Source organism: Kribbella sp. NBC_00889, from assembly GCF_045207705.1.
Classification (GTDB): Bacteria; Actinomycetota; Actinomycetes; order Propionibacteriales; family Kribbellaceae; genus Kribbella.
In genome coordinates this window covers 2,673,237-2,788,579 of the sequence record NZ_CP108783.1, presented here as the reverse complement: position 1 = coordinate 2,788,579, position 115,343 = coordinate 2,673,237, and the positions used below count along the sequence as shown (strand labels likewise).

The window sequence follows — 115,343 nt, the reverse complement described above, 5'->3', positions numbered from 1 at the left end:
GGTCCGACATCGTGGCCGGAGGGGGTGAACTCATGTCGCTGAGGCTGAGCGGTGCCAGGCGGCGGCGGGTCGCGTGGGAGGTCGTGGTCATCCTCGCCGGGATCGGCCTGTACTTCGGGGTCCGCGGGCTGATGGAGACGCGGGTCGACCTGGCGTACCGCAATGCGGAGCGAATCGTCGAGATCGAGCAGTCCGCCGGCATCTTCACCGAGCCCGGGATGCAGAACGCGGTCGCGCATCACGGCTGGCTGGTCGACGCTGTCAGCTACTTCTACATCTACGGGCACTGGCCGGTGCTCGCGGTCACGTTGCTGTGGCTGATGATCCGGCACCGTGACGAGTACTCACGATTCCGCAACGCCATGCTCATCTCCGGCGCGATCGGACTGCTCATCTTCGCGGTCTTCCCGGTCGCGCCGCCACGGTTCCTGACCGGCTACGGTTTCGTCGACACAGTCACCGAGCAGACCTCGGCCTACCGCGTGCTGCAACCGCCTGCCTTCGTCAACCAGTACGCCGCGGTGCCAAGCCTGCACTTCGGCTGGAACCTGCTGATGGGCATCGCCTGGGCGAGTTTCGGCGGCCATTGGATCGCCCGGCTCTTCGGCTGGCTGATGCCGCCGGCGATGCTCGCTTCGATCGTGCTGACCGCGAACCACTACCTCCTCGACGGCCTGATCGGCGGCGTCATCGCCCTCCTCGCCCTGCTCGCGGCCACCCGTCTCGCCCAACGGCATCGTCGTCGGCCCATGGCGCCGAGAGCAACGGTTGGGCCGGCGGTACGTCCGTCGGCCTCTGACGGAATGTCCACTACGCGTACGCCAGGATGCGGCAGCCAGGAACCGTAGCTATTGTCTGACCCGTCAGGTACTCGGCAGGCTGCATCCAACTCCTCACGCTCCGCTGTCCCGAGTGCCCGGAAGGAGCCCTCCGTGCCACTGGGACCTGGGCGCATCGCACAGCTCTGGCGGATCGCCCGCGCGATCCTCACCCACCGCGTCACTCACATCACCGCGCTGCTGGCCGCCGTCGGCCTCTCCCTGTGGAACGTCGACCGCGTCCCACAAACAGCGGTGCTGCCCGCGGTCGCGGGCCTGCTGCCCTTCGCTATCGGCAAGTACGTTCTCTGCCCACTACGGTGGCACGCGCTCTCGACCAGCGGCCGCTCGCGGCGCTGGCACCTCCGTGCCTACGCGGAGAGTGAGGTCCTCGGCCTCGTCTCCCCGTGGCACGCCGGCGCCGACGTGTGGAGAGTTCATCGGCTGGAGCGAGTCGGCGTACGGCGGACCACCGCGGTGTCTGAGGTCGCGCTGGACCGCTTCGTCGGCGCGGTAGGGCTGATCCTCGCTGTCGCGATCTGCGGCGTCGCGATGCCATTGGCCGTACTCGCCGTCGCCCTGGCCGCCGCGGCCGTCGTACTGGTGGCGGCCCTGCTCGTGAACCGCCGGCGACCGGGCTTGGCCGGACGCTGGCCGTGGCCATCACCGAAGGTCTTCGCGCTCGGGGTGCTGCTGTCCGTCGGGTATCAGACCACGATTCTCGGCCTGCTCGTCGGAGCCATCCACGCGGTCGGCGACTCGGTGTCACCCGTCCAACTCGTCGCCGTTTTCGGAGCCAGTCAACTCGCAGGCGTGCTGCCCGGAGTCCATGGAGCGAGCCCACGCGAGGGAGCCCTGGTCGCCGGCTTGGCCTCTATCGGCGTCTCGTGGACAGCCGCCTTCGGAGCCGTCGCCCTGACAGCGCTGCTCTATTGGATCCCGGCTCTCCTGGTGGGCGGGGGCTGCCTCTTCCTGCGCTGGCGCGGCTGGTTCACCGAGCCGTCGCCGGGTACCTCATGACGCATCAGTTGGTCGTTGCACACAGGGCCGGGAACGACCTGGACACGCTGCGGACCGCACTAACAGCAGGCGCAGACCTGGTCGAGGCCGATATCCATGCCTTCCGGCGGCGCCTCGAAGTACGCCATCTCAAGTCACTCGGACCGTGGTGGCTCTGGGACCAGGGCATCTTCGTCCGCCGCCGCGACACCCACATGCTCCACCTGGAGGGCCTGCTGGAGGCGGCGAACGGCGACCCTCGTCTGCTTCTGGACCTGAAAGGCGTCCACCCGAGACTCGCGAAGCGCCTGGCCGCGGCCCTCCCGGCCAGCACGGTCACCATCTGCACGCAGCACTGGTGGATGCTCAACGCCTTCCGCGACCGCCCGCACGTTCGCCTGGTGCTGTCGGCCGGCAGCCGCCGCGCCTTGCGCCGCCTGCGGAAACGGCTACGCACACGCCCTGCCTACGGCGTCTGCATCCACCGCCGACTCCTCACCCCCGACCTCGTCACCCAACTCCACCGCCACGCCGCCCTCGTCTTCACCTGGCCAGTCGACACGGACCAAGCCCTCCGCCACGCCCACCACCTCGGCGTCGACGCCGTCATCGGAAAGGACCTCTCGCTGCTCCGCCCAGACAGCGTTGGCGACTAGAAGCGTTCGGGGGACATGGTGATGGCGACGCTTGGGGCATTCGGGCGGCGCAGTGGCCGCAGCCTTTGCAGAAGTCGAGGTCGACCTCGTACTTGCCGTTGCCGAGCTTGATCACTGCGTTGTCCGGGCAGACGCCGATCAGGGCCGGCCTGGCCCCCGTTGTCGGTGATGGTGACGCTTCCGGATGCAGTTCAAAGGACCACAGGACCCGCTCGACCATCTGCCTTGCGGTATGAGGACCTCCGGCACTGTGTTGCGGCTGCCTCGCACCACAGGCTGGGTCGAGAGGGCCGCGCATCCGCGGCCTGCGGAGGTGACCAACGATGAAGCGAGTCAGTCCCCATCGACAGATCTTCCAAGCGAGCCTGGTGTTCACGACCGGATGCCTCGTGCTCGGCGTGGGGGTTGGCCTCGGCCCGCCGTACCTGGTGAAGGCGGGCTTCCATCTCATCACCATCATCGGACTCGCGATTCTGGCGGCCGGTCTGGTCCTGCTCGCTCTCGGGGGTGTGACCTTGGTGCGCGCGGCCCGGAGTTGGCGCCGCCTCCTGCTGGTTCCTGCCCTTCTGGCTGCGGTAACCATCGCGCTGCTGTCGATCGGTCCGGCGGTGGGGGCAACCAACGTACCGCCCACGACGGTCGGGTTGGCCACTCCGGCGAACCACGGCTTGGCCTTTACCGAAGTCAAGTTCAGGACCGTTGATGGGGTAGCTCTGGCCGGCTGGTACATCCCGTCCGGCAACCACGCGGCCGTGGCCTTGCTCCACGGCGCCGGCTCGACTCGCTCGGACGTCCTCGAGCACGCTGTCGCGCTGGCGCATCACGGATATGGCGTCCTGCTGTTCGACGCGCGTGGTCATGGCCGCAGCGGCGGCCGCGCCATGGACTTCGGTTGGTACGGAGACGAAGACGTCACCGCGGCCGTGTCGTTCCTTCAGACGCAACCGGACGTCGAGGACGACCTGATTGCCGCGGTCGGATTGTCGATGGGCGGTGAGGAGGCGATCGGGGCCGCGGCAGTCGACCGGAGGATCCGCGCCGTCGTCGCCGAGGGCGCCACTCATCGAGTACCAGCTGATCGTGAGTGGCTGTCCGACGAGTTCGGCTGGCGCGGCAGCCTCCAGGAGGGTCTGGACTGGCTGACCTACGGAATCGCCGACCTGTTCACCCCCGCTGATCAACCGCCGGCATTGCGCAATGCGGTGGCTGCGACTGCGCCACGGAAAGTGCTACTGATTGCCGCAAGCAACCGTGCCGACGAAGGAGACGCGGGCCACTACATCCGATCCGCGTCAGCCGGCACCGTCGAGGTATGGATCGTCCCCCACACTGGACACATCGGCGCCCTGAACACCCATCCGCGCGAGTGGGAACAGCGGGTCACCACCTTCCTCGCGTCCGCCCTCCACCTCGAAGGAAACAAGACCTCGCCATGACCACCACGAAAACCCCGGCCACGTCCCTTACTGCTTGGGCTGCTTGGCGCGGGGAATCGAGATGATCGTCCAGCCTGCGGCGAAGAGGACGACCAGGAGGACGCGGAGCCACTCCGACCATCCGCTGGTCCAGACGGCAGTGCCGAGCACCCAGGGGAAGCACAAGAACCAGACCACGAGCTCGGCGACGATCGGCAGATCCCGGATCGAGCTCGCCAGCGCGTCGAGCCGGTCGGAGCGCAGCAGAACGAAGAAGATGATCCACATCCCGACCATCCAGACGAACCACAGCTTCGAGCCCGTGGTTGCCTGACGCGGTGGGGAGGCAGCAACTGTGCCGGAAGGCTTCGGAGATTGCTCGGACATGATGACTCCTCTCTCCGTCGGCGAGTCCGCAGCTCATCGCGGGCCTGCACCATCTCGAGGGTCTGCCTCCCCGCCACGGGTGTCACGGGCCGTTCGGCCTGTTCGTCAGGGCCTTCATCGGCAATTGACTAGAGCCGTTGGCCGCGCCAGCACCGTCTTCGTCATCGCCGGATCAAGCAAGGACTCCCCGCCGTCAGCCGTCGTACGGCGCCACACCACCCGCTCGGGACTTTGGTCCCTCATCGACCCGGTCCCGCTCCTCTGACCATCGGCCCGATCGTGGCGGACCTTTGTCCCTATCGCCGCCGACGCACTCAGGTTGATCGTTGGACAGATACGCGACCCCTGAGGAGTGGACCCATGCAGCAAGTGGGCGACAAGCCGCTGAGCGACGTCGAGCTGGACGACCGGGACGCCTATTGGCGGGCGGCCAACTTCTTGTCGGTAGGCCAGATCTATCTGCTCGGGAACGCTCTGCTGCGGGAGCCGTTGCGGGCGGAGGACGTGAAGCCCCGGTTGCTCGGTCACTGGGGTACGACGCCTGGACTGAACATGCTGTACGCGCACCTCAACCGGGTGATCCGGCAGCGGGACCTGAGCATGATCGTGGTGATCCTGTGTTGCTCCAGGCGTGGAGAGAGTATTCGGTGTCAGCTCGGAGAGACTTGCGTTCGCCTTGGAGTTGCCAGCTGCTGCCAGACAGTGGAAATTGCACGAATCCTGACGCCGATGGGCTGACGACCCAGGTCGCCACTGGGCTTACGATCGGCGACTGATCCCGATCCACCGAAGGAGTCTCGCTGTAGATCGTGACACCGTCGACGTGCTCGCAGATCTGCATCACCGCGACAGGTCGCCCTGCTGCGTCGGCCGTCAGGCCCATGAATCCGTTGGCCGGAGGCTCGCAGGCGACCAGGAGGCTAGCAGCACAGAACAACAGGGCAGCCGTGAGCGCGCGCCCACCCCTCGATGCCATGTCGGCACGCTAGCGAACCCATTCAGAAGTGATCGGGGCCGTTAGGACCTTGGCGTGGGACTGTTATGCCGCCGCTACGTTCTGGCCATCTTCGGCATCGAGGTCGCCGACCTCCGGGTGAACCGTGGCGAGGTCGTCGCACAAGTCGGTGCGGACGGGTGAGTGGCAGGTCGACCTGCGGATCGCGGCCGTCAGCCACCGCGGACGTCGAACTGTACGCGCATCGTGGTCGCGACACAGCAACTGACCCGGTCGGGGTGGGTCCGGCCGGGTCAGTCTTCGTGAGCGTCAGTCGGTCTGCTCGATCGTGATCGAGCGCGCCTCCTGGGGCTTCGCCGAGATCGGCACGGTCACCTCGAGGATGCCCGCGGTGTACTTCGCCGCGACCGAGCCCTCATCGGCTCCTTCCGGCAGCATGACCCGGCGGGTCAGCGAACCGTAGTGGAACTCCGAGTGACCTCCGTCGTGCTCCTGCTGTTGACGAGTGGCCGCGATGGTCAGCATGCCGTTCGCGACCTCGACCTTGATGTCCTTCTCCGGGTCCATGCCGGGCAACTCCGCCCGTACGACGTACTTGCCTTCGTCGCTGAACGCCTCGATCCGGACACCGCGCAATGTCGCCGGCAAGGCGAACAAGTTCGGCAGGCCCTCGGCCCAGTCGAACAGATCCGCGAACTGGCGCCAGTTGTCCCGGTGCTGCAACGTCGTCATGGGATCTCCTTTCTGTCGTCCCCGTCCTCACTTCCACCACACCTCGGTGGGAAGCTCTGTCACAGGGGCCTACGGACCGCCTGAAATGGACCTTCGACCCAGTGCGAACGGTCACTTCACAGCGGGTGCTGATGGACGATCGCGACCGGGCGGTCAGCGTGCTGAAGAATCCCTCGGACCGTCGAGCCGAGCAGAGCTGCCATCACTCGACGATGGCTGCGGCCTCCGACGACCAGCAGTTGCGCCTGTGCCTCATCGGCCGCATCGATCAGCTCGGCAACCCGGTGACCTTGCCTCAGCTCGGTCTCGAACGCGATGCCGGGGAATCTCGTTCGGCACTGCTGGACAATGGTGCCCAACCGGTCGTTGTGATACTGGCGCGCGAGGTTGAGTGCTCCTGCTGTCGACGCGGGATCTCCGGTGAAGACGGTAGGGACCGCCCAGCTGTGGACCAGCCGGATGGCGGCCCCCCGTTCCGCGGCCAGGCCGGCGGCGAAGGCCACCGCCGCTTCGCATCGCTCGATCTCGTCCACGCCGACCACGATCGGCGCGGTCTGCTCGCCCGGACTCCATTTCGGCGGTACGACGACTACCGCCGTACCCGACTCGGATACCACGGCCTCTGCCGTAGAGCCGATGAGCGGCCGGCCGATGACGCCTCGGCCGTGCCGCCCGACGACGAGCATCCGATCGTCGGCGGTGCATCGTCCGAGCGTGTGTGCCGGTGGACCGGAGAGGACCACGCCCGTGTGCAGCCCGACATCATCATGGCGGTCGAGATACTCGCGGACGTCGGCCACCAGGTACTTGGCCTTCTCCACCGCTGCCCGTGTGCCAGTCCCATCCTACGAAGCCATAGCTCGGCGACACCGCAATCAACCGGAGCGCTCAACGCACCTCTTTATGCACCTCAATCAGCGCGAGAGGATGGTTGCCGATGAGAACTTACGCGCAACAAGCAGCCACGGAATCCGTTACCTGTTTGGGATTCCGAGCATCATTGAAAACGATGATCATCCTCAGCTGGAATTCAGCGGGTTCGGGGTTCGAGTCCCTGGCGGCGCACAAAAGCCCAGGTCACGCCAGTGTCCGGGCTTCGTTGTATCTGCAGCGTCCCCTTTACGTCCCTCTTTGACACTGCGGCGCCCCGGCTTGAGCACTCGCCGTCCTTCTTCGGCTCTCGATCAGGTCGCCTCTTCGGCGTTCTTCTGATCGTGACTGTGCGTCACATCACGCCGATTCGCATCGTTGCCGAAATCTCGGATTCTCCGCTCCGACCAGCGTTGAGCAGCCAACCATCGCAGGGTTGGAGGCATGACATGTCGAGGCCACCACTGCCCATTGGCACCTGGGGAAGCATCTCCACCCGCGTCGCAAAGACCGACGAAAAGGGCAAGCCCGTCAGCTACCTCTCAAAGGCCAACTTCCGCGACCACGACGGTCACGTCCGTGACGTCACCGCGTTCGGCAAAACCAAGACCGCGGCCGAGCGCGCCGTGCTCAAGAAACTCCAGGACCGCGCCAAGACCAACCAGTCCGGCGAGCTCACCGCAATGCACAAGATCAATCACCTCCTCGACCTCTGGGAGAAACGTTTCGAAGGCATGGTCGCCGACGGCACACGATCCCCGACGTCGCTCGACACCTACCGTCGCGCCCTGAAGAACCACATCCGGCCCGCCCTCGGCGAACTCCGCATCGTCGAAGCCACCACCCCACGCATAGACACCGTCCTCGCCAAAATCAAGACCACTGCGGGCGCTCCGACCGCCAAGACCTGCCGCGCCATCCTCTCCGGCGCGATGAAGCTCGCCGTCCGCTACGGCGCGATCTCCGTCAACCCCGTCTACGAAGTCGACGCCATCGAGGCCCCACCCAAGAACCCACCGCGAGCGCTCATCGGCGAAGAAGTCACCCTCCTGCGGAAGAGCCTCGCCGCGGACGAACGCGCCGTCCAAGCCGACCTCCCGGACCTGACAACGTCCGCCAACCCAGCCGCCGCGCAAGCCCTCCACCAAGCCTTCGAAGACGCCGACCTCCTCCGACCGTCGGCTCAGTGATGTAGCGAATGTCCGGATCGCGGTCGCGGAGCTGACGCCGGGGGTACCCGCGCAGCGGTCCAATCGGAGTCCGCGTCTCACGACGACTTCCTTGACAAACTAACTGAGTATGCTCATCATTGAGTGAACTCAGATTAGTTGGTCCGGGACAAGTCATCGGAACGAGGAGGGAAGTCTTCATGCGTGCGTTCGTCGTCAAGCAGTACAAGGGGCCGTTACAGCAAGCGGATGTCGCCGAGCCTGTGGTCGGAGAGCACGACGTGCTCGTACAGGTCCAGGCTGCCGGGCTCAACCTGCTCGACGAGAAGATCCGGGCGGGCGAGTTCAAGCAGGTCCTCCCGTACAGGCTGCCGCAGATCCTCGGCAACGACGTCGCCGGAACGGTGATCGGCGTCGGCGCGAAGGTGCAGGGATTCAGGCTCGGCGACCAGGTGTACGCCCGGCCCGACAAGGACCGCATCGGAACATTCGCGGAGCGCATCGCGGTCGCCGAGGCCGACCTGGCGCTCAAGCCGGCATCAATCAGCCTCGAGGAAGCGGCCTCGCTACCGCTGGTGGCCTTGACCGCGTGGCAGGCACTCGTCGAGCGGGGCAACCTGCAGCCGGGGCAACGGGTCCTCATCCACGGCGGCGCCGGCGGAGTCGGAACGATCGCGGTCCAGCTCGCCAAGCACCTCGGCGCCACGGTCGCCACCACGGTCAGCACCGGCAACGTCGACTTCGTGCGCGAGCTCGGCGCGGATCTCGTCATCGACTACCGCCGCCAGGACTTCGAACAGCTCCTCGACGGGTACGACCTGGTGCTGGACAGCCTCGGCGGGAAGAACCTCGAGAAGTCGCTGCGCGTACTGCGCCCCGGCGGCAAGGCGATCGGGATCGCCGGCCCGCCCGACCCGGCGTTCGCCCACGAGCTCGGCGCGAACCCGCTACTCCGGCTGGTGATGACCGCCCTCAGCAGCCGCATCCGCCGCCAGGCCCGGCGCCTCGGCGTGACCTACGAATTCCTCTTCATGCGCGCCAGCGGCGGCCAGCTCCGCGAGATCACTGCCCTCGTCGACAGCGGCGCGCTGCGCCCCGTCGTCGGACGGGTCTTCGACTTCGACCAGACCGCGCAGGCAGTGCAGTCACTGGAAACGGGAGGCATCCGCGGCAAAGCCGTCATCAGCAGGACCTGAACAAACCCATCTCACCACGTACGAACCAGGAAACAGGAGAACACCATGAGCACGAACAGGCACACACAGGACAACGTCATCACTCCATACAAGGACGCGCCGGCCCGCACCGTCGACGCCAGCGGCGTCACCTACGCCTACCGCGAGCTGGGGCCAAAGGGCGGCATCCCCGTCGTCTTCTTTGTCCACCTCGCCGCGACCCTGGACAACTGGGACCCCCGCATCGTCGACCCCATCGCAAAGGGCCGTCACGTCATCACGTTCGACAACCGCGGTGTGGGTGCGTCCACGGGCCAAGTTCCGGACAGTGTCGAGGCGATGGCCGACGACGCCTACACCTTCATCACGGCGCTCGGATTCGACAAGATCGACGTCTTCTCCTTCTCTCTCGGCGGTTTCGTCGCCCAGGCGCTGGTGGTGAAGCACCCCGAGCTCGTCCGCAAGCTCGTCCTCACCGGCACCGGGCCGAAGGGCGGCAAGGACATCGACAAGGTTGTCGGCACCACGTACTGGGACATGCTGCGAGCAGCCCTGACCAGGTCCGACCCCAAGGAGTTCCTGTTCTTCAACCGCAACGCCACCGGCAAGCCCGCCGCGCGCGCGTTCGTCAACCGGCTCAAGGAGCGCACCGTCGACCGCGACACACCGATCAAGGTCAAGGCGTTCCAGACCCAACTGAAGGCGATCCAGAGGTGGGGGCGCTCCGCCCCCGACGACCTGTCGACGATCACCCAACCCACCCTGATCGCCAACGGCGACAACGACCGCATGGTGCCCTCGATCCTGTCCGAGGACCTGCACCGACGGATCAAGAACAGTGAGCTGATCATCTACCCCGACTCCGGTCACGGCGGCATCTTCCAGCTCCACCAGACGTTCGCCCCCATCGCCGTCGAGTTCCTCGCCCAATGACCACCCGAACACTTCAACCGCATGAGAAGGGCAACACCATGAGCACGTCACTGTCCGCCGCGGCACTGGACGTCAAGAAGCACTTCACCTCCTCGATCCTGCTGTGGGTGCGCACCGACCAGCCCCGCCAGACTGGAATGGACCACTGGAAGGGCCCGCACTCAAAGATCATCTCCGCCACTCCGGGCTTGGAGGAGTACCGGCAGATTCACCTCGCCGAGCACAATCCGGGCCGGTGGCCGGTGACCGACGGGGTGGAGACCTCGATCCCCGCCGACCGGAAGATCGACGGCGTCGCGGAAGTCACCCTGCATTCGGCGCTCTCGCTCTCGCCCCTGCAAGGGCGCAAGCAAACGCAGCTGGCCTACCAGGACGAGATCAACGTGTTCCGCCGCACTCTGCTCTACACCGGCCCACCGAACTCGTCTCGCTGGTACGACGTCGCCGGCCCGGGAGAGACAGTCGGTGCCCGCGCCTTGATCTACCTCCGCCGCAGAGACGGGGCCGGCGCCGGTGAGTTCCGGAGGTTCATCAAGAAGCAACTCGTTCCCGCACTCGCCGGCACCACATCGCTCAGGGAACTGCGCACGCAGACGTTCCTGCCCTGGATCGAAAAGCTGTGGGACACCCCGAACGTCGCACACGACAACCCCGACGACCAGCACTTCCACGCCTCCCTCATCCTCGGGTTCACCGACACCGCATCACGCGACGCCTTCTTCACCAGCAACGCGATCGCGGAAATCTCCAACCAGCTGGCACCGCTCGCCTCCACCATCCACGCGTACGACGTCACCGCCGCCCTGACCTACGTCAAGAACGGCGCCATCCTGCCGCACTACCGGCAATAGCGGCTTGGCTCGCCCGCACGCGGCGATCCCACAACAGAAAGGACCCAACATGCCTTCCCTCAATGGAGCAGTTGTCCTGGTCACCGGGGCAAACGGCGGCATCGGAACCCACTTCGTTCACCACGCTCTCGCGCGCGGCGCGGCGAAGGTCTACGCCACGGCCCGCACTCCTCGCCCGTGGGACGACGAGCGCATCGTCCCCCTCACCCTCGACGTCACCGACGCCGCGTCCATCGCTGCGGCCGTGACCGCGGCGCCAGACGTGACGGCGCTCATCAACAACGCGGGCGCCAACCCGCCGAGCGCAAGCCTGCTCGAGGTGACCGAGTCGGACATCCGGACCAACATGGAGATCAACTTCTTCGGGCCTGTCCTCCTCGCCCGTGCGTTCGCGCCGATCCTCGCCGCCTTGCCGCAGGCCGTTCTCGTGGACGTGCACTCGGTTGCGAGCTGGTATGGGTTCGGTGGCATCTACAGCGCCGCCAAGGCCGCGCTCTGGTCGGCCACCAACTCTCTGCGGCTTGAGCTCGCGCCCCACGGCGTCCATGTGACGGGAGTGCACATGGGCTACGTCGAGACCCGCATGGCCGCACACGCCGACGGGCCCAAGCTGCAGCCCACGGAGCTCGTCACGAAGGTCTACGACGCCGTCGAGGCCGGTGAGTACGAGGTCATCGCCGATCAGCTGACCGCCCAGGTCAAGGCGGCTCTGAGCGGCCCGGTCGAGGCGCTCTATCCGGAGCTCCGCGACACGAGGGCTCCTCTTGTCGCCGTGGAAGAATGAGCGCCGGCACATTCGAGCCCCCACAACAGGAGCCCACAGCAGACAAGGACGGCAGTCATGCCACTCGACTCCCAACCAGTCGGACGGCGCGAGCGGAACAAGCAGCAGAAGCTCGACCGCATCACCGCCGCCGCCCAAGAACTCTTCGCCGAGCGCGGCGTCGACGAGGTCACCACCCAGGAGATCGCCGACAAGGCCGACATCGGTGCGGGCACCCTGTTCCTCTACGCCAAGACCAAAGGCGAACTCCTCCTGCTCGTGCAGAACTCCACCTACGCCGAAGCGCTCACACAAGGCAGGTCGGCGGCCGAAAGCATCCCCGACCGACTCGACGCGGTGATGGCAATCGTCCGCCCGGTCGTGGAATGCAACCGCAAACAGATCGACAACGGACGAACCTACCTGCGAGAGATCGTCTTCGGCGACCCCCAGGAACCCCACCACCGCGACGCCCTCGTCCTCACCGTGCAAACCGAACAGGCGATCGCCGACGTGCTGCAGCGAGACGAGCGCGTCAGCTCCGGCGACGCCGCAACGCTCGCGCACATCGTCTCCGCGATCATGTTCGTCAGCATGGCCGCGACCATCAACATCGCCAACCCCGTCGACGACATCGTGCAAGACATCAGAGACCAAGTCCGGGTCCTGCTACCGAGCTAGTGCCCGCCGCCATCACGCGACCGGGTCGCTCGCCCTTCGGGGTGGGCGACGGTGTACTCGGCCGCCAGACGTCCACGTCACCGACCTGCTGCTGGAGTTCTGGTCCGGCATCGACCTCCTCCGCACCGCCGTCCGCGAATCGTAGGGAGACACCGCAAGAAGCGGGCCGCCAAGCCCGCCAGAACCGAACTAACCCGTCAAACATCAACCGAGCACACCACGTCAACCATCACCCGAGCCTGGACACCGATCGGGTCCGACGTGAGGCGCTCCAGTACGTCGAGCGCGGCTGGCCCATCGCGCGACTCGCCACCAAGCACAGCGGATGCCGCCGTACGCCCTTCCGGCCGGATCGCGCAATGAGGTGAAGTGGGACGGCTACCTTCACCGAACTAGTCAAGCTGTCGCCTGCGTCACGGCAGACTTGACCACCGCGCTGTAGGACGTCGGATTCCGCGAGAATCAACACCGTCGGCGTTCATGCCCCGATGTCGGCGAGCCACTGTGCGACTGCCTGCACGCAGAGGACGGGGGCCTCGACTGGAAGCAGGTGGCCAACGTCGTCGATGCGTCGGGGTGTCCAGTTCGGCCGCCGGGCGTGCTGCATGAGTGACGTGGGGTCGACCAGCGGATCGTCGCTTCCCCACAGCACAAGTACGGGCACCCGCACGGAATCTAACGCCTGGTTCGTCCGCCGCTGTGTGATGAACATGGCTTCGATGGTCGACGCGAACGCCGTGGCCGTGCCTGCCAGCCGTTCCGGGTGCTCGCGGGCCGCGTCGAGGTCATCCAGCCACAGGTCGACCTGCGCGCGTGAGACACGGCCCGGGTCTCCGCCGATGAGGTTGGTGCGGCCACCGGAGATGGCGACACCATCCTTGATCGCGTTGCGCTTGGCGTCCAGCATGCGCCGGCCGGCGAAGCGCAGCATGATGCGTGTCGCGGGCGGGCCGGCTGCGACGGCGAGTCGTCCCAGCGTCTGCCACGCGAGCGCCTCGGCTGGTGATGTCAGGCGCCACGGCAGCGCCGGGGCCACCAGGACGACTCCCAAAGTCTTGTCGGGCATCATCCCTGCGGCCAGCGCCGCCACCAGTCCACCCGTCGACCAGCCGTGCACCACCACCTGGCCTTCGACGTGGAGCTGCCGGACGAAGGCCGGCACAAAGCGAGCATCGAGGTCTGCGCGCGGCCCGTGCCGATAGGGAGCACCGGTGTGGCCCGTAATCGTCCCCGGGAGGTCGACGGAAATCACCGGTCCAAGCTGTCTGAGGTGAGGAACGAGGTCGATCCACATGCTCGCGCTGCCGGTCATCGGGGGCACGAGCAGGTGAACTGGTGCGTCGGGAGCGGCAGCCGAGGCGGGCTCCGCGCGGATATAGTGCACGGGCACGCCGCACACGCTCGTCGACACGCTGCGCAATCCCGCCCACTGCTGCGCCCGGACGCCCCAGTCGTCGTAGCGCACGGAGATCCCTCCCGCCCTTCCCAGTGGTACTCGCAAGCAACATGGTATTCGCAGGCAACGCGGCGACCGTTGTTGTCTGTGGACGGGGCGACGATGGCGAACGCCGCCTTCACCGCACCTCGACGTGCACGCCGGGAAACAATCCCCCAAGCCGAACTAGTCGACCGGCCGACCAGATCGCAGGTGGCGTCTCAAGCGTCATGTCGATCGGTAGCTGACTGGTGACCGGTGGGCGGAGCGCAAGCATCGACCTATCTCTGGACGATGACCTGCACTCCGAACAGATCCAGCGGTGCATTCATGACATCGAAGTGCCGCTGGACGTCCGGATCAGCGGGGGCGCTGGCGCTGATGTTCGGCCTCGCCATGCCGTAGGTCGCCGTATTGCCACCCACGACGGCGACCAGCGCGACGGCGACCTATACCTGAAGACCTGTGACAAGCGCGCCAAGCTGCCACCCCGGCTCGCCGGCCTGGTCCTGCAGCAACTGGACCAGGCGCGCGGAACGCAGCCACAGGGTGCTGGCTGCCGACAGCCTTGGCGCCGGGCGTGCCGTCGGCGGTGTCCGGCAGGTACGAAGCCTCGGCGTACCCGTTGCTATCGTCAGCCACGCCGACCGCCCAGTGCACGTGTGACGGGCGGAGCCAGCCGCGTGTATAGCCCCTGCGTCCCTCGACAAGCCGCACTCGGGTTTCGCCGCGAGCCGATACAGCACGACCGTCTCTTCCTGGCTGGAGATGCCGCCCACATCGTTGCCCCGACCGGCGCGAAGGGCCTCAACCTCGCGATCCACGACGTACACGCGCTAGCCGAAGCGTTGGCCTCGTGGTACGTCGGCGGAAACCGGATGAGCCTCGACTCCTTCTCCGTCGACTGCCTGCGGCGGGTCTGACGCATACAACACTTCTCCTGGTGGATGACCTCGATCCTGCACCGATTCCCAGGAGACGATCCGTTCCAGCAGCAGTTGCAACACTCCAGTACGTCGTCAGCTCCCCTGCCGCCGCGACGTCCGTCGCGGAGAACTACGTCGGCCTACCGTGGACATCAGACCGGACCTGGTGCCGGTGAGACCTGGCTGCCTGCCGTGCTCGCGCTGATCATGATCGTTGCTGCCAGCAACCGTTCCATGAGTCGCCCGGTGTGAAGCTTCCTTGACGCGGCCTTTGAGACTTCTTGACATTCGGAACGGTGGCGGGCGCGGCGGTAGAACCGGCCTGCGCTGTCATCTAACGTCGTCGACAGGTCCGGCGACAGCTCGCATGGAGTTGGGCCGAGTGGATGCGGCGACGGCCGTTGAGGGGCGACCGCCGCCGGCATCCCATCACGCGCAATCGTCCCGGCGCTGGCGCACAGCACCGTCGCTCTCGGCCGGCGCCTGGTGCCGGTTCCCGCGGCCGGACTACCGGAGGCCCGCAGATATGACTTCCAGATGCCGGCTCGCACTGGTGTTGTTGCTGGCCCTCGCCGGATGCGGCGTCCCGATGCAATCGACGCCGGTCCCGATCGAGCCTGGGCGCATCCCGACCGTACTCAGCAGTCCTGACCACCCCTCGACACCCGGCACCGCAATACCGGGAAGGCCGGCAGTTCAGGTCAACTTCGTCCGCGACGACCGGCTGGTCAAGGTCCTCCGCGATGCACCGACGACTACTCTGACCGACCGGCTGAACACCGTGATCGAAGCATTGCAGACCGGACCCAGCACCGGCGAGCAAGCCAACGGCATCACCTCCGCCCTGGAGGCCGAGCTCCGACTTACTGTCGTGGAGATCCAACGAAATCGCGTCGTCGTGGAGCTGTCAGGAGACTCCGAAGGGCGCTCGGCGACCGAGAACGTCCTGGCAGTCGGACAGATCGTCTTGTCCATCACAGCCCTGCCGTCCATCGACCAGGTGAGCTTCTCCCGCGACGGCACACCGGTCGAGGCACTACAAGCGGACGGCGCTCTCACCACCGAACCGCTGACCGCGCGAGACTACGCGACACTCCGCTCAGGCTGAACACGCTGAGGAATTCTCACCGAACACAACCAGCAGAACGAAGCCGGCACCGACCTCGGCCTGATCGCGAACGGCCCGGACTCGCAGCAGGGCTCGTCTTCCGGTAAGGCCTCGTCGAGGTCACAGGCGCCGACCTGATGGACGACGGCGTATACGTCCTGGCCGATCAGAGCGCCGCCGATGGCGGGTCGAGGCCGGTCGCCTGCTGGCGTCCGGGGGTCGGGCCGGGGGGTGTCCTGGGGTTCCTGCCGGACGCGCCCACAGGTCGATGAGCGGAAGACTCCAAGCCGGGCTGCTGACGCGGCGACGAACAACGACAAGGAGAACCCCTCGCTCATGTCTCTACTGCAACCAGGCGATCGCTTTCCCGACCTGACGTTCACGGTTCCCGGCGGTGAGAAGGTCGCCGTACCCGAGGCGTTTGCCGGCCGTTTCGGCGTGATGCTGTTCTACCGCGGGTCATGGTGTCCGTACTGCAACGCGCAACTGCGGGCGTTCCAGCGTGCGAGCAGCACTCTGGAAGACATCGGGGTCGGCGTGGCGGCCCTCTCGGTCGACGACGAAGCCACCACCACCGAGCTGATCACCAAGCACAAGCTGACCTTTCCGGTGGGCTTCGGCGCCGATGCGGGCACAGTGGCCGAGCTCACCGGAGCCTTCGTGAATCCGGACCCGGTGTACCTGCAGTCCACCGGCTTCGTCCTCGATCCCGAGGGCAAGGTGGTCGTGAGCGTCTACTCCAGCGGAGCGATCGGCCGCCTCGTCCCCGAGGATGTCGTCGGCCTCGTCCGTTACCTCCGCGAGCACGCCGACGACTGACCGGCTAAGCCGCAACGGCCTGTTCAGGACACACCATCCCGAACAGGCCGTTGCGGCTTCCTAGCGCTGGATCTGCTGCACGGTGAATCCCAGCCTTCCGAGCACCTTGACTGCTCCGGCCTTGCCGCCCTCGAAATCGGCCGAGGCCAAGCGCCGACCGGTCGCGAACTCGTAGGCGGTACCAAGAACCGCCTTCGGTGGGTACGCTCGCTCCTCCCAGACCAGCTCGTACGTCGTCGTGGGGGCGAAGCCGTGCCGGGAGAAGAAGCCGTCCGGACCGAGCCGGTCGTACTCCTCGATCGCCTGCACCACTTCGTCCCGGGTCACCCGATCCCAGTCGATCGTCGGTCGACGGCCGGAGCTGTCATTCATGAAGTCATTCCTTTCCGTTGCCCCGCGCATCAAGTCAGGCGTTGAGCCGCTCCTCGGTGGAGGACGAGAAGAGGTGCAGCTTCTCCGGGTCCGGAGCCAGGGGAATCAGGCTGCCCTTCTCGGCGTTCTGCCGGGTGCTGATCCGGGCGATGATCTGCTGGTTCCCGGTGTGCTCCGCGGTACCGTACAGGAACGCGTCGGACCCGAGCTCCTCGACCACCGCGACCGTCACCGGCAGCCCCTCGTCGGCGAAGTGGAGCGCCTCCGGCCGGACGCCGATGGTCAGCGTCTTGTCGTCGCCGGCCTTGGCCAGCAGGGCGCGGTCGATCGGCACCAGGTAGTCGCCGATCAGCGCACCGCCGTCGGCGATCTTGGCCTCGATCAGGTTCATCGCCGGCGATCCCATGAAGCCGGCCACGAACTTGTTCCGCGGCTTGTCGTACAGGTTCAGCGGGGTGTCGACCTGCTGCAGTACGCCGTCCTTCAGTACGGCGACCCGGTCGCCCATGGTCATGGCCTCGACCTGGTCGTGGGTGACATACACCGTGGTGACGCCGAGGCGGTGCTGGAGCTCGGCGATCTGCGTGCGGGTCTGGACCCGGAGCTTGGCGTCGAGGTTCGACAGCGGCTCGTCCATCAGGAAGACCTGCGGGTCACGCACGATCGCGCGGCCCATCGCCACGCGCTGACGCTGACCACCGGACAGCGCCTTCGGCTTGCGGTCGAGGTACTCCTCCAGGCCGAGCAGTTTGGCCGCCTCGGCGACGCGCTTGGCCCGCTCGTCCTTGTGCAGGCCCTGCATCTTCAGGGCGAAGCCCATGTTGTCGGCGACCGACATATGGGGGTACAGCGCGTAGTTCTGGAACACCATCGCGATGTCGCGCTCTTTCGGCGGGCTGTTGGTGACGTCGCGATCGCCGATGTAGATGGATCCCTCGTTGACCTCTTCGAGCCCGGCCAGCATCCGCAGTGCGGTCGACTTCCCCGATCCGGATGGTCCGACCAGCACCATGAACTCCCCGTCCTCGATGTCGAGGTCGAGCTTGTCCACGGCAGCGATGTCGGTGCCCGGGTAGACCCGGGTGGCTCCCTTGAACGAGACAGTTGCCATATCGCGCTACCTCCACAGTCGATCGGGCGGGTTCAGCCTCGGTAGGCCTCGAGGAGTCGCAACCAGACCTCGCTGATCGTCGGGAAGGACGGCACGGCGTGCCAGAGACGATCGATCGGGACCTGACCGGCTACCGCGACGGTGGCCGAATGCAGCAGTTCGGTGACACCCGGACCGACGAACGTGACACCGAGAAGGGTCCGGGTGTCCTCGTCGACGACCATCCGGGCGCGGCCGCGGTAACCGTCGGCGTACAGCTTGGCGCCGACGACGACGTCACCGATCTCGACGTCGACCACTTGGGTACGGAATCCCTCTGTCACGGCTCGCTGAGCGGTTCGGCCGACAGCCGCTGCCTCGGGCGTGGTGAAGACGACCTGCGGTACGGCGGAGGAATCGGCGCTCGTCACATGTGATCCCCACGCGGCGGTGTCGAGGGGGCGGCCGGCGGCCTGGTCGACGATCGTCTGGCCCGCGATCCGGGCCTGGTACTTGCCCTGATGCGTCAGCAAGGCGCGATGGTTGACGTCCCCGACCGCGTACAACCAGCCGTCTTCCACGCCACGGACCCGACAGGTGTCGTCGACGTCGAGCCACGTCCCGGACGACAACCCGACCGTCTCCAGACCGATGTCGCCGGTGAGCGGGATCCGTCCGATCGCGAACAGTACCTCGTCGGATTCGACCTTCTCACCGTCGTCCAGCATGAGCGTGACCGGTCCTGCGGTGTCCGGGCGCCGTAGGGACTCCAGGATCGACGCGGTACGAACCGTGACCCCCTCGCCGGACAGGCCGTCGGCCACCAGCTCACCGACGAATGGTTCCATCTGCGTCAGCAGCCGGTGTTCGCGAGCGATCAGGGTCACTGTCGAGCCGAGCCCGTTCCATGCGGTCGCCATCTCGACGCCGACAGGTCCGCCGCCGACGATCGCCAGCCGGTTCGGGACCACGCTGCTGTCGGTCGCCCGCCGGTTCGTCCAGGGCCGCGCCTCGGTGATGCCGGCCAGGTCCGGCGCGGCAGCCAGGCTGCCGGTGCAGATGGCGACCGCTTGACGTGCGGTGAGCATCACCACGCGGTCGTCGGCGGTCGTCACGGCGACCCGACGCGGGCCGTCGAGGCGACCGTGGCCGCGGACCAGGGTGGCACCGATGCTCTCGACCCATTTCGCCTGACCGCTGTCGTCCCAGTCGGTCACGTAGCGGTCTCGTCGCCCGAACACCCCTTTGGGGTCGATCGACCCGGTGACCGCCTCCCGGGCACCGTCGACACTGCGAGTCTCCGCGATCGCGACAACCGGGCGCAGCATCGCCTTGCTCGGGATGCACGCCCAGTACGAGCACTCGCCGCCGACGAGCTCGCGCTCTACGACCGCGACGCTCAATCCGCCGGCGCGCGCCCGATCGGCAAGAGTCTGGCCGATCGGACCGGCACCGATCACGACGACGTCGAACTCTTGTGTCTGCACCTGACTACTCATGGCTGCACTCTGCGGCCCCACCGTCGGCGGCCGCGTCCGTGAGAGTCCCCGGTCTGCGACCTTGGGGAACCCCCGGGGTACGGGCGTCCCCGATCAGCCGCCGCCCGGAATCGGTAGCTGTTGACTGCGCAGCTGACGGCGCGACGTCAGCTGTAGCTTGGCGAAGACCTTGCTGAGGTGCCACTCGACCGTGCGTGGACTCAGGAACAGGCGAGCGGCGATCTCGGCGTTGGACAGTCCGTCGGCGACAAGCCTGGCGATCTGGGCTTCCTGGGCGGTCAGCACGTCCGGCGACTCCGCGCGAGCCGGCCGCACGGACTCACCCGCCGCGCGGAGTTCGGCCGCGGCGCGATCGGCGAACGCCCGCATCCCCATCTGGTCGAACAACTCGTGCGCGGTCCGCAGCTGGTCTCGTGCTTCGGTGATGCGGCTCCCCCGGCGCAACCACTCGCCGTACACCAGGTGACAGCGCGCGAGCTCGCCGCGGATGCGGGTCGTCGAGATCAGCTCGATCGCACGACGGTAGTGGATCTCGGCCTCGTCCTTCGGTGCGATCAGGGCGTGGCACCTGGACTCGACCGCGAGACCCCACGACGTACGCGTGGCCTGGGTGGTCTCGGTGAGCCGCTTGCATGCTGTCAAGGCCTCCTCGTGATGACCGAGCCGCACCGCGGCCTCCACCAACTCGGCCAGCACGGCCCAGGGCTCCACGCCCATCACCGCTGGTCGTTGCGCCGCGCCGGTTGCCGCCTTGTACGCCTCCTCGTAGCGACCGTGGCTGTTGTCCAGTACGGCTGCCGCCACGCCGGTGATGACCAGCCCGAAGCTCTCCCCACGCTGGGCCGCCTCCACCTCCGCGCGAACGATCAAGGTGCGCGCCTGCTGGTCCCTCCCCTGCCACGCGGCGAGTAGCAAGGCGCCGTACGGAGCCATCGGCAGCCCGGTCACCTCGTTGACCGCATCGAGCTCGGACAACAGGTCGGATGCCTGGTCGAGCTCGCCGCTGAGCACATGCGCTCCGATCCGGACGCTCAGCGCCAGCGGCAGCGTGGCCATCGCACCGAGGGCACGAGCTAGCTCGAGATGGCGCTGATTGTCGAGGGTCTGCTCGTTCCACAGGTTGCCGGCCGTGATGTGAGCGAGCCAGAACCAATGCAGCGAGTCGGCGGTCAGTTCGGCGTCCCGGAAGGCCGCCAGCGCCTCCGTCAACAGCGGGACCGCTGCCGTGTAGCCATCCGTGAAGCGCACCGCCAGCCCGTCGAGGAGGAGATCGGCGGGCGTTTCCGGGGCGGTCGGCCGGACTGCCGCCCGAGCCGCCTCGGCGGCATCCCGCAGACAACCGGAGGCGGCGAAGTCACCTGCGAACATCGCCGCGAGGAGCGCATCCAGGTAGGTCCCCCGCGCCCGCGGTACGTCGATCTCCTCGAGCTGCTGCGCCGCCCGCAGCAACAGCGGCGGCGCATCGCTGCCCCGGTTGACCGTGAACGCGATCTGGGCGCGCAGCAGATCGATCTGCGCTCTGCCGCCGTCGTCAAGGCGGCCCGCTTCGGCAATTGCCAGCAACCGCTGCGCGTCCTCGGCCTGTCCGGCTTGGTGATACGCCCGCGCCGCCGCGATCGCTCGCTCGGTACGACGCTGCGGGTCCGCAGTGAGCTCGACCGCGCGAGCCATGAAAGCGGCAGCGGCGGCCAGGCCGCCACGCGCCTGTGCGCGTCCCGCCGACTGTTCCAGCTCAGCCGCGACGCCTTCGTCCGGCCCGAGCACCGACTGCGCCCGATGCCAGGCCCGGCGATCCGGGTCGGTCTCCGGATCGGTCGCGGCCGCGAGCGCTCCATGTGCCTCGCGGAGCTCCTCCGGCGAGGCGGAGCCGTACACCGCCGACCGGACCAGGGGGTGCCGGAACTGGATCCGGGTGCCGAACCGGACCAGGCCGGACGCCTCGACAGGTGCCGCAGCGGGGAGGCCAAGGCCCAGGGACTCCGCCGCGCGCCAGGTCAGGACCGGGTCACCGAGAGGTTCGGCTGCCGCCACCACGAGCAGCCGGCGCGATGCGACCGGCAGCTCGTTCACCACCCGCGCATAGGTGTCTTCGACCGACGCCGGCACGACCCCGGGTCGCGGTAGGCCGAATCCACTGGCCAGCTGCGCGGGCGTCACCCCGCGGGGTACCTCGATCAGAGCCAGCGGGATGCCGCGTGCCTCGGCCACGATCCGGTCGATCACCCGGGGATCGGCCGGGCCGGACAGCACGGTCTGGAGCAGCGCGCGAGCATCCTGGTCGCCCAGGCCCCTCAAGACCAACTCCGGGATGCCCTCGAAATCGTTGGCGTCAGCTGTGTCGCGTGCCGCGAACACCACTGCGATCCGTTCGGCGACCATCCGGCGGGCGGCGAAGGTCAAGGCCTGCAAGGACGCCGTGTCGAACCACTGGGCATCGTCGATCACGCAGACGACCGGTTGCCGGGTCGCAGCCTCGGCTAGCAGACTCAAGGTCGCGAGCCCGATCAGGAATCGGTCCGGCGGTTCGCCGGAACGCAGACCGAACGCGGTGGCCAGCGCGTTGCGCTGCGGCTCGGGAAGTACGTCCAGCCGATCGAGTAGGGGCGCGCAGATCTGATGGAGGCCGGCGAAGGCCAGCTCCTTCTCGGCCTCCACCCCGGCAACCCGGGCTACCCGGCAGTCCACCGCCCGCTCGACCAGGTAGTCGAGCAGAGCGGTCTTGCCCACTCCGGCCTCGCCGCACAGAACCAGGCTGCGACTCTGACCTGCGCGAACAGCGTCGAGGAGTCCGTCCAGCTGCCGGCTCTCGTCGCGCCGATCCTGTAACACGGTCAACGCCGCCATCCGCCTAGCGTCCGGTGATCACCCTGCGCCCGGGGTTATCGGGCCACACGCGGATTCTATGTCCAGCGCTCGTCCGAGCTCCTGGCGCACCAGTCCCGGGGTCACACCCGTGCAAATCCCGGGGGTGGCCCGGGCCGTCTGGCCGCAGGTTGGATCAGTGCCCCCTGACGAACGATCATCGACAACGCAGGCTGCGTCCCGACCGACGCTGCCAGGACGGACCGACGCGGTCGCCAGGCTCGAGAACGTGATCGGCCGGGCCCGATCGGGCGTCTCCGGTGTGACGGTGGTGCGCGGCGACGCGGGTTTGGGCAAGTCCACACTCCTGGGCATCGCCGCCCGCGCAGCGCAGGACCTGATCGTCGTTCGATGCCGAGGCATCGAGTCCGAACAGTCGATGCCGTACGCCGGCCTCCATCTCCTCTGCTCCACTGTCCGCACCGACCTGACGGAGCTCAGCGGACCACAAGCCGCGGCGATGGCGAAGGCCTTCGGCCGGGCGGAGGGCGACGCCGACCCGTTCCTCGTCGGCCTCGCCACGGTGTCTGTGCTGACTGCGGCAGCCCGGCACCGGCCGGCACTCTGGTTGATCGACGATGCCCAGTGGCTCGACGACCAGAGCGCGGCCGCCCTCGCGTTCGTCCTTCGGCGTCTGGACGGGAGCCCCGTGTCCGCAGTGGTGTCGACCCGGTCCACCGGCGACGATCAGTTCGCCGAGTTCCCGGATCTTCACCTGACCGGCCTGACCGACACCGACGCCCGGTCCTTGCTGCGAACCGCGTCGTTCGGCCGGATCGACGACATCGTTCTCGAACGCATCGTCGCGGAGTCGCGCGGAAATCCGCGGACCCTGCTCCACGTCGCAGCGGAGGTCACCTCGGCCACGTTCGCGGCCGGATACGGGCTCGCACCGAACCCGATCCTCTCCCCCGAGAGGTTGCGTGCACTGACCGCACGGATGGCCGGGCTCGACCCCGACCAACGGCTCCTGCTGGTTCTGGCAGCGGCTGATTCCACTGGCGACCCGGCACTGCTGTGGCGCGCGTCCGAAATCCTCGGAATCGATCGGCGTCTCGCCTCCGCTGCGGAGAACCAGGGCCTGCTGCGGCTGGGGACGCACGTTCTGTTCCCGGAGCCGGCCGAGCGTACGGCGGTCTACCGGTCGGCGACGGCCGGGGAGCGGGCCGACGTCCACAGGGCATTGGCCGACGCGACCGGCACACCCGATCGCCGTACCTGGCACCTGGCCTGCGCGTCGGCGGAGCCGAACGACGCACTCGCGCTCGAGCTCGAACTCCAGGCGGCCGGCGTCGGGAGCCGGTTGGGCCAGGCGGGAGCCGCGGCATTCCTCGAGCGCTCGGCATTGCTGACGTCCGAGGGGCAACTCCGCGCCGAGCGCGCGCTGGCTGCCGCCGACGCACGGTTCGAGGCGGGTTCCGCGGCTGACTGCGCGCAGATGCTGATCACCGCCGCCCTGGGCCAGCTGGACGAGCCTGGCCGCGCGCACCTCGATCATCACCGCGCACGACTCGCGTTCTCCGCCCGCCGAAACGGTCCGGCAGCAGAACAACTGCTGCAGACAGCCCAGGCGCTGCATCAGCTCGACGAGCCATCGGCCGGCGAGGGATTTCTGGAAGCGCTGGTCGCCGCGACCCACGCCGGACGGCTCGGTCCGGGCGTGGACGTGGTCGCCAACAAGCTGCCCGGGGACCGAGTCGTCGACGGACTGGTAGGGCACCTGCTGGAGGGTCTGACCGCGCGTTTCGCCAGTGGCTTCAGAGACGGCTGCCGGGTGTTGACTCCCCCGCCGGTCAGCACCACCGACCCCGAGCCGGCGGACCGCCGCTGGCGTTGGCTGCGCTCCTGGATCGCGGCGGACCTCTGGGACGACGCCGGCTGGGAGCGGCTGTCCACGCAGGCGGTCGGGAGCACACGCGAGACAGGCTCGCTCATGCGTCTGCCGTACGCCCTGAGCAGCGCCTGCCTAGCGCAACTCCACCTCGGCCACTTCGAGCAGGCTCAGCAGCTGGCTGAGGAGATCGCTGCGGTAGCGACGTCGACGCACGTCCCGTCGTACCCGTCCGGGGCTCTCCTGCTGGCGGGGTGGATCGGTGACGAGCAGGCCGCCGTCGTTTTGATGGACTCGGCCCGCCGCGACGCCCGGCACCGTGGCGAGGGGGCCGTCCTGTCCACCGTCGCTCTGTCGGCCGCGGTTCTGTACAACGGCCTCGGCCGCTATGACGCCGCCTTCGATGCGGCCCGCGACGCCGCGGCCCGCGACGAACTGGTGACCTTCGGCTGGGCTCTCGTCGAACTGATCGAGGCTGCGTCGCGCACCGGGAGACCTGACCTTGCGAGCGCCGCGTTCACCGAACTGGATGAACGAACCACAATCGCCGGCTCCGACTGGGCCCTCGGTATCCAGGCGCGCTCGCGCGCGCTCGTGACCGAGGGCCCGGATGCCGAGCCGCTCTATCAGGAGGCCATCGAGCGACTGTCGCGATCGGCCGTGCGCACGCACCTCGCCCGGAGCCAGCTGGTGTACGGCGAATGGCTCCGCAGACGGGGCCGCCGCCTCGACGCCCGCGGCCAGCTACGCGCGGCGTGGGAAAGCCTGGACGCGATGGGTGCCACGGCCTTCGCCGGACGCGCACACCGTGAGCACCTCGCGACCGGGGAGAAGGTTGCGAGCCTGGTCTCCGGCCACGGCCGCCGCCCCCTGACACCCCAGGAGACCCGCATCGCAGCGCTGGCTCGCGAGGGCCTCACGAATCCCGAGATCGGCGAACGGCTCTACCTCAGTCCACGCACGGTCGAGTACCACCTCCACAAGGTCTTCGAGAAGCTCAGTATCTCCTCACGACGAGACCTGATCCACGCGATCGGACAGCCACTCGATGCCGACGGCACCGATCCCTAGACGCCGGCCGCGTCGACGCAGTACATGCCGCGGCGCTCGGTGATCACCAGCAGTGCGGTGTAGCACGCTCTGCAGCGACCGACGATGCCCGGACCCCCGACGTACACGACCAGCTCGGCGAGCGGACCGGTGCGGCCGCAGTGCACACACGCGTAGCCCGCGACTGTCATGTCGCGGCCGAACAGGTCGTGCAGGACGCCCGCGATCGCGTTCCCGTCGACAGTCTTCACGATCGCACTCCTGTCCCGCCGAAGCGTTCGGTCCTGATCCGGCCCTGGTCGTAGCCCAGGGCAACCAAGCCCCCGGCAGCCGCCTCGACGAACGCGGTCGGCCCGCAGATGTAGGTCAGCGCCCGGTCATCGGCGGGCCAGGCGACCTCGGCCAGCAAGTCGTGGTCGATCCGACGGCGATACCCGCGCCAGGTACTCGACGGTTCGCGGGTCAGGGTCACCGCAATGTCGAACTGGTCGTACGCCGCGACTTCCATCAGCTCTTCGCGATAAATCAGCAGCTCCAGCGAGCGAGCCGAGCACAGCACTCGTACGGGCACCCGGCTACCGATCGCCCGGTGGTGGCGCAGCATCGATCGCAGTGGGACCAGACCCGAGCCGCCGGCCACCAGGAACAACGGACCGCCGAGATCGTCGGCCCAGACGAAGTAGCCGCCGATCGGGCCCCGCAACTCGAGCTCGTCACCCACCCGCAACTCGTCCACCAGATACGGCGACACCTCGCCGCCGTCAAGCCGCTCCACCGTGAGCATCAGGTGATCGTCCTCCGGTCCGGACGCGATCGAATAACTCCGCTGAGCCTGATAGCCATCAGGTGCCGTCAGCCGCACGTCCACGTGCTGACCCGCGCGATGCCCTGTCCAGCCGGGCACCGCCAGCGCGATCGTCTGGGCCCGGGGCGTCTCGTGGACCGTTTCCACGACCGCGCCCGTCTGCCACGTCAGTCGCCGCTGTAGCGCTGTTCTCTCCACGGGTCTCCGTAGTTGTGATAGCCGAACATCTCCCAGAAACCGGCCTCATCGACCGAACGCAACTGCAGCCCCCGCACCCACTTCGCGCTCTTCCAGAAGTACAGGTGCGGAACCAGCAGCCTGGCCGGACCGCCGTGCTCAGGATCGAGCGGCAGGCCGTCGTACTCGTCGACCACCCAAGCCCGTCCGCCACGCAGGTCCTCGAGCGGGAGGTTCGTGGTGTAGCCGCCGTCGGCGAACGCCATGGCGTACGGCGCCTCGGTAGGCACCCCATCCAGCAGCGTGTCGAGCGAGACTCCGGACCACGTCGTACCGAGCTTCGTCCACTTCGTCACACAGTGGATGTCCACGGTGAAGGTCTCCCGTGGCAGCGAACGAAACTCCGCCCACGACCACGACACCGGCGTCTCCACCGCACCACGGATCGTGAACTGCCACGAATCCAGAGGCGTCCGCGGCGTCGGACCCGCCGACAACACCGGAAAATCGTTCGTCACATACTGACCCGGCGGCACCCTCGACGCATCGCCCGTGACCCGCCGGCCATGGAACCCTCGCGTGACAGCCATCAGACCTTGTCACCCAACTGGCACATCTCCTCGTGTCGCGATCGGGCGCGGACACTCACTCCCTTGTCCCTGGCATCCAAACCCGATCCGACCACGCCCCACCCGTCACGCGCCCCAGGGACCTCACCAGTCCAACCCCGGGTCTCCGACCACCGAACGCCGACCAGTGGCTGCCCGGTACGCCGGGACCGGCGCCAGAGGGTGTCGCAGAGGCGGCCGGGATCGGAGGTCGGTTCAGGGGAGGTCGAGGTCGCGTCTGCGGAAGGTCGTGGTTCCGGCGGCGGTCAGGACGGCGGCGATGATGGTGAGGAGGATGAGGGGTACGGCTTCGATGCTCGACAACGGCATGGCGGTGGTGTGACCGAAGGGTGACAGGTTCGCGAAGGCGTCGGGCAGGTCCAGTAGGGCACCGAAGAAGCCGAAGACGAACGCGTAGGCGACGACGAACCACGCCCAGGTGGACGCGCCCGGGCGTAGTCCGAAGAGGGCAGCTGCGACCGCGATGACGACCAGGACTGCCGGGAGGAAGGCGAGCGTTGCCACGATCACCTCGATGACGACGCTGCTGTCTGCGGCACCCGTGACCGCGCCGATCCCGACGCCGAGTCCGCTGACGAGCAGCAGCACGGCCGAGGCGAGGGCGGTGAACCCGAGCCACGAGGTGATCCAGCGTCTACGGCTGATCGCGGTGGCCAGCGCGGCTTCCGAGTGACCGGAGCGTTCTTCGGACTTCAACCGCAGGACAGAGCTGACAGCGAAGGCCGCGATCATCAAGGCGAAGAACAGCGCCATCACTGCGAAGAATCCATCGATCGGATCCTGGCCGCTGGCGCGGAACACCTCGCCGAGGTCCGGGTTCTCGACTACCACCTCGGACACGGAGTCGGTCAGCGAACCGCTGGCCAGGGCGAACACGAACAGGCCGATCCCCCACCCAATCACGCTCACCCGCTGCTGCCGGAAAGCCAAGCCGAACGGTGTCGACAAGTACGGCGCGGCATCCGCCCTGCCCAGCCGCGCGGGCAGCAGGCCGGCACCGACGTCGCGTCGCCCGGACAGCGCGTAGGCCATGACAACGGCGACCACCACAACCGCGATCGGCAACAACAGCGGCCACCAGCGGAGCTCGACGAACGGTCGCGCCTGTTGGGTCCAGGCCAGCGGCGACAACCAGGACACGACGGTTCCACCGCGTTGCGACGCGTCCCCGACTGCCCGGAGCAGGATCGCTGCACCGACCACCACCATCGCCAGGCTCGAGGCCGACCTGGCGTGCTCGGTCAGCTGGGCAGTCACAGTCGCGACGCCGGCGAACGCCAATCCAGTCAGACCCAGTCCCAGGCCGACCGCGAACGAGTCCGTTGCCGCGAGGTCACCGCTCATCATCGCCAGCGCGGTCAGAAGCGCGACTCCTGCATTCGCGATGACTGCCACGATCAGCGCCGCCAGCGGAGCCGCGTGGCGGCCGACGACGGCCGACCGGATCAACTCGGCCCGTCCGGTCTCCTCTTCGGCGCGGGTATGCCGCACGACGAGAAAGATGCTCATCATGGCGGTCGGTACGGCGAGCCACAGCACCATCTCGTTGGTGATCATCGCGCCGAGCGTGTAATCGTCCAAGCCGTATCCAGGCCCGGACATCATGGTCGCCGCGGGCGAATCCATCAGCCGCGCCCGGACCTGGCGCTGCTCCGGCGTCGAATAGACAGTCGGCAGCGCACTGACGGCGTACAACATGCCGAGCCCGATCGCACCGACCCAGATCGGCAACTTCACCCGGTCCCGGCGCAACGCGAACCGGACCAGCGCAGGAGTCGCAGTGAAGTTCGTCATGACCCCGCCCCCACGAGGTCGTCGCCGTACTCGCGCAGGAACAACTGCTCCAACGACGGCGGAGCACTGGTCAGACTGCGTACACCGAGCCCGCCGAGCGCCTGCACTATCGACGCCAGCTCGTCATGATCGACATCGAACGTGACGACACCGTCCTCGGCCCGCAGATCGTGTACGCCGGGAGTCGCCGCCAGTCGGTCCGGATCGCCGTCGAGTGACGCGGTGATCGTCGTACGAGTCAAGTGCCGCAGATCAGCCAGCGTTCCGGACTGCACCGCACGACCGGCACGGATGATCGTCACCGTGTCGCACAGCTTCTCCACCTCGGCCAGGATGTGGCTGGACAGCAATACCGAACGCCCATCCGCCTTCGCCTCGGCGATGCATGCCTGAAACACGGTCTCCATCAGTGGATCGAGACCCGACGTCGGCTCGTCCAGCACCAACAGCTCGACGTCCGCGGCCAGGGCCGCGACCAGCGCAACCTTCTGCCGGTTGCCCTTGCTGTACGTCCGTCCCTTCTTCGTCGGGTCGAGCTCGAAACGCTCCAACAGCTCAGCCTTGCGCGTCTTCGAGGCACCGCCACGCAACCGCGACAGCAGGTCGATCGCCTCGCCTCCGGTCAGGTTCGGCCACAGGCTCACATCACCGGGTACGTACGCAAGCCGCCGATGCAGCGCGACCGCGTCGTACCAAGGGTGCAGACCGAGCACGTCGACGTACCCGGAATCGGCGCCCAGCAGACCGAGGACGATCCGGATGGTGGTGGACTTGCCGGCCCCGTTCGGGCCGAGGAACCCGGCCACCTGACCAGCCTCCACCTTCAGATCGAGACCGTCGAGCGCCTTCACCTGACCAAAGGACTTGTGCAATTGCTGAATCGTCAGGGCAGCAGTCATCGCTGAACCTCTTCGCAGTGAAATCCGGGATCATCCCGGCGTGATGTCGTCTGACAGGAGCGCCACCCACGGCGGCGCGTGATCGGCCTACGGCTTCGCGTCGCCGGACGGCGGATCGCACACATACATCAGGTAGTCGTCGAGCATCTTGCGGTCGACGAACAACCCCTCGGAGAACAACTCCAGCGCCGGCAATGTGATCTCGTCGGAGATCTGGCGCAACTCCTTGCGGAAGTCGTCGATCTCCCGGAATCCCGGGTGCAGCGAGATCCACAACAGCAACGAGCCCATCGCCTGCATCGCCAGGTAACGCGCCCGCGCGGCCGGATCGCGGCTCGGCCTGATCAGGCCACTCTCCACACCGGCCTCGAGATACTCCTGCGCATCACGGCACATCTGCTCCATGAACTCGGCCGCCAGCTCACCACCGGCCTGCAGACTCCGCAGCGAGTACAGCGCCATCGGCGCGTATTCCTCGACCTCCGCCAACTGCGCGATCGCCGCCGCCGGCCCACCCGTGGTCGCCTTCAACTTCTCCGACCGGATCACGCCCAGCACGTGTCTGTCGCAGGCCTTCCGGAGACCATCCTTCGACCCGAAATGGTGCACCACCAGCCCCGCCGTCACCCCGGCGTCGGCCGCCACCGCGCGCAAACCGACCGAGAATCCGTCCCGCCCGTACCGCAGGATCGCCGCGTCCCGAATCCGCTCGGCCGTCACCTGCCCAGCGCCTTGGCCCGAGCCCGCGGAGTTCACGGTTGAACGCACGTTCAAAGCCTAAACGCCCGTTCAATCGGTGCGCAAGCCCTCACCGCACATGTGCTCGACCGACACCGGCAACTGAGGGGGCCGTCGGGCCATCCAACGGTTGCCCAGGGCAAGAGACGCGTCACCGCGATCGCCGGGTTCGGTTGCGCCCGGGCTACCTGATGGGAGAAGGTTGGGCCTGGAGCGCCGGGAAGTCTGGTCGGCAGCACCCGTCCCCAGCCGGGGTGCGGGTCGGTAGACGACCCCTCGGAGGCGGCGTGGCGCTCGCAGGACCGAACGATCGCGGTGACGGCCCGGCGACGCTGAGTTCCGCCCTTGGATGGGGCGTATCGTGCAGATGTGCACGGAGAGCAGATGGCGGAAGAGTTCCCGGTGGTCGGCCTGGATTCGTCCGCGCGCGACGCCGTGGAGTTGCTGGCCTCGCGGCGGCTGCCCGGATTGATCGTCGTGGACTCCAAGAACGAGCCCTACACGGTGCTGCCTGCGTCCCAGGTGGTCCGGTTCCTCGTCCCGAGTTACGTCCAGGACGACCCGTCGCTGGCCCGGGTGATCGACGAGCCACTGGCCGACCAGGTCGCGGACAAGTTGGCCAACGTGACCGTCCGTCAGCTGTTGCCGTCGGAGCCGGCCGAGTTGCCGGTCGTGAACCACGACGACACCGTGATCGAGGTGGCCGCGATCATGGCCCGGCTGCGGTGCCCGTTGGTCGCGGTGATGAAGGACAAGGACATCGTGGGCGCGATCACTGCGTCGCGATTGCTGGAACTGGTGGTCGCGCCGCACTGAGCGTCGTACGGCGGGTGGTCAGATGACAGTGATCGCCGTCGCCGTGTTCGTCGTCGCGTACGTACTGATCGCGACCGAGTGGACGCACAAACTGCTGGCCGCGCTGGGCGGAGCAGCGGTCCTGTTCGCCCTCGGCGTCACCGACACCGACCACGCCTTCTACTCCCATGACACCGGAGTCGACTGGAACGTCATCTTCCTGCTCCTCGGGATGATGATCATCGTCGGCGTACTCCGCCGAACCGGCGTGTTCGAGTACATCGCCATCTGGGCGGCCAAGCGGGCCAAGGGATCACCGTTACGGGTGATGATCCTGCTGACGCTGATCACCGCCGTCGCCTCGGCGTTCCTCGACAACGTGACCACAGTCCTGCTGATCGCACCGGTCACACTGCTGGTCTGCGACCGCCTCGGGATCAACCCGGTGCCGTTCCTGATCGCCGAGGTGATGGCCTCGAACATCGGCGGTGCCGCCACGCTCATCGGTGACCCGCCCAACATCATCATCGCCAGCCGCTCCGGCCTCACCTTCAACGACTTCCTCATCCACATGACGCCCTTGGTCGTCATCCAGCTGATCGTGTTCACCCTGGTCCTCCCCCGCCTGTTCAAGGGCTCCTTCGCCGTCGACCCGGACAAGGTCCAGAACGTCCTGCGGCTGAACGAACGCGAGGCGATCCAGGACACCAGGCTGCTGCTCAAGTGCGGCGTGGTACTGCTCGCCGTCTTCGCCGGTTTCATCGGGCACGCCCTGTTCCACATCGAGCCGGCCGTAGTCGCCCTCCTCGGCGCCGGGCTACTCGTCCTCATCTCCAAGGTGCCGACCAAGGACTACATGAGCAGCGTCGAATGGCAGACACTGCTCTTCTTTGCCGGCCTCTTCGTCATGGTCGGAGCGCTGGTCAAGACCGGCGTCATCGGCGACCTCGCCGACCGGGTCGGCGACGCGACCGGCGGCAGACCGCTGCTCGCCGTCATGCTGATCCTGGTGGTGTCCGCGATCCTGTCCGGCATCGTCGACAACATCCCGTACGTCGCGACCATGAGCCCGGTCGTCCTCGAACTCACCAAGGGCGTCAGCGACCCTGCCCACGCCCACGCGCTGTGGTGGGCGCTGGCCGCCGGCGCGGACTTCGGCGGCAACGCCACCGCGGTCGGAGCCAGCGCGAACGTGGTCGTCATCGGCATCGCCCTACGGGCCGGGAACCCGATCAGCTTCTGGGAATTCACCCGCAAGGGCGTCGTGATGACCGCAATCACCATCCTCGTCGCAGCTCCGTACCTGTGGCTGAGGTACTTCGTCCTGACCTGACCCGGCTGCTACAGCAGCCGGACTTTGTGACCTGATGGGCCGGATGAGGGGTCGGTTCGCGTGTGTGGAGCCGCGGCGGCGGTCTCGTGATCTGATCCAGCAGATCTGCACCAAGATCGGCGTGTCCGGCACTGCGGCGGCTGCGCTGTTCGTGGCGGTGCACCGATCTGCTTGCGAACAAGGATGGGTAGGTCTACCGATGCGGGCCTAGGCGCCGCCGCGGGAGCGTGGCAGCACTGGACGAAGGGTGGTTGCCATGACACGCACGGAGGAACTTACAAGCGCGCGAGTGGTGTCCCGCGACGGCACCGAGATCGCCTACTGGACGAGCGGCGACGGGCCTCCGCTCGTGCTGGTGCACGGCACGACGGCCGACCACACTCGCTGGACGCCCGTGTTGAAGTACCTGGAGCCGAACGTCACGGTGCACACCATGGACCGCCGCGGCCGAGGTGGCAGCGGCGACGCGGCCGAGTACGACGTGGTGCGCGAGTTCGAGGACGTCGCCGCCGTGGTGGACGCCGTGGCCGATACCTCCGGCTCGGCGGTCGACCTGCTCGGCCACTCCTTCGGCGGGTTCTGCGCGTTCGGCGCGGCGACACTGACCTCGAACATTCGCAAGCTGGTGCTGTACGAGGGTTGGCCCGCCCCGGCCCCCGAGGTGCTGGCCATCGCACCGGAGCTTCAGGAGCGGATGGACGCGTTGCTGGCCGACGGCGAGCCCGAGCGCGCGCTGGAGGTGTTCTTCCGCGAGATCGTGCGAATGCCCGACCACGAGTTCGAGCGGTATCGCGCCCTGCCCGCCTGGCAGGCGCGCATCGCCGCGGCGCATACGATCACCCGTGAGGACTGGGGGCGTGCCGAGCGAACCTTCGATCCCGAGGAGGCGAAGAAGATCACGTTGCCGGTGTTGCTCATGGTCGGCGGCGACAGCCCGCCCGCGATGCAGGCCGACTACGAGACCGTCGCCGCCGCCCTTCCGGATGCGCGGGTCACCGTCATGGACGGCCAGCAGCACATCGCGATCGACCTGATTCCGGAGGAGTTCGCGGGGCGCGTGCTCACGTTCCTGCGCTGAGACACCGACGACGTCAGCGCAGCGAGGTCAATCCGTCGACCAGTTCAGCGTCCGACTGCGTCACGATCGCCCCCTGCGGAAGAGGGCTGTGGGCCGAATCGGTCATCGAGGATCATTCGCGCCGGCTCCGAGGGTGGTGATACCACTGTGGTGGTTCGAGTTTGAGATCACAGCCGCGCCCAGTTGACGATCCGATGACGACCTCCGTTGTACCGCGCGGGCGCCGCGTTACCGGTCAGCGGTTCTTTACGACCGGATGACGTGGCCGTCGCCGGGATCACGACGCGGCGCCGACTTGCGAAGATCGGACGACGCCAATGCAGGTCCTGGTCGTCGAGGACGATGACCGAATCCGTGCCGTACTGCGCCTGGCGCTCGAGGACGAGGGCCACCAGGTGATCGACGCAGCGGACACGCCCATCGTCGTCGAGCTGGGCCGAGCGGCCCTGCCCGACCTGATGATGGTGGATCTCATGCTGGGCGAGGTCGACGGTACACCTGCATCGGTGAGGTACGACGCATGAGCGATATCCCGATCGTGATCGTCAACTGCACGGTCCGACGGGCACGACATCGTCGCGGGGCTCGGTCCAGGCGCCGACGACTACGTCACCAAGCCGTTCCGGATCAAGGAGATCACCGCCAGACTCCGAGCACCCCGCCGCCGGCTCCGCACCAGCGCGGAAGCCACCGAGCCCGACACCGTCCTGGACGCCGATCCAGCCCACCACCTCGTGCTCTCCAGCGCACGCGGAACCGACGTGCTCGACGGCAAGTCACGTTCTCGAGAGGCGGAGTCCCGATCGAGGCACTACTCGCCGACGGCGCACTGACGACCGACCCGTTGACGGCCGCCGACTACGCATCACTCCGCGCACCGTGACGGACTCACCAGCCGAGCCGGCTCGCGGCCTCCGCCACGACTGCCGGCTCATCTGCGGCGCCCGCGAACGCGAGCGGCTGTGCATCGCGAGATGGCTCTGGCCCTCGGTGTCGACCCGGACAAGTTCACGCAGGCATTCGACGACACGACCCAGGAACGGTTTCGAGGCGCCTACGGCGATCTGGCCACCACCCTGCGCGCGATGGCCCACCGCAGCGGAGGCGACCCCACCGACGACCAAGTTCGGCGCGCGGCCGAGCTGCGGCGAGAACTCGCCCGCAATCTCCTCGGCGCCGCCCCAGCCGCGACGCTGCAGACGCTGACTGAGCTGAGCGCGGCCGGCTGGTGCACCGGGCTGGTCAGCAACATCACCGCAGAAACCAGGCATCAATGGTCCGAGAGCACCCTCGCGCGTCACCTCGACGCGGCCGCTTTCTCCTGCGAGGTCGGCGCAGCCAAGCCCGAACCGGCGATCTACCTGGCCGCCTGCAGCGCCCTCGGCATCGTGCCTTCGGAGTGCGTCTACGTCGCCGACGGAAGCGACAACGAGCTACGCGGAGCCGCCGATCTCGGCATGCACGTCATCCGCACGACCGAACATTCCGACAGCGACCCGGACTGGCCCGGTCCATCCATCTGCTCGTTCTCCGAGCTTCCAGCCCTCATCGGAGCGCCGGCCTAGACGCCGCCCAACAGGTCAGTCGTCGTGCAAGATGGCTGGGACCTGCCCAGCAGTCACAGAGGACCGGAGCCGCAGAGCTAGTGCCTCGTCAAGCAACGTTGGGGAGGTAATCGGGGCGGCGGATCTTGGAGTCGGTGGCGAAGTGTCGTTTGGGTTGGGCGTGTTTGTTGTGCCAGCGGACGTAGCCGGCGATCGCGGTTTCCTGGGCGGTGTGGCTGGGGTAGTCGCTGCCGTCGAGGGTGAAGTAGCGCAGGGCGGTGAACTCGCACTCGATCCAGTTCAGCCACGACGCGTTGCTCGGTGTCAGCACCACCTCGATGCCGGCTGTGCGGCACCAGTCGACGACCTCGGCCTTCTTGTGCGGTCCGTAGTTGTCACACACGACATACAGCTTCCCGGTCGGGAACCGGTCCCTGAGCTGCTTGAGGAACCCGAGGAACTCCCGCCACCGTTTGCGATCGCGGAACCGGTAAAACATCTGCCCAGTGGCCAGGTCCTGCGCAGCGAACATGTGCCGCACCCCGCCGTTACGGTTGTAGGTCGCGCGCAGCCGCGCTGCACGCCCGGCCGGGAACCATCCCCGGCCAGGCCGTGGCTGCAGGTTCAACGGGCCGAACTCGTCGGCACAGATCACCCGGCCATCGGCCGGTGGATGATCGTACAAGTCGAGAACACGCGCCATCTTCGCCGCGAAATCCGGATCCCGGCTGGCTTTCCAGGTCTTGGTCGCCTGCCACCGGATCCCGGCATCGCGCAGGATCTGACGGATCGACTCGGTGCTGATCCGGATGCTCTTGTGCTCGGCCAGGTACTCGACCAGCTTCGTCAAGCTCCACGTCGTGAACGGGCACCCCAGCCGCTGCGGTGGCGTCTTCGCGACCCGGCAGACCGTCTCTCGAACCGGGGGACCGAACCTACATGGCCGGCCCCCGCTCCATTTTGGGTCCAACGCCGCGAACCCCTGCTCGTTGAACGCGTGGATCACCTCCCGCGCATACTGCGGCTTCATCGCGAACATGCCCGCAGCCTCCACCGCGCTCCGGCCCTGCACCGACGCCAGCACAATCCCCGCCCGCCGCAACCGCACCCGATCCCTCGTGGTCCGCGTAATCTTCACCAGCCGCTGCGCTTCCTCGGGCTCCAGCGAGCGCACGAACACCTCAGGCTGTCGAGCCATCACCACCTCCGACCACAAGCCTCCAGACCCACCACCGAACCGGTCAACCCGACACGGTTACAACCCCAACGTTTCTTGGGGCGGCACTAGCTTTCCTGGGCTGCTCGGCGGATGAGCCGCGTCCAGGTGTGGTGGCTGAACGATGCTGTCTACACCCGCAGCTACCGCCAGGAGGCGACCCCATGGTCCAGAGAGTGGAAGTACGGCTGACAGACGACCTCGATGGCAGCGACATCCCCAGCGGCAAAGGTGAGACCGTGTCGTTCGCGATCGACGGTACGGCGTACGAGATCGACCTGCGCACCAAGAACGCGGCAGCATTGCGCGCTGCCCTCGCGCCGTACGTCGAGGCGGGTCGGCCGGTCAAGAACAGGCGCGGCCGGCGCGTCACGCGCACCGCGATCGGTGCAGCCGCCCACACGGTGAAGGAATGGGCTCGTGCGAACGGCTACGAGGTCAATGACCGCGGACGAGTGCCGGCACACATCCGTGACGCGTTCGAGGCGGCGAACTAGAAAGTCCGCGCCGATGCAGAGTCCGCTAAGGACGGCCTGAACACGATTCGCTGAAGGTCGCAAAATCGAGACGCACGAGTCTGATGTTCGAGTGCGGGAAACGGCGATTGTTACTGCATGGTGAAGTCTGGTGACGCCATGCGATCGGGCGTAGTCTCCGAAAGCTCCCGAATGGCACCGGGAGGGGTGGGGGACCTTCATGGCACGCGGACGTGACCGCGAGGTGGCAGTTCAGGTGCTGGGTGGCTTTGAGGTTCGACGCGGGCTGAGACGGTTGAATCTTCGTCCGAGTGCGCGCCGATTGATTGCCTTGCTCGCGATTGAGGGCGCGATGGCACGTGGGGATGCGGCCGTCCGGCTGTTCGAGGATCAGCGGGTCGAGCGTGCCTACGCGAACTTGCGGACGATCATGTGGCGACTTCGTGATGATGCCGACGGGCTGGTGGTCGAGGAAGCAGACGGTCTGCGAGTCAATGCCAACTTCGTTGACTTCCAGGCGGCTCTCCGGTGGAGCTTGTCGATGGTGCAGCGCGAAGCACAGCCAGAGGTGCCCCCGCCGTTTATCGGGAGACAACTATTGCCAGGTTGGAGCGAGCCTTGGCTTATAGCGCCGCGTGAGAACCTCAATCTCCTGCAACTGCACGCGCTCGACGCCACTGCCGAGCGTCTAATGATGGTCGGACGGTTCGGAGAAGCGGTGGCCAATGCGCTCCTGGCAGTGAACATGGACGCACTTCGGGAAAGGTCCAACCGGCTGCTTATCGAGGTTCTGATCCGCGAGGGCAACGTAGCCGATGGCCTGCGCAACTATGAGACCTACCAGCGGCTCCTGGCCGATGAGGTGAATGCGAAACCAGGGATTGCGATCCAGACTCTGGTCGCCCCGCTGCTCGCAGCCGGATACGTCGTGCCGCCGCGGTCGCGGATCGGTCGTCGCTGACACACGCCTCGGAACCAACACCGTGTCACCTGCACCTTCAGCGGTTGGCCTGCAGCGGCTATGTGAGTCGGTCTTTCGGGTGAGGCTGAGGTGTGACGCCACTGCGACGGAAGTGCGGCTGCGGCGAGGCGGCATCGCTACCTCGTTGAGGCGGCATCGCCGACCTCGTCGAGACGAAGCGATGCGACTGCCGAGACGGCCCCCGGAAGACGATCGAGGTCGCGCGCCCGTTCTGGACACGCAAACCTCGAGTGTGAAGGGACGCAACAATGAGAGTTCGCACTTTGCTGGCAGGCGCCGTGGCTGTGGTAGCCCTCCTGATCGGAGTGGCCGGCCCAGCAAACGCCGCGCACAAGGATGGGTCGTGCAACTCAGGGGAGCTGTGCCTGTACTGGAGCACGACCTCCACCTCGTTCATCGACTTCTTGATCGGAGACAACGACCACCGGAACGACACCTTCACCTGTTGTTCCGACCGGCTGGGTTGGGGCCAGACCGTCGCCGACAACGTGGCGACGGCCTGGAACCGGGACAGTGACGCCTACGCGGTGGTCGCGTCGCTCCTGACGTGTGAGGGTGCCTTCGACGTGGTCGAACCTCTGGAGACGACCATCCTTGGAGATGCCGTTCGGAACAACAACTGGTCGAACTGCTGGGAACTCCCGTAGAGCATGATGGGACGTTCTCGAGCATCGCTTCGCTGCGCACGCCTCCTGGCGTGTGCAGCGATGATCGGCAGCAGCGTCGGCTGCGCCGCTCAGCACAATGAGCGACCTAGCGAGGCACCTCCTCCTCCGGCCTCGGTCACGGCAATGTCAGACACCAAACATCTGCAGCTGCCGCTCGACCGGTACATGTTTTCGCTGAAGGACTACCGTCTCCTGAGCGACGCTCGCGGAATCCTCCTCTACCGCTGCATGCAGCGCTTTGGCGTCAACTATCCAGCCCGCAGCTTCCAAGACGGCGGAATGGAAACGAGGAACCAACGCCGCTACGGCATCACTGATCCGGCACAAGCTCGCCGCTATGGCTACCGCCTACCCGGTACAACTAACGCCCGGGCTCCAATGCCCGCGCAGGACAACGCCCCGAAAGTTGCCGCTCTCCTGTCTGGTGAAGGAACGACGAGTGTCAACGGCAAGCGTGTCCCAGCGGGTGGCTGTGCGGGTGAGGCTCAGAGGGCTCTCACAGGAGGTCAGGTGGTGCCCGACATCGCCCAATCCATGGGGATGAAGAGCTGGGAGCAGTCCAGCGCCGACTATCGAGTCGAGCAGGTCTTCGCGCGCTGGTCAGATTGTATGAAGAGCGCCGGCTTCAGCTATCGAACCCCACTGGAGTCCAGCCGGGACCGCAACCTCGTCCGTGAGATGTCCCCGCTCCAGATCAGGACGGCGACGGCCGATGCGTCCTGCAAACAAAAACACAATGTGATCGGGACCTGGGCCGCCGTGGAGGCCGCATATCAGGAGGTGATGATCCAAAGAAACAAGGCAGCTCTCGAACTCTTACGACAGGCGAACTTGGCCCGGCTGCAGCGAGCGGCCACAGTTGTTACCGCTCGATAGACGGATACGGCTGCCGAATCGGCTCTTGGTGGGCGTCGTTATCGTGGTCGAACGGCAGCATAGGAGCGGCAAATGCCACCAAGACACCAGGTCGTCGCCCGCCTCATCCAGCGCAGCATCGCGGCCGGGGATCTGTCCCCCGGCCAACCCCTGCCCCCCGACGAGGTCCTAGCCAATCGCTACAAGGCCTCGTCGGAGGAGCTGCGGCTGGCGATCGCCCACCTACGCACCAGCGGCCTGATCACCGACGGCGGCCCATCCGGCGCCGCAGTAGGCAGGCCACCTGCGCAGAGCCACGTCACATCTGCATCCGTCAACTACCTGAAGCCCCTTCCGAACCCGGACAGGCAGTTTCGTGAGTCAGCCGGCCAGGTCGGCCTGAATGCGACTCAGCAGGCCGAGACCGACATTGAAACCGCCTCGGCGGAGATCGCAGATCGGCTCGATCTCAAACTCGGACAGCAGGTCCTTCACCGACGGACGGTTCGGCTCACAAACGCGGTACCGACCGAGCTGGAGGACACGTACTACCCCTGCCGCCTTGTCGGCTCCGAACCCACGGTGATTGACGATCTCGGCGACGACTTCCTGCACGGCCTTGGCTGGACACGAGTGGGTTGGGAAGACGCGATAACAGCTCGGAACGCGTCCGAAACCGAGGCGGCGATCCTAGGACTTGGCGCCGTGCCGGTCATCGACCGGACCCGACTACGCTACGCAATGCGAGGAGATGCCCAGCCTCAGCGCGTCAGCTACACCCAATCCGTCCTCGTCGGTGTCCGCAACCGCCTGATCTACAACATGAAGCAAGCTGATCTGCCCCAGTGAGAAAGCTTAAGAACCGCTCACGAGCCGGGGACAGCATGGCGGCTTTGTGACGAGCGACCAGCATGGGACAGAGTGGCTTTGTCCGTGAGGACGCGGTCGGGAGTTCCGGGCCTACCAGGACGCCCGGCTCCGCGAGGACCTCGCCACCGTCTGGTGGGCAGCCTATGGGGACCGCCTGGGCACGGCGGTGAAGAGCCGGCACTGCGTGCGCTGTCAGCCGCACCGGGTCTACGTCATGGCCCGCCTTGCGTGCGGCGACCGGGTCCGATCCTGACTGGCGACCTCGATGATGGCGCTCGACAACAACGAGGCCGGACTGCCCGCGCCGAGCTGCGAGATCCTGGAGCGGAACGGCTGGCGGCCCGACGCCACCGGATCGGGCTGGGTCTGCTGTCCGTAGAGCCGGCGGCGGGAACCTTCGTCGAGGGCGCCGCGCGGTCCGGCTGGAGCTCGCGCAGCGCTTGCCGCGCGGCCTCGAGCTCCAGCCGGGTCGACTGGTGTCTCGGCTGCGGCGGGTTGCGGGTCGTCCCATTCGGTGTCGGGCAGCGTCACGAGGGATCTGGCGTCTGTCCTGTTGCACGTTCTGCACGTCCCACGTGCTCTGAGCGATGTGGTCGGCGGCGGCCGGCAGCTGCTTGTACAGCGAGGCGCGTGCTCTCGTCAATGGGTTCCGTGCCTCTGAGTGTCGGTGTAACAACGTGACGTGATGCGCGATGTAACCGTCGCCAGCCGGTGCGGTGACCCGCCTAGTCGCCGTCCTTGTCCTGGGCTGGTGTCAGGGGTGGGTCATCGTGTTTGGTTTGGGTGGTTTTCGGCGTGCCCGCGTACGGACGTTTTCGCGGTGGGTGGCTGTCGCTGTGTCGTTTGCTGTCGTGGTGACGGGGTTGGAGGGTCGTGAACCGGCTCTGGCCGCGCCGGCGGCGGATCCGAAGCCGGCTGCGCCGAGGGTGGCGTCGCGGCCGGATCTGGTGTCCGCGGTGGTGAGTGCTCGTTCGCAGGGCTCCAAGGTCGAGGTGGAGTCGCTGCGTACGGAGACGGACACGACGTGGGTGAACGCGGACGGCACGATGTCGACGGAGGCGAACGCTGCGCCGATCCGGTTCAAGGATGCGTCCGGTGTGTGGCAGCCGATTGACCTGGATCTGGTGAAGGGTGCTGACGGGATGGTCGCGCCGCGCGGTCACGCTTACGGGCTGCAGCTCGGGAAGCGCAGTGGCGCGACTGGAGGGGTGTTCGCGTCCGCGCTGGCGGGTTCGGGGCGGCAGGTGGAGTGGCTGGCGCCGTGGATGCTGCCGGAGCCGAGCATCGAGGGGACGAAGGCGACGTACGCCGACGTACAGCCGGGCGTCGACCTGGTGCTGAGTGCCCGCCGGTCGGGCTTCGAGTCCGATTTCGTGGTGAAGCAGCGCCCGGCTGATGGTGTGGCGCCGGTGTGGCGGATCCCGTTGCGGACGAAGGGTCTGACCGCGAAGCCGCAGGGCGATGGGTCGATCGATTTCGTCGATGCGCAGAACGTCGTCCGGTCGCGGATCCCAGTCGCCTACATGTGGGACGCAGTGATCGATCCGGACAGTGGTGAACCGGCGAACCGGGCGAAGGTATCGGTCACGGTGGAGCAAGTGACGCAGGGGCAGGCGACGCTGGTGATCACCCCCGACCCGACGTGGTTCCTCGCCCCGGACCGGGCGTTCCCGGTCACCGTGGATCCGACGTATGCGGTGCAGACGGCGTACAACACCTTCGATACCTGGGTGCAGTCGGACTACACCACGGATCAGTCGGCGTCGCCTGAACTGAAGCTGGGCACTTACAACGGCGGCTCAGTGAAGGCACGGTCGTTTGTGCATTTCGCGACCGCGCCGTTCAAGAACAAGCAGATCCGCTCGGCGGTGCTGCAACTGTGGGAAACCTACTCCGCGTCGTGTACGCCGACCACGTTCGAGGTGCACTCCTCGGACCTGGCCTCGACGGCGTCGCGGTGGAGCGCGCAACCGTCGTACTCCTCGACCGTGTCGGGATCCGTGCAGGTCGCCAAGGGCTACAGCTCGGCCTGCCCGGGCGCCAAGGTGACCGTCCCGCTGGCGTCGGCGCTGTACACGGGGTGGCAGGCGTCGCCGGCCTCGACGGTCGCGGTCGCGTTGGTCGCGGCGAACGAGAACGACTCCGGCTCGTGGAAGAGGTTCCACTCCAACGAGGGCTCCTACCCTCCCAACGTGTTGATCACCTATAACCGGGCGCCGTCGCAGACCACGGCACCGAAGGTCTGGTCCGCGGTCTCCTACGCCGCCCCCGGCGGCTCCACGCTGTCGTACACGTCTGACCTGACTCCGTGGGTGTCGTCGACGGCCAGCGACGCCGACGGCAACCAGGTACGGTACTTCTTCTACTTCCACACCTCCACCGACGGCTCGGCCGGCTCGCAGGTCGCGTCGTGTGGTTCGCAGGCCGTGGCGTCGGCGACCGAGGCCGGCTGTGCGCCGGGCACGTTGCCGGACAACACCCAGCTGTATGTGCGGTCGCGGGCCGGGGACATGGACACCGGCGGCAACGTGATGCTGTTCGGGAACTACTCCAGCTGGACCCCGATCCGCACCGCAGCCGGTACCCCGGTCGCGCCGACCGTGTCGTGCCCCGCCCCGTACACCAACGGGACGTGGACCGACACCGACCCGACCCAGAACGTGGTGTGCACCGTATCGGCGACCACCAGCGGGTCGAGCTACAGCGTGCCGGGCTACTTCCGGCTCACCCTGGACGCCAAGCCGTACGGCGGCGGCACCGGCGGCACGGTCGCGGGCCAGGTGAAGGTGATGCCGCCGTTCACCGGCGGCACCACCAGCACCACCGTCACAATCCCCGCGTCGAGCCGGGGCGCGCACCAGATCACCGCCCGCTCGGAATCCCCGACCGGCAAGCTGTCGTCCACCACCAGCTACGGCTTCGGGTGGGGCTCGGCGAAGCTGAGCGCACCCGCGCCCAACCCGCGCACCACCACAACCGACACGGTGCGGATCGCGGCCACCGCGCCGCCCGCCCAGACCGGTGGGGCGCCGACGGCGACGGTGAAGTGGCGCCGCGCCGGCTCCGGCAGCAGCGAACTGGTCGGCTGGACCGACGGCCCCGCGCTGAGCGTGACCCCGAACGGCACCCTCGGCTACAAGGTCGACCAACTGTGGGACACCAACACCGCGGTCACCGACACAGCCGGAACCACCGCCACCAGCGACGACGTCCAACTGAACAACCGGATCCCGAACCTGATCGACATCCAGGTCTGCTTCACCTACTCCACCGCAACCCAGTGCACCTGGACCGAAACCAAGTCAAGCGTGCTGCGGGTCCCGCACGCCTTCGGCAACGGCTACCCCACCAGCGACGCCGGCCCGGGGCAGGTCGCGTTGTGGACCGGCGAATTCAACACCGACAGCACCGACATCACGGTGCCCGGCTACACCGGCGACCTGTCGATCTCCCGCTCGCACGCCACCTACGCCGGCCCCGCGAACACCGTCAACGGTGTGTTCGGACCGGGCTGGGTCGCGCAGTTCGACGGCGCCGACGCCGGCGCGGCCGGCCTGGAGGTCGTCGACAACACCCGCATCGACGGCACCATCGCACTCGTCGACGGCGACGGCACCGCGCTGGTGTATGAGTCACCGACCGGACGCCGCACCAGCGCCGCGTTCACGACCGGGACCTGGGCGCCGGCCGATGAAGACACCTCACTCGACGCATCGAAGCTCACCATCACCGGCACCGGCACGTCGACCACGCTGTCGTACACCGAAGACGACGGCACCATCACCACCTGGACCCCCGCCGCGGCGCCGGTCGCGACCGCCGACACGCTGTTCAACCCGGCCGGCATCGCCGAGCCCGGCATCGCCGGCAAAACGACCTATTCCTACGACGCCGCCGGCCGGGTCTCGCGGATCCTCGCACCCGCCCCACCCAGTGTCACCTGCCCGGCCACCGGCGCCCTCAACCCCGGCTGCCGCGCGCTGCGATTCGACTACGGCACCACCGGAGCCGCGGCCGGGCGGCTGGTGAACGCGTGGCTGGACATCTACAACCCCGACAAGACCGGCGGCGCCGGCATGGACTCCATCAACGTCGCCACCTACACCTACGACACCTCCGGCCGCCTGGCCACCGTGACCGACCCCCGCTCCGGCCTTTCCACCCAATACACCTACAACGCCGCCAACCACCTGACCACGATCAAGCCGCCCGGCCAGGTCCCCTACCAGCTCAACTACCTGCCCAACGGCGACACCGAGAAGCTCGACTCCGTCACCCGCGACCGCCCCACCGGCGACCCAGCCGGCGGCACCGCCACCCTGGCCAAGTACGTGTACGGCAACGTCCCACTGTCCGGGACCGGCCTCCCAGACCTTTCTTCGACGTCGGTGGCCCGCTGGAATCAGAGGGCCACGCCCACCCACGGCTTCGCCGTCTTCGGACCGGATCACCCGTTGAGTGGCGCACCGACCGCGGACGATTGGCAATACGCCGACCTGCAATACACCGACGACAACGGCTACACGGTCAACACCGCCAAATACGGCGCCGGGAACTGGCAATACACCTCCACCGACTACGACGCCCAGGGCAACGTCGTCCGCGAACTGGATGAACGTGCGCTCCGCGCGGTCATCGACGACACGATGCCGTCTGGCGCGACGGTCGACCAGCTCGCCTCGGTCACGGTCTACAACGTCGACATCACCAACGCCGGCGCGGTCGTGACGCCGGCCGGGACGCTGGTGACCGACACCTACGGCCCGGCCCGGTACGCGGCGTTGAAGGACGGCACCGTCGCGTGGATCCGCCCGCACACCCACACCGGCTTCGACCAGGGCGCGCCCAACAACGGGATCAACCCCGACACGTCGCTGCCGTACCGCCTCGCCACGACCGAGACGTCCTACGCGCAAGACCCGGGCACCGGCGCGGATCTCGAGATCACCGGCCAGACCCTCACCGACTACGCCGCACCGGTGACCGGCGATGCCGACGGCTGGGCACTCAGCCTGCCCGGCAAGACCATCACCGACGTCGACGTCAACGGCACCAACAGCACCGGCGACATCGTCAAACTCACCCGCTACGACACCGAAGGCCGCGCCATCGAAACCCGCCAGCCGGGCTCGAACGGTGCCGACGCCGGGACCACCAGGACCGTCTACTACACCGCCGCAGCCAACGGCGAGTGTGGGGATAAGCCGCAGTGGGCTGGCCTGGTCTGCAAGACCGACCCGGCCGCGGCTCCGACCGGCGCGACCGGGACGCTGCCGTCGACCACGACGTCGGCGTTCACCTACCTGCTGGCGCCGAAGACCGTCACCGAAACTTCGGGCAGCGTGACGCGGACGAGCACGACGACCTACCTGCTCGACGGCCGCACAGCATCGACCAAGACCACCGTGACCGGACTGGCCGGCTCGACCCCGAACACCGAGAAGGTCACCACCTACGACTCGACGAGCGGACAACCGACCGTCATCACGGCCAAGAACGCCGACGGCTCCACCGCGGGCACCATCACCACCGGGTACGACACCTGGGGCCGCCAAACCAGCTACCAGCCCTCCGGTGAAACCGCGACCACCACGGTCTACGACGCTGCTGGCCGGACCAAGACGATTACCGACGCTAATGGCTCCACCACCTACACGTACGACGGGATCGATGCCGCCGGCAAACCCGAGCGCCGCGGACTGACCACCAAGGTCGACGTCACCACCGCTGGCTCCACCTGGACCTCCACCGGCGCCTACGACTCCGACGGCTCCATGACCGTGGAGAAATTGCCCGGCGGCGTCACCCAGTACAACGACATCGACAACGCCGGCGAACCCAGCGGTCTGCGCTACACCGGGCAGGTGACCACCGTCAACGACGACGGCTCCACCACCGTCGACCCCAACGGCGGCTGGCTGTCCTGGTCCATCGACAACGACACCTCGGGCCGTGTCGCCCACGAATGGACACCCGACGGCGCGGCGTTCACCGGCGATGCCGGATCCGCACCCGGCGACGCCATCCCGTACGACCGCGCCTACAGCTACGACAACGCCGGCCGGCTCACTCAGGTCAAGGACCGCACCGCCGCCACCACCGGCACCGACATCACCGACCCGAACGCCGCGCCCTGCGTGACCCGCACCTACGGCTTCGACCGCAACGACAACCGCCTCACCAAGGCAACCGCCACCTCGGGCACCGACGGCGCATGCACCAGCACCGGAGGCACTACAGTCACCCGGGCCTTCGACACAGCCGACCGACCCGTCACCGGAGCCGATGGCGCCGGCACCTACAGCTATGACGCCCTCGGCCGCACCACCACGCTGCCAGCATCAGACGCACCCAAGCCCGCCGACGGCAACGTCACACTCGCCTACTACGACAACGACCTGGCACGTGTGATTACCCAGGGAACCACGAGCACAGCCTTCACTCTCGACGCTCTGGACCGACGATCGACAGAAACGGTCACAACCCCGGCAGGCTCGACCCAGACAGTCCGCCACTACACCGATACCAGCGACAACCCCACGTGGGTTAGCCAAGACGCCACCATCCAGCGCTATGCCGAACTGATCGGCGGTGACCTCGCCCTGACAGTCGATCAGACGGGCGCCGCGGATCTGACCCTCGCCAATAACCACGGCGACATCGTCACGACCGTCGACCTCCCGACCGGCAGCACATCAGCAACAACCATCGCAGGGTGGAACAGCTGCGACGAATACGGCAACCCCACGGCCGTCACCGCAAACACAGGCACCATCAGCTACGGCTGGGTCGGTGCTAAGCAGCGCGCCAGCACTGGTGCCGGCCTCACCCTTATGGGCGTGCGCCTCTACAACGCTGCGGCCGCGCTGTTCACCTCGGCCGATCCAGTGAAAGGCGGCAACGCCAGCGCCTACACCTACCCAAGTGATCCGATAAACAGCTTCGACCTCGACGGTAAGCGGCGTTGCTGGACGAAGTGGGGATGTCGCGGCTGGAAGGCCGCCAAATTCGGCTACAAGTGGGCCCGCAACAATTACCGGCACTCCACATTCTCGGCAGGTGGCTGCGCCGTGCTCTGCTACGGAGTCAGTTTCCAAGGCGGTACCTTCGGCATCACCAACTTCAACAGGAGCCGCCAATATGGTTGGTCAACCCCCGGGATCAGTTGGGGCTGGGCAAACAAGCGGGCTCGTGATCGACAGAAGGCGTCGATCGGTGGTGGAGGGGGCGCTGGCTGGGGAGGATACGGCTCGGTTGGGGTCCGGCGGCGCAAAGCGGTGTGGAGTGACTGGGAGGTCGGGCTCAGTTATCGTCCAGGAGGTGTATGGGGCGGCAAGCAGGTGTACAGCTCTTGGACGCCGAGCTTCAGGAAGTTTGGACGCAGATGGAGCCTGGAATGGTGACCAGGGCACTACGGGACGTAGTCGGTAAGCTGGGCGCCGTGCGCACGAATGTTAGGTCGCTGGGTCAGCTCGCATTCGCACTCGGTTTGTTGGCACTACTGGCTCTCATCGCCGCCAGTCTCGTCATGAGATCCGCACTGGCGGCCCGCGATGCCGAGGCCGCCTTGCAACGTAATGGTGTGGTCATGACCATGACCGTGACACACGTGACCGACACCAGCCGTACCGGTGTGCCACTTGAGGCTCAGGTCCGCCTGCCAGATGGCCGCACAACAGTTGTCGACGTTTCCCAGAGCGCAGCCAGACTTGATCTGCGGAGCGGTTCGAAGATCGACGTACTAGTCCAGGCCGACGACATCTCGAACAACCGACCGGAAGATGCCGCCACCTCTAGAGGGCAACTTCGAGCCGCTGCCGGTCCTCTGATTGCGTTGGGGATCGGTGCAGCCATCATGTGCGCCATCGTCTACCGCCTTGCACGTAGACAAGGACCCGACGCTACGGCACGTGGGAAAACTATTGGGAGTGAGTGAACATGCCACACGGGAACGGACCGCTGAGTAGGTGGCAAAGTCCTGCCGCGGCCGCGGCCTACTTGGTTGCCTTCGCATGCTCGGTCTTGGGTCTAATTGCCGGCTTGCTCACCGGCGCAGCGCCGGGGTTCGCCGCCTTTGTCGTTGGTCAAATGACGATCTGGGCTTTAGCGATCAAGATGCGGGAGCCACAGCGTGATGCGCTGGGTGGCAAGCTACGGCTGTCGTCATACCAACGAAACTGGCACCGACTTGCCTCAGGGGTGGAAGTGCCTGCTGCGCTCCGCATCCTGGCACGGCGGGCTGACCCGGGCGAGTGATCCCCTTTGTGTCAAGGTTGTGTGAGGCAACCACCGATCTTGAGATCTTGCTGAGGTCGAGCGAGGAGTTCAGTTCGACAGGTGAGGTGCCTGCTCGGGAGGGTCCAGGCAACGTCCTGGCGGAGTAAGGCAAGCGACTAAGGATGCGTTGCTACGGCGGGAGAGGACCTGTACTCGTCGCTGATCACGGCGTGGCGAGACCAGCGGAACAAGGTGCTTGTCACTGGGAACTGCACGAGGACTGCGACCGCGGCACGGACGGGGTCTGGGCGTTCGACCCCCAACAGGTCGCCGCCGCTGCACAGAACAACACAGCCCACGCGGACATCGGCACCGTCTACCAAAACAGCTTCTACGAGCTTGGTTTTCGTTCCTGATGAAGCAACGACCCGACGAGAGCAGGCCGTACAGGAATCGGACCAATCGCGTGTCTGGCCTGCTCTTGCAGTTCATGCTGGCAGGTGTCTGGATACTCACGGATCCGTTGGAACTGCGAGGTCCGCTTCCCCCGGGGGAGTCGTTTGGCCCTCTCGGTGCGGCACTGGTTGCAGTCAGCCTGGGCGCGTGCGCCGAGGTCGCGCTGGCCGTGTGGTGGTACCCCTCGGTAGAGGTGCATGATGATCATGTCACCATCAGGAACCTCCTGAAGACTCACAGAGTCCCGCGAAGTGAGATCGTTGCTGTCGACACCAACCGCGCCTACACGCAGATAGTAACCACGACGCGCCGCTATCGATGTGCGGCACTCGAGAACTCTTTGAGCATGACAATCCGACAGCGTTTCGACGCCAACACTGCGGCGCTTGATCGCAACACCTCACTTTCAACGGGGGGTAGCCGCCTTGCCGCTACGTCGAGCTGGCGGCAGCCATCGAGACTTGAGCTAGCCGTGACAGCAGCCTGGCTCCTGACCGCTGTGGTCTCGGCCGCCGTACGGTGATTCGCGCGGCGCCATGGATGGCACTTCTGAGCTCCTCGGCTGGGCACAAGATCACCCTGGTGTGGCGCGATTACGGCCGCGGAGCAACCGGCCGTTCCACCGATGTGGCACCTCTAGGATCAGCACAGCAGGCGGGAAGGTCCGGACCTGCACGGCATCTGGGGGCGAAGCGGGCGTGGTGAGTGAAACCGAAGTGACCTGCTGGACGGCTGAGTTGGCGAGGACAGGCGAGGTTAACGTCCCGCCGCGGCGAAGGGTCACTGCCGTGAAGGCGCTGCTCTATGGGGTCTTGTTGACGTACGAGATCGGGGCGGTCGTGTCGGCCGCCCTCGGTCGCCAGAACTGGCGTTGGTGGCCACTGTTCTGCCTGGTGGCAGCGCCGGCCTTGATACCGCTGATTTGGTGGTATGTCCGGATGGCGCTCTTTGGCCGGCCTGTGCTGGTGGTGGACAAGGACGGTGTGTCGCTCGGCCGGAAACGTCTCACCTGGGAGACCGTCAAGACCGTCGAAAGCCCCAACTCGGTGCGCCGACGCCCTCTCGATCCACGACGGCCTGTAGATGCCTCCCGTGAGTGGTTCGGACTCGTCACCGTCGTTCCGGTCACGCAGTGCCGGAGGCGGCAGATCTCTGTTGGAAAGGACCATGTCCGGGATCTCGAGGGTCTTGCGGCCTGGTTGGACGCGCTCCGGAGACAGCAGCAGACAGGCAGCCGTGGCCTGTGAATCGCAGGCGGTCCGGACTGGTACCGCCGGATGTTGGAGGAACGGGAGTCGCTGGCCGCAGGCAACTGTCAGCGTGACTGCGATCCGCACAAACTCGCTGGCGCTCGCCGCCGCCAACCTGGCAGGGTGCCAATACGGCCGAGGTCGTATTACCACTTGCCGTTCGCGATCTGACCGAAGCGGACCTGTCCGCGCTTGATTGGTACGGGACAGCGACGGGTCTGGCGGGCGTAGCCGAGGCGATCCAACGTGCCCGCCGCGGCGAGGCCGATTACCTCCGGACAAGTTCTCGCAGGCGTTCGACGACACGACCCAGGAACGGTTCCGAGGCTTCTTCGCCCCACCACGGAGTTGCTGAGGCTGTCCTCGCAGCTGGATACCCCGCGCATGGATCATCTTCCGCGCTATCAGCTAACCCTGCCATCGCTCTACTGAGCGGACATATCGGAGAACGGCGAGTGTCCTCTGCCGCCAGTGGATATCAGCTGTACGTGAGCGGGTCGTACAGCTCCGGCGGTGGCGTGTCCCATGGCAGGGGTTCGAGTTTGCCGTTTTGTTGGTGTTGGTCGCGGGTGCAGCCTTTGAAGGGGCCGTTGGTGTCGAGGAGTCGGGCCATGTGGGGGTCGGCGTGGTCGCGCCACCACAGGCTCATCCCGGTGCCGGGTTCGAGGCGGAGTGCTTCCCAGGCGCGCCAGAGCGCGGACAACCGCAGCACCGCTTCGGGGTGTTTCCACCATTGGGTGCACCAGGTGGCTTTGGCCGGGATGTCGCGGGAGTAGGCCTTGGTGAGGAACTGGTCGACGAAGTCGGGCAGCTTCTCGAAGTACAGCCGGGGCTCCACCGCGGCCGAGGCCTCGGCTTCGAGTGCATCGCCGGCGGCCGCGGCCTCGTCCTCTAGCTGCTCGGCCTGGAGCTCGCGCAGCGCCTGCCGCGCGGCCGCGAGCATTGCCGGGTCGACCGGCGCGGCCGTCGCGGGTTGCGGGTCGTCGTCCCACTCGGTGTCGGGCAGCGTCACGAGGGCTCCTGCAGCGGCGTGGCGGTCGGGGCGATGTGGGTCCGGGCGCCGGGGTCGAACCGGGCGAGGGAGGCGCGGATCTGGTCGGCGTACGGGCGTTCCATCCAGGGGATGGACTTGATCAGGGTCGCACGGGACCCGGACGAGAATACGATCGCGCGGCCGGCGGGGAGGGCGGCGAGCTCGGCGACGTCGAGGATCTGTTCGCGTTGCAGTTGCCGGTTGACCGAGGTGCCGTGCTTGCTGGTCGACGTCGACGAGCGCAGCAGTTCCCGGTCGCCGATGAGTTTGCTGAGCCGGTCGAGGAACGCGGCGTCGGAGACACCGCCGCCGTAGATGCGGCGGTTCGAGGCGGACCACAGTTTCTCCATGCCGCGTTCGCCCCAGCAGTCCACGCCTTGGGCCCAGGACTGCAGGATCGTCAGCAGCACGATCCCGCGGGAGCCGTAGTGGCTGTACAGGTCGGGGAGGTCTTTCCAGCGGCAGACGTTCGCGGCCTCGTCGAGGACGCCGATCATCGGGACCGGGAGCCGGCCGCCGGGGCAGGTGGTGGCGTAGTCCTCGGCGGCTTTGACGACGGCAGCGGTGAGCGCGGTGACCAGCGGCCCGGCGTTCCCGGCGCCCTCGCGGGACAGGCTGTAGAGGGTGCCGCCGCGGCGTACGAACTGGTGCGGGTTGAACTCCGGCCGCGGGGTGGGGCCGGGGTTGACCCAAGGCGCGACCCGGGAGGAGCCGAGGCAGCCAGCGATCTGCTGGGCGGTGCCGAACACGCCACCGCGCTGCTTCTCCGGTGCCGCGCGCACGGCCTCGACGGTCTCGGCGATCGCGACGTCGCCGTGCTCGCGCAGCAGGTTCTCCGGTTGGGTGTTGTTGACGTCGGTGAGCCAGGAGTAGACCCGGCCGACCGGCTGCCCGCCACGGGCCGCGGCGAGGAGGAGACCGGCGAGGAGCTGGAGGCCGGCGCCGTCGAAGTAGGCATCGGTGCGCGCGCCGGTCTCGCGGGAGGCGAACGCGAAGTGCTGGGCGAGCTCGCGGGCGGTGTCGTCATCGGCAACGTACGACAGCGGGTTCCACCACCAGGCCGGTTGCTCGGCGGCGACCTGCTGAGGGTCGAACACCCAGACACCGTCCTGGCCCTGGTCGCCGTCCTCGCGCAGGCCGCGGGTGGCATCGAGGATGTCGCGCTTGTTCGAGGTCACGATCACCGGCCCGGATGCGTCGGCGATGGCCGGTACGGCGCGGGAGGTGGTCTTCCCGGTCCGGGGGCCGGCGATCTCGATCAGCATGTCCTCGTACGAGCCGTACACGTCGGCGCCGGAGGCAACGGTGCGGCCGAGGAACACCCCAGGGGTGTCGGCGATGACGCCGAGACGCTGCGCAGTGGCCGCGACGGCGGCGCGCGAGGTGGGTTCGATGTCGCGGCCGCGGCCGAGATGGCGCGCAGCCGCGTCGACCCGGGTGCGGCGGCGCCGAACACGGGTCACCGCGACCACGACGACGGTCGCGACCAGGGCGACGACGACGCCGATGATTGCGGCGGCATAGGTGGCTTGCCGCGGCCAGGCGATGTCGCCGGCGGCGAGTTTCAGCAGCAGGTTGAGCGGGTTGGTCGGCACGTCGCCGGTCGTACCGGCCCAGGCCATGCCGAGTTTCAGCGATCCCCACGCGATCGCACCGGCAACGAACACGATCCCGACGAGAAGGACGACGGCGAGGTTCTGTGGCGCGAGCAGACTGTTCGGTTCGCGTTCGCGCTGCACCACAGCTCAATACACCTCCTCAAGGTCTGCCGCCTGGTCGGCGCTGGGCTCTTCGGTAAGCGTCTCGGCCCGCTCGCCGGTGAGCTCGGCGACGGCGTCGGCGTCGCGCCACCGTTTGTTGGTGTCGTTGAGGGCGCGCTCGACCGGGGTGAGGTCGACGTGGATCGGGATCCCGGTCCGGCCGCCGACCTTGATCAAGAAGTTGCCCAGGCCGGGCGGGTCGCCTTCGCCGTCCTCGTTGGCCGACCAGGCGGCCGGGTCCTGCCAGGAAGTGATCATGTCGACCTCGGCCTCGGTCAGCTTCACGACCTCGTTCAGCTGTTCCATCTCGGAGCGGGGCAGACCGCCACAGATCACCATGCCGGAGCGCTCGACAAAGCCCTTGGCCTTCATCCGGTCTTCCTCGGCCGGCAGCGCGAGCAGGTCGGACATGGTGTGGGACACCATCACCTGCCCGACGCCGCGTTGCCGGTTGAGCCGGGTCAGCGCGTCGATCCGGTCCACGATCCCGCGCCCGGAGCGCAGCGCGCGCCACAGTTCGTCGAGGACGACGAAGTAGTTGCGGCGGGGTTCGAGACCGGCGTCGGCCAGGACCTGGGAGACATTGACGGTGGCGAACCCGTTCGACCAGCACGCGAGCAGCGCGGCGGCCTGCAGGTCAAGCTGGCCGTCGTCGATACCGGACAGGTCGAACGCGACCGGGCTGTCGCGGCGCATCGGCTGCGAGGTCGGACGGGAGAAGATCGAGCCGAGTTTGGAGGTGCCCTCGGCGAGGCTGGTCAGCGTCGCCTCGAGCCCTTCGGTGAGGTCGCGGTACTTGGCGAGGTCGCCGCGGTCGAGGGCGGCGGCGCGGACGTCCTCGGGTGCGTCCTTCACGACCTGGAGCAGGTCTTTGAGGATCGGTACGCCGCGGTGGCGTTCGTCGAGGATCTCCATCGCGCGGCCGATCACCGACTCTTCCCGGTCAGAAGGCGGGGTGCCGGCGCGCAGGATGGTGATGAGGCCGGAGACGGTGTTGGCGCGGCGCTGCCGCGCGTCGGAGATCAACCAAGTGCGCTGAGACCCGATCAGCCGGTCGGAGGCCGCCATCGCCTCGCCGGGGTCGAGGACGTTGAGATAGCCGCGGCCGGGCGCGAGGTCGATGACCTGGCCGCCGAGGGCGTCGATCAGGTCGCGGTAGTCGGGTTTCAGGTCGCCCAGGATGAGTGGCTGGACACCGAACCCGGCCAGACCGAGAACCATGCGGCGTACGACGGTCGACTTCCCGAGGCCGGGCTTGCCGAGGATCGTGGCCGACGGGTTGAGGATCAGTTTGGCGCGCATGAACCAGCTGATCGGGTCGCAGCAGATCGTCGCGTCGGACACCAGACTGCGACCGAGCGGTACGCCGATCATCGGCGCTCCGGACCCGACCGCGAACGGCCACAAACCGCACACCTGGATCGAGGTGCCGCGCCATCGCGGTGGCGCCTGCACGTAGGTCGCCGCCCCGGCGCCGGGCGCGGCCCAGCCGCGGCCGCCCGGATCGAGCGGCCGGCGCGGCGGCTTCGCGACCAGGTCCAGCCGCCCGGTGCGCGCCGAGCTGCTGCGGCGCCAAATGCTCACAGGGCCCCGCGGATGGAGTCGGGGACCATCAGGTGCGACTCGGGCACGATGCCGAGCGGGAGCCCGGTCGCGAACGCCGAATCCTGCGACCCGTACACCGGGCGCAGCAGCAACCGCGACTGCGACCCGAGCCGGTCGACCGCCGCGACCGCGTCCGGCAGCGCGGCGGGGTCGGTGACGGTCGCGGTGACCAGGAGCCCGAAGTCGACCAGGCCGGCGCCGCGGGCCTCTTCCTGTGCGGTCTTCTCCGCGGCCGCCTGGTCGTTCTGCAACCGCGCCGACGGCCGGTCGGTCGAGTTGACCCGGAACGTGCTCGCGCGGATGTCGGCCTCGACGATCCGGGCCGCGAGGCCGGGGTCGAGGACCTTGTAGAGGACGGTGACGCGTTTGCGGTCGATCGCCTTGTGCGGCGCGAGCAGTGGCTGCAGCACGGTCTCGTAGACCTCACCGCGTGGGGCCATGGTCATGGCCCACGACACCGACCAGGCGCCGTCGTGGCGGTACTTGTCCCAGAACGCCTGATGGCCGGCCGGGCCGACGTCGCTCCAGCGCAGTTTCGCGCGCTCCCCGGTGGCCTTCGCCTCGTCGATCATCGCGGCGGCTGCCGGGTCGTACGCGGTGCGGATGATCTCGCAGAGTTCCTGCGCGGTCGTCGGGCGGGCGTGCCCGGCGCCGGTGGACGCCAGGCCCTGGGTCAGGTTCGGCAGCCTTGTGCCGAGCTCGAGGGCCATCTCGTCGGCGTCGACGCGGCGACCGGTGCGGGTCTGCGCCGAGAACGTGAGAGTGATCCACGCCTTCACCTGCGCCGCGCCGCGCGGGTAGGAGTCGACGACCTCAGCCAGCATCTGCCGTGCCACCGCGGGCGCGTCTGGCGCGGCATTGTGCCGGACCTCAGCGCCGAGCCGGTACCCGGTGTCCGGAGCGGTCTCGACGGTCACCGAGGCGCCGATGACTCCGTCCTCGTGTCCGAGGCTGGTCAGCCAGGCGCTCCAGCCGGCGACCCAGTTGTCGACCTGCTCCTGGTCGACCTGCCCGGCCCCGTCAGGCTCGCACGCGATGACGATCGCGTAGTGCCCCAACCGTGGCCAGCACACGATCGCGAACGGCCGGTCGTAGGAGTCCTTGGCCTCGATCAGCTTCGTCGCGGCCAGCAGACCGGGCAGCTGATAGGTGCCCCAGCCGGCCTTGCCGATCGGCCCCGACCGGTACAGACGCCCACGGGTCCGGGCCGCAACCCGGTACCCCAGCCGCGGCCCGATCCGCTGCGCCGACGACAGGTCGTGCTTGTCCTTCAAGATCAGGCCGAGCAGCAGACCGCCGCCCACAGCGGCGACCAGCATCGCCCACACCAGCCCGGCCAGCTGCTGGGCCAACACCACCGCGACACACAGCATCAGCAGCGCGATCGTGCCGAGCAGGCCGAGCTTGCCCAGCCCGGTCGACAGCGGCTTGCGCCAGTTGCCGTAGGTACGAGGAGCGCTACTTACGTTTGCCACCGGACGGTCCTTCCTTCGTCGACGAGCTGGACGGCGGGGTGCCGCGACCGGTACTGCCGGCCGCGCCCGGCCTGGCCGCACCCGAACTGCCACCGCCGCGGCCCGGGCCGGCTGTCTTCGCGGCCGAGGCACCGGCACCGGAGTCGCCGCCGGAGTTGTTCACCGCGGCGTTCGCGGCCTTCGGCGCCGTCTTGATGCCCTGGGCAACGGCAGCCGCGACCATCCCCGCCGGGCCACCGGCCGCGCCCTTGGCCGTGGTCTTGCCTGCCGCTTGACTCGTGCTGGCTCCGGCCGGGCGGCTGCCCTGCGGCTTGCTGCCGGTGGCCGATTCCGAACCGCCACCACCGGACCCACCGGCGCGGCGGCCGCCTCCTGCGCCGCTACTCGAACTGGAGCCGGACGAGCGGCCCATCGCGGCCTTGGCGCCCATCCCGAGCGCGCCACCCAGCGTGGCGACCGCACCGCCGCTGCCACCGGCGACGGCAGCGACCGCCGGGCTGGTGAACCGCATCAGCGCCGGCAGCGCGAACACCGCGAGCAGGCACATCACTAGCCCGGTGACGACCTTGATCACCTGGTCGCCAGAGGCCGGGGCGAGCCCCCCGGGCGCCGCGGTGGGAGACCCTTCGCGGGTGAGCTGGAAGGCCGTCGCGTACACGATCGCCGCGACGGGTTTGTGGAGGATGAACGCGACCGTCCAGGCCACCGACTTGCGGAACCACTGCCGCCCGGTCTCGGTGTTGGTCGCCGCGGCCGCCAACGGCAGCACCCCGGCCAGCAGGAACAGCATGCCGCCACGGACCAGCAGCAGCGCGATCTGAACGAACGTGCTGATCAAGATCAGCCCGTACAAGACAATCAGCAGCACCGCGGTCTGAGCGGTCGCGGCCGGCTGACTGAACATGGCCCCGAACGCGGTCTGGAAGGTCGTCGGCTGACCGTCCGGCGTCTTCGTCGCGTCCTTCAGAATGAACGACGCAGTCTCGTCGCTGGCCGTCGTCAGCAGCGAGATCGCCGCCACCCCGGCACCAGAGACCACCACCAGGGTCAGGATCGACTGCAACAGCTCGCGGGCGGGAGCGCCGTTGCGCTGCCAGGCCATCTTCCCGGCCGCGAAGATGATCGAGAAGATCGCCAGCGCCGACACGTACCAGTGCAGGTGCGACCACAGATACCCGACCGTGCTGGCCGGGCTGTAGGCGTCCTGCGACGTCGCCGTCGTCAGCTGCGGCGTCTTGATCCCGGTCACCCAGAACGTCGCCGACTTCTCGATGAACACCTGCGCGGACTGACCGGTCTTCCCGGCCAGGTCGACCAGCCAGTTGCTGGCAAGATTGGTCGCCCCGTTCGCGACTACGTCGACCGGGTTCGGGATCAGCGGGATCATCAGGCACCCCGCCACGGCACGAACCCAGTCAGGTCGGCAATCGGTGAGTAGGGGGCGCCGGCCATCTCACCTGGCTGCGGCGCCAAGACCTTCCAGTCGTCGTCTTGCCAAACTAGGGTCCACGTCGTTGATACATAGCCTGCCCCGGCCTGCCCGGCGATCAGCATGGTGGCACGATCTGCAGTGGCATCGAGCACCTTGAAACCGACCAACTGCACTCCGCCCTCGCTGCTGCCGGGGTCGGGTGCGTTCCGCAGATAGTCGAAGTATCGAGCCCTGTTCGGGCCCGCGGTCATGATCCGGCGTAGTACTCCGAAGGTGATCTCGCCAGAGTCGTCGCCTGGCGGAGACATCGCCGCGAAGTAGTTGTACATCGCGTAGACGGCGCCCGTCGGTGAGTGCGCGAAGCAGCGCCGTACCCCGTCGGGGTCGGTGCGCTGTGGCCCGAGGTTGTTGGCACCGGGGACGGCGACTCGGTTGACCAGATCCCAAGTTGCTCCGTGGATCGGTGTCGCCGGGATCGTTTGGCGGCCGGCGGGCAGGTCGCATTTCTGCGGCCCGGCCGTGGCCGAGGGCTGCTCTGTGGGTTGGGACGCCGAGGTCGACCCGGTCGGTTGCGCCGTCGGCGGCGGCGTTGCCTCGGGCTGGTCGTCGCGATTGACCAGGACAAGGATCGCGCCGACCACTACGACGACCAGGACGAGGGCCGCGAGGACCAGGGTCCAGCGGCGTCTCGAGGTCGAGTCGTTATCGGCGCTGGGCGGGGTGATCCTCGACGACATCAGACCAGGATCCCGACCAGCGTGCTGGCCGAACCGATCAGGACACACGCGACCAGGACCCAGCCGAGGCCCGCGGCGTGCTCACCGGCACCGCCGCGGCGGTGCGCCACGGCCATCGTCCCGGCCACGATGAAGATCCCCAGCAGGCACAGACCGGTCGCGATCCACGCTGCCCATCCGAGAATCGTGGACAGCTTCGCTCCCCCGGGCGGGGCGCCGGATCCGACGCTCGGGATCGGGGCGGGTGGATCGGCCAGCGGGGCCAGGTGCCCGATGGCCTCTTGCAGAGCGACGAGCGCACTCATAGCGAGGGGTTCTCCTTCGAGATGTTGAGCGAGGTCAACTCGTCCAGGTCGACGAGCAACTTCTTCACCGGGCGGGGCAGATCAGTGGTGTCCAGCGCGGTGTAGCCGGGGGCGTGCAGGCGCCAGGCGTCGACCCAGGGCAGCTGCCACACCCGCGGCACGCCCCCGCTGGTCAACGTGACCTGGCGGGCGAGCTCCCGCGGGAGCCGGCCCGGCGCGTCAGGGATCAGCACCAGGCCGAGCAGGACGACGTGCGGCTGGGCGCCGGCAGCCCATTCCCGGGCCGCGGCCCGGGCGTTGTGCAGGCCGGCCGCGTTGGTGCGGGCCGCCATCAGGCACAGCACGCTGCCGTACGGCGGCGGCTGCGGCCACCGGTGATGCGCCTCGCGGAACAGAGCGCTGAGCTCGGAGATCGTCGATTCCCCCGCGCCGCCGTGAACGCCGACGATCCACACCCCAGGTGCCGACGGCTCGGGGTGCGCCTGGGCAGGTGAGGATGCCGAGACGGCCAAGCCGCTCAGCTGCGCCTGCAGCCCAGGATGCGGCTGCGCCGGTCCAGTCGAGACCATCCGCGGTCGCCTTACATCAGGCTGCGGGGCAATGCTCTCCCCTGGATCCAGCCAGGGGTTGTGACCCGGTTCGGCCATCGACTCCTCAATCACCGGATTACCCCTTGTTGCTCACCGGGCGTCACAATACCTAGCCGTGAGGCCTTACGAGCGAAATGGTGCATGTTGTTGCAGAAAGCCCCCATCGTGAGCCGATGGGCACGATGATGGTTGCCGTGAACCCCGGAATCGAGAAGCTCTTCGAGCGCTACGGCGACGAGTGCCTGACTCCGGAACAAGTCGGCGAAGCCCTCGGACTCGAGGCCAGCTCGATCCGCCGGCAGCTGCGCGCCGGGGAGCTGCCCGGCTACCGGCTCGGCACCGGAACCAAGGCGCAGTGGCGGCTGGTGAAGTCCGAAGTGATCGCCGTACTGAGAACCCGCTGGAACCAGGACCAACACCACGACCTCCAAGCCACCGTCGCGGCCGCCGCGGACAGCAAGGAGTAGACGACGTATGCACGGGGGACGGATCCGCCACCGGCTGATCGGCCTGGCGGCGGTGATGCTGGTCGCTGCCGCCGCAGGCTGCGCTCCTCCCAGCGTCACCCAGCCCAGTGGTGTGCTCGACTCGATCATCGACGCGGCGCTGAAGATCGGCACCGTCCCCACCACCTACCAGGAACTCGTCGTTGCCGCGGGCAAGGTGTGCCCAGGAGTATCCGCGCCGCTGGTCGCGGCCCAGATCGAGCAAGAGTCCGAGTGGAACCCGAACGCCGAATCACCGGTCGGCGCGCAGGGTCTGTCGCAGTTCATGCCGGGCACCTGGGCCGAGCTCGGGCGCGACGCGAACGGTAACGGTGTCAACAGCCCGTTCGACCCGGCCGACGCGATCGACGCCCAGGCCCGCTACGACTGCCAGCTCCTCACCCAGGTCAACGCCTACCTCAAGTCCGGGCGGATCGCCGGTGACCCGACCGACCTGATGCTCGCGGCCTACAACGCCGGCACCGGCCGCGTCCTCGATGCCGGCGGAATCCCCAGCCAGCTCCCGGTCGAGACCCAGCAATACATCGCCCGAATCCGCAAACTGATGACCAAGTACGCCGACGTCACCCTCCCCACCGGCGGCACCGGGAACGTCGCCGCGGTCAAAGCGGCCGCACGGTGGATGGGTACGCCGTACGTGTGGGGCGGCGGCGACCTCGAACACCCCACCGGCCTCGGCCGCGACGGCCGCGGACCCGGCTGGGACTGCTCCAGCCTCACCCGCCACGCCATCTGGATCGCCTCCGGCCGCACCGTCCAGATCCCCCGCGTCAGCAGCGCCCAAGCCACCGCCGGTCGACCAGTCGAACCGAAGCTCGCCGCGATGGCCCCCGGCGACATCATCGCGTTCTCGATCCACGGCGGCGGCATCGATCACGTCGGCATCTACGCCGGCAACGGCACCATGATCCACGCCCCACGCACCGGGAAGAACGTCGAACAAGTCGACCTCACCGACGCCTACTGGTCCAAGCTGCAATGGACCGTCAGGAGGTTCTTGTGAGCACCCGAGCCGTCGCCGCGGCCGCGGCCGTCGTCCTTCTCGCCGCCGGGTGCGGCGGCAATGAAGGCCAGCACTCCGAGCCCCCGCCGACCGCATCGCAGTCGGTGGGCACGCCGGGTGCATCGACTACGCCGATCACACCCCAGCCGATCCCTCCAGGCAACCCGACCAAGACACCGGCCGGCGGGCTCCCCCGGCCATCGCAGGTCAACTCCCTCAACCCATCCGTGGTCGCCGCCACCGTCGCCGCGATCACCTACCGGTACGACACCGCGATCGACAACTCCCCCAGCGACGCCCAACGCCGGGCCAAGCCATGGCTCACTTCCGAGTTCGCGCGCCTGCTCGAGCTCGGCCCGGTCGCCGCGCCCGGCGCGGAATGGAACACCTGGATCCAGCACCGCGCGTACACCACCAGCACCGCCGTCGACGCCACCGAAGACGGCGCACCACCCGACACCACCACCCGCGCCGATCGCACCATCGCCGTCACCGTGCACCCTGTCGGCCGCGACCGCTGGCACGGTGCATCACAGCAGTACGCACTTTTCATCGAACTGACCCGCGACAGCGTCATCGGGTCGTGGAAGGTCAGCCGGCTCCTAGCGCAGGAGTAAGAGTCCAGGGCGGCCGCCAGCGGCCGACGCCGGAGGCGATGCTGCGCATCCCTGGGCACTGAGATCGGCATGGCAGGCAGGCCACCGACCTGTCGGTGCGCAATGGGCAGCCATCACCCGCCGGCGCGTCAATCGATCACGAGCTGACCAACCAGGTCAAGCTCCGCCCACATCGGACGTGCCCGAACGCCGGGCTCTGCGCGAACAGAGGCCGTGATGGGGTCCGAGGGTGCCCAAGCTAGGACACAGTCCCCGGATCGTCCGCCGGACAGCTGCTGCCGGAGGATCGGGCAGCTGTCAGAGATGCGCCTTCGGTGGGCGGCGGAACTCAAGAATCACGGAACCTCCCGGACGCCACGAATACCTGTTTGCGGCCAGTACACGGGACCACATTGGCCTGGTCGGCGTCTATGGAGCCTCCCTCGATCCACACTTCGTCGCCCAGCCTGCGGGTCGTTTGCCCGGCGGCGTCGATCAAGGCGATCTCGCCGCCGCGTATTGCGACACTCCAGCCTAGGGGCCAGGCGACGTCGAGAAATGTGTTTCCGCTGCGGAGAACCAAGCAGTTCGTCGAAGGATCGATCTCTAGGATCCCCATCTGCTGCGACTGCATCGCGAAGTCCAACGGTTGACGCTGAACCGTCAAACCGGGGACTACAAGATCGCCGGCGCGGTCTGCTCCGCCAGGGCTCGAATCATCTCCGGTACCGTCTGAGCCGTCGACCATCACGGCCACCACACGTTTGGAATACCGGTTCGTTTCCAAGGTTGGTACCTGACGCTTCGGGCACACATGACAGGCGTCCTTTCGGTCAGGGCACGACCAGTAGAGAAGCGTGCACCTTGCTGCTGATGTATGTAACTGGCGTCCATCCGCACCCTTCGTGCCCAGGGACAAAGCTCTCGCCGCGATGCTGGCCATACGCCACTACGGAGCCGGGATACGGACCGCTAGCAGACATCGTGGTCAACCATGGCGCGCCCGAGTCGCCCTCCATGCAGGCAGTGGTATCCATCAGCACAACATAGGCCTGAATGCTGGAAACGTAGTAGCTTGTATCGATCACATGTCCTACGTTCAGTCCGCTACGCGCTCCGCTGAGCGCGACAGTCTCGCCTTCACTTATGGTGCTATCCACCGCTCGGACGGCTCGAGCGACGATTGTATCCTGGCTACCCACCCAGACATTGGGTGCGAAATTATATTGATTGTTAACTTCTCTGATTAATTGGGTATCGGCGGCTGGACTGAAAACCTCTGGTATGCCCCAGACTTGTCCGCTATGAAACCAGCCGGTCCCTGTGCAGTGATTAGCAGTACTGCCGCGAAAATAGCCAGTATCCCATAGTTTCCAGTTGAAACCAGACGTACATTGTGCGTTGCTTGTAGTGGGCGTGATGTTCGTAGAACTCAGCCAGTCGCCGCCCCACCAGGGCGCAGAGTCCGAGAGACGGGAGACCTGGAGTTCGAAGTCGCCGTCGGGGGCGTCCGGTTTCGGCGTATAAAATTGGAGCGATACTCTTTCGTCTTGCAATTCCTTCACACGCTCGGTCCAGGCCGCGGTTTTGCCAGTATTGTTCCGCACCAGCAGGACCACGCGGTTCTGGTCGGGATCCCAACCGCCGGAGGCCTGGGGCAAGCCAGGTGCCCACTCTTTTTGTGTCGGGAGTAACTGGTTATCCAGGGCCTCCAATTCTGCTCGTGAGTACTTGACCGATTGAAATTCAATCGAGAGACCCTTGCCCGCATTCAAAGCTGTGGCCTTGGCGTGCTCCACCGCTGGTGACGATCCGTCGATAGGGCCGACGAGGCGAACCAACAGAACGTTGCGGTCAGAGTCCCACTTCAGGCCACCGTCGCGGCCGCTCTCCTTATCCATAGCGGCCTGCACCTGGTCGACCTGCGCCTGCTTGTCGACATCTCCTGTGATATCGAGCTGGATCGGCTGATCTGGGTCACAGGAGCCAGGTTTCGTGCGCAGGAGCACCTCGCAGTCTGGGTATGGAGCAAAGTTCGGGTCCGCAGGCGTCGGACTCGGATCGGCCTGCGCTCCCTGAACGTTGTAGCTGCCGTCCTGTTCGATGGAGCCGGCTGCGTTGGCCGCTGAAACGCACGTAAGGCTGGCAGCGATGGCAGCGAGAGCCAGCAGTTTCGTTTTTGGTCTAGACATGTTCCCCACCCCCGCGCTGATAGTAGGTCGGCAGATCGGACCGCGATATGGGGGAACAGTGGCAACTTCGTGCCAGCGCGCCAGTGTTTCATCTCCGGCGGCTCACCTCGCGCTGCCGCTCGGGGGCCGAAGATCCGGCAAGATGTTGAGAATCGATCGATTCTCAACACCCCCACCCATCACGCCGGCCAGACCTCGACAAGCCGCACCCAGAGTGTCGAAAAACGTGTTGCAAACCCGGAGTGTCTAACAACTCCCCCGGCGCCCTTTTCCATACAGTCGAGGCGTGACCTCCACCGAGCTCGACCGCCGGCCCGCCCTGTCAATCGATCCCGACCCGCTCGGAATCATCGGCGGCGGCATGCTGCTCGGCTACGCCCGGGTCTCCACGCGAGAGCAGAACCTGCACCGCCAGCTCGACGCCCTCACCGCCGCGGGATGCAGTCGGATCTGGCAGGAGAAGCTCAGCGGCAAGAACGCCGACCGGCCCGAGCTGCAGGACTGCCTGAAGTTCGCCCGCCCCAACGACGTTGTCACGGTCACCGAACTGTGGCGGCTCGGCCGAAACTTCCACGACCTCATCTCGATCGTCAGCGGGCTGCGCCAGCGCGACATCGGATTCAAGTCGTTGCACGAAGCCCTCGACACCACCACACCGGGCGGCCGGATGATCTTCCACGTCTTCGCCGCGCTCGGCGAGTTCATCCGCGAGATGATCGTCCAGGGCACCCGCGAAGGCCTCGACGCAGCCAAGGCCCGCGGAACCCGCCTCGGCCGGCCACCGGCGATGACCCAAGAGCAGATCCAACACGCCAAGGATTTGCTCGGCAACCCCGACAACACCGTGTCCTCGATCGCCCGGCTGCTCGGTGTCAGCCGCGCCACCATCTACAAGTACGTTCCCGAGCTCCGCTCCCCCGCCGTACCCGGCGGGTCGGCTCCCCTTGAGCTTCCCGCGGCCGCGGGCGGTACGGCGGACCGGCTGATGCCGATGCCCAAGCCGCCCCCAGGTGCGGCCTGCCCGACATGCGGGTACCGCCCCTCGAGTAAGCACGAGCTGCAGCTGCACCGCGAAGGCCTCGAAACTGTCTGGCTCCTCCCCGACCCGGACCAACCCGATATGGCGGTCGTCGAGCGCTGGCACTGCGAACAATGCCAGCCCCATCAGGCCCGCATCATCATGTGCGGCCTCTGCAGCTCGACCGTCATGCTGGGCGAGCAGATCGCGGCTGGCGAGCCGGAGCAGGTGCCCGACCTGGCCGTGCTTTGGCTCGTAGGTCACGGGTGGAGCCACGACACTCAGCGCTGGTTCTGTGGCTACCATCCGAAAGCACCGAAGTGAAGAGGATCCGGCTACATCGGCGCGCTCAGAGCGTGTTGAGCCATACCGCTGCAAGCTGGCGTATCAGCTCGCGGCCCTGGTCGATGGACAACACCTTGGTGGGGATGGGCCGGTTGTCGCGTGCATGCCGGGCGGCCTCACCGCTCGCAGCCTGGTGATTCGAGGACGGGATAAACGCAGCAAGGTCGGCCGCCGGCACCCAATTCTTGGCGATCACCGCCTTGAAGCCGCCGACGTTGTCGCGGACGACCTCCCAGACCTTCCACAAGTCGAACCAGTCAAGCCCGTCGACTGGCTTGCCGAGCAGGGCAAGGACGTCTCGTACGTCGGGGTTCGTCTCTGCGAGCTTCAAATAGTCCGGCGCCGGCGAGGACGGAGGCTGTGCAGGTACGCCGCCGGTGATCACGGTCGGCCTGCCGACCGTCGAGCGGACCACCAGCGCACGCCAGCGCCTTGACGGCGGCCACGTTGCGGCTCACGGCGTACATGACCTCCGGGAGCGCCGGCTTCTGCTCGGGGTCGGTTCGGTACGACGCTCCTCGGGCAACGGTCAACGTATCGGTGGACATGCATTGCATATGCAATATTTAGCTCCAGCAACTCCAGTCGCCTCAGTGCACGAAAGGACTTGGCGATCCCCGCAAACCTCTCAGACATAGCCGCTGAGGTTACGGCCGCTTCTCCGTGTCGGCGCCACGGTCGGCAGCGAGCCGCTGGAGCATGCGGTTGTAGGCAGCGTGGGCCTCATCGCTGTCGGGATCGAGCCGCTCTGCCGGGTCGGCGCCGACCTCGGTCGCGATCACGTTGCTGCGTACCGCGTCCAGCCAGCGACCGGTCATCCGCTCGCGCTTGCCGGGCGACGTGGCGACGCTGATCATCAACCCGACGGCGGCGAACATCATCAGCCCGTCACCGACAGCCCACATGAGTCCGCCGGCCGCGTGGACGTCGTTCAGTGCCGGAGGCGCCCACGACGGGTGGTCGCGCATCATCACCGGGAACGGGTCGAGATTCGTCTGGAGCAGCACGATGCCGACGATGGTGTCCGGCACCATCGCGATCAGGAACAGCACGAACCGCAGCAGATACCCCGGGTCCGGGCGGATCGGCTCTTCACCGAGCAGAGGCAGGAACAACAGGTACCCGGTGGCGAGGTACAGGACCTGCTCGGCCGTCATCAGCCAGGGATGCAGCGCCATCTGGTCCATGAAGCCGGTCAGGTGAGTCCCAATGATCACTACCGTATAGACGACGAGTCCAGTGGCCGGATGCGTGAGAACACCGACCGGTCGCGACGCCACGACCAACCGCGCCCGGGACTGGCGGCCGTCCGGGAGGGACTCGAGTACGACAGTGATCGGGTGCCCGAGGACGAGCAGGATGGGCACGACCATGATGAGCAGCAGGTGAAGCACCATGTGCATCCAGAAGACTGCCATCGCATAGCGACCGATCCCTGAAGCCAGACAGATCCACAGCAGTGCGCAGCCGCCAACGAACGACACCGCCCGCCACAGGTGAACCGTCGACCGCATCCGGCCCCGGATCCGCAAGACGATGTAGCCACCCGCGAGCACCAGGCAGACCGCCAGCCAGCCCTGCGCAAGCTCCCAGCTACCCAGGAAAGAGCCCCAGTTCAGCATCGGCAACTTACTCGTACCAGACATCGGCCTCGCCGTCCGCCCGACCAGCTGCCCTGTGTGATGCGCTCGCCATCCGCGCCTCCGTAGCTTGTGCGCTGCAAGCATTGCACACTGCAATCTACGGCCCGCATCCGCCTCTCGGACGGACATCGAACAATCCGGCCGATCCGCCTGGGCGTCGTACCGATGCCGTCACCGCAGCAACCACCAAGCTCGGCAACAGCTGAGCAAACTGCGGACCGGTTCCCACGTCAGTCACATATTCTGCCAGGACACAGCATGGCCACGATCGATGATCGATTCTCCGACTGGGCCAGGACCTACGAGGACGACGCACTCTCACGCTTGCTCGGTCGCCTGGGGCAGCAGGCGCTGACATCCCTGCAATTGACTCCGTCCGACCGGTTCATCGATGTCGGGTGCGGCAGCGGCGCCACGGTACGCCCGGCCGCAGAAATCGCCGGAACGGCCATCGGGGTCGACGCCTGCCGGGCGACGGTCGAGCGGGCCCGCGAACTCGCTCCGCCGGACAGCGGCGCTCGGTTCGTCACCGCCGACGTCCATCATCTGCCGTTCAAGTCAGGAGCCTTCACCGCTGTCGCATGCGCCCTTGCATCACGTCACTTCACCGACCAGGACTGCGCCGTCGACCAGATGGCGCGAGTTACAGCCGCAGACGGTCGCCTCTGCCTGGTCGATCTCTTCGCGGACCCAGCGCCACGGTCCAGGCTGCGAAGATGTCAGCCATACGCGCACGCCCTGGCGGCGATGCGAGCCTCCGGACTGCGCCCTGCACGAGAAGCCGTTGATGTCACGCCGTTCGGGCCGTACTTCGTCTGCCTCGCAACGAGAGCGTAATCGCGGTGACAGAGCTCGACGCTGCCGCCGTCAGCGCGCTCGTTCTCGTACGACGCGCGCCACGTCGAGCCGGCGTACCGCGCGGATCGCCGGCCACTGCGACAGCGTCGCGGCTGCCATCACGGCCAGCACCGCGGCAGGGATCACCCACCAGCCGAACGTGAGCCGGAAGGTGAACAGGTCGCTGCTGAACGAACCGAGGAACCCTCTGGCGGCCAGGATTCCTGCAACGACCCCGACCGGTAGCCCAAGGGTTGTCGCTGCCAGGTTCTCCGTCGCGATCGTTGCCGCGACCCGCCGCACCGGTACCCCCGCCGCACGCAACGTCGCCAACTCGTTGGTGCGTTCGACGATGTTGACCGCGAGAGTCACGTACATGATCGCCGCCGCGAGGACGGCGCCGAGGACCACCATGGTCCCGACAAATGCCCAGAACAGCCCCAGGAACTGGTCGATCGAGGCGGTCACCGCGGTGGTATCGGCGTACGCGACGACCCCGGGGAGGGCCGTGATCGTGCGTCGCATGGCGTCGCGATCCGCCCCTGACTCGAAGCGGACCAGGTAAGTACCGACCGCCGCATCAGGGAGCAACCGCGCAGCCTGGGCCTCGGTGGTGTAGATCGCGGTACCGACTGGTTCGTCCAGAAGCCCCGCCAGACGCAAGCGTGTCGAAGCCTGCGCAGTGGTGAGCGTGACCACCTGGCCGACCTTGACATGCAACGAATCGGCGAGTGCACGCCCAGCCAGGAACCCGTCGCCCGGAAGCCTGGTCACCACGCCGTCGACGGACACGAAGCGGTGCATCTGTGTGTCGGCTCGAAGCCCCGTCAGCGTCGTGGCATAGCTGCGGTCGCCCAGGACCGCTGTGACCCGGCCCATCCGGGTCAACTCGGCGGCCGCCACGCCGGGGACCGAGGTCAGTCGATCCGCGTCCCGGGAGTGGCCGGCGACGGTGACCGTCGCGTCCTGCCGTTCGATCTGTCCGTACTGCCGGTCGATCGCATCCGACAGGCTGGTCAACATGCCGATCGACGTCAGCACAAGGATCAGCGCCAGCACGACGCCGAGCATCGTCGCGAGAGTGCGACGCAGATTGCGACTCACGTCGCGCAGCGCCATCCGGCCGGTCACCGGAAGCCAGCGTGCCCGAGCGATCAGTCGGCTCCACCGGCCTGGCGGGCGACTCACGATCTCGTTGCGCATGGCATCGGCCGGGGTGGTCCGAGCCGCGGTCGCGGCCGGAACCGCGGCACCGACGAGCCCGATCACGGCACCGAACGCGACTCCCAACGCGATCAGATCGCCATGAACTGCACGCGCCACGGTATCCGGGATCCCCAAAGCGCCGGTGTACCCACGAGTCAATGGCCCTGTTGCCGCCGTACCCAGGACTGCACCACACACGCCGCCGAACAAACCGATCAGAAGTCCCTGCTGGAGATAGTGACGCACCAGCCGGCCCCGCCTCGCACCCGCGGCCATCAGCGTCCCGATCACCGGCCGCTCGGCGAGAACCTTCCGCGCCAGCAACACGTACGACGCGACCGCAGCGGCCGTGAGAAACAGCAGCGGGAACGCAACAGACAGCTCGGAGAAACCGTCGAGATCCTCGTGCAGCGTCGCGTTGGATGCCTGGTCGGCCTGGGCGACGATGTCGGTGGCTCCGGCTGTGCGCAGCGCAGCAGACACGATTCCGGTGTCGGCATCGGTGGGCAGCCGGACGAGCACCTGATTCGACTGACCACCGTTCATACGCCGGACCAGGTCTTCGTCGGCGAACACCACTGCGAACGCGTGCGGATCCCCGAGGACGTCCTGCCTGTTTCGCGCCGGCCACAGGTACTCCGCCGAGCGCACGACTCCCCGGACCTTCATGGTCTGCCACCCGGCCGCGGTGAAGACCTGCAACGAGCCACCGGGGCCGAGTCCGTAGGTGTCCGCGGCGTGACGTTCGATCAGCACCCCATCCGGATCGTCGGCCGTGAGGTGGTTCCCGTCGTCCAGATCGACAGCATCGACGGCAGGCTGACCCTCGGGCGGTAAGCCGACGACCCGGCCGATCAGCTTCGTCCCCCCGATGAGCATCGGTGGATCGACCTGCGTGCGAACCGTCACACCAACTGCGCCGGCCTCGCGGGCCGCGGCCGCGACCCTGCCGGGATCGCCCCCGGTTGCGATCAGATCCGCGAACCGCAACCGGTCGTACGTGCGCTGGTATGACTCGTCGAGGTTCCTGAAGGCGCCGGCGCTCGCGATGAACAACATGACCCCGAGAAGCACCGTGACTCCGACCGCGAGAGCCTGCGCTCGCTGCCGGCGAAGATCACGCAGCGTCTTGTGGGTGATCGCGCGCATGTCGATCACCAAGCCACATCGACCGCGTCGGCCGGCCGCGGAATGCGTCGTACAGACTCGATCCGGCCGTCCACGACCGTCACCACCCGGGTGGCGATCTGCGCGACGGAGGAGTTGTGGGTGACCATGACGATCGTCAGCCCCGCGCGGTTCAATCGCTGCAGCAACTGCAGGATCTGGCGCCCGGTCGCCAGATCGAGTGCACCGGTCGGCTCGTCGGCCAGCAGCAGATCGGGCTCGGTCGCGAGCGCCCGCGCCAGCGCGACCCGCTGTTGCTGGCCACCTGACAGTTGCGCTGGGAAATGGTCCATGCGATCGCCGAGACCAACATCGCCGAGCAACTCGGGCACACGGGCTCGATCACCCCGCCCGGTCAACTCGATGATCACCTCGACGTTCTCCCGAGCCGTCAGCGTCGGGATCAGATTGAAGAACTGGAAGACGAAACCGACATGATCGCGGCGGAAATCCGAGAGCTGCGCCGGGCTCCGCTGTGAGATCTCCTCGCCGGCGACGACCACCTGACCTGAGCTGGCCGACTCGATGCCGCCGATGATGTTGACCAAGGTCGTTTTCCCCGACCCACTCGGTCCGACCACGACAACGAGGTCGCCTGGCTCGACCTCCAGATCGACACCGCGCAACGCCTGAATCTCGGCATCGCCTCGGCCGTAGGTCCTGGTGACACCTCGCAGACTCACCGCAGTCTGCGTCAAGACCAGCTTGGACGTCTCTGCAGTCATGACACCTCTCCTGTGAACACTCCGTCCGTATAAGCAGTGACCACCTCGGCCGCCCATCGCCGCATCCCGTCCGGACTCAGCGGATCCACTCCCAGCACCGACGTGAGCTGGTCGCGCAACAGCACCATCGCCAAGTCGTTGACCGTCAGGAACGCAGCCCGTACAGCGACATCGTTCGATTCGCGCATCGCTCCCGCGGTGGTCAACTGCTCGATCATCACCACACCGGCGTCGAACAACTGCCGGAACAGGACCTGGCCGGCCGCGTCACCGTTCAAAAGCAATCGCCGCAGATACGCCGGAATCGGCGAACCCGGCGGAACCGCAGTCAGCATCAACTCCGCGAAACTCGCCGACGACCCGCCGGTGAAGTCGCCCGGGTCGGCCGACACCGTCGCGAACATCTCGTCGAAGACGCTCGCCACGTACTCGTCGACCACCTCACGCAGCCGCTGTTTGGAGCCGTAGTGATGCAGGACCAGTGCGTGCGAAACGCCCGCGGCGGCCGCGATGTCTCGCACGCTCACCGCATCCGCACCGCGGGCCGCGAACAACTCCAGCGCCCGATCGCGGATCCGCGCCCGCGCCGTAAGATCATCGACTGACCGCATGGTCATCATACTAACCATTTGGTCAGCGACTGGCTAGGGTCCGCTCAGCGATCGGAGGATTCGTGCGGTGGCGGGATCGGTGGGGAAGAACGTCTCGATCGCGATCTCGTCCAGGGTGACGTCCCGGGGCGAACCGAAGACGGTGGCCGCATAAAGAAACGCGACATCGCCGTACGGCGTGGCCATCTGCAGCGGTACGACCAGGTCGCCGCCAGGACGAGCCGACGTGGTCGTCGACTCGGGCAGGCCGTAACTCTCGAGCTCGACAAGGAGGTCAGCAAGTCCATCCGCGGCGGTCCGCTCGAGCTGGCGTCGTACCCGCCGGAGCACGTGCGTGCGCCACTGCCCGAGATTGCGTACCTGCGATGCCAGTCCGTCGGGATGCAGCGTTGCCCGCAGCATGTTGACCGGCAGGCCGGCCAATTCGTCGGGTATGCCACCCAGAAGAACAAGCGCCGTCTGGTTGGCCGCGAGCAAGTCCCAGCACACGTTCACCGCGACCGCAGGGTTCGGCTCCATCCCCGTGAGCACCGCCTGCACCGCCTCCCGGGCGGCGCCCAGATCCGCGAGCGACCGCTCAGGGTGGATCGGCGCGAAACCGGCGGCCAGGTAGAACCGGTTGCGCTCACGCAGCGGTACGTCGAGCTCGTCGCAGATCCGTTCGATCATGTCCCGGCTGGGATTCGACCGGCCGGTCTCGATGTAGCTCAGGTGCTTCGCCGACAGCCCAGCGGCCAGCGAGACGTCCAATTGCGAGCGACGACGCCGCTCGCGCCATCGCTTCACCAGCATCCCAACCGTGTCTTCCGAACCCACAGTAATGGCACTCACCACAGCCACGATGCCGCCGCAACGTGCTCTCGGCAATCACCTCGGAGGTTATTGAGACGCATCTCCACGAGCGTCCAAAGTGGTGAGCATCCAACCAGATACAGGAGAATCCCCATGACCCAGAACGGCAACTCGACGCACTCCGTCCAGCGCTACGTCGAATTCTGGAACGCCGCGAGCCCGGACGAGCAACGGAAACTTGCCGCCGCAACCTTCGCGGGCCAGATCGCCTACCACGCACCCGTGGGCATCCTGCACGGTACCGACGAGCTGATCGGGTTCCGGAACCAGTTCGCCGAGCACTCCCCTGGCTATGTGTTCCGGCTGCGCTCGGAACCGGAGACACATCACGATCGTGCCCGAGTCCGGTGGGAGCTGATGGTCGGCGACACGTCCTTCGCCACCGGGACCGACGTCCTCGAGTTCGACCACGACGGCCGCATCGTCACCGTCACCGGATTTCTCGACCGGGCTCCCGAGGGCTTCGCCCACGCCGACCATTGACCCCTTGCCACCGCCAAATGTTAGTGGCTAACATTTGCTGGTGGTGTCACGGGCAGAGCGGACTCGGGATCGATTGCTGACGACGGCCTTGGAGTTGTTCGCCGAGCGGGGGTACGACGGGACCAGTGTCGGCGAGATCGCCACTCGCGCAGGTGTGACGGAGATGACCTTCTTCCGGCACTTCCCGACCAAAGCGAGCCTGCTGGTGGACGATCCGTACGATCCGGCGATCGGTGCGGCGATCCGCCGGCAGCCGGCCGGTCCTGATCCGATCACCCGCGCGGCCCGGGGAGTCCGTTCGGCGTGGCTTCAGGTTCCGCCGCAATCGGTCGAGGAGGTGCGGGTACGGCTCCGCATCGTCGCCCAGACACCGGCATTGCGAGCGAGCATCGCCGGCAAGACGACCGAGACGGAGGCGGTGATCGCCGACGCCCTCACCAGCGGCAAGACCGGACGGCAAGAAGCGTTGATCGCAGCGGGAGCGGTGATGGGCGCACTCAACACCGCATTGCTCGAATGGAGCCTGACCGACAGCGACGACCTTGGACAGGCGATCGAAACCGCCCTGGATGTCCTGGCGGACCGGCATGGCTGAGCGCGCGGTCGAGGCACAAGGCCTGATCCGTACATTCGACGACGGCACAGGGGTACGCGGTGTCGACCTCACGGTTGCGCCCGGCGAGATCCATGCCCTGGTAGGGCTGAATGGAGCCGGAAAGTCCACTCTCATGCGCCTGCTCCTGGGCATGCTCAAGCCGGCTGCAGGCACGGTCACCATTGCCGGTCGACGCCTGGAGGACACCGACTGGACGTCAGTCGGGCACCTGGTCGACTACCCGCTCGCCTACCGGGAGCTGACCTGCCGGCAAAACCTCGCCCTCGGCGCCAGGCTGCACAGCGTCGTCCCGGGCAACGTCATGCCCATGGTCGAGGCAGCAATTGCCGAACTGCACCTGACGCAGTATGCCGATCGCCGCGCGGGCAAGCTGTCACTCGGCAACCGCCAACGCCTCGGCCTCGCCTCGGCGCTCCAGCACGACCCGCGCTTCATCGTGCTGGACGAACCCACCAACAGCCTCGACCCGTCCGGGGTGATCCTCCTGCGGGAGGCACTTCTTCGTCGGGTCGCGGCCGGTGCCGCCGTACTGGTCAGCAGCCATCACCTGGACGAGGTCGCGCGCATCGCCGGTCGCATCTCCGTTCTGAACGCCGGCCGGATCATCGGAACTCTCGATCCGCACGGTGTCGACATCGAGCGAGCGTTCTTCGACCTCGTGCACAGCGACGACGTGGCCGCATGATCATCGGGCTCGTCACCGAGTTCGCCAAACTCGCGCACGCCACCGTGGTGCGAGTCACCACAGTCCTTGTGGTGCTCGGGATCTCCCTCATCTGCGCGGCGATGCTCCTGGCCGTGCACACAGACGATCCCCAGCTCGCCGCCAAGCTCGGGCCGCTCATCGACCCGGGTGGGTGGGCCGGCTACATCGCCGTCGCCATCCAGGTGACCGGTGCGGCAGGTTTCGTCGGGTACGGCGTCGTCCTCAGCTGGCTGTTCAGCCGCGAATTCGCCGACGGCACTATCACCGGCCTGTTCGCGATCCCGGTCTCCCGGCCCACGATCGCGACCGCCAAGCTCGTCGTATACGCCGCGTGGGGACTCGTCACCGCCGCCGCCTTGTTGCTCGCCCTGATCATCCTTGGCCTCGTCAGCGGACTCGGCCCCATCCCTGCCGACGTCGTACCGTCAATGGCCCGGCAGCTCGGTCTCTCCATCTTCACCATCGTCCTCGCGACTCCGGCGGCATGGGCAGCAACTCTCGGCCGGTCGGTGCTCGCTGGAATCGGAACCACAATCTGCATCCTCGTCCTCGCACAGGTCAGTGTCATCGCCGGCACCGGCGGCTGGTTCCCCTTCGCCGCACCCGCGCTGTGGGCGATCGACAGCGACATCACCGTCGCCCCGATCCAACTCAGTCTGGTGCTACCGGTCGTGGCAATCAGCGTCGCCCTGACCCTGCGATCCTGGCAAACACTCCAACTCGATCGATAGATGATGACTCGGAGCCGATCGCACGATTGATATCTGACCGGCTTCGTCAGAGGACCGGGGTCATCAGGGCCAGCATTGCGGCCATGCCGGCACAGGACAGGCCGTGGCAGCCACAGACGAGGCGGTGGCCGTGGGCGCGTGCGACTCGGACCAGCCACCAGACTGTGGCCAGGGCGAGCAGACCTGCGACGACCCAGCTGAAGAGCGCTGCCCAGGCGTGCAGTCCGGTCAGGTCGTTGATCGAGCCGCGATGGTGCTTGTGGCCCATCGCCATACCAGGCATGTCCATCGTGGCCGGCATCAGCGAGGGCATCGCCATCAGCATCCACACCATGCCCAGATTCATTGCCGCGTGCATCAGTGCACCCGCCCGCGCTACAACAAGGACCCGATCACCGCCCAGGGCATCACCGACGCGTTCCACGACGCCGAACGCTGCAGTCAGGCGATCGACGACTGGATCGATGGTGGCAAGCCGTTCGAGGACGCGATGAGCGCCTGGCACCAGGAACGTGACGCACACGCGACGCCGATCTACGAATTCACCTCCCAGATGGCGACCCTGGAATCGCCACCACCGGAGATGCAGCAGCTACTCGGAGCCATCCAGGGCAACCAGCCGGCCATGGACGGATTCATCAGCGTCGTCTCCGGCGCGATCTCGCCGGCCGAATTCTTCGCCGCCGAAAACATCCACCGGATCCTCACCACTGCAAAGCAGCCAGTCTGACGCTCGGGATGAGCGACTGCTCGAACCCGGCCACGGTCACACCGCCACGCGGTCCCGAGCCGTCGCGGGCGCATCGATGCGCCCGCGGAATTCGATCGGTGCGGCGAATTTGGCCGTCGTGATCGCGTGTTCGGTTGCCGGCACGACGACGAGCTCGCCGGCCGGCAGTCCCCGGTAGTTGCCCGGATCAACTGCGTCCGTGACGACCGGCTCGTGGCACTGTTCCGCGAGACGTTGACAACCAGCGTGATCGACCGGTCGAACACGTGATCCTCGAACTGTCCGGCGAACCCGAAGGTCGATCGGCGACCGAGAACGTCCTGGCCGTCGGCCATCGTCTTGTCGGTCACTGCGTCGCCCTCGATCGATCAAGTCAGCTTCTCGCACGACGGGACACCACTCGAGGCACTCTGGCGAACGGCGCCCTCACCACCGCGCCGCTGACTGCCCGGGACGCTGCGAGCCGTCGGCCGGCTGACCGACAGGCTGTCCATCGATCGCCGAGGTGACGACGACTTTGCGATCACGTGACGTTCCTTCGTCCACCGGGACGTCACGCTCACGAGCGGGTTACACAAGACGCCATCCGCAGCCCGGCAGGAGGGACCTGGTGACCAAGCGTCCGACCCCGCGCACATCGTCCACGCTGGAGACCATCTGGACAGGCATGCCCGCACTGCTAGCGGTCGGCACCGAGGCCGTGCAGGCCGGGCCGACGGCGATCACCGCACCGGCGTTGACGGCGAACGGGAAGCCGAAGGTTCTCTACATCGGCGCCGAGTTCTGCCCGTACTGCCTTATAGTCATGGTTCAGGCACAGGCTGAGTAGGGCTCCGGCAGAGGTCTGGCCCGGCTGGACGAGCACCCCGCCCGGCCGGAGCAGTCAGGTTTCCCGAGTCGACAGTCCGGTACTCAGGTGGTGGGTCAAGTGGGTGGTTCCCCGCTGGATCCAGAGCTCGCGCTATCCCAGCTCGCGACTCTGATACCGAAGCCCGTGCTGACTCGGGTGCTGGTGACGACCGCCGATGGATCGGACGTCGCCGGCACCCGGACACCAGCGGCCGACAAGCCCTCGACGTACGTGACGACCATTGCGCGAGGCCGGGTGTGAGGAGCTGCCTGCCCGTGGACGGCAATGCGCAGTACGGCACCTGGCTTCGCACCGTCCCCGCGCTCACGCCGATCCTCGCGTCCAAGCGAGAACGACGCACGAGATCAGACTGACGGCGACAGAGGTCACCAGCCGATGCGGCTGGCGGCCTCGGCGACGGCGGGTTCGTCGGCGGCGGTCGCGAAGGCGTCGAGGGCACGGACGAGTTCACGTCGGCGGTTCGGGGGCATCGCGAGCACGATCCGCTCGATCTCAGCGCGTCGCGATCGGGTGACCTTGCGGACCAGTGACCGGCCGGCCGTGGTCAGGTCGATCACGACTTCCCGCCGGTCCTGTGCGTTCTCCCGACGGTCTACGAGCCCGGCGGTGATCAACCGGTCGACCATCCGCAGTGCGGTCGACGGGGTGACGTCGAGGCGTTCGGCCAGTTGGTTGAGTCTGCTGGACCCGTGTCCCTCGAGCACCACGAGCGTCCGGAACTGAGTCAAGGTCACCGAGTCCTCGACCTTCGCCAGGGACCTCGCCGAGATGCCGACCAGCACCCTGGATGCCGTCAGCACTGCCGCCACCAGTTCGTCGACCGCCTCGTCGGAGGGCTCGGCAGTAGTCCTGCCTCGAACGCCGGCCACCGGCACCTCCCATGACTTGCCCACGCTGACTATTGCCGAGGGTAATCGACCCTCGGTGCCAGACTCGGCCAATGCTCAGTATGCCGCCTCCGGCCGCACTGTCTTCCCGTGCAGAGCTCTCAACGCCGCACGGTAAGTGATCCAACCGACAACACTGCAGGCATCGAACACCGGGACCGCCGCGCAGCCGCTGCGATCCAGCGCGTCGATTGCCTGGTCGAGGTGGTCATCGCTGCGAACCTTCACCGGCAGCTCCAGAACCAGCGACGCCGGATCAGCGTCGTGCCGTCCCGCGGCCAGCGCCTCCGCGACGACACGCGCCGTCACGATGCCGACGTACTCGTTGTCCGGGCCGAGCACAGGTAGGACGCCTGCCGATGAGCGCGCCAGCACAGCCGCTACCTCCCGGAGCGCAAGATCGTCACGCACGCCGGCCGGGATACCCGACATGACGTCGCCGACGCTGATCCCAGCCGCCCTGCCGATGGTCTCGCGACGCCCGAGGTCCACGCCGCGGCGCCGGAGCTTCAGGGTGTAGATCGTGTCCGCGGACAGCACATGGCTGACCCCGGTGGCCAGCACGATCGCGGCCATCAACGGAAGGATGATCGAGTACTCCCCGGTCAGCTCGAACAAGATGATGACAGCGGTGATCGGGGCCCGGGCAGCACCCGCGAAGACGGCACCCATGCCGATCAACCCGTAGGCTCCGGCCGGTCCCGCGACACCGGGCATGACGTGGTGAGCGATCTGCCCGAACCCCGAACCCACCATCGCCCCGATGAACAGGCTCGGCGCAAAGACACCGCCCGAACCACCGATGCCGATGGTCAGACTGGTCGCCACCATCTTCGCGACAGTCAGCAACAGCAGGAAGGCCACCCCGTAAGCGCCGAAGATCGCGTTCCCCAGCACTGGGTAACCCACACCGTACATCTGCGGTACGGCGATCAGCAGCAATCCGAGAAGAATTCCACCGACCGCGGGACGGAGCCACTCGGGACCACGCCAAGCCCAGTCGCACGCATCCTCGATCAGATACAGCACCCGAGTGAAGAGCACACCCACCGCACCTGCAATCAAGCCAAGTACCGCATACAGGCCGTACTGCCCCACATGATCGACCGTGAAAGGCGGAAGCCTCAGGAACGGCACATCTCCCAGCACCGCCCGCCCGATCGCCGCCGAGGTGACCGCCGCGACCACCACCATGCCGAATGCCTGAGCCGTGAAGTCAGCAAGGATCAGTTCCATGGCGAAAAAGACACCGGCCAGTGGCGCGTTGAACGTCGCCGCGATCCCACCCGCCGCACCACACGCCACCAACACCCGCAGGCGCGGCTCCGTGACCCGAACAAGCCGCCCGATCGTCGAGCCGAGTGCGGACCCGATCTGGACGATCGGTCCTTCGCGTCCTACCGAGCCGCCACCACCGATGCACAAGGCCGAGGCCAGCGCCTTCACTCCGGCGACCTGAGGCGCGATCCGCGCGCCGCGATGCCCGACGGCATACATCACCTCGGGTACGCCGTGCCCCCGCGCTTCACGCGCGAAGAAGTGCACCAGTGGGCCGTACAGCAGACCAGCGGCCACCGGCACCGCCAGCAGGAACCACCGCCCGAGCCCCGGCAGCGCCGGATGCACGGCGCCCGGAGTCGCCGCATAGTCAACCCGACCTGTCGCGAGATGTGTGAAAGTCGTGATCAGCCAACGGAACACCACCGCGAACCCAGCGGATCCGGCACCGACTACCAGCGCCAGCACCAGCAATCCGCCGCTGGAAGCCCTCAGCGCCTCCCAGACCCTTCGCCGAGAGGATGCAAGGGACAGTGGACGCCGAAGCGCCGTCGGTAGCAAGGTGGCCATGAATTGCATTATGCAATAATTGCGCGGCTCAATCTCGACCCGTCCCGACTGCCAAGACCTCACAGCGTGGCTCGCCGTCGGGTACGCCGTCTCTCACTCGCAGCTCATGCCGTGCTGACGGTCCTGGCAGCACTCAGGTTCGTCGGTGCCTACGCGCTCCGCCGGCGCGACCTCGAAGCCACTGGACCTGGCCCGGCGAGTGCGTCGAGTCCGCTCGAGGCGGCCACCTCGTGGCCGTCCTTCCGGAGACCACCAACAGGACGAAGCCTGCGGCAGCGACGACCGCGAGTTCGGTACTGTGCGAAATGGCAGCTCCTACGAACGTCAAGCCCACGGCGAACCAGGTGATTGCGTACCAGCGGCCGCCACCGGCAGGGCTCAAGAAGGTGAGTTGGAGGCCGCAAGCCGCCACGAAGGCAACGACGAACCACCATGTATCCCACACACTCCACACCCCCTAGTGCTGTCGGGTAGCCACGTCGTGAGGCCGAGAGCCGCGTTCACCGGCGGGTGCCAGCACCGCGGCAGCGAACATAGCGATGGCGAGGACCGTATGGAGCCAGACGTCAGCAGCGTCCAGCGGGATCAGACTGGGCGGAATCGGTCGAGCCGCCAACTGCCCGTAGATCAAGAGCATCATCAGCGCGACGCCTGTCAGGGCAAGGAAGCCCCGGGCGTAGCGATCTACGCCGGCTACCGCGAGTCCGACCAGGCCGATCACCAGGTGCACCAGGTTGTGGACGATCGACACGTGAAAGAGGCCGAAGAGCCGGGCGGCCTGCTCCGCGGACGACAGACCGAGTGTTTGGACGCCCGTCGTGACCCCCGGCAGGAAGCCCAGGTAGCCGAGGGTGAGGAACGTGCCGGCGACCCAGAGCGCGACCTCTTGTGTCACCGATGTCATGGACCGATAGGAGAGCGTCGTCATCTCCAGGACCTGACCTTGGCCGCGGTTCGGAGCGCGGTGAACCCGCGCTGGAAGTCTTCGACGACTAGCTGTTCGTACGTCGTCCGGTCGGCGTACAGGCACATTGCCGCGCAGCCATCGGCGGTGTGGCCCGCGAGCTGAACCGCACCATCTCCGGCCTCGAGCAATGTCCAGCCGGCGTCGGCCAACACCTCCAGGGCGTTCGCATGGTCGGCCGCGTGGACTGAGAGACCGACAGCCGGACAGTCCTTCCAGGTCGTCTGCCAGGTCTCCCCCGGCCACCAGTCGTCGGCGGCAACGACGTCGATCTCCGAGCGCGGAGCCACCAGGAGGCCCATGCCAGTGACAGGCTCAAGATAGGCGGCATGTGCGGCGAACTCGACGACGGTCACATCCATTGCGCTGCATCGCATCTGCTCCCCCGGCTCGTCGGTGACAGCAGCCCGCACGACATGACAGCGGCCGGCCGGTTCCGAGGACCGGCCCCTCGACTGTCCCGGAGGGATGCGTAAGTTCCGGCGGTAATAGGCCGTCAGCACTGCCAGCGGCACCGCATGCGTGTGGAGTCGCGGGTTCACTCCTCCACCCTCCGGGCTCAGCTTTGAGATCGGTCGGACGCCTTCTTGACGATCGGATGACACCGGTCGACTCAGGATCGTCCGAACGTCACCCGCACCAGCTGCAGCCGCGAGGCCACGCCCAACGGCACCGGGCCGGCACAGCACGAACAACGGACGGTTGTTAACGATCGGATGACATGGGAACCCGCCAACATCACAAGGCGATCCACCGTTGCGAAGATGGTGTGATGTCGACGCAAGTCTTGATCGTGGAGGACGACAACCGCATCCGAACCGTCCTGCGCCTCGCACTCGAGGACGAGGGCTACCAGGTCGCCGAGGCGGCAGACACGCCCTCGGCTCTGGAGCACGCACGGTCCACGATGCCGGACCTGATGATGGTCGACCTGATGCTCGGTGAGATCGACGGCTATACGTGCATCCGCGAGGTCCGTCGCCTGAGCGACATACCCATCGTGGTGGTGAGCGCCCGCACAGACACACACGACATCGTCGCCGGACTGGAGGCCGGTGCGGACGACTATGTCACCAAACCGTTCCAGGTCAAGGAAATCACCGCCCGACTGCGTGCCCTGCGTCGGCGACTGAGATCGAGTACGGACGCGTCCGAGCCGGACATCGTGCTCGACTCCGATCCAGGCCGGAGCCTCGTGCTGTCCACCTCCCGCGGCGCGGTCGTGCTCGACCATCAGGATGTCCCGCTGACGGTCACGGAGTACCGTCTGCTGGTGGAGCTGGCCCAACCTCCCGGCCGGGTGCTCAGCCGCACAGCCCTGCTGAAGGCGGTGTGGGAGCACGGGTTCTACGGTGACGAGCGGATCGTGGATGTCCATATCCGGCGGCTGCGCACCAAGGTCGAACGCGATCCTGGACGACCCCAGCTCGTCACCACGGTCCGAGGGATGGGCTACCGCCTGGATCCTCGGTGATCATGGGCGGACCGGACTTGCACCAAGCAACATTTGACGCTGGCAACTCATTCTGATCGACAACGTGTACGTGGAGCCCGCTCACCCGTCCGCCGTCGAGGTGGCTCAGTGCGGGTGCCCAACAGCACGCCGGTCATGCGGCCTCGACCTCGAAGACATGATCGAGGCCTGTACGGCGAAGTACGTCAGTGACCTTGCGGCCGGCATGGCGGATGACCACTCCCCCGCCACGTCGTCGGCAGACTCGGTGAGTGTCGAGCAGCGCTGCCAGCAGTGTCGATGACATCTGGTTGATCTCGGACATGTCAATGATCACCAAACAGGCACCGTCCATGACCAGTTCCCGCAATCGCCATCGTAGCGGCGTCAGTCCGCCGTCCAGATCCGCGTTCGGACAGCATCATGATGGCTCTCTGGAGATGCGGGCTGTGGGTCGTGTCGGTCATCGAGGGGCCTTCCGTAGGTACACCTGCACTTACCACTGTGGTGCACGGGGATTGAGATCGGTCGTCCCCCTTCGTGACGATCGGATGACATAGCGCGGCCTGGCTGTGCGCGTCGAGCGCCGGCCGCCAGGATCGAGATGTCGATGCACGAATGTGGCACCCGGCCATGAGTTGTAGTATGCAAATATTTGCCACAGCCATCCTCCGCGTCCTGCCGGAGCGGCGGAGGCCCTCGGCAACATCCAGGCGCTGCGACCTTGCCGAACGTGGAGAGTTCGTGACATTCCGATGACTGCGACGCCGCCGGATCAGTCATGCTGCGGAGTCGAGGTTTGCGTTCTCTTGACGACTCCGGACGTGCCGTTACCGGCGCAATGCCACGGGTACGTGACACCACAGCAACACCCGGAACTGTCCTACACGCCAACCAGGAGGACCACGATGACGCATCCCCGCGAAGCCGCACAGGGCCTGACGCCGTTCGCCGACGCCACCGGTCGTGACGCGGACTGCTTCGACGTCGCGGTGCTGGTCGAGCACGAACTGACAGGGACCGCCGCCCGGCGGATCGTCGACATGTACCAGATGAAGAGTGAGCCGCCGCGCTACCACGTGGTCCGGCCGCTCGGAGAAGGCGCAGACCGAAACACCGAGGTTCGGGCAGAGGCTGAACAGCTGGTCCAGAAGAGCCTCGAGCGGCTCGAGTCTCTCCGCGCTCGGACCAGTGGCACTGTGTCGGAGCAGGGAGCGATCGATGCATTGTCCAGCATCATCGATGCCACGCACAGCCAGGAGGTTGTCGTAGTGACTCGCCGGCACCGACTCGACGCGCTGTTGCACCGCGATTGGGCATCACAGGTTCGCGCGCACTTCGAGCTTCCGATCGTTCACCTTGTGGACCGCTGACCTCACGCGAGACGGAGCGGACCGGACCCCTTGAGGTTCACAGGCCGTAGGCTCGGACACCGTCGAGGCCTTGCGGTCGCTCTGCTTGATCACAACCAGCGTTGGAGGACCTCGACCCCATTCACACGGCTCCGCCACCGCTAGTAGCTCACACCCCCACCGCAGGTACGAAGAGCCCGGTTGTTCTTTGGACGCAACACCTCCTCCCCTGGCTTGCTGGCGATCCTGTGGCCTTCCAGGGTTCATCTGGCCGTACTGACGAAGGCCACCAGGAGCATTCTGAGGAGTAGAGGGCCTGCATTTCTTCGAACTTCCTGCCAACCGGAGCGACGACATGGTGTCGCTGAGGCTCGAGCACTTGGCCGTTGTCGGGGTCTCGGTGCTGCTCTCGACTGTGATCGGGGTCGGAGGGGATCGCCACCTACCGCACGGACACGCCTCGTGAGATCGCGCACGGTCTCGCCGGGATCTTTCTGACGATCCCCTCCTTCGCCCTGTTCATCCTGCTGATCAGCCCGCTTGGTTTGGGCGCGAAGCCGTCGTCGCAGTCACCCTGTACGGCCTCCTTCCCAATCCTGCGAAACACCATCACCGGGCTCTCCCGGGTGGGCACACCGGTTGCGGCGAACATGGTCCTGGCCGGCGTCCTCGGCGTGATCGTGGTCGCGATCCGTTCCCGCAGCGGTACGTCGAGCTCGTCGCGGATGCGTTCGATCATCTCCGGACTCGGACTCGACCGGCCGGTCTCGATGTAGCTCAGATGCTTCGCCGACAGATCCGCGGCCAGCGACACATCGAGCTGTGAGCGCCGGCGCCGCTCGCGCCAGCGCATCACCAGCATCCCGACGGTCTCGCCCGAGCTTATCGCCGTCGTTGTCACGACGGCAACGATGCCGTCCCCAGGTGCGCCCGGCATCACCTCGAAAGTTATTGCGGCGCGCCGCCCCCGGGCTTCCACTGTGGGCGACGTCCACATCAACAGAGGAGACCTCGCAATGACCGAACACGCCATCGTGCAGCAGTACCTCGACTTCTGGAACGCCGGCTGCGGTGCCGAGCAACGCGAACTTGCCGCAGCGACGTTCGCCGACCACTTCGGCTATCACGCCCCCGTCGGAGTCATGCGCGAAGTCGAGGAGCTGATCGTCGACGGCACGTCGTTCGCGACCGGGACCGACGTACTCGAACTCGGACCCGACGGCCGGATCGTCTCGGTCGCAGGCTTCCTCGACCGCGCCCCCGAAGGCTTCGCCCACGCCGATCACTGACTCTGCGACTCGGAAGGAGTCCCGCGATGAACAGCAACGAGAAGGCCGTGCAGGCGAGCGGTCTGGTCAAGTCGTTCGGTCGGACCCAGGCCGTCGAGGACCTCGACCTCGCCGTTGCCGACGGCGAAGTGGTCGGGCTGCTCGGCCCGAACGGCGCCGGAAAGACAACCGTCGTACGCATCCTCTCGACACTCTTGCGGCCCGACAGCGGATCAGCGACAGTCTTCGGCCACGACGTCGTCGACGACGCCGCCGCAGTGCGTCGCCTGATCGGACTCACCGGACAGTTCGCCTCGATTGACGACGACCTGAGTGGGCGCGAGAACCTGACCATTCAAGCCCGACTGCTCGGCCTCGACAGATCGGCCGCTGCTGCTCGCTGCAGCGAACTGCTCGCGCAGTTCGAACTCGAGGACGCCGCACGTCGTCCGGTCAAGACGTACTCCGGCGGCATGCAACGCCGACTGGACATCGCCGGCGCCCTCGTGGTGCCTCCGCGGCTCTTGTTCGTGGACGAGCCCACCACTGGCCTGGACCCACGCAGCCGAAGTCAGGTGTGGCAACTGGTCCGGGCTCTGGTCGCTGACGGCGTGACTGTGCTCCTCACTACGCAGTACCTGGAGGAGGCGGATCAGCTCACCGACCGCATCGTCGTGGTGGATCACGGACGAGTCCTCGCCGACGACACGCCACGGCAACTCAAGCGATCGGTCGGTGCCAGCGTGCTCGAAGTCGAAATGGTCGACCCCAGCCGTCTGACCGACGCCGCGCGGTCCCTGGCCGTCGACCTGGGACCCGCAGAGATGACCGGGAACGGAACCACTTTGCGGGTCCGCATTCCGTCCAGCATCGAGAACCACGGTCACCGCACGACGCGAGCATTCGCCCGCCTGGCGGAGGACGGAATCGCCTTGGCCGGATACGCCCTCGGGCAACCGAGCCTCGACGAGGTGTTCCTGGCACTCACCGGCCACCGCGCCGAAACCCCGACCGCCGACGAGACTTCGCTCGAGGAGATCGTCGGCGGCCTCATCGGCGACCTCGCGCGATACCTGATGACCTCCGGCATCGTGATCGGCCTCGGACTGATCATGGGCTTCCGTCCAGCCGGCGGAGCCACCGGAGTCCTCCTGGGCGTCGCCCTCATCCTGGCCTTCGCATCCGGATTGTCATGGATCTGGACGACACTCGGCCTCCTGGCCCGCTCGCCCCAGTCGCTCGGACTCCTCAGCTTCCTAGTCCAGTTCCCCCTCCTCTTCGCCAGCAACACCTTCGTCGCACCCGACACGATGCCCGCCTGGATCGACCATCTCGTCACACTCAACCCGGTCAGCCACCTGGTCTCCACCGAACGCGACCTGATGGCCGGCACCGCCACAGCCGGCGAAGTGACCGGCGTACTCCTCGCTGCAGCCGCCCTCACCGTCGTCTTCGCCCCTCTCACCATGCGCCTCTACCAACGCCGCAACTAGGCAACGACGAACGCCCCCTCCCGACGAAGCGGGCGTCGCTGTAGCCGGGACGGGTGCTGGCGCCTCCGCGAGCTGAGGGCGGTCGTTTCGCGGCACGCAGAGGTGCATGGGTGAGCGGCCGGTCGTGTAGGTTGCTGATCGGTGTGCCGGGAAGCCTGGTCGGCGACAGGTTGTGGTGTGTCGACCGAGAGGGTTTCTCGTGGTGATTCAGATTCTGCTCGCCGCCGCTGGATTGGTTGTGTTGACCTTCGCGGCAGATCATCTGGTGCTCGGATCGTCCCGGCTGGCGCAGCGGATGCGGATCAGTCCGGTCGTGGTCGGGGTTGTCGTCATCGGTCTGGGTACGTCGGCACCCGAGTTCCTGGTCTCCGGTGTCGCCGCGGCACGCGGGGACACCGGGCTGGCGGTCGGCAACATCGCCGGGTCCAACATCCTCAACCTCACTCTCGTCCTCGGGATCGCCGCGCTCGCCGGGTCGGTGGCCGTGACGTCACAGGTGATCCGCCGTGAGGTGCCGCTGGCGGTGGGCGCAGTCACCCTGTTCTCGTTCCTGGCATGGGCCGGCCTGAGCCCGGTGACCGGCGCGGTGCTCGCTGTCGCAGGGCTGTGTGCCGTGCTGGTCCTGCTGCGTTGGGCCAGGCAGGGGCGCAGTAACGACGAGATCGCCACCGACGCCACGGAGTTCACCCAGGCAACCGCGACCGTGGATGTGCCCGTGCAACCGTCGCGGCTGCCGGCCTGGTTGGAACCGGTGCGCGCGATCCTCGGTCTGGCCGGAGTGCTGGCCGGAGCTCAGCTCCTCGTATCCAACGCTTCGGCCATCGCGACCGATCTCGGCGTACCACAGGTCATCATCGGCTTCACGTTGGTCGCGCTCGGTACGTCGTTACCGGAACTGGTCACCACCGTTCAGGCTCAGCGCCGCGGCGAATCCGACCTCGTCGTCGGAAACCTGTTCGGAAGCAACCTGTTCAACAGCCTCGTCGGAGGCGCCGTCGTCGGACTCGCATCCGGTTCCGCCGCGCCTGGACGGGCCGCGGTCGCGCTGAGCGTGACGATGATCCTCACCGCCGGGCTCGCATGGATGCTGCTCCGCCGAGGCCTCACCCTGACCCGCGTCGAAGCCCTCGTCCTCCTCGCCGCCTACGCACTCACCATGCCGCTACTGCTCTCGACATGACACCTCACCGGCGGCATTTGATTGCCGTTGACAATGGCCGTGGTGTTGCACGGTCCCGCACCATGGTTTGCGTCCATGGCCACGCATAGGAGAGGCATGGACCGCGGCCCCGACGTACACGACCAGCTCGGCGAGCGGACCGGGTGCGACCGCAGTGCACACAGGCGCAGGCCCGCCCTCGTCATGTCGCGGCCGAACAGGTCGTGCCGGACGCTCGCGATCGTGTTCCCGTCGACAGTGTTCACGATCGCACTCCGGTCCCGCCGAAGCGCTCGGTCCTGATCCGGCCGGGGTCGTGGCCCAGGGCAACCAGTCCCGCCGACGCGGTCTCCGCGAAGGCGGTCGGTCCGCAGATGTAGGTGAGGGCCTGGTCGTCGACGGACCAGGCGACCTCGGCCAGTACCTCCTGGTCAAGCCGGCCCCGATACCCGTGCCAGGTGCCCGAGGGTTCGCGAGTCAGGGTGACCGAGACGTCGAACAGGTCGTACGCGGCGATCTCCATCAGTTCCTCACGGTAGATCAGCAGCTCCAGCGAGCGAGCCGAGCTCAGCACCCGCACCGGAATCCGACTGCGTATCGCCCGATGGTGGCGCAGCATCGACCGCAGCGGCACCAGCCCCGAGCCGCCCGCGATCAGGAACAATGGACCGCCGAGATCGTCGTCCCAGACGAAGTACCCGCCGATCGGGCCACGCAACTCGAGCTCGTCACCCACCCGCACCTCGTCCACCAGGTACGGCGACACCTCACCGTCAAGCCGCTCGACGGTCAGCATCAGGTGCTCGTCCTCCGGTGCGGACGCGATCGAATAACTCCGCTGGGCCTGGTAACCATCGGGCGCGGTCAGCCGCACGTCGACGTGCTGTCCCGCGCGATGCCCCGTCCAACCAGGAACATCGAGCGTGATCGTCTTCGCTCGGGGCGTCTCGAAGACGCTCTCGACGACCGTGGCCGTCTGCCACGTCAGTCGCCGCTGTAGCGGTGTTCTCTCCACGGGTCTCCGTAGTTGTGATAGCCGAACATCTCCCAGGAACCGGCCTCATCGACCGAACGCAACTCCAGCCCCGCACAAATTTCGCGCTCTTCCAGGAGTAGAGGTGCGGAACTCCTCCCACGACCACGAGACCGGTTCCTCGAGTGCGCCACGGACAGTGAACTCCCACGAATCCAGACGCGTCCCTGGCATCGGACCCGCCGACAGCACCGGGAAGTCATTGCCACGTACCGACCCGGAGCCACCCTGGACGAGTCCTCCGTGACTCGCCGGCCGACGCGCGATCCCTCCGACACCGCCGCGGCCTGACCGTCGGGGACGAAACCTAAGGTCACCGCACGTTCGGCCACGACGTCCGCGAGCTCGCGCCACTCCCCGACCAGCTCGTCGAGGAACAGATGCACGCTGCGTGCCGCCGGCCCGACCACGCTCCAGTGCAATTGCTTACCGATCAAGGACAGGTCGATCAGTTCCCGCAGTGCTACCTGCAGCTCAGCGCCCACCGCTTCCCGCTCGTGCGGGTCGTCCAGCGGCGGCAAGTGGGCAGTATTCGCAACGGTTTCCACCGATCCATCTCCTTGATATGACGGCCGTCTCGGATGCCTGCTGTCCTCATCTCCGGCGATCGGAACCGATCCCACCGCCGTCACCCGCCCGGGGACTTCACCCCCAGGTCTCCAGGGCGGTGGCGGCTAGTTCTCGTAGCGCCCGTCGAACTGGGCACCGCGGTCCTCGAATCGCAGGCCGGTGACCTCGCCGTTCTCGACGATCCATCGCAGGTCGTAGCAGGCGCGGTACGACGGCGGCCAGAACGAGCAGAACCGGCCGCCGTCGACGGACCACTCCCCTCGCGTCTCGTGCCCTTGTTCGGTGTACGTCGTCGAGCCGTCCGGCCTGAAGATCTGCCGTGCGCCATCGGCGTACCGGAGCGGGCCGGCGACGACCGCGGGCGCGATGTCCTCCGCCTCCACAGGCTCGCCGTCGTCGGCACGCGCCTTCCATGAGTCGCTCACTGGTCCCTCCTCCGCTCGACCGTGAATCCCAGCTTGCCGAGGACCTTGACCGCCCCGGTCTTTCCTCCCTCGAAGTCCGCCGCGGCGAGACCGGTCCCGGTGGCAAGCTCGTACGCGGCACCGAGAATCGCCTTCGGCGGGTACCGGAACTCCTCCCACACCAGGTCGTACGTCGTCGTCGGACCGAAGCCGTGCGCCGCGTAGAAGCCTTCCGCTCCGAGCCGTCGGTAGTCCTCCATCGCGATGATCACGTCGGCACGCGTCACCGGACTCCAGTCGATCGAGTGCGCCATTCAGCCCTCCAACTGCTCGATTCGGTCCCCCACGACCGCAGTACCTGCAGCACCTGGGGGTGGGTCGCGATCACCTGCAGGCGGCAGAGCGTCAGCTCGCAGTGGGAGCGGACCTCATCGAGGAACGCCTCCAGGCGGGCATCGCTTCGGAGCTCACAGACCGCGCGAAGATCGATGGTGACCGCCTTCGCGAGCCCACAGACGGCCAGCACTTCGTCACGCGTCATCGCGGCAGCGTGCGTGTCCAGTACGCCGCTGACTGCGATCGTGACCAGCCCGTCCTCGACCTGGAGCCGGACCTGGAACGGTCGCAACGACCATCGGCCCACCACCTGCTCCCGCCTCCTCGCACTAGGGATCGCCGACCAGCAGACCAGGTTCGTCGCGATCCCGCATCAGGGAACACCCGAGTCCGGCGCCCAGTGTGCCTGCGCAGGACGCGTTGCCGGCCTCTTACAGGTGCCGCACCGCTCGGCCGGTCTCCCCACGATGACCGGCGCATGCACACTGCCTTGTTTTGAACGGTGGAGTGGCCACCGAGGCATGGGCCACCGGGCCCGGGGCGGACCACATGCCGCTCGTGACCCGACGGGATCGAGAGAGCCCAGGTGCTCCCCGCTGTTCTTGGCGTCCCGACCCCCGTGGGTTCACCCGTGCTGGACCCGGGGGACAAATTCGGCCGCCCGCGGCACGGTGGTGGGCATGACGACCCTCCTCCGCGACGCCGACCAACCGCCAGACGCTCATTGCGACGCATCGGGGCTGTACGGGCGGACAGTGGAGCGTGCCCGCATGGACCAGCTTCTCCAGGACGCGACGACCGGACGAGCCGCGGTCCTGAGGGTGCTCGGCGAACGAGGAAGCGGCAAGAGCGCAATGCTGGACTACCTCGCGAGGCATGCGGACGGTTACTTGGTACTGCGGGCGCGCGGCGTGGCGGACGAGCGCGAGCTCCCCTACGCCGGCCTCCATCTGTTGTGCGCGCCGCTGCTCGAGGAGTTGGACCGGCTCGAGCCCGCTCAGCATGCTGCCCTCTCCACCGCGATCGGGCTCACCGGCGGTGGGCCGCCTGACCGCCTTCTCGTCAGCGTCGCCGCGTTGAACCTGCTGACCGGCGTCGCCGAGCACCGCCCGGTGTGCTGCCTTGTCGACGACGTGCACTGGCTCGACCACGCCTCGTTGCTGGTACTGGCGTTCGTGGCGCGACGCGCCAAGCGCGGCCGGCTGCTCGTCGGGTTCGGCGAACTCGAGCGGCACGACGTGCCCGAGCTCGACGGGCTTTCCGAGATGCGGCTCGAAGCGCTGCCGTGGAGCGAGGCGCAGGCGGTGCTCGCCGCCGCGGCGCCAGGGAAGATCGACGCCGCGGTGACCGAGCGGGTGCTGAGCGAGGCGCGAGGCAATCCGCGCGCTCTCCTCGAGGCGGTCGACGGCATCACCGCGGCTGAGCTTGCCGGCGGCTATGCGATTCCCGCGCCGCGTCCCGACTTCCGTGACCGGGATCATGACTGCGAACGGCGTGCACAGCGACTGCCGGCCGACGCACGCCGGCTGTTGCTGGCGGTCGCTGCCGAACCGACCGGAGACCCGGCCCTCGCCTCGAGGGCGGCCGCCAGGCTCGGCGTTGGTTCGCAGGCCACGGAGGCTCTCGAGGCGGAGAACCTGCTGACTTTCGGGCCGCGAATCGTGTTCCGCTGCGCCCGGCTGCGAGCATCTGTGTACGCCGACGCGACGCCGGCGGAGGTCCGCCTGGTGCACCGGGCACTGGCCGAGGCGATCAAGGGCGATGCAGATGCCGATCGCCGGGTATGGCATCTGGCGTTGTCGACGAGCGGGCGCGATGAGCGGATCGCGGGCGACCTGGAGGACAGCGCCTCCGCGGCCGAGGCGCGCGGCGGGACCGCAGCACGTGCGGCCTTCCTGGAACGGGCGGCCCTCCTCACGGCCGACCCGGCGTTGCGTGCCCGGCGTGCGCTCACCGCGGCGGGCGCCCAGCAGGCAGCGGGCAGCCTCGACGCGGCACAGCGGCTGCTCACGATCGCAGAGAGTGGTCCTCCCGATGCCGCACGGGAGGCGCAGATCGGGCTCCAGCGGGCACGTATCGAGCTCGTCACTCGCCGCGATGACACCGGTCCACGTTTGCTGCTCGACGCGGCACGCCGCATCCGGACCCACTCGCCCGTGCTGGCCCGGCACGCGCACCTCGAGGCACTCGCGGCGGCCATGCTGTCCTGCTGCGTTCCGACTGCTCCCAGCCTTCGGGACGCAGCGCTGGCCGCACGCGACATCGCGGCCGAAGGATCGACCGGCCCGATCGACCTGCTGCTCGCTGCGTTGGCCACCAGGGTGCTCGACGGACCCGGCGCTGCAGCTGACGCGCTCAGCCGGGCACTCACCGCATTCAGTGGGGACGGCCTCGACTCCGCGGCGGGCGGATGGTCGTGGCTGGCCGGCTGGATCGCCGCCGATGGATGGGACGAGCGGGCCTGGGCGGCGCTGACGTCCCAGGATCGTGACCTCCCAGATGGGAGTGACCGTTCAGAAAACAGCGGGTCGGCCATCGGCCAGGCGCCGATCGAGACTGCCCTGCTCGACCTGCACCGTGGCCGGTTCCACACCGCGCACGCCACCCTCGCCCGCGAGCAGGCGCGTGCCTCGGGCTCGGGCACGGCGCCGCCGACCTCAGCGTCCTTGCTACTGGCCGCCTGGCAAGGGCGACCCGGCATCCTGCAGGCGGCGTTGCCGAAGGCGCGCCAAGAGGCCCGACAGCGCGGCGATTCGCTGACGCTGACTGCGACGCAGCTGGCCGAGGCCGTCCTGCACAACGGCGCGGGCCATTACGAGCAAGCCGCGGCTGCGGCCCGCGACGCGGCCGATGCCGATCAGCTCGCACTGTCCGGCTGGGCGCGCGCCGAGTTGGTCGAGGCGGCAGTGCGCTGCGGGCAACACGACGTTGCCGCCGCCGCCGTTGCCCGGCTCGACGATGATGCCAATGCTGCGGCCACCGAGTGGGCACTTGGTGTGCGAGCAACAGCACAAGCTCTACTCATCGACGCACCGGCGGCCGAGCCGCTCTACCAAGAGGCGATCCACCGCCTGTCCCAGACCGAGATCCGCACCCATCTCGCCAGAGCACAGCTGCTCTACGGCGAGTGGCTACGTCGGCAGAACAGACGCATCGACGCCCGCGTGCCCCTGCGAGCAGCCCAGCAGGTGTTCGCCGCGATCGGCGCCGAGGGGTTCGCCGTGCGCGCACGCACCGAACTGTTGGCCACTGGGGAACGAGCCCGCCGGCGCACTGTCGAGACTGACCGCGAGCTCACCCCCCAAGAGACTCGGATCGGCTACTTGGCCCGCGACGGCCTCAGCAATCCTCAGATCGGTGCTCGCCTGTTCGTCAGCCCGCGTACAGTCGAGTATCACCTGCACAAGGTCTTCGCGAAGCTCGGGATCACGTCCAGGACCGAACTGCACCTCGTGCTGAACCCGGCCGCCGACGCCCTAACCGAAACCGCGAGGCGCTGAGCAAGGCAGGCGTCGACGGCCATGGCCGGCCGCGCGCCATCATCCCAGGGATCGGCGCTGCAACTGCCGCCTGGATGTGATTCCGAGCTTTGCGAAGACCTTGCCGAGGTGCCACTCGACCGTGCGCGGGCTGATGAACAGGCGGTCGGCGATCTCCACGTTCGACAAGCCGTCGCGCACCAACCGCACGACCTGAGTTTCTTGAGGCGTGAGCGTGCTGGAGTCCGAGCTCGTGCCTTCGCGAACCTTTTCGCCGGTGGCGCCCAGTTCGCGTGCGGCGAGAGCGGCGAAGGAGGCCATCCCCCGCTCTCTGAGCATCGAGTGTGCGGTGCGCAACTCGCGGCGCGCGTCGTTTCGCCTGCCGCGCCGTCGCAACCACTCTCCGTAGTACAGGTGCGCGCGGGCCAGCTCGCCCCGGATTCGGGTGCGCTCGAGTCGCTCGATCGCTTCCCGGAAGTCTGTCTCGGCGGAGTCGTCGTCTGCGAGCATCGCCCGACAGCTGGCCGTCACGCCCAGCGCCCAGTCGGTGCCACTGGCCTCCGTCATGCTCGTCAACCGCCCCAATGCCTGTGCGGCCGTCCCGGGACGGCCCGCATGGGCGGCCGCGGTGACCAACTCGGCCAAGGAACACAGCGTGACGTAGCCCATCTCACGCTGAGACTCGGTCGCCTCGAGCGCTGCAGTGGCCGCCTCCTGGTAACGGCCCAAGCTGTTCGACAACAGGGCGCGCAGCCATGCCGCGGCGATCAGCGTGACTCCCTCGCCGCGCTTGGTCGCATCGTCGGTCATTGCGCCGAGCATCTCGATCGCCTGCTGATCACGTCCGCGCCAGATCGCCAACAGCAACCCGCCGTAGGGGGCGTCGAAGATGCCGGTCGCTTCGCGAACCGCGTCGAAGTCTTCCACCAACGACTCGGCCATGGACAGCTCACCCTGGACAACCAGGTTGACGATCTGCATCGTCAGCGCGATCGGCAGCGATGCGCGGCCCTCATCCCGGGCCCGCTGCTCGTAGCGGCGGCTGATCAGGTTCCAGGCCTCGTCGTCCCACAGGTCCACGGCGACCGAGCCGGCGAACCACTCCAAGAGCAAGCTTGACTCACCGGTGGGCGCCGTGTCGCAGAACTCGGCGACGGCCTTTTTCAGGACTGCGGCAGCGGCCGGGTAGCCGTCGCGGTATCGAAGGGCGAGACCGTGGATGAGCACGTCAGAGGTCGTTTCAGGCCCTGACCGGGGCGAATCGTGCGCGGCTTCGGCCATCTCACGCAGCGTGAGCCCGGGGGCGTGGTCAGCGAGGAACCAGCTCGCCCGGATGGCCTCCAGATGTGTGTGGCGCGCGGTCTGTGCGTCGATCGCCTGGAGCCGCGTCGCCGCTTGGAAGAGCGATTCAGTCGCGTCGCGACCGCGGCCGAGGGCGAAAGCGCTGCGGGCGGACAGCACGTCGGCCTGTGCCTTTTCGAGGGCGTCCAAGGGGCTGGCCTCGGCCAGTGCGATCAGGCGCGGTGCCACAGTCGGCATGCCTCCCTCGTAGGTCGCGTGCGCTGCCGCGAGCAGCCGCTGGCCGCGCCGCTTCGCGTCTGGTGTCAACCCGGCTGCGCGCTCCAGAAACGCTGCTGCAGCGGCCGCTGCCCCGCGGGCGTGCGCACGCCGGGCGCATTCCTCCAGCTCAGCGGCGAGGGATTCGTCAGGCGCCTCGGCGGCCGCAGCACGATGCCAGGCCCGACGGTCGGGATCTGTGACGGGATCGGTCACCTCGCCCAAGGCCCAGTGGGCGCGGCGCCGATCCTCGTTCGTGGCGGCGCGATAGATCGCCGACCGCAGCAACGGGTGCCGGAAGCGCACCCTGGAGCCGAATTCCACGAACCGCTCCGCTGCCTCCCGCGACGCCGCTTCGGCATCCACCGCAATCCCGAGACCATCGACCGCACGCCACACGAGGGCCGGATCGCCGACCGGTTCAGCCGCCGCGACCAGGAGCACGTGCCGCGTCATGGGCGACAGCGTGGCGATCTGGCGGAGAAAGCTCTCCTCGATCCGGCCCGGCAGCACGAACGGGCTGAACGTACCGAATCCGCCCTCCAGTTCGGCCCGGGTGAAGCCACGGGGAAGCTCGAGCAGGGCCAGCGGGTTGCCACGGCTCTCGGCGACAACGCGATCGAGTACCCGCTTGTCGGCGGGTCCCGGGTAGGCCGATTCGAGCAGCATCCGGGCCTGGTCGTCGGACAGTCCGCCGACCCGCGCATCGGGTAGTCCGTTCAGTTCGGTGACCTCTCCGCGGTCCGTCGGCTCGCGGACCGCGAAGATCATTGCCACAGACTCAGCGCGCAGGCGCCGCGCCACGAAGCCGAGAACCTGCGCCGATGCCCGGTCCAACCACTGGGCGTCGTCGATCAGGCACAGCAACGGCCGGTCCCGCGCCGCCTCGCCCAGCAGACCCAGCACAGCCAGACCGACGACGAACCGGTCGGGTGGCGTGCCGGGGGCCAGGCCGAACGCAGTACGCAGCGCCTCCTCCTGCGGCGCGGGTAACGCCGTCAGGCACTCGAGTACAGGGGCGCAGACCTGGTGCAGGCCGGCGAAGGCGAGCTCCTGCTCGGACTCGACGCCGCCGGCCCGCACCGAACGCCAGCCGACGGCCCGCCCCACCACGTACTCGAGCAGTACGGTCTTGCCGATCCCCGATTCGCCGCGGAGGACAAGGGCCCGGCTCTCACCTGACCCGACGTCATCGACGAGGCGGTCGAGCAGATCACATTCGTCGCGGCGAAACTGCAGCATGGAGCTATCGACTCCGACGAGGCGGCATTGTCAGCGCGGCGTGCGCCGAACGACGGTCGCGAGCCTCCACGCCCGAGACCGAGCGACCCGGCCGCGTCGACGCGTCCGTCATCGCATGATCCCAGTGCTACGTCGGCAATCCACCGAAGCATCTTATTCCTGCTCATAGATGCGGCGTAACCTGCGTCGCCCGGGGTCAGGGCCGGACCAGGTCTCCTGCGATGGCTAGTTCCGCCCGGCCATCACACCGCCGTCGACGTTCAGAATCGTGCCTGTCACCCAGCTGGCGTCGTCTGAGAGCAAGTAGGTGATGGCCGATGAGACATCTTGGGCTGAGCCGACGCGACCCAACGGATGGAAGCCGTTGAAGCTCTCGATCGTTGCCTCGATCTGCTCCGGCGGGACGAACGCTCGGTAGATGGGTGTCGCGACCACTGCCGGTGCGACGGCGTTGACCCGGATCTGCTGGGCGCCGAGCTCGAGAGCCAGGTTGTGCGTCAGTGCGTGCAGGCCGGCCTTGCCCATCGAGTAAGCACTGGACGGAGTCGCTGCGACGGCCTGGTGGGCCCACATACTCCCCACGTTGACGATCGCTCCGCCACCGCCGGCCGCCACCATCCCGCGCACCACCGTCTGCGTCAGGAAGTAGATGGCTCGGCTCAACTCGAGATAGGAGTCGTAGTCGGCCCCGTCGTGGTCGAGGAACGGCTTCGGAACGAAGACGCCAGCCGCGTTGACCAGGAGGGTGGCGTCGGCGTGGTCGGTAGCCAACTGCTGCTGTACTCCGGCGACCTGGTCGCGGTCCGTCAGATCAGCCACGATGCCCCACGCTCTGCCCTGGCCGGACAGCGTCATCACAGTCTCGTCGACGTTCTCTTTGCTGCGGCCGACAACGACCGCCGTACCGCCGCCTTGTACGACGTCGATCGCGGTCTGCCGCCCCATCCCGCTGCTTCCACCGATGACGACGAGCTTGCGACCGTCGAAGTTCTGCGACATGAGCATTCTCCATTCGATTGCCTTCGATTCCCTGGGCGATCCCCTGGGACTTGGGACCACGTGCCGGCCCACGGACCTCACTGTTCCGAAACCCCGGCCGCTTCGTCCCCGGCATTTGCCCGGCCCCGGCCCCGGTACTGTGCTCGCCGCCGACCGCAACCGCTACGAGGGACGATCGGTACCGGCGGACATCGACATGGCGAGTCTGCGGCCGAGAAAGTCCAGGACCAGTGCGGCGACTTCAGGACCGGCGCTTTCGAGCAGAAAGTGCCCACCGTCGAGCAGGTGGATCTCAGCGGCGACGGCGTCCTTCCCGAAGGCCTCTGCGCCGGCCGGGCCGAAGATCTCGTCACCACGGCCCCATACCGCCAGCACCGGGACGCCGCTGGAGCGCAGGTACTCGTGCAGGTCCGGGTACATGGGTGCGTTCGTCGAGTAGTCGCGGAACATCGCCAGCTGAATCTGATCGTTGCCGGGCCGCGCCAGGAGGTTGTAGTCGTGATGCCAGGTGTCCGGGCTCACGAGGGTTTCGTCAGCCACACCGGTCACGTATTGCCAGCGGGTGACCTCGAGGGTCAACGCCTGCCTGATGGCTGCCTCGGTGTCCGGCGTCTGCTCTCGCTGGTAGTTCCACACGGTGCGCCAGAAGCTCTCGACGAAGCCGACGTCGTAGCCGTTGCCGCTCTGCGTGATGATTGCGGTGATCGCGCCTGGAGCGCGCAAGGCCAGCCGCCAACCGATCGGTGCTCCGTAGTCCTGGACGTAGAGCGCGTAGCGCTCGACGCCCAACGCGGTGAGCAAGCCAGAGGTCAGATCGGCCAGCGCGTCGAACGTGTACTCGAACTCCTCCGCTGAGGGCGCATCCGACAGGCCGAAGCCGAGATGGTCCGGCGCGATGACTCGATAGCTCTCGCCCAGAACCGGGATGAGGTTCCGGAACATGAAAGAGCTGGTCGGGAATCCGTGCAGAAGGACGACGGCAGGTGCGTCCGGTGGGCCGGCCTCCCGGTAGAACAGTTGCCGGCCGTCGACGTTCGCGTATCGATGGTGAACAGGTGACATTTCCGCTTCTCCTTGGACTCGCTGGGGGTACTCCGGGCCGACGTGTGAGGCCGGGCGTCAGGCGATCTCGACACACTCGAGGTATCCGCCCTCGACCAGGGCCGTTCGCAACTTCCGTCGGGCGTCGAACATCGTCTTGTACAGAGCGTTCTCGGTGGAGCCGAGTTGTCCGGCCACGTGGCTCACGGTCGTCCCCCGGACCACGACCGCTTCGAAGACGGTCCGCTGCCTCTCAGTGAGGCTCCCCGCACAGGCTCTCAGCACCGCGTGAAGCAGGTCGCCGGCCTCTGCTTGCTCCTCGGGGGCCCACCCGGCGTTCGCTGGTGGCAGGGTCCACTCGTTGTCCTCGACGCTGACCATCGACCGCTGCCAGAAGTGCCGGTTGATCTTCGAGGAGACCTCGAACTCGACGAACCTGCGCGCCCACGTCGTAAAGCGAGAGTCGCCTCGGAACGTGTCCACCTTCCGACAGATCGTCATGACGGCATCAGCCGCCGCCTGGTGGGCAATGTCGTCGAGCTCAGGACCGCTCAACTGGAAGCGTGCTCCGCGCCACCGCGCTTCCGCATAGCCGGACCTGACCAGGATCCGGTAGAGCCTCGCCACGCCTGCGTCGCGCTCGGTCCTGTCCGCCGTCAGCGCACTGACCCATGCGGTGTTCTCCGCCGCGATGGATGCCCTGCGCTCCAGTAGCGATTCGTCTCCAGCACCGTGGTCGCCGTCCGGGTGCGGATGACCAGGCGAGTGCGCGGCGAGAACTTCCTGCTGTGCGAGTGACATGTCGAGCCTCCATGAGATGGGCCCCTGCAGACCCGTCTCCTCACCATGACGGTGCGCTCCTCTTCCTCGCTTCCGGCAGTACCCCGGTCTGTCCCCGCAGCCGCACGGGATCCCTGTCGTTCATGCCGGCGGGTCAGTAGTCATGGTGGGCGTGGCGCTCTGCTTCGTCCACGGTCAGCTCGGCGGCCGGATCGATCTCCAGGCGCTCGTCCGGGATGGGCAGTCCGCTCTCGATCGACAGCTGGTACGTGCCATCCGCCAGCCGCTTCTCAGCTCGCGACAGGGCGTCGAGTCGTCCCTGCAGACTCCTCACGACCGCGCCGTCGACCTCCTCGTGCTCCAACGGCTGCGCGCCATCGGTGTCGCCGTCCCCCGCGTCTTGCTCGGCGGCGGCGTCATCGAGGCGTGCGCCCGCAGCGGTCCTCAGCAACTCGGTGACCCGCTCGCGCTCTGCCGCGATCAGTTCTTTGGCCCGTTCGGGGTCCATGACGTTCTCCTGTGTCTTGTCCGTGCCTCCTCGTCACCGGCCGGCGAGGTAGGCGTTCACCCGGGCGCGCACCTGGCTGCGCGCTCGCGCGAGATCTCGTTGCAGCCGGGCGGGTTCTCGGCCGAGCAGCCCGCCGGCCGTCTGGAGCGAATGGCCTTCGATGTCGACCAGATACAGTGCGTCGCCCAGATCCTGGGGCAGTTCGTCGAGGGCGGCGTCGACGACGGCGTACAGCTCGGACGTCTCCACTTCCGCGTCCGGTCCCAGGAGTCTGGTGACCGATGGCCACGCACTCGGCGGGCTCGTCCACCCGCCCTGGTCGGGTCCGTCACTGTAGAGGTCCGGGAACAGAAGTTCGGCACGATCGGCATCGGGGTCGAGCGCATCGAGATCGGCCAGCTCCCGTAGGGAGCCATATCCACCCGGATCAGGGGGAAGGTCCGACTCCGCGAGATCGGCCGCGTTGTGCGAGTGATGCCTCAGCAGACTGTCCGCCCACGCGCCGGCGGTGAGATCCTCCTGCTGCAGATGGTCATTGATGCGCTGCATCAGGTACTCGACCAGCTCGTCACGTTCAGGGACCTCCACCGATGTCGCGCTGAGAAAGTGATCCCAGGTCTCCTGCACCAGGTCGTCCGCGTGCACGGGGTCGGCGGCGCGCGCCAGCGCCGCGAGAACCCGCTGGCTCTGGTCGAACGTCTGCGAGTGGGTCACGCTCGGGGCGGCTCCGCTGCCCGCTGCCGATGCGATCTCTCGGGTGCTGAGCCGGGCGCCGAGCACGGCAGCGGTCGCGGCCAACTGGCCGACGTGTACTGCGCAGGCACCGCAGTCCTGGAGGTGCTGCGCAACATCCAGCACGTCCTCACGGGGCAGATAGCCGTCCAGGGCGAGGCTTCCATGGCACGTAACGTCTCTGCAGTCAGCCAACTCCTCGTAGGCATCGGAGACTCGGTGACCGGTCCCGACGCCGCCTCCCTCCGGGTGCGTCTTCGTCGTCGGAAGGTTCGTGGCCGCGCACGGGGCAGTTCTTTCCGATCCCTGCCGATCACCTCTGTTTCGCCCGACCTCCGATACCCACCGCAGGCGGAACGGCTGCAGAATCAGAGGCGAAGGAGTAAGAATCAGATGTCAGCCGTCAACTCAAGAACGCCAGGAAGCGAACCCGACCTTGGTAGGTGACGACGATGGCCCGGACCGCACCGCCACGCCGGGTGGAAGACCAGAGATCCGCGGCGGCCAGTGTGCCTGATCGTGATAGCCGGGTCCTGCCCGTGAGCAACCTTGGCGTTTCCGACCGCAACAGCGGGATCGAGGTGCTGCATCACGAGTCGGACCGGTTCTACGAGTTGCTCGACGGCGGCATGTCGGTCGCACTCCTCGTGTACGAGCAGAGTCCGGACCGGACGGCCATCACGCACGCGATGGTGCGCGAGGACCAGCGAGGTCGCGGCTACGGCACGACACTGATCGCCACCGCTCTTCCTCATCTTGCGGCATCGGGCGGAACGATCGCGAACTACTGCAACAGCGTCTCACGCTTCCTGGAAAAGCATCCGGACTTCAAGACCTTCGTCGACGCCGATGGCTGAGGGGTGACGACTGGGGCTCTGACGAGGTCATGCGGACGGTTGCGGACGAGAGTGACGGAAAGGGCGGCGTACTGACCCGTGGCCGCACTGGTGACTTCCCGGATGCGACCAGGGTGGTCAGTCACGACGATGTCGGAGTGGTGACCCGAAGCGCGCCGTGTGAAGTGGCCGAGCTCAGAACACTGTTCCTGTTCGAGAAGCTGGGCGAGGATCAGCTGCACTGGTTGTGCCGCAACGGGCACGTGGAACTGTTCGCACCGGGCTACATCTACCGCGAGAACGACCTCGCGACCTCCTTCTATGTGCTGCTCGAGGGCGAGCTGGTGATCTCCCGCCGGGCCGGCGACGAGGACGCCGAGATCAATCGGACCAGCCAGGTCGGCGCGTACGCCGGAGCCTGGCGGTCGTTCTTCGGCGACGGGGTGAGTCAGACGCTGGACAACACGCTGCGGGCGACCCGGCCGTCGAGGATGTACGTCCTGGCCGCGGACAAGTTCGCCGCGATCATGCGGGAGTGGTTCCCGATGCCGCTGCACCTGCTGGAAGGGCTGTTCCTCGGCATGAAGAACACCCAGCGGGCGATCAGCGAGCACGAACGGCTGCTCGCCCTCGGGTCGTTGTCGGCGGGTCTGATGCACGAGCTGAACAACCCCACCGCGGCAGCGATGCGGGCCACGGCCGCCCTACGGGAACGACTCGTGGGACTGCGCCGTGCGCAGGCATCCATCGCGTCGGGCACCCTCGAACGCCCGGTGTTGGAGGCACTTCGGGAGAAGGCTCTGGGGCAGCTGTCTCAGACTCCGTGGTTGAGCCCGCTGCACGTGTCCGACCGTGAGGACGAGCTGACCGACTGGTTCGACGCACACGGGATCACCGGCGGCTGGCGGATGGCCTCAACGTTCGTGCAGGCCGGGATGGACGTGGAGTGGCTGGAAGCGATCGCCGGCGCGGTCGGCGACGGCTCGATCCTCGAGGCCGCGTTCGACTGGCTGCACCACACGATCGACCTCGAGCTGTCGCTGAACGAGATCGACGACTCCACCACCCGGATCTCCACTCTGGTGACCGCGGCCCAGCAGTACTCGCAGCTGGACCGTACGCCGTACCGGGATGTCGACGTACACCAGTTGCTGGACAGCACCCTCGTGGTGCTCGCCCACAAGATCGGCGACGCCATCACGGTGGTCACCGACTTCGACCGGAGCCTGCCGGCGATCCCCGTGTACGCGGCCGAGCTCAACCAGGTCTGGACGAATCTCATCGACAACGCCATCGACGCGATGAACGGCCAGGGCAGGCTGACCGTCCGTACTTCGAGGGACGGCGACCGGCTCCTCGTCGAGATCGGTGACACCGGACCGGGAGTGCCGGACGAGATCCGAGGCCGCATCTTCGAACCGTTCTTCACGACCAAACCGGTCGGTACGGGAACGGGACTCGGCCTCGACATCTCCTGGCGGATCGTGGTCGGCCACCACCACGGGGACTTGTCCGTCGAGTCGTCACCGGGAAATACCCGCTTCATCGTGCGCCTGCCGCTCGTGGCATCTGATCCCGGCGGCGGGCCGCAGTAACTACGTCTCATCCCTTGCGGAGGTTGGGAGCTGGTGCGCCGAGCACCTCAGTGCGCGCCCGGTCCCACGCGGCGTGCACAGCGGCCTGAACCGCCCTGGACGTGTGGCCGAGAACGCGTACGGCGGCGCCGCGGCCAGCGGGCAGCTCGGTCACTCCCGCCAGGACCTCCGGTACGTCGGCGAGCGCGTCTCGAAGAAGCGCGACGAGGTCGGATGCTGATGTGCTGGCGCAGATCACGTACAGGCTCGCCAGGACGTCGAAGCCACCGAGCACGCCCGGTGACGTCGGGTCGTCGATCTGACCGGGCCGCAGCCGCAGCGTGTCGGCGAACAACAAGGCGCCGTCCACGTCACGAACTTCGGTGTCGGCCCAGTACACGTCGTACACGTGTGCCTCGTTGTGCGCCGTCCGGCCCGGCAGGAGGATCTCCCCGAGGATCACCGTGGCGTCCTGGGCCACGGTGAGGCAGGTCCGCTGGTACAGCCGCGACCCGCGGAACGGGATGACAGGGTCGGGCAGATACTCGAGTACGCCGCCGGCGCCGACGTGGAGGTTCACCAGCTGAGTCGCGAAGTTGTCCCGGGCCCTGAAGACCTTCGTGGCGGCCTGAGTCGTGAGGTGGACGGCAGAACCGGGCGAACAGTCGACGTCCACCCGGTACCGGTCCCCCTGGACGAAGCCGTCACCTTGCTGCTGCAGGAAAACGAAGGCCATGTCCGGCCGCACCGGGTCCAGATAGATCGGCCGGTAGGCGTACAGCGGTGAGCGCTGGTACTGCCGGACGACCCTGGTGCAACCTGCCCGCGGCGCCAGTGCCAGGTCCAGTACGCCGAGTTTTCCCGCGGCGCCGACGCCCAGCGCGTCCTTCACCTCCGCACCGAAGGCGAGCACCTCCTGGGGCAACACCGCGGGGGTGCACCATGCCAGGTCGTCCCGTCCGGTCATGTCGGGTTGGTGACCGGAGTGAACCGAGTGATCACCGCACCGACGCGGCCGGCGATCTCGTCCAGACCGTCGCCGGTGAAGCAGTTGGTGAAGACGAACGGACGCCCGTCACGCACAGCTTCGGCATCCCTGTCCATCACCGACAGGTCGGACCGGACGAGCTCGGCCAGGTCCGTCTTGTTGATGACCAGCAGATCCGAGTGCGTCACGCCGGGACCACGCTTGCGCGGGATCTTGTCGCCCTGCGCGACATCGATCACGAACACGAAGTAGTCGGCCAGCGCCGCACTGAACGTCAGCGTCAGGTTGTCGCCACCGGACTCGACCAGCACGACGTCGGCGTCGGCGAAGCGATCGGTCAGCTCGGCGACCGCGTCGAGATTCATGCTCGGGTCATCCCGTACCGCGGTGTGCGGGCATGAACCGGTCTCGACGCCGACCACTCGTTCGGGCGCCAGCACACCCGCCAGGGTGCGTCGTACGTGCAGAGCGTCCTCACTGGTGAAGATGTCGTTGGTGACGACCAGCGGCCGGTGGCCGGCGGCGATAAGCAGCGGGACCAATGCCTCGATCAGCGCCGTCTTGCCGGAGCCGACCGGGCCACCGATGCCGATCCGCGGGATCCCCGGTGCCCGGACCTCGGCGAACCGGGAGGCCGGCTCATGGTTGTGGTCGTGTCCGTGTTCGTGGCCGTGCGCGTGTGCCTCCATGGAGCCACCTTCTCCTTAGCTAGCTGGCGAACAGCCGAAGCTCGGTCTCTTCGTGCCGCATCGCCATCACGTCCAGCAGCGGTGTGCAGCTGGTGAGGTCGGAAACGTCCTTGTCGACGGCGTCCCGCGCCGCAGCGGCCAGATCCGGTCGTACGTCGTGCAGCACAGCCTGGGCCGTTCCGTGCTCGGTCACGGCCAGCCTCACCGCGGCCGCGACCCAGCCCGCCGCGAACGCGAAGAGTTCGCCGGCCACAGACTCCAGACGTGGTACGCCGAGCGATGCGCTGAGCACGCCGAGCACCACCGCGTGGTTACCCGGTGAGCGTCGGGCCGCGACCTCGCGCGCATACAGCGCAAGCGCTCCGGTGCCGAACGTCGAGGTCGCGACGCGCAGCAGCGCTCGCCCCGTACGAGTCGAGGTCTCCCGCGCTTCCCGCGACAGCTTCACGGCGGTCAATCGCTCGTCGGCGCGGCTGACCCGGTCCAGATCCAGCGAGTCCGGACCGGTCGTCGCGCGATGCGCACAGGCCAGCCCCACGCCTTCCGACGGGCCGACTGACAGCCGAACGTGGTCCCGGAGCAGCGCCGACAGGACCGCCGGGTCGCTCGGTATCGTGAGTCGACCGGACTGCGCCAGGGTCTCCAAGCCGTACGACAGTGTGTAGCGACCACTCGGGAACGCCGAGTCGCTCAACTGCAGCACGGACAGGACGCCGCCCAGCCGTTCGGCCTCCGGCGGGTGACCGGACATCAGGCGATGTAGTAGAGCTGGGACAGCGAGACCTCGTCCGATGCAGGCACGACAGCCGGTCGACCGTCCACCGTCACCTGGTACGTCTCCGTGTCGATCGCGATGTCCGGGGTCAGGTCGTTCCGCACCATCTGCGCCTTTCCGACGGTGCGGCAGCCGCGGACCGCTTCGGTCGAGCGGTCGACGCCGAGTCGTTCCATCACCTGTGCCTCTGCCGCCGCCTGCGACACGAACGTCACCGACGTACGAGCGGCCGCCTTTCCCAGCCCGGCGAACATCGGTTGCAGCAGCACGGGCTCCGGCGTCGGGATGGACGCGTTCGCGTCGCCCATCACCGACCAGGCCACCATGCCGCCCTTGATCACGTACTTCGGTTTGACCCCGAACGTGTTCGTCGGCCACAGCACGATGTCGGCCAGCTTGCCCGGTTCCAGTGATCCGACCACGTGTCCGATCCCATGCGCGATCGCCGGGTTGATCGTCAGCTTCGCGAGGTACCGCAGGATGCGCTGGTTGTCGTCGCCGGAGGTCTCCCCGGGCAGGCTCCCGGTCACCTTCTTCATCTTGTCCGCGGTACGCCAGCAGGTCGACACCGTGTCCCCGACGCGGCCCATCGCCTGCGAATCCGACGAGTACATGCTGAGCACACCCATGTCGTGCAGCACGTCTTCTGCCGCCTCGGTCTCGGCGCGAATCCGGGATTGGGCGAACGCGACGTCCTCGGGATTGTCCGGGTTGAGGTGGTGCGTCACGATCGTCATGTAGAACAGGTTGTCGGTGGTGTCGGTCGTGTACGGACGGGTCGGATTGGTCGACGAAGGCAGCACGTTGGGCAGCGACGCGATCGCCATCATGTCCGGCGCATGTCCCCCGCCCGCGCCCTCCGTGTGGTAGCTGTGGATCGTCCGGCCGTCGATCGCGTCGAGGGTGTCCCCCAAGTAGCCGCTCTCGTTGAGGGTGTCGGCGTGCAGAGCGACTTGTACGTCATACTCGTCGGCCACCGTCAGCGCACAGTCCAACGTGGCCGGCGTGGCGCCCCAGTCCTCGTGCACCTTGAGCCCGCACGCGCCCGCCTCGACCTGCTCCCGCAGACTGTCCGGGCGGCTGCTGTTGCCCTTGCCCATGAAACCCACGTTGACCGGCAGGGACGCGGTCGCCTCCAGCATCCGCGCCATGTTCCACGGACCGGGCGTGCACGTCGTTCCCTTGGAACCGTCGGCGGGACCGGTGCCCCCGCCGAGCATCGTCGTGATCCCGCTGGACACAGCGTGCGGGATCTGCGCAGGTGTCAGGAAGTGCACGTGAGAGTCGATCGCGCCGGCGGTCGCCACCAGGCCTTCGCCGGAGATCACCTCGGTACCGGGACCGATCAGCAGGCCGGCAGACACGCCGTCCTGCACGTACGGGTTCCCGGCCTGGCCAACCCCGACGATCCGCCCGTCCTTGACGCCGATGTCGGCCTTCACGATTCCGATCACGGCATCCATCACGATGACCGACGTGATCACCAGGTCCAGCGCCCCGTCGGCGTTGCGCAGGCCCGGCACCTGCGCCATACCGTCGCGGATCGACTTCCCACCGCCGTAGATCGCCTCTTCACCAGGAAGGATCAGGCTGCGTTCCACCCGGGCGAACAACTCGGTGTCGGCCAGCCGGAACCGGTCGCCCACGGTCGGACCGTACAGCGAGGCGTACTGCCTTCTCGAGACCGTCGTCACGACTGCTCCTTCGCTCCGGAGAACCCGCGTTCGCGGGCCCGCGCCAGCGCCCGGGCCCGTGAACGCGGATTGGACGCGGCGCCGTCGAGCAGTGCGCTGAACCCGACTACCCGGCGGGAGCCTCCGAACTCGACCAGGCCGACCTCGCGTTCGTCGCCCGGCTCGAAGCGGAGCGACTGGCCCGACGGCACGTCGAGCCGCATTCCCAGTGCCGCGGCCCGGTCGAAGTCCAGCGCCCGGTTGATCTCGAAGAAGTGGTAGTGCGAGCCGACCTGGATCGGCCGGTCACCGGTGTTACGCACCGACAGACGCACACCGCGCCGGCCGGTATTGATCTCTATCGGCTCGTCGGACAGCAGCCACTCGCCTGGAATCATTTCGTCCCCTATGGAATCGGGTTGGCAACGGCCACGAGCTGGGTCCCGGTTCGGAACGTCGCCTCGACCTGAACCACATTGACCATCTCAGGCACCCCCGGCATCACGTCGTCCCGGGAGAGCACCTGCTTGCCCAGCTCTGTCACCTCGGCGACCGACCTCCCGTCCCGAGCCGCCTCGAGTAGCGCTTCGGTGATCAGCGCGATCGACTCGGGGAAGTTCAGCTTCAGGCCGCGCTCCTTGCGCCGGCGGGCCAGCTCGGCGACCTGGTAGATCGGCAGCTTCTCGATCTCCCGGGGACTCAGCATCATCGACGACACCCAGGTCTCGATGCGCGGCTCCCCGGGACCACCCTCGGTCATCTCGTCAGAACCCGGCGAGGCCCTGCGGGCTGTTGTACGGGATCTCCGCGCTGGTCACCTCGCTGAGGGAGCCGTCCGGCTGGACGGAGTACCCGATCAGCTTCGAGGCGTTGGCGTAGATCTGGTACAGGTAGCTGCCGTCCGGAGTGATCAGGTTGTCGCTGGGTCCGCTGCTGACGGTTCCGTTCAGCGCCCGGAACGTCCCGTCGCCGGGCACCTTGGGGCAGGCCGAGTCGTGCACCAGCGAGACCACGTCACCGTCGATGCGGAAGCTGCTGATGTTGCTGTAGCCGAAGTTCGTCGCGAACACCCACTGGTCGTCCGGCGAGACGGCCAGCCAGCACAGCTCGGACGGCAGGCCGGCGCTGGTGTCGATCTTCACGACCGGGCCAGTACCGATCCGGCCATCTTCGCCCAGCGTTGCCAGCGCGACGCCGTCGGCCACCGCGTAGCCGATGAGGAACTGGTCGGGCCGGTGGTGCAGGAACGCGGGGTAGAACGGGGAGCCACCGCCACCGTCCTGGAACAGGCCCTCACCCAGCGCGCCGTCCTGCCGCACCGCGAACACGATGAGACCGTCCGGGTCCGGTGCGTTGGACGCGACCGACTTCTTCGAACCGTCGGGCTGGTCGGCCCACAGGATCGGCGATCCGTCCGGGTTCGCCTTGGCCGGCTCGTCGAAGGTGGTGCCGACGACGAGAAACCTCTCGTCCGGCGAGAGTACGACCATGGTGGACACGCGCAGCGGCTTGTCCGGCGTGTTGATGGTGTAGCCCTCGGAGCGGGCCTTCAGCTTGCCGTCGGCATCGACCGTCATGAGCCGGACGTGGTCCGGACCGAACGAGTGCAGTACGAACAACGTGCCGCTGGCCGGCAGGTAGGCCAGCGACTTCGCCGTACCGCTGCGGCCGGTCACGATGTTGCCGGTCCGCTTGACGTCGATCAGGGTGAGCTTGCCGTCCTCGCTGACCCCGAAGCTCGACACCGAGTTGTCGCCGCCGTTGGTCGCGAACAGGAAGCGCCGGTCATCGGTCAGGATCACGCTGCCCGCGGCCTCGAACGCGTTCGGCGCGCTCTCCTGACCGCTGATCGGCTTGTAGACGCCGGATCCGGCGCCTCCGGTGGGGATTCGCTCCACCTCGCTGATCGTCCCGTCGCCGGCCCGGGCGTAGTGGATGACGAAGTTCCTGACCTCGTTCGTCTGGATGTACAGGTGGCCGGAGGCCTGCATGCCTTGCTCCATGGTGTTTCTCCGCTTCTTGGTCTGTTCGGGTCTAGCCCTCGTCGGTGCGTATGACGGCGCCGATGACGTCGTTGAACGCTTCGGTCGAGGAAGGGTGGGTGTAGACGGCGTCGCGCAGTTGACTCGCCCTGATGCCGTTGCGCATCGCCAGTGCGACAACGTTGACCAGTTCCTGGGCGTCGACGCTGAGCAGCGTGGCCCCGAGGATCTCGTCGGTCTCGAGATCGATGACGAACTTCATCACTCCCCGGGTCTCGTGGACCACGTACGCGCGCGGCATCGAGATGATGTCCGCCACCGGCTGGCCGGCGACCTTGATCCGGTACCCCGCGTCACGGGCCTCCTTCTCGGTGAGTCCGACGTTCGCCAACGGCGGACTCATGAACAAGGTCCGCGGTACGGCGACCCGGTCGGTCGTCATTCGTTTGCCCTCGCCAACGAGTTGGTCCAGGACGATCCTGCTGTCGTCCAGGGAGATATAGGTGAACTGGGGCCCGCCGTTGACATCGCCGAGAGCAAATATGTGCCTCTGGCTCGTGCGCAGGTACTCGTCGACCTCGACTGCGCCTCGCGCCGTCGTGCGGACTCCCGCGGCCGCCAGACCGAGTCCCTCGGTCGCCGGAGTCCGACCGGCCGCGGCCAGTACGGCGTCCGCCGTCAGCGAGTGTTCGCGGCCGTCGTGCATGTACAGAACTGTGGCCTCGGCCGGTCCGTCGCGAACCTCGGTCACGTTCGCGCCGGTCACGATCTGGATGCCCTCGTCGACAAGAATCTTTTCGGCCACCGCGGCGATGTCGTCGTCCTCGCGGTCGAAGATCGCCGATGTAGTCTCGAAGAGCGTGACCTCTGCACCGAACCGGCGGTAGATGGCGGCGAACTCGATCCCGAGGTAACCGCCGCCGACGACGGCGAGCCGCGTGGGCAACTCGGTTCGGTGAATCAGGTCCGTGCTGGTCACCAGATACTTGCTGTCCCGCAGACCCGGGATGTCCGGGATGACAGGCGTGGACCCGGTGTTGATCAGGATGTGCGCCGCCGTAACGGCGACCGGACCCACGGCGGTGTCCACCCGAACGGTGTGCTCGTCGGTGAACTCCGCGTGCCCAGTGAGCACGGTGGCCGTCTCCAGCCCGTTCACGCCATCGAAGTTGCCTTTGCGGAACAGCGTCGTGATCTCGTTCACCTCGCCGACGGCGCGCTCGTACCACTCCTGGGGCACGTCCGACGGCCGGCGATTGTTGGACTCGTGCACGAGCGCCTTCGTCGGTACGCAGCCGACGTTCGGGCAGGTTCCGCCGTACATCTGGTCGGACCGCTCGACGACGACGACCCGCTTGCCGAGCCGCGCCATGACACCCGCGACAGCCTTACCACCCTTGCCGAAACCAACGACCAGGATGTCTACCCGCAGTGAGTTCTCGACGCTTTGCATGATGATTTCGGCCTTTACACATCAGGAGGGACGAGCAGTACGTCCCAAGACTGGAGACCGGCCGGGCGCCTCGCATCGGGGAACACCCGAGCCTCCCCCGGCCGATCGCTTCCGCACCTCGGACCGACTCGGCGATGCCCTAGGGGGACACGGATGCGATCAGAACCGACACCCGCTTGGCTCGACGATGGCAGCGAATTTCACAGCACCGATGAGAAGCGCGTCGCGCATTGGCGCACAACTTCTCATCGACCAACACGCCAGGAAGGACCTATCGATGTCGACAATCCCCAGATCGAGCTCGAGGATGCGGGCAACCGGGGCTGCGAAGCTGTTGGGCGAGCTGAAACGAAGCCTGCGCGGCACCCCGAGGTCGTCCGACCCGCACTCCGCCGCCCTGCTGACCCACTCCGACGCCATCGCCCGCAGCCGGGGTGCCGTCGATGAGGTGGCTTTGAAGACCGCCCGTGCGGCCGGGCTGACTGATGCGGAAATCAGCGAGGTCGTGGGCCCCCTCGCACTGAACATTCTCACCACACGACCACGGCTGACAGCCTGATCCGATCCGCACGCATCCCAGCAGAAGCCCCTGAAGAACACTTCAGGCCAGGCGCTCCCCCGAGCCGAAATGCGTGTTCAACCTAATGCACCGGTCCCCATGTCGCGAAGCAGGACTGAGCGTGTGCTCGGCACTAACGGCTGGCTTACCGATCGGCGGATCCGGTAGAAGCCGGCAATTCCGGATCTACTGTCGATCGCGTTCATCCCTTTCCTGTCGGAGGAATCACCATGCGCAATCCGTTCGTCCGTTCCCTTTCGCCACTGCTTGCGGTCGCGGCTGCCGCCACCGGCAGCGCCGGTATCGCCAACGCCCAGGCGCCGACACCAACCACCGGCGCGCAGGTCGTTGGGCATGTCTACGAGGCGACCAACTCGCCCGCCGGCAACGCGATCCAGATCTTCGATCGGCTGCGTGACGGGCAGCTGCGCCCGGGCAGCGCCGTCGCTACCGGCGGGCTGGGGCTCGGAGCGTCTTTGGCATCACAGAACGCGCTGGTCCGTGAAGGCGGCCTGTTGTTCGTGGTGAACGCCGGCGACGACACGATCTCGACCCTGGCGATCACCCGGCGAGGCCTCGTGAAGCGGGACGTCGAGCCGACGGGCGGCGACCGGCCCGTGAGCGTCACGGTCCACGGAAGCACCGTGTACGTCCTCAACCAGGGTAGCGGAACCATCAGTGGTCTTCGCCTCGGTCCGGACGGTCACTTGAGTGCGCTTCCGCGTTCGACCAGGCAGCTCAGCAAGACCGCCGGCGGTGCAGACGCGGCAGCTGCGCAGGTTTCCTTCACCCCGAACGGACGTCACCTTCTGGTCACGCACAAGGGCGACCAGACGATCGATACCTTCGCGGTCCACGGCCGGTACACCGGGCCTGCCGTTCCGAATCGATCCGCTGGCTCGACGCCGTACGGCTTCGGCTTCGACCGGCGCGGTCACGCGATCGTCTCCGAGGCGGGACCGAGCGCGGTTTCGTCGTACGCCGTCCGCTTCGGCGGGCTACGCACGATCAGCCCGTCCGTGAGCGACACCCAGGCTGCCGCCTGCTGGCTCGTTACCACTCGCGACGGCCGATACGCCTTCACGGTCAACGCGGCCAGCTCCACGATCTCGTCTTACCGCATCGGCACGGACGGACGCCTCTCCTTGCTGGCGGCTGTCGCCGCTCGCACAACCGGCGGTGGCACTGACGCCGCGCTCAGCCCGGACAATACGACCCTCCAGGTTCGCCTCGGCAACGGCGACATCGCGTCGGACGCCGTATCGCACAACGGTAGCCTGACGCCCCTGCAGGACACCTCAGGCACCGCCACGAGTGGAACCGCAGGCCTCGCAACCGACTGACGCCGTAGGCAACCAACGTCTCGACCGTACCCGCCGCTGTCCGCATCGGTCCTTCCGGCGCGGGCAGCCGGCCGGTCGTCATCGCCCAGCCCCGGGCCCCGACCAGCGGCGTTGCCTGGCGACATTGCCGAAGGCGGTGGTGCGCAGCACGAGACACGTCCGCTCCGAAGGCCCGCGCCGCGTGCCGACCGTCGGGGACGAAGCCCAAGGTCACCGCACGTTCGGCCAGGTAGCGATTCACGCTGTGTACGGCAGTCCGACCACGCGCGCGACCGATCGAAAAACTGGGACACCTGCAACGCCCGAGATGCTTGGAACACGATCGGCCTCCGGTTCCGTATCGGAACCCGGAGAGCGCAGGACCATCACGGCAAGTGACGGTCGAGGAGCGCCAGTTCGGCGTTGTCCCCCGGCATCGAATGGCCAGGAACGCACCCCCTTTACGCACCTCAATCAGCGCGAGAGGACGGTCAGCGATGAGAACCGATGTGCACCACAGCATCCCCGAATCCCTTGCCAGTAAGAGCTTTCGCTCATCAACGACAAACGGTGACCAACCTCAGTTGGAAATCAGCGGGCTCGGGGTTCGAGTCCCTGGCGGCGCACAACAGCCCAGGTCACGCAGGTGGTCTGTGCTTCTTCATGTCTGAGGTCAGCTCTACTCACCTCTTTGCCCATGCCATGACGGCGCGAGCCTGCCGAAGGCCGAGAATGGCCATCCGCCCGCGCCACCACTTGATCGTGACTGTGCGTCACGTCACATCGCTTCGCGTCCTTGCCACTTCCCCCGCCGCGCCTCGACACCGTCATCGACAAGATCAAGACCAACGCCGGCACCTCGACCGCCAAGACCTGCCGCGCGATCATCTCCGGCGCCATGAACCTCGCCATCGGCTACGGCGCAATCTCCATCAACCCCGTCCGCGAAGTCGACACCATCGGAGCCCCAACCAGGAACCCACCCCGAGCCCTCACCGGCGAAGAGGTCCCTCCGCACAGAACACGTCGCCACAGACGACTACGCCGTCCAAGGCGAGCTCCCCGACCTCGTCGCCTTCATGCTCGTCACCGGCGTCCGCATCGGCGAGGCCATGGCCGTCCTGTGATCCCAAGTCGACCTCGAAACCGGCACCGTCCACATCACCCACACCATCGCCCGAATCAAAGGCGAGGGCCTCATCCGCACGACCACCAAATCCAAAGCCGGCCAACACGTCCTCAGCCTCCCCAACTGGGCCACCGCGATCGTCCGCACCCACCACGCCGCCAGCATCCGCCTCGACCCCCCTGCCCGATCTCGGATGTCCGTCAAAGCGGGTCAGGCCTAGATCCAGGTCGGTGAGTTCGGACATGTCACTAACAATTGCCATCACACCAGTGCCGCGGTTGTGAACAGGCACGAACTGCAGGACGTCTGCAGGCGTACGGTGAACGGGGATCTGCGCTCAGTCGTTCACTCGTTCGACTGAGCCGCCCGGTACGAGTTGGGCGGGGAGGAATCGCACAACGGGCGACCGCGGTAGAGGGTGGCCGGAGCCATCGAGTCGTCGGCGCAGCAGATCGGCGGCGCTCGTCGCGATGTCCTGGGTGGGCTGGGCGATGACGGTGAGGCGCGGCACCGTGGCCTGAGCGAGCTCCGCGCCGTCAAAGCCCACGAGCGAGATGTCGCGTCCCAGCCGAAGGCCCGACTCGTTGATCGCGATCAGGGCACCGAGCGTGAGCTCGTAGTTGGCGCAGAAGATTGCAGTGGGCCGCTCGCGCATGGCAAGGAAACCGCTGATCGAATCATGTCCGGTACGGACGACCAGTGGACCGCGCGCCTCGTACTCCGGAGACAGGACAACGCCGGCCTCCGCGAGCCGCTCGGTGAAGCCCGATGCTCGCAGGCGCATGGTGGAGACCGAGGGATGCCCGGTCACGATCGCGATGCGCCGATGCCCGTGATCCAGCAGGAGGCGCGCAGCCATCGCGCCCGCACCAGCATTGTCGAGGAAGACCCCATCGGTATGGAGTTCGTCGGCCGCCCAGTCGATCAGCACCACCGGCACCCGCAGCATTGCCGTGCGGAGGGGCTCGATGTCGTGAGCGGACGGCACGGCAATGATGCCGTCCACCATCTGGCTCAGCAGCAGTCCCACCGTATCCTCCTGGCCAGACGGGCTGGCGGCAACGATGACGTTGATGCCGGCGGATCTGAGGGCAGCTTCGACTCCGGCGATGATCGTCAGATGGAAGTCGTTGTTGAGCGCCGGCAGGACGACGCCGATGGTTCCCGATCGCCTCGACCGTAAGCCCCGGGCCATCGCATTGGGCCGGAAGTCGAGCGCGGCAGCGGCAGCCTCGATGGCAACGCGATTCGACTCGAGCACGGTTCGGCCGTTGAAGTACTTCGAGATTGTGGCAAGAGACAGACCCGTCTCGCGCTGGATGTCCTTGTAGGTGGCCATCCCCCTCCTCTCATCCGCCCAGGCTGCCGATCAGGAGCATGAATCGTATCGCTTCGGCGGCTCCAGGTAAGTACATGACGCGACCGAGCGCCGCGAAATCTCCCGCAGATCTGATCGTAGACAGGGCGAAACGTTACGTGCTAATTTGCCTGACAAGCTGACTGGTGAGTCGGATGTGCAGTCGCAAACGACAGCTTCGACGAGGAGTATCTGGTGTTGATCGAGTCCAATCCCGTGGCGAATGCCAGTGCCGAGGGCAACGCAGCTGATCGCGTCGAGTGGTTCCGCGACCTCGGGCTCGGGCTGTTCATCCACTGGAGCGTCGATACGCAGCTCGGCTCGGACGTGAGCCATCCGCTCGTCGGCGCGTCCCAGGATTTTGTCGAGAGGTACTACGACGAACTCCCGCGGCGCTTCCGTCCACGGCGCTTCGACCCCACGGAATGGGCCGAGCTCGCCGACCTCGCGGGCATCCGGTACGTGGTGTTCACCACCAAGCACCACAACGGGTTCTGCATGTTCCGCACCGCCACGACCGAGCGCCATGTGGGCAACACCCCGTTCGGCAGGGACACGACCGCAGAGATCCTCGATGCCTTCCGGGAGCACGGAATCGCCGCCGGCGTCTACTTCTCACCGGACGACTTCGCGTGGCTCTGGGAGCACGACATGCCGATCCAGCGGTCGATTCCGAGCGTGCAACCGGCCGCGAATCCAGGGCTGATGGAGCTGGCAACGGCCCAGATCACCGAACTGCTCACCGAATTCGGCCCGGTTGATCTGGTCTTCTTCGACGGCGAGGCCGAAGGGCTACGCGAACATGCGTGGGCCACGGACCCCGGTGTCGTGGTGACTCGCGGCGCGCTGCCTACCCCCGAGCAGTACATCCCGGGTCAGCCGATCGACGGTGCCTGGGAGTCCAACCTCACCATGGGCACGCAGTGGACCTACAAGCCGACGAACGAGACCTACAAGTCCGGAACCCGTTTGATCGAGATCCTGATCGAGACCAGGGCCAAAGGCGGCAACCTGTTGCTCAACATCGGCCCGAAGCCGGACGGAACGATTCCGGTCGAGCAGGAGGCACGGCTCCAAGAGCTCGGACTGTGGATGTTCGTCAACCGGGAGGCGATCTACGCCACCCGCCCATGGGTCGTCACGAATGAAGGCGAGCTCTGGTTCACGGCATCGAAGGACGCCAAGACCGTGTACGTCGTTGTCACCGGCGAGCGCTGGAAGTGGGGCGAACGGCGGGAGTTCGTCCTTCGATCGATCAAGGCCACCGAACTCACCGAGGTGTCCATCCTGGGGCAGAGCGGACAGCTGATGGAGTACCGGCCGGAGCTCGACGCGACACCGCGTTGGGAGCAGACGGAGGCGGGGCTCGTGGTCTCGGCTCTGAACGCCCAGCGGCTGTACAACGACAAGAAATGGCCCAACCCGGTCGTCATCAAGCTGACCAACGTAGAAGCGGCCGCTGAGCCGACGCGGATCTCCACGGTGGACGCCTCGTGGGACGAGGTCAGCTCAACGGTCTCGGTCGGGGTGGCGGTTCTGGCCCGCGGGTCATCGGAGTCCGTGCTGCTCGGAGCGGAGTACCAGGACATCACCGGTATGGACACCATGGAACGCCCGGACGAGTGGACACCTACCGAACTCGTCGCCGAGGCGGACACCGGCGTACGTACTGCATTCCCAGCGGAACCCGGCCGGCTTTATGCCGTCCGTGCGCTCGGCCGGACCGCGCTTCTCGACGTACGCGGCCCGGAGCTGAAGATCCGCACATCAGGTACAGCGAGCAACTGACGCCTCTCAGCCTCGGCATGAACACGGTTCGACATTGTCATTGAGGAGGAATGATGCATGTACCAAGCATTCCTGCAAAAGCGGGATTGAGCCGGCGCACGTTCTTGCGGGCGGCGGGTGCAACCGCGTTTGCAGCCACCGGGGCGAGCGCCCTCGCAGC

General features: G+C 67.2%; 111 protein-coding genes and 3 pseudogenes. 54 read left to right on the top strand and 60 right to left on the bottom strand.

Annotated elements, in window-relative coordinates:
• The first annotated feature begins 32 nt into the window (after window positions 1-32).
• From OG817_RS13445 to OG817_RS13430, 4 genes are all read left to right on the top strand, one after another.
• The gene (locus tag OG817_RS13445) at window positions 33-848 is read left to right on the top strand and encodes a phosphatase PAP2 family protein (RefSeq protein ID WP_406054604.1); all 816 of its coding nucleotides are present in this window, start codon (window positions 33-35) and stop codon (window positions 846-848) included.
• An 84-nt stretch (window positions 849-932) separates the two neighbouring features.
• The gene (locus OG817_RS13440) at window positions 933-1,838 is read left to right on the top strand and encodes a lysylphosphatidylglycerol synthase domain-containing protein (protein ID WP_406054602.1); all 906 of its coding nucleotides are present in this window, start codon (window positions 933-935) and stop codon (window positions 1,836-1,838) included.
• Complete coding sequence (locus OG817_RS13435; RefSeq protein ID WP_406054600.1) at window positions 1,835-2,473, top strand: glycerophosphodiester phosphodiesterase; 639 nt, start codon at window positions 1,835-1,837, stop codon at window positions 2,471-2,473. Before OG817_RS13440 ends, OG817_RS13435 begins: the two co-directional genes overlap by 4 nt.
• A 323-nt stretch (window positions 2,474-2,796) precedes the next feature.
• A complete protein-coding gene (locus OG817_RS13430) occupies window positions 2,797-3,909 on the top strand; it encodes an alpha/beta hydrolase (RefSeq protein WP_406054598.1) in 1,113 nt (370 codons plus the stop codon).
• 27 nt (window positions 3,910-3,936) lie between these two features.
• On the opposite strand, the gene OG817_RS13425 is transcribed toward OG817_RS13430, so the two are convergent.
• Window positions 3,937-4,275, bottom strand: a complete 339-nt coding sequence (locus tag OG817_RS13425) for a hypothetical protein (RefSeq protein WP_406054596.1) — start codon at window positions 4,273-4,275, stop codon at window positions 3,937-3,939.
• Between the two features lie 360 nt (window positions 4,276-4,635).
• Here OG817_RS13425 and OG817_RS13420 point away from each other — a divergent pair, with 360 nt between their 5' ends.
• The gene (locus OG817_RS13420; protein WP_406054594.1) at window positions 4,636-5,013 is read left to right on the top strand and encodes a hypothetical protein; all 378 of its coding nucleotides are present in this window, start codon (window positions 4,636-4,638) and stop codon (window positions 5,011-5,013) included.
• Between the two features lie 526 nt (window positions 5,014-5,539).
• Here OG817_RS13420 and OG817_RS13415 read toward each other — a convergent pair.
• Together OG817_RS13415 and OG817_RS13410 are read right to left on the bottom strand one after the other, a co-directional pair.
• Window positions 5,540-5,962: an Hsp20/alpha crystallin family protein gene (locus OG817_RS13415; RefSeq protein ID WP_406054592.1), complete on the bottom strand. Its 423-nt coding sequence runs from the start codon at window positions 5,960-5,962 to the stop codon at window positions 5,540-5,542.
• A gap of 116 nt (window positions 5,963-6,078) precedes the next feature.
• Entirely contained in the window at window positions 6,079-6,783 is a 705-nt protein-coding gene (locus OG817_RS13410) for a universal stress protein (protein WP_406054590.1), read from the bottom strand.
• Window positions 6,784-7,182: 399 nt separating this feature from the next.
• Between OG817_RS13410 and OG817_RS13405 the strand changes: the two genes are divergently transcribed.
• The 6 genes from OG817_RS13405 to OG817_RS13380 all read left to right on the top strand — a co-directional run bounded on the left by OG817_RS13405 (window position 7,183) and on the right by OG817_RS13380 (window position 12,404).
• Window positions 7,183-8,022, top strand: coding sequence for a phage integrase central domain-containing protein (locus tag OG817_RS13405; protein WP_406054588.1), 840 nt, complete (start codon window positions 7,183-7,185; stop codon window positions 8,020-8,022).
• A 179-nt stretch (window positions 8,023-8,201) separates the two neighbouring features.
• The gene (locus OG817_RS13400; protein WP_406054586.1) at window positions 8,202-9,197 is read left to right on the top strand and encodes an NADP-dependent oxidoreductase; all 996 of its coding nucleotides are present in this window, start codon (window positions 8,202-8,204) and stop codon (window positions 9,195-9,197) included.
• 45 nt (window positions 9,198-9,242) lie between these two features.
• The gene (locus OG817_RS13395) at window positions 9,243-10,109 is read left to right on the top strand and encodes an alpha/beta fold hydrolase (RefSeq protein ID WP_406054584.1); all 867 of its coding nucleotides are present in this window, start codon (window positions 9,243-9,245) and stop codon (window positions 10,107-10,109) included.
• A 38-nt stretch (window positions 10,110-10,147) separates the two neighbouring features.
• Entirely contained in the window at window positions 10,148-10,960 is an 813-nt protein-coding gene (locus OG817_RS13390) for a hypothetical protein (protein WP_406054582.1), read from the top strand.
• A 49-nt stretch (window positions 10,961-11,009) separates the two neighbouring features.
• A complete protein-coding gene (locus tag OG817_RS13385) occupies window positions 11,010-11,744 on the top strand; it encodes an SDR family oxidoreductase (RefSeq protein ID WP_406054580.1) in 735 nt (244 codons plus the stop codon).
• Window positions 11,745-11,801: 57 nt separating this feature from the next.
• Window positions 11,802-12,404 (top strand): TetR/AcrR family transcriptional regulator, encoded by a 603-nt coding sequence (locus tag OG817_RS13380; RefSeq protein WP_406054578.1) that lies wholly within the window; start codon window positions 11,802-11,804, stop codon window positions 12,402-12,404.
• Between the two features lie 478 nt (window positions 12,405-12,882).
• Here the strand turns inward: OG817_RS13380 and OG817_RS13375 are convergent, their stop codons facing one another.
• Window positions 12,883-13,869 carry an alpha/beta fold hydrolase gene (locus tag OG817_RS13375; protein WP_406054576.1) on the bottom strand — a complete coding sequence of 329 codons (987 nt, stop codon included), beginning with the start codon at window positions 13,867-13,869 and terminating at the stop codon, window positions 12,883-12,885.
• Window positions 13,870-14,090: 221 nt separating this feature from the next.
• On the opposite strand from OG817_RS13375, the gene OG817_RS13370 reads away from it, so the two are divergent.
• The 3 genes from OG817_RS13370 to OG817_RS13360 all read left to right on the top strand — a co-directional run bounded on the left by OG817_RS13370 (window position 14,091) and on the right by OG817_RS13360 (window position 16,692).
• Entirely contained in the window at window positions 14,091-14,762 is a 672-nt protein-coding gene (locus OG817_RS13370) for an FAD-dependent monooxygenase (protein ID WP_406054574.1), read from the top strand.
• Window positions 14,763-15,291: 529 nt separating this feature from the next.
• Window positions 15,292-15,873 carry a GerMN domain-containing protein gene (locus OG817_RS13365; RefSeq protein WP_406054572.1) on the top strand — a complete coding sequence of 194 codons (582 nt, stop codon included), beginning with the start codon at window positions 15,292-15,294 and terminating at the stop codon, window positions 15,871-15,873.
• A 336-nt stretch (window positions 15,874-16,209) separates the two neighbouring features.
• Complete coding sequence (locus OG817_RS13360; RefSeq protein WP_406054570.1) at window positions 16,210-16,692, top strand: peroxiredoxin family protein; 483 nt, start codon at window positions 16,210-16,212, stop codon at window positions 16,690-16,692.
• Between the two features lie 60 nt (window positions 16,693-16,752).
• Here the strand turns inward: OG817_RS13360 and OG817_RS13355 are convergent, their stop codons facing one another.
• The 4 genes from OG817_RS13355 to OG817_RS13340 all read right to left on the bottom strand — a co-directional run bounded on the left by OG817_RS13355 (window position 16,753) and on the right by OG817_RS13340 (window position 22,497).
• Complete coding sequence (locus tag OG817_RS13355) at window positions 16,753-17,064, bottom strand: hypothetical protein (protein WP_406054568.1); 312 nt, start codon at window positions 17,062-17,064, stop codon at window positions 16,753-16,755.
• A gap of 34 nt (window positions 17,065-17,098) precedes the next feature.
• The gene (locus OG817_RS13350; RefSeq protein ID WP_406054566.1) at window positions 17,099-18,175 is read right to left on the bottom strand and encodes an ABC transporter ATP-binding protein; all 1,077 of its coding nucleotides are present in this window, start codon (window positions 18,173-18,175) and stop codon (window positions 17,099-17,101) included.
• 32 nt (window positions 18,176-18,207) lie between these two features.
• Window positions 18,208-19,653, bottom strand: a complete 1,446-nt coding sequence (locus OG817_RS13345) for a dihydrolipoyl dehydrogenase family protein (protein WP_406054564.1) — start codon at window positions 19,651-19,653, stop codon at window positions 18,208-18,210.
• 93 nt (window positions 19,654-19,746) lie between these two features.
• Window positions 19,747-22,497 carry an ATP-binding protein gene (locus tag OG817_RS13340; RefSeq protein WP_406054563.1) on the bottom strand — a complete coding sequence of 917 codons (2,751 nt, stop codon included), beginning with the start codon at window positions 22,495-22,497 and terminating at the stop codon, window positions 19,747-19,749.
• 157 nt (window positions 22,498-22,654) lie between these two features.
• Between OG817_RS13340 and OG817_RS13335 the strand changes: the two genes are divergently transcribed.
• Window positions 22,655-25,417, top strand: a complete 2,763-nt coding sequence (locus tag OG817_RS13335) for an AAA family ATPase (protein ID WP_406054561.1) — start codon at window positions 22,655-22,657, stop codon at window positions 25,415-25,417.
• Here the strand turns inward: OG817_RS13335 and OG817_RS13330 are convergent.
• The 6 genes from OG817_RS13330 to OG817_RS13305 all read right to left on the bottom strand — a co-directional run bounded on the left by OG817_RS13330 (window position 25,414) and on the right by OG817_RS13305 (window position 30,468).
• Complete coding sequence (locus tag OG817_RS13330) at window positions 25,414-25,647, bottom strand: DUF6510 family protein (protein WP_406054558.1); 234 nt, start codon at window positions 25,645-25,647, stop codon at window positions 25,414-25,416. The two genes, OG817_RS13335 and OG817_RS13330, sit on opposite strands and share 4 nt — an antisense overlap.
• Complete coding sequence (locus OG817_RS13325; protein WP_406054556.1) at window positions 25,644-26,399, bottom strand: ferredoxin reductase; 756 nt, start codon at window positions 26,397-26,399, stop codon at window positions 25,644-25,646. The genes OG817_RS13330 and OG817_RS13325 overlap by 4 nt, the downstream gene beginning before the upstream one ends.
• Window positions 26,369-26,968, bottom strand: coding sequence for a sulfite oxidase-like oxidoreductase (locus OG817_RS13320; protein WP_406054554.1), 600 nt, complete (start codon window positions 26,966-26,968; stop codon window positions 26,369-26,371). The genes OG817_RS13325 and OG817_RS13320 overlap by 31 nt, the downstream gene beginning before the upstream one ends.
• Window positions 26,969-27,202: 234 nt before the next feature.
• On the bottom strand, window positions 27,203-28,801 hold the full coding sequence (locus tag OG817_RS13315) for an ABC transporter permease (protein WP_406054552.1): 1,599 nt from the start codon (window positions 28,799-28,801) through the stop codon (window positions 27,203-27,205).
• The gene (locus tag OG817_RS13310) at window positions 28,798-29,700 is read right to left on the bottom strand and encodes an ATP-binding cassette domain-containing protein (RefSeq protein WP_406054550.1); all 903 of its coding nucleotides are present in this window, start codon (window positions 29,698-29,700) and stop codon (window positions 28,798-28,800) included. Before OG817_RS13310 ends, OG817_RS13315 begins: the two co-directional genes overlap by 4 nt.
• 87 nt (window positions 29,701-29,787) lie before the next feature.
• Window positions 29,788-30,468, bottom strand: a complete 681-nt coding sequence (locus OG817_RS13305) for a TetR family transcriptional regulator (RefSeq protein WP_406054548.1) — start codon at window positions 30,466-30,468, stop codon at window positions 29,788-29,790.
• A 354-nt stretch (window positions 30,469-30,822) separates the two neighbouring features.
• Between OG817_RS13305 and OG817_RS13300 the strand changes: the two genes are divergently transcribed.
• The 5 genes from OG817_RS13300 (at window position 30,823) to OG817_RS13280 (ending at window position 35,209) form a co-directional block, all read left to right on the top strand.
• Window positions 30,823-31,254, top strand: coding sequence for a CBS domain-containing protein (locus OG817_RS13300; protein WP_406054545.1), 432 nt, complete (start codon window positions 30,823-30,825; stop codon window positions 31,252-31,254).
• 22 nt (window positions 31,255-31,276) lie between these two features.
• Window positions 31,277-32,566: an SLC13 family permease gene (locus OG817_RS13295; protein WP_406054543.1), complete on the top strand. Its 1,290-nt coding sequence runs from the start codon at window positions 31,277-31,279 to the stop codon at window positions 32,564-32,566.
• A gap of 289 nt (window positions 32,567-32,855) precedes the next feature.
• On the top strand, window positions 32,856-33,644 hold the full coding sequence (locus tag OG817_RS13290) for an alpha/beta fold hydrolase (RefSeq protein WP_406054541.1): 789 nt from the start codon (window positions 32,856-32,858) through the stop codon (window positions 33,642-33,644).
• Between the two features lie 317 nt (window positions 33,645-33,961).
• A complete protein-coding gene (locus OG817_RS13285) occupies window positions 33,962-34,168 on the top strand; it encodes a response regulator (RefSeq protein WP_406054539.1) in 207 nt (68 codons plus the stop codon).
• 450 nt (window positions 34,169-34,618) lie between these two features.
• Entirely contained in the window at window positions 34,619-35,209 is a 591-nt protein-coding gene (locus OG817_RS13280) for an HAD family hydrolase (protein ID WP_406054537.1), read from the top strand.
• An 88-nt stretch (window positions 35,210-35,297) separates the two neighbouring features.
• On the opposite strand, the gene OG817_RS13275 is transcribed toward OG817_RS13280, so the two are convergent.
• Complete coding sequence (locus tag OG817_RS13275) at window positions 35,298-36,386, bottom strand: IS630 family transposase (protein WP_406048691.1); 1,089 nt, start codon at window positions 36,384-36,386, stop codon at window positions 35,298-35,300.
• Window positions 36,387-36,568: 182 nt separating this feature from the next.
• Between OG817_RS13275 and OG817_RS13270 the strand changes: the two genes are divergently transcribed.
• From OG817_RS13270 to OG817_RS13225, 10 genes are all read left to right on the top strand, one after another.
• Complete coding sequence (locus tag OG817_RS13270) at window positions 36,569-36,901, top strand: Lsr2 family protein (RefSeq protein ID WP_406054534.1); 333 nt, start codon at window positions 36,569-36,571, stop codon at window positions 36,899-36,901.
• Between the two features lie 223 nt (window positions 36,902-37,124).
• On the top strand, window positions 37,125-37,841 hold the full coding sequence (locus OG817_RS13265; RefSeq protein ID WP_406054532.1) for a BTAD domain-containing putative transcriptional regulator: 717 nt from the start codon (window positions 37,125-37,127) through the stop codon (window positions 37,839-37,841).
• A 269-nt stretch (window positions 37,842-38,110) separates the two neighbouring features.
• Window positions 38,111-38,509, top strand: coding sequence for a hypothetical protein (locus tag OG817_RS13260; protein WP_406054530.1), 399 nt, complete (start codon window positions 38,111-38,113; stop codon window positions 38,507-38,509).
• Window positions 38,510-38,653: 144 nt separating this feature from the next.
• On the top strand, window positions 38,654-39,406 hold the full coding sequence (locus OG817_RS13255; protein ID WP_406054528.1) for a hypothetical protein: 753 nt from the start codon (window positions 38,654-38,656) through the stop codon (window positions 39,404-39,406).
• A gap of 72 nt (window positions 39,407-39,478) precedes the next feature.
• Complete coding sequence (locus OG817_RS13250; RefSeq protein ID WP_406054525.1) at window positions 39,479-40,234, top strand: GntR family transcriptional regulator; 756 nt, start codon at window positions 39,479-39,481, stop codon at window positions 40,232-40,234.
• An 875-nt stretch (window positions 40,235-41,109) separates the two neighbouring features.
• Window positions 41,110-47,658, top strand: a complete 6,549-nt coding sequence (locus OG817_RS13245; RefSeq protein ID WP_406054523.1) for a DUF6531 domain-containing protein — start codon at window positions 41,110-41,112, stop codon at window positions 47,656-47,658.
• A gap of 38 nt (window positions 47,659-47,696) precedes the next feature.
• Window positions 47,697-48,191 carry a hypothetical protein gene (locus OG817_RS13240; RefSeq protein WP_406054521.1) on the top strand — a complete coding sequence of 165 codons (495 nt, stop codon included), beginning with the start codon at window positions 47,697-47,699 and terminating at the stop codon, window positions 48,189-48,191.
• Between the two features lie 511 nt (window positions 48,192-48,702).
• Entirely contained in the window at window positions 48,703-48,888 is a 186-nt protein-coding gene (locus OG817_RS13235; RefSeq protein ID WP_406054520.1) for a hypothetical protein, read from the top strand.
• Complete coding sequence (locus tag OG817_RS13230; protein ID WP_406054518.1) at window positions 48,888-49,451, top strand: PH domain-containing protein; 564 nt, start codon at window positions 48,888-48,890, stop codon at window positions 49,449-49,451. Before OG817_RS13235 ends, OG817_RS13230 begins: the two co-directional genes overlap by 1 nt.
• A 265-nt stretch (window positions 49,452-49,716) precedes the next feature.
• Window positions 49,717-50,175, top strand: coding sequence for a hypothetical protein (locus tag OG817_RS13225; RefSeq protein WP_406054516.1), 459 nt, complete (start codon window positions 49,717-49,719; stop codon window positions 50,173-50,175).
• Between the two features lie 481 nt (window positions 50,176-50,656).
• Here the strand turns inward: OG817_RS13225 and OG817_RS13220 are convergent, their stop codons facing one another.
• The 8 genes from OG817_RS13220 to OG817_RS13185 are packed head-to-tail and all read right to left on the bottom strand — an operon-like array spanning window position 50,657 to window position 59,094.
• Window positions 50,657-51,190, bottom strand: coding sequence for a DUF4913 domain-containing protein (locus OG817_RS13220; protein WP_406054514.1), 534 nt, complete (start codon window positions 51,188-51,190; stop codon window positions 50,657-50,659).
• Window positions 51,187-52,953 carry a type IV secretory system conjugative DNA transfer family protein gene (locus OG817_RS13215; RefSeq protein WP_406054512.1) on the bottom strand — a complete coding sequence of 589 codons (1,767 nt, stop codon included), beginning with the start codon at window positions 52,951-52,953 and terminating at the stop codon, window positions 51,187-51,189. The genes OG817_RS13220 and OG817_RS13215 overlap by 4 nt, the downstream gene beginning before the upstream one ends.
• 3 nt (window positions 52,954-52,956) lie before the next feature.
• Complete coding sequence (locus OG817_RS13210; RefSeq protein WP_406054510.1) at window positions 52,957-54,555, bottom strand: ATP/GTP-binding protein; 1,599 nt, start codon at window positions 54,553-54,555, stop codon at window positions 52,957-52,959.
• On the bottom strand, window positions 54,552-56,051 hold the full coding sequence (locus tag OG817_RS13205) for an SCO6880 family protein (protein WP_406054508.1): 1,500 nt from the start codon (window positions 56,049-56,051) through the stop codon (window positions 54,552-54,554). Before OG817_RS13205 ends, OG817_RS13210 begins: the two co-directional genes overlap by 4 nt.
• Complete coding sequence (locus OG817_RS13200; RefSeq protein WP_406054506.1) at window positions 56,035-57,438, bottom strand: hypothetical protein; 1,404 nt, start codon at window positions 57,436-57,438, stop codon at window positions 56,035-56,037. Before OG817_RS13200 ends, OG817_RS13205 begins: the two co-directional genes overlap by 17 nt.
• Window positions 57,438-58,220 carry a hypothetical protein gene (locus OG817_RS13195; protein WP_406054504.1) on the bottom strand — a complete coding sequence of 261 codons (783 nt, stop codon included), beginning with the start codon at window positions 58,218-58,220 and terminating at the stop codon, window positions 57,438-57,440. The genes OG817_RS13200 and OG817_RS13195 overlap by 1 nt, the downstream gene beginning before the upstream one ends.
• Window positions 58,220-58,525, bottom strand: coding sequence for a conjugal transfer protein TrbC (locus tag OG817_RS13190; protein ID WP_406054502.1), 306 nt, complete (start codon window positions 58,523-58,525; stop codon window positions 58,220-58,222). Before OG817_RS13190 ends, OG817_RS13195 begins: the two co-directional genes overlap by 1 nt.
• Entirely contained in the window at window positions 58,522-59,094 is a 573-nt protein-coding gene (locus OG817_RS13185; RefSeq protein ID WP_406054500.1) for a DUF6668 family protein, read from the bottom strand. The genes OG817_RS13190 and OG817_RS13185 overlap by 4 nt, the downstream gene beginning before the upstream one ends.
• Window positions 59,095-59,288: 194 nt before the next feature.
• On the opposite strand from OG817_RS13185, the gene OG817_RS13180 reads away from it, so the two are divergent.
• The 3 genes from OG817_RS13180 to OG817_RS13170 are packed head-to-tail and all read left to right on the top strand — an operon-like array spanning window position 59,289 to window position 61,241.
• Window positions 59,289-59,582, top strand: a complete 294-nt coding sequence (locus OG817_RS13180; RefSeq protein WP_406054498.1) for a helix-turn-helix domain-containing protein — start codon at window positions 59,289-59,291, stop codon at window positions 59,580-59,582.
• A gap of 7 nt (window positions 59,583-59,589) precedes the next feature.
• A complete protein-coding gene (locus OG817_RS13175; protein ID WP_406054496.1) occupies window positions 59,590-60,624 on the top strand; it encodes an NlpC/P60 family protein in 1,035 nt (344 codons plus the stop codon).
• Window positions 60,621-61,241 (top strand): hypothetical protein, encoded by a 621-nt coding sequence (locus OG817_RS13170; RefSeq protein ID WP_406054494.1) that lies wholly within the window; start codon window positions 60,621-60,623, stop codon window positions 61,239-61,241. Before OG817_RS13175 ends, OG817_RS13170 begins: the two co-directional genes overlap by 4 nt.
• Window positions 61,242-61,569: 328 nt before the next feature.
• Here the strand turns inward: OG817_RS13170 and OG817_RS13165 are convergent, their stop codons facing one another.
• Together OG817_RS13165 and OG817_RS13160 are read right to left on the bottom strand one after the other, a co-directional pair.
• The gene (locus tag OG817_RS13165; protein WP_406054492.1) at window positions 61,570-61,866 is read right to left on the bottom strand and encodes a hypothetical protein; all 297 of its coding nucleotides are present in this window, start codon (window positions 61,864-61,866) and stop codon (window positions 61,570-61,572) included.
• 187 nt (window positions 61,867-62,053) lie between these two features.
• A complete protein-coding gene (locus OG817_RS13160; RefSeq protein WP_406054490.1) occupies window positions 62,054-63,412 on the bottom strand; it encodes a hypothetical protein in 1,359 nt (452 codons plus the stop codon).
• A 286-nt stretch (window positions 63,413-63,698) separates the two neighbouring features.
• Between OG817_RS13160 and OG817_RS13155 the strand changes: the two genes are divergently transcribed.
• Complete coding sequence (locus OG817_RS13155; RefSeq protein WP_406054488.1) at window positions 63,699-64,754, top strand: recombinase family protein; 1,056 nt, start codon at window positions 63,699-63,701, stop codon at window positions 64,752-64,754.
• 25 nt (window positions 64,755-64,779) lie between these two features.
• Here OG817_RS13155 and OG817_RS13150 read toward each other — a convergent pair whose 3' ends face one another.
• Together OG817_RS13150 and OG817_RS13145 are read right to left on the bottom strand one after the other, a co-directional pair.
• Window positions 64,780-65,190: a hypothetical protein gene (locus OG817_RS13150; protein WP_406054486.1), complete on the bottom strand. Its 411-nt coding sequence runs from the start codon at window positions 65,188-65,190 to the stop codon at window positions 64,780-64,782.
• A 232-nt stretch (window positions 65,191-65,422) separates the two neighbouring features.
• Window positions 65,423-66,421, bottom strand: coding sequence for a cytochrome c oxidase assembly protein (locus tag OG817_RS13145; protein ID WP_406054484.1), 999 nt, complete (start codon window positions 66,419-66,421; stop codon window positions 65,423-65,425).
• A gap of 255 nt (window positions 66,422-66,676) precedes the next feature.
• Here OG817_RS13145 and OG817_RS13140 point away from each other — a divergent pair, with 255 nt between their 5' ends.
• Window positions 66,677-67,255 (top strand): class I SAM-dependent methyltransferase, encoded by a 579-nt coding sequence (locus OG817_RS13140; protein WP_406054482.1) that lies wholly within the window; start codon window positions 66,677-66,679, stop codon window positions 67,253-67,255.
• A 30-nt stretch (window positions 67,256-67,285) separates the two neighbouring features.
• Here the strand turns inward: OG817_RS13140 and OG817_RS13135 are convergent, their stop codons facing one another.
• Genes OG817_RS13135 through OG817_RS13120 form a run of 4 tightly spaced genes read right to left on the bottom strand, consistent with a single transcriptional unit; the run spans window position 67,286 to window position 71,795 of the window.
• Window positions 67,286-69,610 (bottom strand): ABC transporter permease, encoded by a 2,325-nt coding sequence (locus OG817_RS13135; protein ID WP_406057432.1) that lies wholly within the window; start codon window positions 69,608-69,610, stop codon window positions 67,286-67,288.
• Window positions 69,611-69,615: 5 nt separating this feature from the next.
• Complete coding sequence (locus OG817_RS13130; RefSeq protein WP_406054480.1) at window positions 69,616-70,353, bottom strand: ABC transporter ATP-binding protein; 738 nt, start codon at window positions 70,351-70,353, stop codon at window positions 69,616-69,618.
• The gene (locus tag OG817_RS13125) at window positions 70,350-70,964 is read right to left on the bottom strand and encodes a TetR family transcriptional regulator (protein ID WP_406054478.1); all 615 of its coding nucleotides are present in this window, start codon (window positions 70,962-70,964) and stop codon (window positions 70,350-70,352) included. The genes OG817_RS13130 and OG817_RS13125 overlap by 4 nt, the downstream gene beginning before the upstream one ends.
• A gap of 33 nt (window positions 70,965-70,997) precedes the next feature.
• Entirely contained in the window at window positions 70,998-71,795 is a 798-nt protein-coding gene (locus OG817_RS13120) for a helix-turn-helix domain-containing protein (RefSeq protein WP_406054476.1), read from the bottom strand.
• 114 nt (window positions 71,796-71,909) lie between these two features.
• Between OG817_RS13120 and OG817_RS13115 the strand changes: the two genes are divergently transcribed.
• Genes OG817_RS13115 through OG817_RS13100 form a run of 4 tightly spaced genes read left to right on the top strand, consistent with a single transcriptional unit; the run spans window position 71,910 to window position 74,352 of the window.
• Entirely contained in the window at window positions 71,910-72,299 is a 390-nt protein-coding gene (locus OG817_RS13115; RefSeq protein WP_406054474.1) for a nuclear transport factor 2 family protein, read from the top strand.
• Between the two features lie 40 nt (window positions 72,300-72,339).
• Window positions 72,340-72,894 carry a TetR/AcrR family transcriptional regulator gene (locus OG817_RS13110; RefSeq protein ID WP_406054472.1) on the top strand — a complete coding sequence of 185 codons (555 nt, stop codon included), beginning with the start codon at window positions 72,340-72,342 and terminating at the stop codon, window positions 72,892-72,894.
• Window positions 72,887-73,600 (top strand): ABC transporter ATP-binding protein, encoded by a 714-nt coding sequence (locus tag OG817_RS13105; RefSeq protein ID WP_406054470.1) that lies wholly within the window; start codon window positions 72,887-72,889, stop codon window positions 73,598-73,600. The genes OG817_RS13110 and OG817_RS13105 overlap by 8 nt, the downstream gene beginning before the upstream one ends.
• Window positions 73,597-74,352, top strand: a complete 756-nt coding sequence (locus OG817_RS13100; protein ID WP_406054468.1) for an ABC transporter permease — start codon at window positions 73,597-73,599, stop codon at window positions 74,350-74,352. Before OG817_RS13105 ends, OG817_RS13100 begins: the two co-directional genes overlap by 4 nt.
• 46 nt (window positions 74,353-74,398) lie before the next feature.
• On the opposite strand, the gene OG817_RS13095 is transcribed toward OG817_RS13100, so the two are convergent.
• Window positions 74,399-74,710 carry a DUF5134 domain-containing protein gene (locus OG817_RS13095; RefSeq protein ID WP_406054466.1) on the bottom strand — a complete coding sequence of 104 codons (312 nt, stop codon included), beginning with the start codon at window positions 74,708-74,710 and terminating at the stop codon, window positions 74,399-74,401.
• Between OG817_RS13095 and OG817_RS13090 the strand changes: the two genes are divergently transcribed.
• From OG817_RS13090 to OG817_RS13075, 4 genes are all read left to right on the top strand, one after another.
• Window positions 74,705-75,082: a hypothetical protein gene (locus OG817_RS13090; RefSeq protein ID WP_406054464.1), complete on the top strand. Its 378-nt coding sequence runs from the start codon at window positions 74,705-74,707 to the stop codon at window positions 75,080-75,082. The two genes, OG817_RS13095 and OG817_RS13090, sit on opposite strands and share 6 nt — an antisense overlap.
• A 126-nt stretch (window positions 75,083-75,208) precedes the next feature.
• Entirely contained in the window at window positions 75,209-75,352 is a 144-nt protein-coding gene (locus OG817_RS13085) for a hypothetical protein (protein WP_406054462.1), read from the top strand.
• Between the two features lie 340 nt (window positions 75,353-75,692).
• Complete coding sequence (locus OG817_RS13080) at window positions 75,693-75,911, top strand: hypothetical protein (protein ID WP_406054460.1); 219 nt, start codon at window positions 75,693-75,695, stop codon at window positions 75,909-75,911.
• 99 nt (window positions 75,912-76,010) lie between these two features.
• A complete protein-coding gene (locus tag OG817_RS13075; protein ID WP_406054458.1) occupies window positions 76,011-76,193 on the top strand; it encodes a hypothetical protein in 183 nt (60 codons plus the stop codon).
• Between the two features lie 125 nt (window positions 76,194-76,318).
• Here the strand turns inward: OG817_RS13075 and OG817_RS13070 are convergent, their stop codons facing one another.
• The 4 genes from OG817_RS13070 to OG817_RS13055 all read right to left on the bottom strand — a co-directional run bounded on the left by OG817_RS13070 (window position 76,319) and on the right by OG817_RS13055 (window position 80,014).
• Window positions 76,319-76,822: a MarR family winged helix-turn-helix transcriptional regulator gene (locus tag OG817_RS13070; RefSeq protein WP_406054456.1), complete on the bottom strand. Its 504-nt coding sequence runs from the start codon at window positions 76,820-76,822 to the stop codon at window positions 76,319-76,321.
• A gap of 75 nt (window positions 76,823-76,897) precedes the next feature.
• The gene (locus OG817_RS13065; RefSeq protein ID WP_406054454.1) at window positions 76,898-78,751 is read right to left on the bottom strand and encodes a chloride channel protein; all 1,854 of its coding nucleotides are present in this window, start codon (window positions 78,749-78,751) and stop codon (window positions 76,898-76,900) included.
• A 394-nt stretch (window positions 78,752-79,145) separates the two neighbouring features.
• Window positions 79,146-79,592 carry a DUF4383 domain-containing protein gene (locus tag OG817_RS13060; RefSeq protein ID WP_406054453.1) on the bottom strand — a complete coding sequence of 149 codons (447 nt, stop codon included), beginning with the start codon at window positions 79,590-79,592 and terminating at the stop codon, window positions 79,146-79,148.
• A gap of 20 nt (window positions 79,593-79,612) precedes the next feature.
• Window positions 79,613-80,014 (bottom strand): hypothetical protein, encoded by a 402-nt coding sequence (locus OG817_RS13055; protein ID WP_406054451.1) that lies wholly within the window; start codon window positions 80,012-80,014, stop codon window positions 79,613-79,615.
• Window positions 80,015-80,424: 410 nt separating this feature from the next.
• Here OG817_RS13055 and OG817_RS13050 point away from each other — a divergent pair, with 410 nt between their 5' ends.
• Window positions 80,425-81,126, top strand: a complete 702-nt coding sequence (locus OG817_RS13050) for a response regulator (RefSeq protein WP_406054449.1) — start codon at window positions 80,425-80,427, stop codon at window positions 81,124-81,126.
• Between the two features lie 133 nt (window positions 81,127-81,259).
• On the opposite strand, the gene OG817_RS13045 is transcribed toward OG817_RS13050, so the two are convergent.
• Window positions 81,260-81,430 (bottom strand): STAS domain-containing protein, encoded by a 171-nt coding sequence (locus OG817_RS13045; protein WP_406054447.1) that lies wholly within the window; start codon window positions 81,428-81,430, stop codon window positions 81,260-81,262.
• 583 nt (window positions 81,431-82,013) lie between these two features.
• On the opposite strand from OG817_RS13045, the gene OG817_RS13040 reads away from it, so the two are divergent.
• Window positions 82,014-82,478, top strand: a complete 465-nt coding sequence (locus tag OG817_RS13040; protein WP_406054446.1) for a hypothetical protein — start codon at window positions 82,014-82,016, stop codon at window positions 82,476-82,478.
• A 421-nt stretch (window positions 82,479-82,899) separates the two neighbouring features.
• Here OG817_RS13040 and OG817_RS13035 read toward each other — a convergent pair whose 3' ends face one another.
• Window positions 82,900-83,394: a helix-turn-helix domain-containing protein gene (locus OG817_RS13035; RefSeq protein ID WP_406054444.1), complete on the bottom strand. Its 495-nt coding sequence runs from the start codon at window positions 83,392-83,394 to the stop codon at window positions 82,900-82,902.
• 79 nt (window positions 83,395-83,473) lie between these two features.
• On the opposite strand from OG817_RS13035, the gene OG817_RS13030 reads away from it, so the two are divergent.
• From OG817_RS13030 to OG817_RS13020, 3 genes are all read left to right on the top strand, one after another.
• A complete protein-coding gene (locus tag OG817_RS13030) occupies window positions 83,474-83,746 on the top strand; it encodes a hypothetical protein (RefSeq protein ID WP_406054442.1) in 273 nt (90 codons plus the stop codon).
• A gap of 26 nt (window positions 83,747-83,772) precedes the next feature.
• Window positions 83,773-85,218 carry an ATP-binding cassette domain-containing protein gene (locus tag OG817_RS13025; protein ID WP_406054440.1) on the top strand — a complete coding sequence of 482 codons (1,446 nt, stop codon included), beginning with the start codon at window positions 83,773-83,775 and terminating at the stop codon, window positions 85,216-85,218.
• A 202-nt stretch (window positions 85,219-85,420) separates the two neighbouring features.
• Entirely contained in the window at window positions 85,421-86,398 is a 978-nt protein-coding gene (locus tag OG817_RS13020) for a calcium/sodium antiporter (RefSeq protein WP_406054438.1), read from the top strand.
• Window positions 86,399-86,639: 241 nt separating this feature from the next.
• On the opposite strand, the gene OG817_RS13015 is transcribed toward OG817_RS13020, so the two are convergent.
• The 6 genes and pseudogenes from OG817_RS13015 to OG817_RS12990 form a co-directional block, all read right to left on the bottom strand.
• Window positions 86,640-87,392 (bottom strand): ferredoxin reductase, encoded by a 753-nt coding sequence (locus tag OG817_RS13015; RefSeq protein WP_406054436.1) that lies wholly within the window; start codon window positions 87,390-87,392, stop codon window positions 86,640-86,642.
• A pseudogene (locus tag OG817_RS13010) lies at window positions 87,362-87,504 on the bottom strand (sulfite oxidase-like oxidoreductase); the annotation flags it as partial. The gene OG817_RS13015 and the pseudogene OG817_RS13010, both read right to left, overlap by 31 nt.
• Before the next feature lie 187 nt (window positions 87,505-87,691).
• Window positions 87,692-87,895: pseudogene (locus OG817_RS13005) on the bottom strand (ferritin-like domain-containing protein); the annotation flags it as partial.
• A 189-nt stretch (window positions 87,896-88,084) separates the two neighbouring features.
• Window positions 88,085-88,405 (bottom strand): hypothetical protein, encoded by a 321-nt coding sequence (locus tag OG817_RS13000; protein WP_406054434.1) that lies wholly within the window; start codon window positions 88,403-88,405, stop codon window positions 88,085-88,087.
• The gene (locus OG817_RS12995; RefSeq protein WP_406054432.1) at window positions 88,402-88,698 is read right to left on the bottom strand and encodes a hypothetical protein; all 297 of its coding nucleotides are present in this window, start codon (window positions 88,696-88,698) and stop codon (window positions 88,402-88,404) included. The genes OG817_RS13000 and OG817_RS12995 overlap by 4 nt, the downstream gene beginning before the upstream one ends.
• A complete protein-coding gene (locus OG817_RS12990) occupies window positions 88,668-89,030 on the bottom strand; it encodes a hypothetical protein (RefSeq protein ID WP_406054430.1) in 363 nt (120 codons plus the stop codon). The genes OG817_RS12995 and OG817_RS12990 overlap by 31 nt, the downstream gene beginning before the upstream one ends.
• 157 nt (window positions 89,031-89,187) lie before the next feature.
• Here OG817_RS12990 and OG817_RS12985 point away from each other — a divergent pair, with 157 nt between their 5' ends.
• Entirely contained in the window at window positions 89,188-92,220 is a 3,033-nt protein-coding gene (locus tag OG817_RS12985; protein WP_406057430.1) for an AAA family ATPase, read from the top strand.
• 39 nt (window positions 92,221-92,259) lie between these two features.
• Here the strand turns inward: OG817_RS12985 and OG817_RS12980 are convergent, their stop codons facing one another.
• The 6 genes from OG817_RS12980 to OG817_RS12955 form a co-directional block, all read right to left on the bottom strand.
• Window positions 92,260-94,998: a LuxR C-terminal-related transcriptional regulator gene (locus tag OG817_RS12980; RefSeq protein WP_406054428.1), complete on the bottom strand. Its 2,739-nt coding sequence runs from the start codon at window positions 94,996-94,998 to the stop codon at window positions 92,260-92,262.
• Window positions 94,999-95,223: 225 nt separating this feature from the next.
• Window positions 95,224-95,997, bottom strand: a complete 774-nt coding sequence (locus OG817_RS12975) for an SDR family NAD(P)-dependent oxidoreductase (protein ID WP_406054426.1) — start codon at window positions 95,995-95,997, stop codon at window positions 95,224-95,226.
• Between the two features lie 162 nt (window positions 95,998-96,159).
• On the bottom strand, window positions 96,160-97,059 hold the full coding sequence (locus OG817_RS12970) for an alpha/beta fold hydrolase (RefSeq protein ID WP_406054424.1): 900 nt from the start codon (window positions 97,057-97,059) through the stop codon (window positions 96,160-96,162).
• Between the two features lie 57 nt (window positions 97,060-97,116).
• A complete protein-coding gene (locus OG817_RS12965; RefSeq protein WP_406054422.1) occupies window positions 97,117-97,839 on the bottom strand; it encodes a sigma-70 family RNA polymerase sigma factor in 723 nt (240 codons plus the stop codon).
• A 133-nt stretch (window positions 97,840-97,972) separates the two neighbouring features.
• A complete protein-coding gene (locus OG817_RS12960; RefSeq protein WP_406054420.1) occupies window positions 97,973-98,326 on the bottom strand; it encodes a TraR/DksA family transcriptional regulator in 354 nt (117 codons plus the stop codon).
• A gap of 33 nt (window positions 98,327-98,359) precedes the next feature.
• Window positions 98,360-99,184, bottom strand: coding sequence for an RNA polymerase sigma factor (locus tag OG817_RS12955; RefSeq protein ID WP_406054418.1), 825 nt, complete (start codon window positions 99,182-99,184; stop codon window positions 98,360-98,362).
• 413 nt (window positions 99,185-99,597) lie between these two features.
• On the opposite strand from OG817_RS12955, the gene OG817_RS12950 reads away from it, so the two are divergent.
• Window positions 99,598-99,915 (top strand): GNAT family N-acetyltransferase, encoded by a 318-nt coding sequence (locus OG817_RS12950; protein ID WP_406054416.1) that lies wholly within the window; start codon window positions 99,598-99,600, stop codon window positions 99,913-99,915.
• A gap of 29 nt (window positions 99,916-99,944) precedes the next feature.
• Window positions 99,945-101,489 (top strand): ATP-binding protein, encoded by a 1,545-nt coding sequence (locus OG817_RS12945; protein WP_406054414.1) that lies wholly within the window; start codon window positions 99,945-99,947, stop codon window positions 101,487-101,489.
• A 7-nt stretch (window positions 101,490-101,496) separates the two neighbouring features.
• Here OG817_RS12945 and OG817_RS12940 read toward each other — a convergent pair whose 3' ends face one another.
• The 8 genes and pseudogenes from OG817_RS12940 to OG817_RS12905 all read right to left on the bottom strand — a co-directional run bounded on the left by OG817_RS12940 (window position 101,497) and on the right by OG817_RS12905 (window position 109,028).
• Window positions 101,497-102,435, bottom strand: a complete 939-nt coding sequence (locus tag OG817_RS12940; protein ID WP_406054412.1) for an urease accessory protein UreD — start codon at window positions 102,433-102,435, stop codon at window positions 101,497-101,499.
• Window positions 102,432-103,145, bottom strand: coding sequence for an urease accessory protein UreG (gene ureG / locus OG817_RS12935; RefSeq protein ID WP_406054410.1), 714 nt, complete (start codon window positions 103,143-103,145; stop codon window positions 102,432-102,434). The genes OG817_RS12940 and ureG overlap by 4 nt, the downstream gene beginning before the upstream one ends.
• A gap of 19 nt (window positions 103,146-103,164) precedes the next feature.
• Window positions 103,165-103,896, bottom strand: a complete 732-nt coding sequence (locus OG817_RS12930) for an urease accessory protein UreF (protein ID WP_406054408.1) — start codon at window positions 103,894-103,896, stop codon at window positions 103,165-103,167.
• On the bottom strand, window positions 103,896-105,614 hold the full coding sequence (gene ureC, locus OG817_RS12925; protein WP_406054406.1) for an urease subunit alpha: 1,719 nt from the start codon (window positions 105,612-105,614) through the stop codon (window positions 103,896-103,898). The genes OG817_RS12930 and ureC overlap by 1 nt, the downstream gene beginning before the upstream one ends.
• An 80-nt stretch (window positions 105,615-105,694) precedes the next feature.
• A pseudogene (gene ureB / locus OG817_RS12920) lies at window positions 105,695-105,991 on the bottom strand (urease subunit beta); the annotation flags it as partial.
• Between the two features lie 8 nt (window positions 105,992-105,999).
• On the bottom strand, window positions 106,000-106,302 hold the full coding sequence (locus tag OG817_RS12915) for an urease subunit gamma (RefSeq protein WP_406057428.1): 303 nt from the start codon (window positions 106,300-106,302) through the stop codon (window positions 106,000-106,002).
• A 55-nt stretch (window positions 106,303-106,357) separates the two neighbouring features.
• Complete coding sequence (locus tag OG817_RS12910) at window positions 106,358-107,596, bottom strand: hypothetical protein (protein WP_406054404.1); 1,239 nt, start codon at window positions 107,594-107,596, stop codon at window positions 106,358-106,360.
• Between the two features lie 31 nt (window positions 107,597-107,627).
• Window positions 107,628-109,028 (bottom strand): FAD-dependent oxidoreductase, encoded by a 1,401-nt coding sequence (locus tag OG817_RS12905; protein ID WP_406054402.1) that lies wholly within the window; start codon window positions 109,026-109,028, stop codon window positions 107,628-107,630.
• Window positions 109,029-109,335: 307 nt separating this feature from the next.
• On the opposite strand from OG817_RS12905, the gene OG817_RS12900 reads away from it, so the two are divergent.
• Both OG817_RS12900 and OG817_RS12895 read left to right on the top strand, forming a co-directional pair.
• Window positions 109,336-109,587, top strand: a complete 252-nt coding sequence (locus OG817_RS12900) for a hypothetical protein (RefSeq protein WP_406054400.1) — start codon at window positions 109,336-109,338, stop codon at window positions 109,585-109,587.
• Window positions 109,588-109,817: 230 nt separating this feature from the next.
• Window positions 109,818-110,930 (top strand): lactonase family protein, encoded by a 1,113-nt coding sequence (locus tag OG817_RS12895; RefSeq protein ID WP_406054398.1) that lies wholly within the window; start codon window positions 109,818-109,820, stop codon window positions 110,928-110,930.
• Window positions 110,931-111,901: 971 nt separating this feature from the next.
• On the opposite strand, the gene OG817_RS12890 is transcribed toward OG817_RS12895, so the two are convergent.
• Both OG817_RS12890 and OG817_RS12885 read right to left on the bottom strand, forming a co-directional pair.
• The gene (locus OG817_RS12890) at window positions 111,902-112,282 is read right to left on the bottom strand and encodes a hypothetical protein (protein ID WP_406054396.1); all 381 of its coding nucleotides are present in this window, start codon (window positions 112,280-112,282) and stop codon (window positions 111,902-111,904) included.
• Between the two features lie 93 nt (window positions 112,283-112,375).
• Entirely contained in the window at window positions 112,376-113,377 is a 1,002-nt protein-coding gene (locus tag OG817_RS12885) for a LacI family DNA-binding transcriptional regulator (protein ID WP_406054394.1), read from the bottom strand.
• A 213-nt stretch (window positions 113,378-113,590) separates the two neighbouring features.
• On the opposite strand from OG817_RS12885, the gene OG817_RS12880 reads away from it, so the two are divergent.
• Window positions 113,591-115,183 (top strand): alpha-L-fucosidase, encoded by a 1,593-nt coding sequence (locus OG817_RS12880; protein ID WP_406054392.1) that lies wholly within the window; start codon window positions 113,591-113,593, stop codon window positions 115,181-115,183.
• Window positions 115,184-115,343: the final 160 nt, after the last annotated feature.

Coding starts and splice junctions, on each gene's coding strand:
- OG817_RS13445 (WP_406054604.1), top strand. CDS start 33: ATGTCGCTGAGGCTGAGCGGTGCCAGGCGGCGGCGGGTCGCGTGGGAG.
- OG817_RS13435 (WP_406054600.1), top strand. CDS start 1,835: ATGACGCATCAGTTGGTCGTTGCACACAGGGCCGGGAACGACCTGGAC.
- OG817_RS13430 (WP_406054598.1), top strand. CDS start 2,797: ATGAAGCGAGTCAGTCCCCATCGACAGATCTTCCAAGCGAGCCTGGTG.
- OG817_RS13425 (WP_406054596.1), bottom strand. CDS start 4,275: ATGTCCGAGCAATCTCCGAAGCCTTCCGGCACAGTTGCTGCCTCCCCA.
- OG817_RS13420 (WP_406054594.1), top strand. CDS start 4,636: ATGCAGCAAGTGGGCGACAAGCCGCTGAGCGACGTCGAGCTGGACGAC.
- OG817_RS13415 (WP_406054592.1), bottom strand. CDS start 5,962: ATGACGACGTTGCAGCACCGGGACAACTGGCGCCAGTTCGCGGATCTG.
- OG817_RS13400 (WP_406054586.1), top strand. CDS start 8,202: ATGCGTGCGTTCGTCGTCAAGCAGTACAAGGGGCCGTTACAGCAAGCG.
- OG817_RS13395 (WP_406054584.1), top strand. CDS start 9,243: ATGAGCACGAACAGGCACACACAGGACAACGTCATCACTCCATACAAG.
- OG817_RS13390 (WP_406054582.1), top strand. CDS start 10,148: ATGAGCACGTCACTGTCCGCCGCGGCACTGGACGTCAAGAAGCACTTC.
- OG817_RS13385 (WP_406054580.1), top strand. CDS start 11,010: ATGCCTTCCCTCAATGGAGCAGTTGTCCTGGTCACCGGGGCAAACGGC.
- OG817_RS13380 (WP_406054578.1), top strand. CDS start 11,802: ATGCCACTCGACTCCCAACCAGTCGGACGGCGCGAGCGGAACAAGCAG.
- OG817_RS13365 (WP_406054572.1), top strand. CDS start 15,292: ATGACTTCCAGATGCCGGCTCGCACTGGTGTTGTTGCTGGCCCTCGCC.
- OG817_RS13360 (WP_406054570.1), top strand. CDS start 16,210: ATGTCTCTACTGCAACCAGGCGATCGCTTTCCCGACCTGACGTTCACG.
- OG817_RS13355 (WP_406054568.1), bottom strand. CDS start 17,064: ATGAATGACAGCTCCGGCCGTCGACCGACGATCGACTGGGATCGGGTG.
- OG817_RS13350 (WP_406054566.1), bottom strand. CDS start 18,175: ATGGCAACTGTCTCGTTCAAGGGAGCCACCCGGGTCTACCCGGGCACC.
- OG817_RS13345 (WP_406054564.1), bottom strand. CDS start 19,653: ATGAGTAGTCAGGTGCAGACACAAGAGTTCGACGTCGTCGTGATCGGT.
- OG817_RS13340 (WP_406054563.1), bottom strand. CDS start 22,497: ATGGCGGCGTTGACCGTGTTACAGGATCGGCGCGACGAGAGCCGGCAG.
- OG817_RS13320 (WP_406054554.1), bottom strand. CDS start 26,968: ATGGCTGTCACGCGAGGGTTCCATGGCCGGCGGGTCACGGGCGATGCG.
- OG817_RS13315 (WP_406054552.1), bottom strand. CDS start 28,801: ATGACGAACTTCACTGCGACTCCTGCGCTGGTCCGGTTCGCGTTGCGC.
- OG817_RS13310 (WP_406054550.1), bottom strand. CDS start 29,700: ATGACTGCTGCCCTGACGATTCAGCAATTGCACAAGTCCTTTGGTCAG.
- OG817_RS13300 (WP_406054545.1), top strand. CDS start 30,823: ATGGCGGAAGAGTTCCCGGTGGTCGGCCTGGATTCGTCCGCGCGCGAC.
- OG817_RS13295 (WP_406054543.1), top strand. CDS start 31,277: ATGACAGTGATCGCCGTCGCCGTGTTCGTCGTCGCGTACGTACTGATC.
- OG817_RS13285 (WP_406054539.1), top strand. CDS start 33,962: ATGCAGGTCCTGGTCGTCGAGGACGATGACCGAATCCGTGCCGTACTG.
- OG817_RS13280 (WP_406054537.1), top strand. CDS start 34,619: ATGGCTCTGGCCCTCGGTGTCGACCCGGACAAGTTCACGCAGGCATTC.
- OG817_RS13275 (WP_406048691.1), bottom strand. CDS start 36,386: ATGGCTCGACAGCCTGAGGTGTTCGTGCGCTCGCTGGAGCCCGAGGAA.
- OG817_RS13270 (WP_406054534.1), top strand. CDS start 36,569: ATGGTCCAGAGAGTGGAAGTACGGCTGACAGACGACCTCGATGGCAGC.
- OG817_RS13260 (WP_406054530.1), top strand. CDS start 38,111: ATGAGAGTTCGCACTTTGCTGGCAGGCGCCGTGGCTGTGGTAGCCCTC.
- OG817_RS13255 (WP_406054528.1), top strand. CDS start 38,654: ATGTCAGACACCAAACATCTGCAGCTGCCGCTCGACCGGTACATGTTT.
- OG817_RS13250 (WP_406054525.1), top strand. CDS start 39,479: ATGCCACCAAGACACCAGGTCGTCGCCCGCCTCATCCAGCGCAGCATC.
- OG817_RS13230 (WP_406054518.1), top strand. CDS start 48,888: ATGAAGCAACGACCCGACGAGAGCAGGCCGTACAGGAATCGGACCAAT.
- OG817_RS13200 (WP_406054506.1), bottom strand. CDS start 57,438: ATGATCCCGCTGATCCCGAACCCGGTCGACGTAGTCGCGAACGGGGCG.
- OG817_RS13195 (WP_406054504.1), bottom strand. CDS start 58,220: ATGTCGTCGAGGATCACCCCGCCCAGCGCCGATAACGACTCGACCTCG.
- OG817_RS13190 (WP_406054502.1), bottom strand. CDS start 58,525: ATGAGTGCGCTCGTCGCTCTGCAAGAGGCCATCGGGCACCTGGCCCCG.
- OG817_RS13185 (WP_406054500.1), bottom strand. CDS start 59,094: ATGGTCTCGACTGGACCGGCGCAGCCGCATCCTGGGCTGCAGGCGCAG.
- OG817_RS13180 (WP_406054498.1), top strand. CDS start 59,289: ATGGGCACGATGATGGTTGCCGTGAACCCCGGAATCGAGAAGCTCTTC.
- OG817_RS13175 (WP_406054496.1), top strand. CDS start 59,590: ATGCACGGGGGACGGATCCGCCACCGGCTGATCGGCCTGGCGGCGGTG.
- OG817_RS13160 (WP_406054490.1), bottom strand. CDS start 63,412: ATGTCTAGACCAAAAACGAAACTGCTGGCTCTCGCTGCCATCGCTGCC.
- OG817_RS13145 (WP_406054484.1), bottom strand. CDS start 66,421: ATGTCTGGTACGAGTAAGTTGCCGATGCTGAACTGGGGCTCTTTCCTG.
- OG817_RS13140 (WP_406054482.1), top strand. CDS start 66,677: ATGGCCACGATCGATGATCGATTCTCCGACTGGGCCAGGACCTACGAG.
- OG817_RS13135 (WP_406057432.1), bottom strand. CDS start 69,610: ATGCGCGCGATCACCCACAAGACGCTGCGTGATCTTCGCCGGCAGCGA.
- OG817_RS13130 (WP_406054480.1), bottom strand. CDS start 70,353: ATGACTGCAGAGACGTCCAAGCTGGTCTTGACGCAGACTGCGGTGAGT.
- OG817_RS13125 (WP_406054478.1), bottom strand. CDS start 70,964: ATGCGGTCAGTCGATGATCTTACGGCGCGGGCGCGGATCCGCGATCGG.
- OG817_RS13115 (WP_406054474.1), top strand. CDS start 71,910: ATGACCCAGAACGGCAACTCGACGCACTCCGTCCAGCGCTACGTCGAA.
- OG817_RS13105 (WP_406054470.1), top strand. CDS start 72,887: ATGGCTGAGCGCGCGGTCGAGGCACAAGGCCTGATCCGTACATTCGAC.
- OG817_RS13100 (WP_406054468.1), top strand. CDS start 73,597: ATGATCATCGGGCTCGTCACCGAGTTCGCCAAACTCGCGCACGCCACC.
- OG817_RS13095 (WP_406054466.1), bottom strand. CDS start 74,710: ATGCACGCGGCAATGAATCTGGGCATGGTGTGGATGCTGATGGCGATG.
- OG817_RS13060 (WP_406054453.1), bottom strand. CDS start 79,592: ATGACATCGGTGACACAAGAGGTCGCGCTCTGGGTCGCCGGCACGTTC.
- OG817_RS13055 (WP_406054451.1), bottom strand. CDS start 80,014: ATGGATGTGACCGTCGTCGAGTTCGCCGCACATGCCGCCTATCTTGAG.
- OG817_RS13050 (WP_406054449.1), top strand. CDS start 80,425: ATGTCGACGCAAGTCTTGATCGTGGAGGACGACAACCGCATCCGAACC.
- OG817_RS13045 (WP_406054447.1), bottom strand. CDS start 81,430: ATGTCCGAGATCAACCAGATGTCATCGACACTGCTGGCAGCGCTGCTC.
- OG817_RS13040 (WP_406054446.1), top strand. CDS start 82,014: ATGACGCATCCCCGCGAAGCCGCACAGGGCCTGACGCCGTTCGCCGAC.
- OG817_RS13035 (WP_406054444.1), bottom strand. CDS start 83,394: ATGCCGGGCGCACCTGGGGACGGCATCGTTGCCGTCGTGACAACGACG.
- OG817_RS13030 (WP_406054442.1), top strand. CDS start 83,474: ATGACCGAACACGCCATCGTGCAGCAGTACCTCGACTTCTGGAACGCC.
- OG817_RS13025 (WP_406054440.1), top strand. CDS start 83,773: ATGAACAGCAACGAGAAGGCCGTGCAGGCGAGCGGTCTGGTCAAGTCG.
- OG817_RS12995 (WP_406054432.1), bottom strand. CDS start 88,698: ATGGCGCACTCGATCGACTGGAGTCCGGTGACGCGTGCCGACGTGATC.
- OG817_RS12985 (WP_406057430.1), top strand. CDS start 89,188: ATGACCGGCGCATGCACACTGCCTTGTTTTGAACGGTGGAGTGGCCAC.
- OG817_RS12980 (WP_406054428.1), bottom strand. CDS start 94,998: ATGCTGCAGTTTCGCCGCGACGAATGTGATCTGCTCGACCGCCTCGTC.
- OG817_RS12975 (WP_406054426.1), bottom strand. CDS start 95,997: ATGTCGCAGAACTTCGACGGTCGCAAGCTCGTCGTCATCGGTGGAAGC.
- OG817_RS12970 (WP_406054424.1), bottom strand. CDS start 97,059: ATGTCACCTGTTCACCATCGATACGCGAACGTCGACGGCCGGCAACTG.
- OG817_RS12965 (WP_406054422.1), bottom strand. CDS start 97,839: ATGTCACTCGCACAGCAGGAAGTTCTCGCCGCGCACTCGCCTGGTCAT.
- OG817_RS12960 (WP_406054420.1), bottom strand. CDS start 98,326: ATGGACCCCGAACGGGCCAAAGAACTGATCGCGGCAGAGCGCGAGCGG.
- OG817_RS12945 (WP_406054414.1), top strand. CDS start 99,945: ATGCGGACGGTTGCGGACGAGAGTGACGGAAAGGGCGGCGTACTGACC.
- OG817_RS12940 (WP_406054412.1), bottom strand. CDS start 102,435: ATGACCGGACGGGACGACCTGGCATGGTGCACCCCCGCGGTGTTGCCC.
- ureG (WP_406054410.1), bottom strand. CDS start 103,145: ATGGAGGCACACGCGCACGGCCACGAACACGGACACGACCACAACCAT.
- OG817_RS12930 (WP_406054408.1), bottom strand. CDS start 103,896: ATGTCCGGTCACCCGCCGGAGGCCGAACGGCTGGGCGGCGTCCTGTCC.
- OG817_RS12915 (WP_406057428.1), bottom strand. CDS start 106,302: ATGATGCTGAGTCCCCGGGAGATCGAGAAGCTGCCGATCTACCAGGTC.
- OG817_RS12910 (WP_406054404.1), bottom strand. CDS start 107,596: ATGGAGCAAGGCATGCAGGCCTCCGGCCACCTGTACATCCAGACGAAC.
- OG817_RS12905 (WP_406054402.1), bottom strand. CDS start 109,028: ATGCAAAGCGTCGAGAACTCACTGCGGGTAGACATCCTGGTCGTTGGT.
- OG817_RS12900 (WP_406054400.1), top strand. CDS start 109,336: ATGCGGGCAACCGGGGCTGCGAAGCTGTTGGGCGAGCTGAAACGAAGC.
- OG817_RS12895 (WP_406054398.1), top strand. CDS start 109,818: ATGCGCAATCCGTTCGTCCGTTCCCTTTCGCCACTGCTTGCGGTCGCG.
- OG817_RS12890 (WP_406054396.1), bottom strand. CDS start 112,282: ATGTCCGAACTCACCGACCTGGATCTAGGCCTGACCCGCTTTGACGGA.
- OG817_RS12885 (WP_406054394.1), bottom strand. CDS start 113,377: ATGGCCACCTACAAGGACATCCAGCGCGAGACGGGTCTGTCTCTTGCC.